This is a genomic window from Arthrobacter sp. UCD-GKA, assembly GCF_001863355.1.
In the GTDB taxonomy this organism is placed as follows: Bacteria; Actinomycetota; Actinomycetes; order Actinomycetales; family Micrococcaceae; genus Paeniglutamicibacter.
Window position 1 is genome coordinate 230687 of the sequence record NZ_MOLR01000008.1, and the last position, 113723, is coordinate 344409.

Below are 113723 nucleotides of genomic sequence, written 5' to 3' on the forward strand. Positions count from 1 at the left end.
CCAGAGAGCCAAGCAGCTTGTTTCCGACCGGGCCCAGGCTGCGGGCGCTCCCCAATGCCACGGGCGGGTAGTCGGAGCTGGGTTCGATCGGCTGCAGGTGTGCGCCAATGGCGGGGATGCCCAGGGCCTCGGCTACGTCGTAGGCATAGGGCGCGACCGAATTGGCCAGTATCACGTCGGCACCGCGCTCAGCTGCGGCCACCGTACCGACCGCGGCAAGCTCCATGTATTCACCGAGCTCGCGCATGTATCGGAACAGGTCCGTGGCAGACGCCCTTTTTCCGGGGGCCGCAGGATTGACCAGGCGGCTCATGTCTCCGGGCAGTTCGCGATGGTCGCACCCGACCGCGGTGATCAACGGGGCATGGGCGGCGTTGGCCGCGATTGCGACGTCGAACCCGGCGGACTGGAGCCTGCTGCCGAGTCCTGCCATCGGGGCGACATCGCCCCGGGTGCCGGGGGTGACCATGAGTACGCGCATGGGGATCCTCATTCCTATTGATTGCGAACACTGTTCGCAATCAAGGATATAGTGAAATGGTTGCAGGACCCAACGCCGGTGACCGAAGGAAAGGCGGACCAAGAATGACTGCTCGCGACCCCATTGATATTTGGCGGAGGCCGGAGCGTTCCGGCGTCGGGCCGAAACCGCAACACTCCCGTGGGCAGATTGCCGCCGCGGCCATCGACATCGCCGACCGGGACGGATTGGCGGCGGTGTCTGTCCRGCGAGTGGCCAGGGACATGGGGACCGGCCCCGCGTCCCTCTACAGGTACCTGCGATCCCATGACGAGCTCATCGAACTCATGGTCGACACCGTGAGTGGTGAATACGACCTTGGTCCTTCCGGCGAAACACCGAGGGACCAGCTGCTGGCCCTGGCCCGGCAAGGCCGGAGCATCATGCACCGGCACCCGTGGCTGGCCGCGCTGCTGCTGACCAGGCCGTCAATGGGACCCAGCACCCTCCGGTACCTGGAAAGCGCCCTGACCGCCATGGAGTCGATCGACTTGCCCGGCCCCTCCAAACTTCAAACCGTGGCCATGCTGACTGCGCTCACCTCCGCATTCGTGCAAAACGAGCTGTCCCAACCCGGAAATTCGGGGGCGGCCAACGGCGCAGCGAGCGATCGAGTGGAATATCTTTCCGAAGCGGTTCGGTCAGGCAATTACCCGCGGCTCGCCAGCGCATTCTCTGGAGGGAACGAACCCGAGACGCCTGACGACATGTTCAACGGCATCATTGTTGGCTACCTGGCCGGCGTGGGCCTTCGCCAGCTGCCCCAAGAAACACCCGGGGCCGGTGAAATTCAAGCTTGACCAGGGCCCGGAGTGTTTGCCGGTGTTCCGGGCCGGGCGGATTGGCGGCTTGGCCCTCTAAGCCCGCAGCGGCGCCATCCTGATGACGGCCTGACTGCGGAACACCATGACGAAAGCCGAGGTGCCATGAGATTCCAACCGCCGGAAGCACCTGTTCCGTGGATCTTCCAGTGAAGAGATCACTGATCTGATTACGTGCAATCATCGTTTCCATGTAGGGGAGCATCGTTTCGTCGGTTCGACTGGACGAGGAGACCGAAGCCCGTTTGGAGCGCCTCGCCGCCCAAACCAATCGTTCGAAGGCCTTCTGCTTGCGAGAGCTCGTCGAATCCGGGCTGCCCCGCCTGGGGCGCGAGCATGGCATCGCCCGGTTGCCCCCAGACATACTTGCCGGTCGCGAGCTGTCCGTCAGCCAAGAAGAATTGACGCGTGATCTTCGCCCGGATGATTGGGTTCTCGCAACGCGTTGCGCAAGGGCTGCGAAAGCCGGACAAGCCCTCGGCGAGGCGAATGACGCTGGCCTGGAAGAGGGCTCCGCCCTGGCGGACCCCGTTCCCGGGGCAAGGGACTCCCCGGCTCCTTGGCCGGCCTGTGGCGATACAGGGCTGGGGAATACTGCATCATTTGTGGCCTGGTTGGCGACGAGTTGGCCGTCATCGCATTGGGGCCGGGTCCTCGCCCTGCGATCCGTGACCGGCATTTGCCCAACGAGCCGGATATTACGCGGCTGACTTGATGTCGGACGCCGCCAGCGAATTTTTTAGTGATGCACCTCGCGCTCGTGATAAACAAGGAGCATGGCTATTACTGCACTCAAAGGTACCCCTGTCCAAACCGTTGGCGAGCTGCCCGCCGTTGGCGCAACCGCTCCCGACTTTGCTTTCACCGGCGCCGACCTCGGCGACGTAAACAGCAGCGAGCTGCGCGGCAAGCGCGTCGTGCTCAACGTCTTCCCGTCGATCGACACCGGTGTCTGCGCCTCCTCGGTCCGCAAGTTCAACGAACTGGCCGCCGGCCTGGAGAACACCGCCGTTGTGTGCGCCTCGGCCGACCTGCCGTTCGCCCTGGGCCGCTTCTGCGGTGCCGAAGGCCTCGAGAACGTTGTTCCGGCTTCGAGCTTCCGCTCCGACTTCGGCGCGGAATTCGGCCTGACCCAGGCCGACGGCCCGCTGCGCGGCCTGCTGGCCCGCGCCGTCGTGGTCCTCGATGAGAACGGCGTGGTCCTGCACCACGAGGTGGTTCCCGAAATCACCACCGAGCCGAACTACGACGCAGCAATCGCCGCGCTGTCCTAAGCATCCTTGTTTCGGCTTGGCTGCCTCGCAGCTGGGCCGCAGCCTGGGGGTGGGCCCCGGCACCCGGAATCACTTTGGATTCCCGGGTGCCGGGGCTTCACTGTTTTAAGTCGGCCGGGCGATTCCCGAAACCGCGAGAGCCCGGAAACGGTGCGCTGCGGGAAGTGGCGGGCTCCGGGTCCGGATGCCAAATACACGGTTTCCCCGAACGAAAGATGCCGCCACGGTAAGCCAAACGGAATGAACACGTTGAGATTTTTTATGATCGGTAGACAAGTCAAACGATCATAAGCGATCATAGTAGGGAAGATCTTGCCATTCCCGGGCGCATTCGTGGGCCTCGGGCCACAGAAGGAGACAGCCTTGAGCGACATCAGCCAGCTTGGCCACCACATGGACATCGAACTCACCTCGCAGCCGGAGATGTGGGAACGCGCCATCGCCCAGTCCAGGGCCGAGAGCCTGCTTCCCGCGGACGGCCTGCGCGTTGCGGTCGTCGGCTGCGGCACCTCGTGGTTCATGGCCCAGGCCTACGCCGCCGCCCGCGAATCCGCAGGCAAGGGCGTCACCGACGCGTTCGCCGCCTCCGAGGCCTTCATCGCCACCCGCGACTACGACGTGCTGGTGGCCATCACCCGCTCGGGAACCACCTCCGAGGTCCTGGAGCTGATCGGCCAGCTTGACGGCTCGATCCGCACCGTCGCGGTCATCGGCGACACCACCTCCCCGATCGTCTCCAAGGTCGACGCCGTCGTCGAGCTGCTCTACGCGGACGAGCAGTCGGTCGTGCAGACCCGCTTCGCCACCACCGCGCTGGCCTACCTGCTCACCAGCGTCGGGGTCGACCTGACTGCGGCGGTTGCGGATGCCCGCGCCGCCGTCGCGGCCGAGACCCCGAAGGAACTGATCGACGCCGAGCAGTTCACCTTCCTGGGCCGCGGCTGGACCATCGGCCTGGCCCACGAGGCGGCGCTGAAGATGCGCGAGGCCGTGCAGGGCTGGACCGAGTCCTACCCGGCCATGGACTACCGCCACGGCCCGATCGCCATCGCCGCACCGAACCGCGTCACCTGGATGCTGGGCGAGGAGCCCGAGGGCCTGGCCGGGGACATGGTGCGCACCGGCGCCCTGTACATCAACAACGACGTGCACCCGCTGGCCGAGCTGGCGCGCATCCACCGCGTCACCCTGGACCGCGCCCGCGCCCGCGGCATGAACCCGGACACCCCGCGCAACCTGTCGCGCTCGGTCATCCTGTCCGAAGACTCCTAGGGAACCGACCGGGAGTGCCGCACACCATGAACGCTCCATACCTGCTCTTTGACGTTGGAGGCACCGACATCAAGACGGCGCTGTCCGACGATGCGGGAAACCTGTTGGGCATCCGCCGGGTCCCCACCCGGCGCGGCACTCCCGATCCGGCCGCCTCGCTGATCGACCAGCTCCACGGCCTGGGAACCGACCTGATGGCCCAATCGCCCCTGGTCATACCGCAGGCCGTGGGCTTGCTGGTCTGCGGAATCGTCGACGAGGACAATGGGATCGGGGTCTTCTCCTCGAACCTCGGCTGGCGCGATGCTCCGCTCCGCCAGATGGCTTCCGAGGCCTTCGCCCTGCCGGTGGGCTTCGGCCACGACGTTTCAATGGCCGGGGCGGCCGAACTGCGCTACGGTGCAGGCGCAGCCCTGGGCACCAAGGTGCGCAACGCGGTGATGCTGGTCATCGGCACCGGGATTGCCGCGGCGCTCTTCGTTGACGGGCACGCCGTCTCGGCCGGAGGCTACGCCGGGGAACTGGGCCACGCCGCGGTTCCCGGCGGGCTCGACTGCGCCTGCGGCGCCCATGGGTGCCTCGAAACCATTGGCTCGGCCGGTGCCATTGCCAAGCGCTACACCCAGGCCAGCGGCAAGAGCGTCGAAGGCGCCCGCGAGGTGCTCGTGGCCATGGAGGCCGGGGACCCGGTGGCCGCACGCATCTGGGACGAGGCCGTGGAGGCCCTGGCCTTCTCCATCGCGCAGCTCTGCTCCTCGATTGCACCGGAAGCGGTGATCATCGGCGGCGGGCTTGCCCAGGCCGGCGAGGCGCTGCTTGAACCGCTGCGCGGCAAGGTGCGCGACAAGCTCTCCTACCACCGCGAACCGCTGATCGTCCCGGCCCGACTGGGCCAGGACGCCGGCCTGCGCGGCGCCTACCTGAAGGCAGCCGAAGCCAGGGAAGTGCACCAGTGATCCTGACCATTACCCCGAATCCCGCCGTGGATGAAACCTACGGCCTCAAGGCACTGGATGTCGGAGGGACCAACCGCGTCGATGCCCCGCGCCGTCGGGCCGGCGGCAAAGGCCTGAACGTGGCCCGCGTGCTGCACTCCCGGGGCCTGCCCGTCATCGCCCTGGCCCCCGTGGGTGGCGCCAACGGCCGGGAGTTCGCCAGGGAACTGGAAACCGCCGGTGTCGCCCACTCGCTGGTCCACGTCGCCCCCGAGACCCGGCGCAGCATGGCCGTGGTCGAGCACGGCACCGGGCGCACCACGGTCCTGAACGAACGCGGCGGTGCCCTGGACGGTCACGAGTGGGACTCCCTGCGGGCACAGGTCATCGCGCTGCTGGACCAGGGAGCCACCGTGCTGGCCGCCTCGGGATCGCTGCCCGAGGGCGCGGATGAGGACTTCTACCCGTGGTGCGTGCGCGAGGCCGCACGCCGGAACATCCCCAGCATCATCGACACCTCCGGCCCCGCGCTGCTGGCCGCCGCGCGCGCCGGAGCCACGGTGCTCAAGCCCAACCACCATGAGCTGGCCGAAATCACCGGCACCGATTCGCTCCAATCCGGTGCCGCGATCCTGCTGGAAGCCGGCGCCCGGCACATCTACGCCAGCGCCGGGGAAGAGGGGCTCTTCCACTTCGGGGCCGATGCACCGCGGCAGTGGCACGGCGCCCGGCTGCCCGAACCGCTGGTGGGCAACCCCACCGGGGCCGGGGACGCGGTGGTCGCCGCCATCGCGGCGGGCCTGCACCTGGGCGAGGACCACGCAACGGTGGTACTGCCGCGGGCCGCGGCCTGGTCGGCCTCCGCGGTGCTCATGCCCACGGCCGGGGAACTGCACCCCTCCCACCCCGAGCTGGCCCAGGCCCTGGTGCTTTCCTCCTCCGTGGCGCCCTAAGGCGCACCCACCCACTTTGAAAGGACGCACCCACCGTGCCCCTGGTCAACACCGCTGAAATCATGAACGCCGCGCGCGCCGCCAATATCGGCCAGGGCGCCTTCAACGTCATCCACCTGGAAAGCGCCGAGGCGCTCATCCACGGCGCCGAGCTCGCCCAGGCCCCGGTGATCCTGCAGATCTCCGAAAACTGCGTCAGCTACCACGGCTCCCTGGAGCCCATTGCCTTGGCATCCCTGGCCGCCGCCTGCAATGCCGGCGTCCCGGTCGCCGTGCACCTTGACCACGCCGAATCCGAGGATCTGGCCAAGGCCGCGGTCGATTTGGGCTTTGGATCGATCATGTTCGACGGCGCGCACCTGGACTACGAGCAGAACGTCGCGGCCACCCGGCGGGTGGCCGAGTACGCCCACGCGGCGGGCGTCTACGTCGAGGCCGAGCTGGGAAAGGTCGGCGGCAAGGATGGCGCCCATGCGCCGGGCGTGCGCACCGACCCCGATGAGGCGCGCGCGTTTGTCCAGGCCACGGGCGTCGACGCGCTGGCCGTGGCGGTCGGTTCCTCCCATGCCATGCTTGACCGCTCCGCCGCCCTGGACATCGATCTGATTGCCCGCATCCGCGCGGCCCTCGAGGTGCCGCTGGTGTTGCACGGGTCCTCCGGCGTCAGCGACGAGAACATCGTGGCCGCGATCCATGCGGGCATGACCAAGATCAATGTCTCCACGCACCTGAACGGCTTCTTCACCCGGGCCATCCGCGAATACCTTCAGGAAAACCCGAGCGTCGTGGATTCGCGCAAGTACCTGGCCCGCGGCCGCGAGGCCATGGCGAAGGAGAGTGCCCGCTTGCTGCGCCTCTTTGCCGGGGATTCGATCTAGACCGACCCCGTTCGCCGGCGCCTTTCCCGGCGCCGGGAAGTCCGTCGAGCCCGAAATCGAAGGCCGGTCGGGGCAAAACCGTGATCCGTCTGAAATGTATCGGCTTTGTGACCCAATCTGCTTGACCACGTGTCCGTCGTCACACCATAATCATGAGTGTATGTACTTTATTGATCGTTCTAAATGTAAATAAAGCACATAACATCATTCTTGTCGTTGTGACATGTCAAACGATCACAACGACCCCATGGAACGAGGATCAATGAAAAAGCGCAATCTCCGAGGAGCGGTCGTTGCCGGTGCTGCCGCCGCCGCACTGCTGCTGACCTCTTGCGGCTTTGGCGGGGGAAACACCGACGGAAACGACGATGCCAACTCACCTGGCGCCGTCACCACCCTGGACATGATGGTCCCGAGCTACTCCGACGGCACCAAGGCCCTCTGGGAAAAGGTCATCAAGGATTTCGAGGCAGCCAACACCGACGTCAAGGTCAACCTTGAAATGCAGTCGTGGGAAAACATCGAAGGCGTGCTCAAGACCAAGATCCAGGGCAACAAGGCACCGGACATCTACAACGGCGGAGCCTTTGCCGAGTTCGCCGCCGAGGGCCTGCTCGCACCGGCCACCGACATCGCCTCAGAGGCAACCGTGGCCGACTTCCAGCCGTCCTTTGCAGAGAACGAGAAGGTTGACGGCACCCAGTACGGCCTGCCGCTGATCGCCTCGGCCCGTGCCCTGTTCTACAACAAGGCCCTGATGGAAGAGGCGGGTGTCACCGAGGTTCCCAAGACCTGGGACGAGCTGCACGACGCGGCCCAGGCCATCAGCGACAAGACCAAGTCCGACGGCTACGGCATGCCGCTGGGCAGTGAAGAGGCCCAGGGCGAATCACTGATCTGGTTCGCCGGCAACGGCGGGAACTTCGGAGACGCCACCAACATCGCCGTCGACACCCCGGCCAACGTCGAGGCCGCAGAGTTCATGCAGAAGATGGTCAAGGACGGCGTCACCCAGAAGGACCCGGGCGCCACCCAACGCACCCCGATGCTCAACACCTTCATCCAGGGCAAGCTCGGCTTCGCCTACGGCCTGCCGCAGACCGTGGGACAGATCAAGACCGAGAACCCGAAGCTTGAATACGGCATCGCACCGGTGGCCACCAAGTCAGGCGAACCGGCCACCTTGGGCGTTGCAGACCGCCTGATGTCCTTCAAGAACGATGGTTCCAAGGCCGGCGCGGTCAAGAAGTTCATGGACTACTTCTTCTCCGCCGATGTCTACACCGACTGGGTCTCCACCGAGGGCTTCCTGCCGACGACCAAATCGGGCTCCGAGAAGCTTGCGGGCGACGAAACCCTCAAGCCGTTCCTGGACATGCTGCCCAACGCGGTGTTCTACCCGACCACCAACCCGGCCTGGAACGCCACCGACGGCGCCTTCAAGTCGTTGATGGGCCAGATCGCCACCGGCAAGTCCGCCTCGGATGTCCTGAAGGAAATCCAGGCCAAGGCCGACGCGGCCAAGTAGCCGCACCGCCCTTCCGCCAACCCAACCACGCGACGGGGCCCACCTGAACCAACGGGTGGGCCCCGTCGCATGGCCGGGCCACAGAATTTCCACCCCGTCACGCAGGAGAACCCCCATGAGCGTCGCCACCGCACCGAAGCGCACCACCAAGCGCTCATCCGCCCGGGAAGGGGGATCGTTCCTTGCCGCGTTGCCGTGGATCGGCCCGGCGCTGTTGCTGATCCTGGCGATCGTGGTGTTTCCCGCCGGGTACATGATCTACAACTCCACCCGAAAGATCTCGCAGGTCGGAACGGACCTCAAGGGCGTGGGCCTGGACAACTTCGCCAAGGTCTTTGCCGACCCCGCGCTGCCGCGCATCCTGCTGAACACCGTGGTCTGGGTCGTGGTCGTGGTGGCCTTCACGGTGCTGATCTCACTCGCCCTGGCACAGTTCCTGAACAAGCCCTTCCCCGGCCGGACCCTGGTCCGCATGGCCGTCATCGTCCCCTGGGCCGCCTCGGTCGTCATGACCACCACCGTGTTCTACTACGCGGTGGACCCCAACTACGGGATCTTCAACAAATTCCTCACCGACATCGGCATCCTCGACGGGGGCTTCGGCTTCACCAAGAACGCGGTCCCGGCCATGGCCGTGGCCATCGTGGTGGCCATCTTCGTCTCGATCCCGTTCACCACTTACACGATCCTCGCCGGCTTGCAGGCCATCCCCAACGAGACCCTGGAGGCCGCCCGCATGGACGGCGCCAACCGCTGGGGAACCTACCTCTTCGTGATCCTGCCGCAACTGCGCGGCGCCCTGGCCGTCGCGGTGCTGATCAACATCATCAACGTCTTCAACAACCTGCCGATCCTGAAGATCATCACCGGAGCCATCCCCGGCTACAGCGCCGACACACTGATGACCTACATCTTCAAGGTCCTGCAATTCGACCGCCGGCTGGACATCTCCTCCGCGCTCTCGGTGGTCAACTTCGCGATCGTGCTGGTGATCGTCGCGATCTACGTCAAGACCGTCAAGCCCATGAAGGAGGTCTAGGACAATGCCGTTCCTGGTTACCGAGGACCGCGCCTCCCAAAAGACCGTCATTTGGCGGATGGTCGCCGGACTTGGCGTTGCCGCCGTGTTCCTGATCCCGTACGCGGTGATGCTCATCGGCTCGCTCAAGACCCGCTCCGAGATCCTGGCGATCCCGCCCAGCTACTTGCCCCGCGAGGGCGCCCAGTGGTCCAACTACCTCACCATGTGGGACACCCCCGAAACCCCGGTGGCCTACAACCTCATCTCCACCATCGTGATCTCGCTATGCGCCACCTTGCTGGTGCTGCTGGTGGCCACCCCGGCCGCCTACTACACCGCGCGCTTCAAGTTCCCGGGCAAGATGGTCTTCATGTTCCTGGTGATCGTCACCCAGATGCTGCAGCCGGCGGTGCTGACCGCGGGCCTGTTCAAGCAGATGCTCGCGATGAACCTGTACGACACCTGGCTGGCCATGATCCTGATCAACGCGGCCTTCAACCTGGCCTTCGCGGTGTGGATCATGCACTCCTTCTTCGCCTCGGTGCCCAAGGAAATCGACGAGGCGGCCCAGATCGACGGGGCCGGGAAGCTGCGGGTGCTGTTCAGGATCAACCTGCCGCTGGTCTGGCCCGGCATCGTCACCGCGGTGATCTTCACATTCGTGTCCTGCTGGAACGAATTCGCCGCCTCGCTGGTGATCCTCTCCACCGCGGAGAACCAGCCGCTGTCGGTGGCGCTGACCAGGTTCGTGGGCCAGTACTCCACGGCCTGGCAGTACGTCTTCGGCGTCTCGATCGTGGCCATCATCCCGGTGATCGTGCTGTTCATGCTCATTGAGAAGCGGCTGATCGGCGGACTGTCCGCCGGAGCTGTAAAGTAGGTTTCCGTGCCCGCGTCCCGGACGCCAACTCGGTGGTGACATGGCTTTGCATCGCCCCGGCGGAACCGGGCCATGGGGACCGAAGGCCCGGGATCCGCAAGGGGGCCGGATACGGCCCCAACCAGACACATGACGACAGACGGGTGCAAGGGTGAAACGCGAAGAACGCCTCAACACCATCCTCGAACTGCTTTCGCGGTTCGGGAAGATCGAGGTCGATGAGATCGTGCGCAGGCTCGCGGTCTCCCCGGCCACCGCGCGCCGGGACCTGGACTCGCTGGCAGCATCCTCGCTGCTCTCGCGCACCCACGGGGGAGCGGTGTCCAACACCGTGGCCTACGACCTGCCGGCGCGCTACCAGAAGGAAGACGCCGCGGTGCAGAAGCACGCCATCGCGGTGCTCGCAGCCTCCCTGGTCACCCGTGACATGGTCGTGGGACTGTCCGGGGGCACCACCTCGAGCGCCATCGCCACGCAGCTGGGGATGCGCCGGGACCTGGTCGACGACTCCGGGCGCACCACCTTCACCGTGGTGACCAATGCCGTGAACATCGCCTCGATGCTGGCGGTGCGCACACACGTGAAGGTCATGGTCACCGGGGGAGTGCTCAACCCCAGGTCCTACGAGCTGGTGGGCCCCTTTGCCGAACAGACCCTGGAGAAGGTCACCCTCGACGTGGCCTTCGTGGGCATCAACGGGCTGGAGGCGCACATCGGCCCGACGGTCTCGGACGAGTTCGAGGCATCCATCAACGACCTGATGATCCGCCGGGCCCGGCGCAGCTACCTGGTCTGCGACTCCTCGAAAATCGGGCACAGCGCCTTCGCCACGCTGACCCGTTCGACCTTCAGCGCGCTGATCACCGACGGAGGGATCACCGAGGAGCAGAAGCGCGATTTGGTGGAAGCGGGCATCCCGGTCATCGTTGCCGACCCGGGGGCCGGCGGCCTTTAGCCGGTGGCCGCGGCGGCCAGCAGGCGCGGCCCGATCTTTTCCACCAGCGCGGCCAGATCCCGTGCGGGATCCAGCGACGCGTCGTACACGCTTTCCAGGGCCATGGCGCCCAGCCAAACCCGGGCGCGCCACGCCGCATCCGGGCCCGGTGCGATGGCGTCGATGGCATCCGCGCCGTGCCACATGGACAGGTAGGCGGTGTTCAGCGCCGGATCCCAGGCGGAGGCCAGGTCCCAGTCGATGATTCCGCGCAGCGTACCCTCGCTCCAGCGCATGTTGTGCCCGGCCAGATCCCCGTGGACCAGCGAGGCGGGCACCAAGGCAAAATCCCCGATGGTGTCCAGGACCCGCCGGGCGGCCCCGGCCAGATCGGCGGGCAGCGCCGCCAGCGCCGCGTCGGCCTTCTGCCCGGTCCATGGTCCGCGGAAGGAGAACGGCGGCGCCAGCAGGTGGGCGATCGGCCCGAGGTCCACGGCGGCAAGTTCCTCCAGCACCGCGCGCAGCGCGGCCGGGTCGCCGGTGTGCGGCGGATGCGCGGCGCCCGGGACATAGCGCTGGACGACGGCGGAGAATCCCACGCCGTCCCACACCTCGCTCATGGCGGTSGGCAGCAGGAAGCTGAACCGGCCCGAGAGCGCCTCGATGAGGTCCACGCATCGTTGCATCTCCCGGGCGGCGCCGGGTGTGCGGCTCATGCGCATCACCGCCTCCCCGGGGGCCACCAGCACCAGGTGGAACTGTCCTCCCTCGTCGACGTGCCCGGACTTCCAATCCGGACCCGGGAACAGGGCGTTGGCCAGCTCGTATTCACGGGGCAGCGCTTCTCTACTCATCCTTCCATCCTTGCAGGTCAGCGGGTATGTGGGTACACAGGCCCAGCACGTAGGATCGAAGGCATGAGCCCAAAAGCGTCGGAGAACACCGCATCCAGCGAGTCCCTGGGGCGCACCGGCCCCGAGCCCGTAACCCGCCGCGGGCTGAAGATCGAGTTGCTGATTGTCCTGGGGCTGTCCCTGGGGCAATCGGGCATCTACTCGATCGTGAACCTCATCGACAAGATGACCCGGGCACCGCTGGGCTCGCAGACCACCTCGTTGAACAACTCGCTGAACCAGCGCCAGTACTTCGACTTGACCTACCAGTTGCTGGATATCTTTTTTGCCCTGGTGCCGGTGATGCTGGTCTTCTACCTGCTCTGGAGGATTCCGGGAGGCAATCCCTTTGCCCGGCTCGGCTTCGATGCGGCCAGGCCGTTGCGCGACCTGGGGTGGGGAGCCGGGTTGTTTCTGGCCATGGGGCTCGGAACCCTGGGCGTCTATGCTGCCGGCCGGGCCCTGGGGCTGACCACCATCATCGTGCCGGCGGCGCTGGACGACTACTGGTGGACGGTTCCGGTGCTGGTCTTCTCCGCGATCCGCCACGGCATCCTGGAAGAAGTCATTGTCGTCGGATACCTCTTTGAGCGCTTGGGGCGCCTGGGCTGGGGCAAGTGGCAGATCATCTGTGCCAGTGCCGTGCTGCGCGGTAGCTACCACCTGTACCAGGGGATCGGCCCATTCATCGGCAACGTCGCCATGGGAGTTGTTTTTGGCTGGGTGTATTCCAGGAAGGGAAGGGTCATGCCCCTGGTGATCGCCCACGCCTTGCTGGACATCGCAGGGTTCGTCGGTTACGCGTTGCTCGGCCCGGCCATTGGGCTGGGCACGTAAACCACGGTTTGATGACGTTTGATGCAAAGGCTTGAGTTCCTGGGCAACCCCATTAGGCTCGGGGGAAGCCGGCAACCGCGCCCATGGCGCGCTTTCCGGCCGGACGCCCGGCGGCAGGAGCCCGGCGCATCGAGCAAGGAGCCGGACATGCCCAATCCCATGAGCGCGAAGACGGTGTTCCGGCTGGGATTGCTCCTGGGGATCGTCGGGGTGCTCTTCTACGTCGTCCTGACGCCGCTGCTGGGCTGGGCGATCACCCGGTTCAGCTTCTACAACGCCGCAATCACGATGCTCGGAGGGCTTTTCTCGCTGCTTCAGCAAGGCACGTTCTTTGGTGGCCTGTTCCTGATGGCGGGATCCTTCGTGGTGCGCTCCGCCGAGGAAGCCGTGGCCGGGGTGCGTGGTGGCGGAACCCCAAGGCCAGGGTCCTGCGATGGCTGATTTCCCGCCCCGGACACCGGCACCGAGGGAAGATCCCCGCACGCACGACGGCCCCCACGCCGACCTTGGAAAGGCGGGAGACACATGCCCGGGCCCCTGAGCTCCCAGGCCATGTTCCGGCTGGGACTTGTGATGCTCGTGGCGGGCGCGGCCTACGCCCTGATGGGAGACCCGATCGCCAGCTGGTACTACGGCTCGATGTTGCCGGGCGCAGTGATTGTCCGCGCGCTGACCACATGCCTTCAACTGGCGTTGTTCTTGGGAGGCCTGTTCCTGGCCGCCGGATCGGTCGCTGCCAAGCACTTCGAGATCCTGAAGGACGAACTGCTCAATGCCGCCGAAGGCAACGCATCCGGTGGCGGGACCAACCAGTAACGAAGCAAGGCGGGGGCCGGCCGGTTGAACCGGCCGGCCCCCGCCTTGGCGGAGAGTCCTGCGACTGCGTGGTTAAAGGGTGATTGAACCCTTTGGCGTTTCAAAGGTCACCGAGAGGATTCCCGGTGTCCCGTTGGGAGCCTGCCAATCGACAGCGACCTCGCCGACGGGCAGCTGCTCGGGCTGTCCGAGCCAGTCGGCAACGCGTTCGCTGGAACCGGCAATGCTGATCGAGGAGATCTTGCCAACCGGTTCCAGGGCCTTTGACGGATGCAGGTCCTCGGTTCCGTCATCCCAGCGCAAAAGGTAGGGAACCTGCGGATCGGCGATCAAGCCATTGATGCCGATCTGGCGCCAGGTCAGTTCCTGTCCATCGGGGAATTTCCGGTTGCCCGGAACCGAACCCCGGCCTAGGCGCTCTTCCGCCGGGGCCAGGTCGTCAACCGCAACGCACCAGCCCATCCATCCGCCACCAAGTTCGGATCGGGCGCGAACGGCCTGGCCAAACGGCGCCTTGTCCGACGACGGGTGGTTCAGGACTTCAACAACTTCCAGGTACTGGCCATTCTTCAGCGGGAAGATGACATTGCGCGTACCAAAACGTGGGTGTACACCGCCCTTTACAGATTCGAGTCCAAGGGCCTCGCCGATCCGAGCGGCAGTAGCCGCGAGGCCGTCGGGTCCACAAGCGTAAGTTACATGGTCCAACCTCATCATGTGCCTATCATGGCACTTTGTGATCTGGCTCTCGACTTAGGATCGCCTAACTTGCATCTTGGCTGTCCGTTCGGGGTACGCGCAGGAGCGCTGTGCAGTCCAACCGGTTTGTCACAATTTGAGACGTGGTTGCGGACTTGCGGCGCCGTGGGTCAGACTTATTGCCAAGGTCATGAGTTTCAGCAGAAGGCCCCGGCTTGCTGAACGGCAACCCTCCACCGCGGTGGGGTGCCCCGGGTGAAGACCAGGCCCCGCGTCAAAAAGACGTGGGACAAGCGCGGGAATGCCCCAGCACACCAACGACTCCATCACGGAGCCGGCCATGGGCATACCCCTGAATCCTTGAAGGGGAAGAAATGTCTAACGACTGGTCCTTTGAAACACGCCAGATCCACGCAGGGCAGGAGCCCGACGCCACGACCGGCGCACGTGCACTGCCGATCTACCAGACCACCGCCTTCGTGTTCCCGAGCGCCGAGACCGCCGCGGCACGTTTCGCCCTGGGCGACCTGGGGCCCATCTACACGCGCATCGGCAACCCCACCCAGGACGCCGTCGAACAGCGCATCGCCAGCCTCGAAGGCGGCGTGGGTGCGCTGCTGCTGGCCTCGGGCCAGGCGGCAACCACCTTCGCGATCCTGAACCTGGCCGAGGCCGGCGACCACATCGTGGCCAGCCCCAGCCTCTACGGCGGAACCCAGAACCTGTTCAAGCACTCGCTGCGCAAGCTCGGCATCGAGGTCACGTTCGTCTCGGAACCCGATGACCTCGAGGGCTGGAAGGCCGCCGTCAAGCCAAACACCAAGGCCTTCTTCGGCGAAGTGGTTTCCAACCCCCGCCAGGACGTGCTCGACATTGAAGCGGTCTCCGCGATTGCCCACGAGGCAGGCGTCCCGCTGATCGTCGACAACACCCTGTCCACCCCGTACCTGATCCGCCCCATCGAATGGGGAGCGGACATCGTCGTGCACTCGGCGACCAAGTACCTCGGCGGGCACGGCACCGCGATGGCCGGAGTCATCGTGGACTCGGGCAACTTCGACTTTGCCGCCGACCCGGAAAAGTTCCCGGGCTTCAACACCCCCGACGAGTCCTACAACGGCCTGGTGTACGCCCGGGACCTGGGTGTCAACGGAGCCTTGGGTGCGAACCTTGCCTACGTGCTCAAGGCCCGCGTGCAGCTGCTGCGCGACCTTGGCTCGGCCGTTGCCCCCTTCAACGCCTTCCTCATCGCCCAGGGGCTCGAGACCCTCTCGCTGCGCATCGAGCGACATGTCTCCAACGCCGTGGAAGTGGCCCAGTGGCTCGAGGCCCAGCCGCAGGTGGAACGCGTCATCTATGCCGGCATCCCCTCCAGCCCGTGGTTCGAGCGCGGACGCAAGTACGGCCCCAAGGGAACCGGCGCCATCGTCTCCTTCGAGATCTCCGGCGGCCGCGAGGCCGGCCAGGGCTTTGTCGACGCGTTGAAGCTGCACTCCCACGTCGCCAACCTGGGGGATGTGCGCTCGCTGGTGGTCCACCCGGCCTCCACCACGCACTCCCAGCTCACCGAGGCCGAGCAGGTCGCCGCGGGTGTTTCCCCGGGCCTGGTCCGGTTGAGCGTGGGCATCGAAAACATTGCAGACATCATCGCCGACCTGCGCGGGGGCTTCGAGGCCGTGGCCTCGCTGGGCGATGTTGAGCTGCAGGCCGCCCGGTGAGCGTGGAGACCAACGTGGTGCTCTATGACGCAGAAACCGCCGCGGCGCCGGACCGCGTGTCCGACGGCATCCTCCGGCATCTGCACACCGGTCCCTACACCTTCGAAACCGGTGCAACGCTTCCGCAGATCGTGCTGGGTTACGAAACCTGGGGCACGCTGAACGCCGAGGCGACCAACGCCGTCTACATCGCCCATGCGCTGACCGGAGACAGCCACGTGGCCCGCGGCGCATCGACCGAACCCGGTTGGTGGGACGGTTTCGTGGGCCCGGGCAAGACGGTGGACACCAACCGCTACTTCGTCGTGGCGGCCAACATGGTCGGCGGCTGCTCCGGTTCCACCGGTCCGGCCAGCCTCGACCCGGAGGGCGTGCCGTGGGGATCCCGCTTCCCCTTCACCACGATCAAGGATTCGGTGCGCCTGGAGGTGCGGCTCGCCGATGCCCTGGGCATCAAGGCCTGGCATACCGTGCTGGGCGGTTCGATGGGCGGGGCGCGTGCCCTGGAGTGGGCCGTGGAGTTCCCCGAACGGGTGAAGAACTGCGTGGTGGTGGCTGCCGCCGCCGAATCCTCGGCCGAGCAGATCGCCTTTGCGCAGGCGCAGTCCGCGGCCATCAGGTTGGACCCGGACTTTGCCGGGGGCGACTACTATGCCAATGAGCGCGTTCCGTCGGCAGGCCTGGGCATCGCACGGCGCATTGCCCACATCACCTACCGCACGGCAGCCGAACTGGATGTCCGGTTCGGCCGTGCCCCGCAGGGGTCCGAGCAGCCGGTGGCCGGCGCCGGCCTGGATCGGGGCCGATACCAGGTTGAGAGCTACCTGGACCACCAGGCCGACAAGCTGGTGGGCCGCTTCGACGCCAACAGCTACCTGGTGCTGACCGAGGCCTTGATGAGCCACGATGTCGGCCGCGGGCATGGATCGCTCCGGGATGCCCTGGGGCGGCTCGAAGAAGTGAATTTCCTGGTGGGTGCCGTCGACTCGGACCGCCTCTACTGGCCCGAGCAGTCCGAGCTTCTGGCCAGGATGCTGCCGAACCCGTGCGAGGTCAAGTACATCACCTCGCCGATCGGCCACGACGGATTCCTGACCGACATCGAGCAGCTCAGCGAGCCGCTCAAGCGGGAGATTTTCAGCTGACGCAACCTCGCCCGCACATCCGCGGTGGGGGCAGGCGGCCCGGGGCTCGAAGAGGTGAAACCTTCTTCGGGCCCCGGGCCGCCTTTCTTGCCTTCAGTCCTCGGTCAGGATCTTCATCCGCGCCCGTTGGTGCTCCTCGGGCGTGATCACCCGGCGGGCCAGCAGGTCCTCGAGCTCGGCCAGGCGCTGTTCGCGGCTTTGCCTGGGTGCCAGCATCTGCGACTTCGCGGCGCGGACCGCCAGTTCGGTTTGCAGGGTGAAGGGATCGAGGCCCGCGTTCTTGCTGGCCTTGTAGTTCCGGACGGCCACGAAGACGATGAATCCGATCACCGCCACAAAGGCGACCGCGAAGAGCACGCCGAAAACGCCGAATCCAACCACAAGGTCGTCGAAGGGGTTTGAATTGCCAAAGGGGTCGGGTTGCACCATGCCAAAGTCGACAATTTCCTGCCCGTCCAGGGACTCCTCGGTGAAGTTCATGTGTCAACCGTTCTCTTGGGGCCGGCCCGCGGGGTCGGCGGACATTCTTCGCTTTGCACCAGTAGATCACGGGGCAGGGATCTGAGGCCCTCAGGCCGGGAAACGTTTTCCTACCGTGACCTCACCTTTGATGGTTGCCTGCCGTTCTGCTGTCGATCCTTCGGGCCCCTAGATCGCCGGGCCGTTTCCCAGCGAGTTGTTGGGCGGCGGCATGGTGAATGTCGTGGCCAGCGGGCGCTTGGCCGAGATTCCATCGCCCGAGGACTGGTGCCGGATACGGCGCAGGACCCAGGGGGCCAGGTGCGTGCGTGCCCAGATGAAGTCGTCGCGCCGGGCTTCGCGCCAGTTCTTGACCTCGATCTCGCCCGGCTCGAGGTGCTTCAGGTCGTGTGGCACGTTCAGCGCGTCCAGGGCCATGGCCGCAATCGTGTGGTGGCCCAAGGGGGAGAAGTGCAGGCGGTCATCGGCCCACATCCGCGTTTCGTGCAATTCGCGAAGCGACCACAGGTCGGCGACCACCGCGTCGTAGCGGGCGGCGATGGTGCGGACGTTTTCGTTGTAGATCGCGACCTTGCCCCGAATACCCCCGAGCATCGGGGTGTCACGGATGTCCGGTCCGGTGAAGAGCAGGATGGTGGCGTTCGAGGTGGCCAGGATGCGCATCAAGGCATCGAGCTTGTCGGCAATGGCATCCGGGTCCCCGCCGGGCCGGATGACGTCGTTGCCGCCGGCGCAGAGGCTGATGAGATCGGGCTTGAGCTCGAGAGCCGGGCCGGCCTGTTCGTCAAAGATCTGGTTGATGAGACGGCCTCGGATGGCCAGGTTGGCGTAGGCAAAGTCGTCAATGCCGTGGCTGAGCTGTTCGGCCACGCGGTCCGCCCAGCCGCGGTACCCGCCGGGGCTCTGTGGGTCGGCATCGCCGATGCCCTCCGTGAAGGAATCGCCCAGGGCCACGAAGCGTCGCCAGGGATGAAGGGCGGAGCCGGGTGCGGTTGTTTCCGTCGAAGGGGTCTTACTGATGTTGTTCACCATTTATTCCTACCAAAGAATACGTAAGTTACCAAGGCGTAGGTTTATTCCGGATTCCCCCGGGAAGGCGGATTTCTGCTTGACTGGTCGGGTGAGTGAAACAAGTTGGAACCCCACTGTCATTTGGTCCCGCCCGGAAGCCGAACGTGCCGGCACCCCGCTTTTGGTGCTTCTGCACGGTTACCTGTCCAATGAAGAAGACCTGATGGGCCTGGCTCCCATGCTGCCCGAGGAGTTCACCGTGGTATCGGTGAGGGCGCCCCAGGCCTTGGGCCCCGGGTACACCTGGTTCCCGCTGATGCAGGACCTCGACTACTCGTTCGACGCCGTCAAGAAGGCCATCGCCGACCTGTGGGAATGGCTCGAACCTGTTTCCAAGCAGCACTCCTCGGTGAGCCTGCTGGGCTTCTCCATGGGCATGGCCGTGGCCACCTCCCTGCTGCGCCACCAGCCCCAGGCGTTTTCCACGGTCATTGGCCTGTCGGGATTCGCCGTGCCGGAGGAGGGTGAAGGCTTCTTCCAGGACGAGGTCCTCAAGGGCATGAAGAAACCGGTGTTCTGGGGACGCGACCAGGCCGACCCGGTCATCACCCAGGACAAGATCGAATACACCCACGCCTGGGCAACCACCGACGTGCACGTCACCAAGGTTCTCTATGCGAACATGCTCCACTCGGTCAATGCGCAGGAAATGGCGCACGTCCATGAATTCCTCAGCCACGTCGTGCTCAAGGGTGCCTCGATCTAGCGCTTCCGGCGCCCGTCGGGCTGAAGACGTAAACAAAACCTCCTGCTTGCCGTGAACCATTGGTGCAAGCAGGAGGTTTTTGTGCTCGGCCCACGCCGAGGACAGCGCCCTCGATTGACCGATTGCCGTGCTGCCGTTCATCGGTTTCGCGTCCGGGGCAACTCGCTGGTGCGTCCGCTGGAACGCATGGGGGCCGTTGGGCCGCGGCCAGGGCAGGCAATGTACCCGAGCCCGCCGCACCGGTGTGCGCCGGGCGCACCACCGGAACCCGGGTGAACTCGGGCAAGGGTCTGGTCGCCGGGACATCGGCCGCCGGCATGGGCCCGGAAGAAGTGCAGGGGCCGGTGACGGTCAGCCGGTAGGGCCGACGGCCGCCGCCGGTTCGATGCGAGGTGTTAGGCCGTCTCGACAGTGATGGATTCGCCGTTGACGCTCACGGTGTCGCCGTTGCGGATCTGGGCGCCGCGGCGGGTTTCGATCTCGCCGTTGACCTTCACCAGGCCGTCTTCGATCATCTGCTTGGCGTGGAATCCGTCTTCGGCGAACGAGGCAAGCTTCAACAGCTGGCCCAGTCGGATCGATTCGTCGCGGATTTGGAGGTGGAATGCTTCGGATTTTGCCATGTATCCATCATGGCGCATGCGAGTCCATGACCTTGCACCCAAAAGGGGCCAAGGGCCCGCATTGTGCTGTGAACGACAAAATGCCCAGTCCCGACGCGCTTGCCAGTAAGTTTCAGTTGTAGGAAAAACGTCCCGAGGAGAACCGTGGCCCGACCCGAATCACACACGCACGCAGTCCCGCTCGGGCTGGCGGGTGCCGCGGGCCTGTTGATGCCCCTGCAGGCCTTGATCACCTCAAGTGCGGCCGGCTACCTGGGCGGCTACTTCGCCGCGGCGATGCTCAGTTCACTCACGTCCCTGGTCTGCCTGGTGGTGGCCAGCCTCGCGCTGCCCGGAGCACGGGCAGGCTGGCGGCGGTTCGGGACGGTATGGCGCGATCGCCCGGTCCCGCGCTGGTTCCTGCTGGCGGGACTGGTGGGGGCCTACTACATGGTTGCCCAGGCCGTCAGCGTGAACAACATCGGTTTGGCGCTCTTCGCCGTCGCGGTGGTCGGCGCCCGGACGTTGACCAGCATCGTCATCGACATGATCGGTTTCAGCCCGGCGGGAAAGCAACCCATCACCCGGATACGCATCCTGGGCGCTGCACTGTTGGTGATCGGTGCCGTGATTGCCTCCTGGGGGACGGCTGCAAGCATTTCCGAATCGCCCTTGGCGTGGATCTCCCTGGTGGTCGCCCTCGGCGCCGGGATCCTGGTGAGCTTCCAGCAATCAATGAACGGCCGTGCCGGCAAGGCGTACGGGTCGACCACCACGGCCACGGCACTGAACTACCTTGCCTCCACCGCGGGCCTGCTTGTGGCCATGGTGACCCTGGCGGTACTTGACATCGAATCCTTCGGTTTCCAGATCGTGCCGCTGTGGTGGATGTACTTCGCCGGGCCCCTGGGAATCCTGTTTGTGGTCACCGGGGTAACCTTGGTGCCGAGGCTCGGGGCCCTGGTGCTTGGAATCGGGCTGGTCACGGGCCAGCTGGTGGGCTCCCTGGCGATGGACCTCTTGATCGCTCCCGAGAAAGTGGGAGGCAACGAAATCGTGGGAACCATCGTGACACTGCTCGCCGTCCTGGTCGCCTCCTGGCAACCCAACGGCAGGCCGCGATTGAGGACAGGAAAGGCCACATGAATCCACCAGCAACAGCCACCCGGACCAACCAGCATTCGCTGATGCCCCTGTACCTGGCGACGGCGGTGTTTGCCGGGCTCGCGATGCCGATCCAGAGCCGCATCAACGGAGCCCTGGGCGCCAAGCTCGGGGACCCTGTGGCCGCCTCGCTGGTCAGCTTCACCACCGGGCTCATCCTGTTGGTGGTCGCCTCCCTGGTTCTGCCGGGGCCACGGGCCGGGGCGCTGGCCATTCCGCGGGCCCTGCGGGAAAAGCGCTTCCCGCTCTGGTACCTGGCCGCCGGATGCGTCGGCGCGTTCGTGGTGATTTCCCAGACGCTCACCGTGCCGCTGGTCGGTGTCGCATTGTTCACGGTCTCCATCGTCACGGGCCAGACCCTGGGCTCCCTGCTGGTCGACAGCCTGGGCTTCGGGCCCGGGGGACGCCGGCGCATCAGCACCATCCGGGCGCTGGGTGCCATGTTGACCATTGCCGGGGTCATCTGGGCGGTCAGCCCGCGGATGGGGTCGGCCGGGGCCATCGCCACGTTGCTGGTGCCCATGGCCGTGCCCCTGGTGGTGGGCTTCCTCATGGGTTTCCAGGCCGCCATGAACGGCGTGCAGGCGCAGGCCTACGGAACGCCGGTGGCGGCGACACTGGTGAACTTCGTGGTCGGCGGGATCCTGCTGGCCATCCTGTTGCTGGTGCGCCTGCCGATCACGGGCCCCCCGGCGGCACTGCCGGCCGAGTGGTGGTACTACCTCGGTGGTCCGCTGGGCTGCGTGTTCATCGGGCTTTCGGCGTTCCTGGTCAAGCACCTCGGGGTTCTTTTGACCGGGCTGGGAATGATCTGCGGGCAGCTTCTCGGTTCCCTGCTGATCGATGTGTTGGTGCCGGCCCCCGGCACCGTCATCGATGCCGCGACCATCGCCGGGACGCTGCTCACCCTGGCAGCGGTGTCGCTGGCCTCGATCCCCGGCAGCACGTTCCGGCGCCTGCGCAAATAGCGGCGCGGCAGGCTTCCTCGCACGGAGGCAGCCGCCGCACCCTCGCGGGGAAGATGGGGCATCTTCCCCATGCGCCAAGGTGTCCGGCGCTTCTACGCTTTGGATGGAACAGGAACATCCGAAGGACCAAGGAGCAGGACGCCATGGGCATTCTCCAGACCACGAGCGAGGCCGAAGCCGTCGGCGCAACCGCCGCAGCCTACGCCGCGGACCGCGCCGCGCTCGGCTACGTCCCGAGCCACACCAGGGTCCTGGCCCTGAACCCCGAGGCCTTCGAGGCGTGGAAGGCCCTGCAGTCCTCGATCGCCAAATCCATGGGCATGCGCCGCTACGAATTGGTGACCCTGGCCGCGGCGCTGGGCATCGGGTCCCGGCATTGCCGGCTGGCCCACGGGAACAAGGCCCTGAAATACATCGACGAGCAGGAACTGCTGGGAATCGCCAGGGACTACCGTTCCGCCGGCCTGGCCGAGGCAGAGGTCGCGATGATGGATTACGCCGTGAAGCTCAGCGGCGACTCGGCCGCCATGGGCGAGTCGGACAGCCGGCGATTGCGCGACTTCGGCTTCACCGACCGGGAGATCGTTGACATCACGCTCGCGGCGGCGGCCAGAAACTACCTCAGCCGGATCCTGCAGGCACTGGCCGTGGACATCGATGTGCCCCCGCTTCTCAGCGACGACATGCGCGGCGCCCTGCTGGACCCGATCGAGGCCCTGAGGACCTCAGCCGGCTGACAGCCCCCCGCGGTGGCGCCGGTTGGTCAGCGCGGTCCGTCCGGGGAGGAACGTCCCGTGCCGTGGCGGGTTGCCAGGCGAGCCAGGTCCAGGCGGTTGGCGGCGCCGGTCTTGCGCAGCATGTTTGAGATGTGCGAACTGACGGTCTTTTCGCTGATGACCAGGGACCGGGCGATTTCCCCATAGGTGCGCCCGGCCACGACGTAGCCGAGGATCTCCCGTTCACGCACCGTCAGCCCCGGCAAATCAAAGGATCCGCCCGATGCCTGCCCGATGCCCGGCAGGTAGGTGGCGATCCTGGCCCGGGCCGCGATCTCCAGCAGCGAATCCTGGATGGGACGTGCGTGAAGCTCCATGACCAGGGCGAGGCCGCGGCGAAGGAATGTAGCGGCCCGCCCATGGCCGGAGTGGCCGTGAAGCAGCAGCGCCTGCACCGCCCGCCAGCAGCAATAGGCCTCCTCCCAGCGCAGGGAACCCGATTGGCAGGCATCGGCGGCGGCGGTCCACTGCGCCGGGTTTCCGGCCTCCGATCGGGCGCGCCCGGTCTCCGCCCGGTAGAGCGACTCGAAGGCGTCGACCTGCACCGAGTAGTACGGGGTGTCGTTGCCCGATTCCCGCAACACGGAGGGGAACCGTGCCACCAGCTCGTCGGTGGACGCCAGCATGCCGGCCGTGCCGCCGCCTTCGTCGCGGGCGCCCTGGACCATGTCCGCCAGGGCGCGGGCCGCCAGCGGCACCAGCCACTCGCACATGGTCGGGGGCTGGCCCTCCTTGCCGGCCCCGGCCATGGCCGCGAGGTAGGCCGCCGCGGGGTCGCCCTCTGCCAGCAGCACCTCCGCGCGGACCGCGTCGAAGTCGAGGTTGTTGTACCCGGACTTGTGCGCGAACAATTCCTCGGCCCGGGCCAGGTGCGCCCGGGCCTCGTCCTGGCTGCCCTGCAGGGCAGCCAGGCGGGCGGCCGTCAGGCGGGCGGCGACATCGCCCAACGGGCCCGGATCCGCGCCCAGGGCCACGCGCAGCGCCTGCCCGCATTCGCGCCAGCGGCCGATCGAAAGATAGCTGCTGGCCTCGTCGGCGGCCATCTTCGACAGGTACACGTGCGGGGCGCCGAGCAGCGCCAGTTGTTGCCTGCCCGAGCGCATCAGGTCGGCAAACACCTGGCTGGTCCAGGTCTCGGTTGCGTTGGCTTGCCAGGTCGTGGCGTGGAGCAAGGCCCAGAAATCCCGGGCCCGCGCGGCCGCCCTGGCCCCCTGGGCGGCCAGCAAGCGTGCCTCGTCGGGACGTTCCCCGAGCAGCGCGGCCATGGAATTGGCCGTCAGGGCGTAGGACAGGGCCCGCGGGTTTCCCGCCTCCCGGGCCACCTCCAGCGCCAGTGCTGCCTGCCTCGGTGCATCGGGATCGTCCTTCCACAGGCGCACATGGGCGAGCTCGGCCAAGGCATAGGCATATTGCCAGCTCTCGGGGAAGGCCTGTGCCAACTGGACAGCCTGCAGCAAGGCCTCGACCGAGAGGAATTCGAGCCCCGAGGAAAAACGAAGCAAGGCACGCCGCACCATCAACTCGGCGACGTCCAGTGGCCGCTTGGCGGGGTCCAGCTCCGCCAACAGGGCCTCCAACGCACCGAGTTCATCATCCATGGCCCCGGATGCCTCGGCAGCGGTGCGCAACCGATGCAGCAGTTCCTCGCGGCTTTCATCGACCTGCGGCAGCTCTCCGTGCAGGGCCAGCGCCCGATGCAGCAGGCGCAGGATCTCGTTTGACCCGCCGGCCGATCCCGCGGCCGCGGCTGCCCGCAGCGTCCAGCGGTAGGCCTCGCCGGCGTTCCCGGCATCGAAGTGGTGTTGGGCCAGGGCCGCCATGAATTCGAAGTCCGGGGCGGTTCCCTGGGCCAGCAGCCGTGCCCCGTACGCGGCGAACAGCGCGTGCCAGTCCCGGCGCTGCCCGCTTTCCAGGCCCTGTTCCAGGACCTCCGAGATCAACGGATGGTGGAACCACCAATGCGTCCCGTCCGGCCAGCGCTCGGTGATCCCGGCCTCCGTCGTTTCCCGCAGGATGGCCGCGGCGTCGTGCCGTGTCCCGGCCTGCTGCGACAGGCCGGCCAGGTCCTGGGCTCGGATGGGCCGCCCGCCCACCGCCATGAGCTGGGTCAGCTGCCGCGCGCCAACGGACATGCCGCGCCAGGACCGCAGCACGGCGGACTGGAGGTCCTCGGGCAGCGTCCGGGGCAGGTGCCGCGCCTCGGGGCGTAGGCCGCTGACCATGAGCCGGTTGAGGTAGGCGTTGCCGGCGGTGCGTGAAAAGACCTCCTGCACCAGCGACTGGTGCGGCGCGGAACCCATGGCCTGGGCAATCTGGGCCCCGGTCGAGGTGCGGTCCAACGGCTCCAGCGCCACCCAGGAGATCCGCGGCATGCGCCGGATGTCGGCCAGCCAGCGCTGCAGCGGGTGCAGTTCCCCCAGTTCGCCGCTGCGCAGCGTGGCGAGGATCGCCAGGCGCCGGCCCGCGGGCCCGGCGATGAGGTACATCAGCGCATCCAGGGTGCCCTGGTCCGCCCACTGCAGGTCATCTACGACCAAGACCACCGGCCGTACCAGGCACAGCTCGGTCAACCAGTCATCGATTGCGACAACCACGTCGTTGGCCGCCCAGCCTCCTGGACCGAGACCGGGGGTCGGGATCCCCTCGAGAACCGGGCCACGCCGGAGGGCCGAGCGCAGCGGCAGGAACGGGACGGTCAACGAGGCCAGCGGCAGCGCGGCCCCGGCCAGGATCCACATCTCGGAGGATACCGCCGCGCAGGCATGCTGCACGAGAGCGGTTTTCCCGACACCGGGATCCCCGGAAACCACCAGGGTGCAGGCCGCACCGGATATCGCCGCCTCCAAGGACGCGCCGATGTCGTCGAGCTCCGTCGCCCTCCCCACTAGTTCCGGGCCCATCACCCCAAGTTCCAGTGCCACAAATCCAGTTTGCCACCATCGGGCCCCGAGGGAACCGTAATCTCAGGGGTTTGACCGGTTTTTTAAGGGGCCGTTCCCGATGCCCCCGAGTGGGTCCAGCGAGCAAGGTTGAGGTATCGGAATCACTGCACACGAAAGGCAAGTCCCATGTATTCCGCACGCAAGACAACACGGATCGCCGGCCTGGTCTTCGCCTCGCTGGCAGTGGCCCTCGCTGCTTCCTCCCCGGCCTATGCCAGGCTGGATCCCGGAGGACCAATCGTCGATGAACAAACCACGGTCAGCACCGTCACCACGGACACCTCGGCGTGTTCGCTGACACGGATCGGAATGCAACTGGTCCACTGCGACAGCCTGACCGGGGCCGGCGTCCAGGCCCCGTCCTGGGTCCCCGAGCGCTAGGCATCAACGACACCGGCTTGCCGGCCGGGCTTCGGCCCGGCCGGCAAACCCATGTCGGATCCGAGGCCCGCGTGGACCGCGGTGTCCTGCCGCCGGTGGCCGGCTCAGGGCCTGCCGTGCCCGGGCGCCCGGGCGGTTGCCTGGCCAGTGACAAGCCGGGAGAGTTCCTTGCGGTTTGCCGTGCCCGTTTTGCGCAGCATGCTCGACACGTGCGTGCTGACGGTCTTCTCGCTGATGTCCAATGCCCGGGCGATCTGGGCGTAGGTGGCACCGGAGACCACATGGCCAAGCAGCTGCCGTTCGCGCACGGTCAGGCCCGGCCATTGCACCGGGCCACCCGCAGGGGATCCCCGGACCGGTCCGAGCGTGGCGATCCTGGCCTGGGCGGCAATTTCCTTCAGCGCGGTGAGGAGCGGAAGCGCCTTGAGCTCCCGGGCCAGCTCGAGTCCGCGGCGAAGGATTTCGGTGGCCATGGAGCGGTCGGTGCGGGCAGGCACCAGCAGGGCCTCCACGGCCCGCCAACAGGCATAGGCTTCCTCCCAGCGCAGCGAGGTGTCCCGGAATGCATCGGCGGCCAGTACCCATTCCTCCGGGGTCCCGGGGCCGGAACGGGCACGGCCGATCTCGGCCCGATACAGCAGCGTGAAGGCCTCGAGCTGCCGGGTGTACAGCTCGGATTCGAAGGCCTCGTGCGGCAGCCGGGGAAAACGCCGCAGCAGGTCCTCAACGAGCGCCAACAGCCCATCGGTGGGCCGGTCCTCGTCCGTGGCCCGCTGGATCAGGTCGGCCAGCGCGCGGGCGGCCAGCGGCAGCGTCCATTCGTTCATGTTCCGGCCCATGCGTTCGGGGTTGGCATTGCGCATGGCGGCCTCATAGGCCGCGCCGGGATTGCCCGCCGCCAGGTGGACCTCGGCACTGACGGGATCAAAGGGAAGATTCATGAACTCGGACTTCTGCGCCGAGATTTCCTCGGCACGGGCCAGGTGCGCTTCCGCCTCGTGTTGCCGGCCCTGCCACAGGCCCAGCCGGGCGGCCGTCAGCCTGACCCCGGCATCTCCCATGATCCCGGGGTCCGAACCCAGGGCCACGCGAAGCGCCGTGCCGCATTCCCTCCACCGGCCGATGGCCATGTAGCTGCTGGCCATGTATCCGGAGATCGTGGCGATGTACACGTGCGGGGCCCCCAACCCGGCCAGGGTCTGGCGCCCCGCCTCGAGGCAATCGATATAGGGCCGGCTGTCCCAGGCCTCCGTGGCGCTTGCCTGCCACATGATGGCGCTGAACAAGGCCCAGAAATCCCGGGCGGGCGCTGCCGCCTCCACCGCCAGTCCCGAGAGCTCGCGGCACCGGGCCAGGTCCCCGGTGGCTATGGCGGCCATGGCGTTGGCGCTCAGGGCCGATGACAGGGTCCGGGAATTGCCCGGCCGCCGGGCGGCGGCCAGTGCCTCGGATGCATGGGCGGCACCGCGGGGTTCGTTGTTCCACAACTCGGCAGCGGCAAGCCCGGCCAGGGCCAGTGCATATTGCCAGCTGTCCGCATCCGCACCGGCCAGTTCGACGGCGCGCTGCATCCGGGTACGTGCCAGGAACTCCCGGCCGGTGGTGAAGCGCAGCTCGGCATCCCGCACCAGCAACTCGGCCAGCTCGAGCGGCCGCTGGCCGGGGTCGGTCTCCGCGGTCAAGGTCTCGATGGCTTCCAGCTCGTCTTCCATGGCCCCCGCGTTTGCCGCGGCGGCGCGCAAGGACTTGAGCAGCGCTTCACGTTCCTGCGGGTCGTGGCCGAGGCTTCCCTGGAGCTCCAAGGCGCGGCGCAGCAGGCGCACTTCACCGCCCATTCCGCCGGTTTCGGTGGCGGCCGCTGCGGCGCGCAGGGTCCATGCGAAGGCATCGGCGGTGTTCCCGGCAGCATCATGGTGGTGGGCCAAGGCGGCCAGGGTCTCGAAATCCGCGGGGGACCCGCGATCCAGCCGCCTGGCCTCGTGTGCCGCGAAAGCCGCGTGCAACCGCCGTCGATGTCCGTTCTCGAGCCGTTGTTCGAGGACCTCGGCGATGAGCGGATGGTGGAACCACCACAGGCTTCCGCCGGGTTCGCGGTCGGTGATTCCCGCGGCCGCCGCCTCGTCCAAGAGCGCCGGTGCCTCGCCGAGTGCCGCTGGTTGCTGTACCAGCTCATCCAGGTCCTCGGCGCGCATCGGATGCCCGCCGACGGCCATCACCTCGGTGAGCTCGCGCGCCTGGGGCGAAAGCGAATGCCAGGATCGCAGGACCGCCGCTCTCAGGTTCGCCGGCAGGCGTGGGGGCAGGTGCCGCGCGTCCGCCGGCAGACCGGAAACCATCAGCCGGTTCAGGTAGGGGTTCCCGGCCGTGTGCGAAAAAACCTCGCTGATCAAGGACCGGTGCGGTTCCGCACCCAGCGCCTGGGCCAACTGGGCCCCCGTCGCCGCGTAGTCAAGTGGCCCCAGCGGCAGCCAGGAAACACGTGGCATGCTTCGGACATCCGCCAGCCAGCGCTGCAACGGGTGCTCGCCGCCGACCGCGCCGGTGCGCACCGTGGCGAGGATGGACAGGGGCCTGTCGCGGGGCCCCGCGATGAGATACCTCAGGGTGTCGAGGGTGGCCTCGTCGGCCCAATGCAGGTCATCGATCACCAGCACGACCGGTCGCGACCGGCTGACCACCGACAGCCAATTGTCGATGGCCGCGATGGAATCATTTGTTGCCTGGCCGCCGGCTCCGAATACGAGCCGTGGGAAACCCTCCCGGAGACGGGCGCCGCGGAATGCTGTGCGCAGGGGGAGGAAGGGGAGGTTTACCGACGCCAAGGGCAGGGACTCGCCCACCAGAACCAAGGCCGATGGATCCGCTTTGGCGCAGGCCTGCCTGACCAATGCGGTCTTTCCAACGCCCGGGTCCCCGGAAACCACCAGGGTGTCCGCCATATGGGCGACGGCGCTGTGCAGCGTGTCGCCAATGAGATCCAGTTCCAAGGAGCGACCCACGAGTTCCGGACCGCTCCATTCACGATCGGGGGCCATGTGGACAAGTGTCGCACCTGAGGACCCCTCAGACGAGAGCGCCTGGAATCTGAGGGGGGTGGCCTCCTGATCTGGGGGTCAGGTTCCGATGCGGCCGCAATGTGCCCGGGAGCAGGCTTGGAGGATCACGTCAAAGGCGACCAGGAGGCAAAATCATGAATTTCTCGGATCATGCGACGCGGATTGCGGGAGTCGTGGGATCTGCGTTGATGCTGGCCCTGATGGTTCCTTCCCCTGGAATGGCGGATGAGGAAAAGGGGCTGGAAATGCCGGTGGTAGTCGAGACAAATCCTGCCGAACACAATTGCATAAGCCAACGGATTGAACAGCGGTTTCTCCAGTGCGGTGCCACCAGTGCCACGGGGACGGTGGCCGGGTTCTCGGTGGTGGTCCCGGTATACGGAGATTGTTATCCGGTGCCGACGATTCATCCCGGTCAGGGTGGACCGACGCTGCTGATCCGAAAGTGATGCCGGGCATCTAGACGAACCTTGTGTGTGGGGGGACTTGGCCCAGGTGGTTCGCCAAAGTCCACTGAGAGAATCGTCGGCGGGGGAGCATGCGATCCCAGCAATCCGGGGCGGATAGCTCCTTTCGGCTATGCCCGCACGGGTCGCTGCCTTCTCGCTTGGCGTGAGAAGCGGGGAATGGGTGATCTTCGAAAACGCCCAGCGACGATCGGCGTAAGAGCGCAGGCGGGGAACGGCCAGGATACTTGGCGCCCGCCGCCCGTGGACGCTGGCCAATTCTCCCTGGTAGGAGAACGATCTCTTGGGAACTTCCGCGCAGGTGCGGTTACCGGCAACGATCTCATCTCATGAACTGACTGAAGTTAGGTGCAACCTAAGTGCAAGTGCAGTATTCTTAACATAGATGCAGTATTGTGCACCTTGGGATTCTAGCTACTTCGTTGACAGGACCAGCCAGATGCGACTTCAGAACCCGTTGTCAGTCGTGACTCCAACGCTCGAGGCCGGGATCTTGCATGTCTTGGCGAGAGCCGACGCATCGTTTACGGTTCCCAAGATCCAAGGCCTCATGCCAGATGCTGGATCCTTGAATGGATTGCGCCAGGCCATTGCCAGGCTTGTGCAGCAGGGAATCGTTTTGGAGGAGCGTCACGGAAACGCTTTCGTGTATGAACTGAACCGTGAACATCTGAATGCAGGGCCCATTATTGAGATGGCTCAGACGAAGCGACGGCTTGTCGCCGGCATGAAGCAGCTGGTCCAGTCTTGGTACGTCGAACCGTTGGTCGTGACGATGTTCGGGTCCGCCGCACGCGACGAGATGACACTCGACAGCGACATCGACTTGTTCGTGGTCCTTCCCGACGACGCCGGTGATGTCCTGGCCAACGAAGACTTGAACAGATTCTCTGAGACGGTATCGAAATGGACCGGCAACGATACCCGGCTGCTGGTGTATCAGGAATCGGAAATCACCCCTGCCCCGGTCTTCGATTCAATCATGCGTGAGGGGATCCACATTGCCGGCGAGCGGGCATGGCTTGAGCGCCGGCTGAGAACCTCGAAGGTGGTCTCGTGAAGACTGTTCCTGCCGGCGCCGGAGTTCGTCGAGGGCGCTTGGCGAAAGCGGTTCAGTTTCGCAAGGTGGCAACGGATGCACTTGAACTTGCAGACGAAGCCAAGGACGTGGCTGACGCTGTCGTCACGCTTTGCGTCCATGCCGGCATTGCGGCCGCAGACGCGATCTGTGCTTTCTCACTAGGGGAGCATGCAAAGGGTGATGACCATCGCGAAGCTGTCAAGTTGCTGGCCACCGTCGATGGCGAAGCAGCACAACATCTGGGGCGACTGCTGAAAATGAAGACCAAGGCCGGCTACGGGCACGACCCCGTCTCCGGCGACAACCTCAAGCAGGCCCAGCGATGCATGAACCTCCTGCTCGACGCCGCAATCGGGCAGATCTGAGACCGCACTCTCGAGGCGGCGGAAGGGTGCGACGCATCATGCTCCGGGGCCGGGGCGGAAACTCGGACTTCACATGGCAAACGCGTTAGGCTTGGCGAGTATGTTTTCGCCCAACGGACCGCAACCAGCGGCCTCGTGAACCATTGGAGTTGTTATGGCGCCTCAGTCCAAGCTCGATCAAGTCATCTCCCTCGCCAAACGGCGCGGCTTCGTCTTCCAGGCCGGTGAAATCTACGGTGGCTCCCGCTCGGCATGGGACTACGGACCCCTGGGCACCGAGCTCAAGGAAAACATCAAGCGCGAATGGTGGCAGACCTTCGTCCGCGGGCGCGAGGACATGGTGGGACTGGATTCCTCCATCATCCTGCCCAAGGCCGTCTGGGAGGCCTCCGGGCACGTGGAGACCTTCACCGACCCGCTGGTCGAGTGCACCTCCTGCCACAAGCGGCACCGCGCGGACCACCTCCTCGAGGCCTTCGAGGCCAAGAAGAAGCGCAAGCCGGTCGACGGCATGAGCGAAATCGCCTGCCCCGACTGCGGCACCAAGGGCCAGTTCACCGAACCGCAGATGTTCTCCGGGTTGATGAAGACCTTCCTGGGCCCGGTCGACACCGCCGCCGGCATGGCCTACATGCGCCCGGAAACCGCCCAGGGCATCTTCGTGAACTTCAACAACGTGCTCACCGCGTCCCGCAAGAAGCCGCCGTTCGGCATCGGCCAGATCGGCAAGGCCTTCCGCAACGAGATCACCCCGGGCAACTTCATCTTCCGCACCCGCGAGTTCGAGCAGATGGAAATCGAGTTCTTCACCGCACCCGAGGACGCCCCGGCGTTCTTCGACAAGTGGGTCGAGGACTGCTGGGCCTGGTTCCTGGACCTGGGCATCAACGAGGAAAACCTGCGCCGCTTCGACGTCCCGGACGGCGAGCGTGCCCACTACTCCGAGGCCACCATCGACTTCGAGTACCGCTTCGGCTTCCAGGGCTCGGAGTGGGGCGAGCTCATGGGCGTCGCCAACCGCACCGACTACGACCTGTCCAGCCACTCCAAGGCCTCGGGCACCGAGCTGTCCTACTTCAACCAGGCCACCGGCGAGCGTTTCACCCCGTACGTGATCGAGCCGTCCTTCGGCCTGACCCGTTCGATGATGGCCTTCCTGGTCGACGCCTACGTCGAGGACGAAGCCCCGAACGCCAAGGGCGGGGTGGACAAGCGCACCGTGCTCAAGCTCGATCCGCGCCTGGCCCCGGTCAAGGCCGCGGTGCTGCCGCTCTCGCGCAACGAGGACCTGTCCCCGAAGGCCAAGGCGCTGGCCGCCGAGCTGCGGAAGTCCTGGAACATCGACTTCGACGACGCCGGCGCCATTGGCCGCCGCTACCGCCGCCAGGACGAGATCGGCACGCCGTTCTGCATCACCGTGGACTTCGACACCCTCGAGGACCAGGCCGTGACCATCCGCGACCGCGACACCATGACCCAGGAACGCGTGGCATTGGACAAGGTGCGCACCTACCTGTCCGAGCGCCTCAACGGAGCCTAGGGCCATGTCGACACTCGAGTACCGGCCCTGGGCGGACGGGGACGATCTGGCGCTGCTGGAGATCTTCGGCGACCCGGCTTCCCCGCACGCCCACCAGGACCGCACGATGTTCCGCAAGGATTCGGATGCGCCCTTCAGCCGCGCGCTGGTGGCCACCGACCAGGGCATCGCGGTGGCCGCGGGCGTGGTGTTCGCCTCGACGCTGCATCCGCAGCGGCTGTGGCTGTATGTGGAGGTTGCGCGGGAGCACCGCCGCACCGGGGTGGGCACCGAGCTGGTGGCGCGCCTTCGCGCGTTGGTCCCGGCCGGGCACAGCACCGAGCTGAAGGCCCGCTACACCGTGACCGCGGGAACCGATGCGGCAGCCGCAGCCGGGTTCTGCGCGTCGCTGGGCATGAAGCAGATCCAGGTGGCCCGCGACGTGGTTGTCGAGCCCGGCGGCCTGGCGCTGCCGCACTTCGACGACGACGGGCTGACCCTGGAGGACATCGGAACCGGCAGCGTCGAGCTCACCAAGCTGGTGATCGGGTTCTACAACTCGATCCACGCGTGGGATCCGGCGAACATGACCCTGGGCAGCGCGCAGAAGATGCTGCTCGATGACGCCACCGGCGCCCAGGGCGTGATCGTGTTCCGCGACAAGCCCAAGGCCCAGGGCGGGAAGATCCTGTCCTTTGCCATCAGCTACACCCCGGCGCGCGCCGATGCGCCCGCCGACGTGCTGCTGGGCTGGAACCCGGAACTCGGCCAGGACGAATCGGCCGAGCCGATCCGCGGGATGCTGGCCATGCTGGCCCACCAGTACCCGGTGAAGCTGGAGGTCGACGGCTCGATGGTCGTGCTCTCCTCGCTGATCGACATCCTGGTCGCGGCCAAGCACGCCACGGTCACCGCCACCACGCACATCGTGGCGACCGCGTAGGTCTTGCCTGCAACGCCGATGGCGTCGGATGCTTCCCCTGCTGGGGGAGTGTTCGGCGCCGTTGGCGTTTTCGGGTGGATAACGTTGGCACACCATCTTGTATCACTCTATTGACACAAGATGCTGGCGGTGTTTGTATTATTGCACTGGTACAAGTTGGGGAAGGGGAAACATGAACGCATCAATCGCGTCCGACGGATCTCCCCGCCCGCCCGCGCCGCCGACACCGGAAGCATTGGGCGCCGGTTCGATCACCGTGGACCCGGCGCATCCGTCGGGTCCCGCCGAACAGGTCCGCAGCCAGCTCGCTGCACTGATCCAGGGCGGTGTGCTGGCGGCCAATGCCAAGCTGCCCACCGTGCGCCAGCTCGCTGGGGACCTGCGTCTGGCCGCAGGCACCGTGGCCAAGGCCTACAGGGAACTGGAAGCAGCCGGGCTGGTCCGCACCGGCCGCGCCGCAGGAACCCGGGTCAACCCGGGCCAGGGCCTGGCCGCACCGGCACGCGCCGAAGCCCTGGTCTTCGCCAGGGCGGCACGCGCCGCGGGCCTGAGCCTTGACCAGGCACAGGCGTTGCTTGCCGTGGGGTGGGACCGCGCGGCAAGCTGAGAGATCACTTCGTCCCCGCCACCACCTGCCGGCGTCCGCACGCCAGGTGCCGGGGACCTCGAGGGCACGTCGAGGGGCTGCGGATGACGGACCCCGGCAGGGGTCTCCCGGCTCAAGGTGGGATGAACGATGGATATTCCGACAAGTACGATCCTGATATTGATTGCAGCGACAATCCTCGTGGCGGCCCTGGTGTGGGTGGTCGCCCGCTCGGTGCCGCGCACCCGTGGCATACTCAAGGCGGAAACCGCGCGGCTGGATTCGCCAACCCGGAGATCCGCCGCCACGCTGCTGGCCGGATGGGGCACCGCTGCCGGTTGGGCGCTGGGTGCGGGGATTGCGGTTTACCTGGCGTCGCGGGTGGCCGCCGGTATCTGGCTCAGGGCGCGGAACGATGCGGATCTTGGGCCATACAACGAAGCAACCGAGGAAAACCACCAAGGTTTCATGGCCTGCCAAAGGTTGCCAGAGACAAGCCCCGGGGCCACGGAGACCGAAGTTCAACACTGCATGGATGCACTGGGTGAGGCACCCATCGGCCCGCCGGAAGTTAATGAGGCGTGGCCAATACTGATCGGATGGATTTCGCCCATGGCCGCCGCGCTTCTCGCCCTGGCCCTGTTGGCACTGCTATTGGCCCGCCGCCGTTCTTCCGCCGCCGGGGAGCCCGCGGTTCATTCTGCGGCACTACGCCCGCGGGGCATCATGAGCTTTGGTCCGCGCTGGGCCCTGGCCATCCCCGGGGTCGCGTCCCTCTTGCTTTTTGGATTGCTGGTGGCCACCGGACTGAACTCCAGTCCGGACAACTGGGGCAGATTTACCCAGCTTGTCGTCCCACGCAACGGCTCGGCGGCGAGCCCGAGTGGGGGATACGAGCTGCCGTTGACCCCTGGAACCGAATCGGCATTATTCCCCGGATGGTTCTTCGGAGTCCCGATCATTGTCGCGGCCCTGGCCCTTCTGCTCTCGGCGGGCATCTTGCTGCGTTCGCTGGCCCAGGCCCCCCGTCCAATGGACCCGAGCATTCTGGAGATTGATGACCTGGTGCGTACGCTGAAGGCCAAGTTTGTTGCCGGGGTTTCCGGAGCAGGATTGCTGACCGCGCTGGGGTCGATGGGAATCCATACAGGCGGCGCCATGCTGACCTTGGCGGGGGATGTGCGTCAGGTTGAAGGGCAAGCTGAGTTCTTCTATCACGACAGCATGCTCAGCGGTGTTTATCTTGCCGTTGCTGGCTTGCTGTTCTGGGTGCTGGCGATCCTGATGCTGGTACTGGCCTTCGCTGCCGTGGTTGAACTGGTGGCGGCACGTTCGCTGGCGGTTGCGGTGGCCCTGGACGAGGAACCACAGGGTTCGGCATCCCCAACGCCGTAGCCGGCAGTAGGAACCCGCTGGCCGCCAGCCCCGGAACGGGAGGGCTGGATGCCAACGGCATAAGGGATGGCTAGTTCTTCCAGCCGATTTCGCGGGCGATGTTCGCGATCTCCGTCATCACGTGCGCGTTGTAGTCCACGCCCAGCTGGTTCGGCAGGGCGAAGAGCACGTAGTCGGCCTCGCCGATCGCCTCGTCGGCCATGAACTGGGCCGCGACCTCCTCGGGGGAGCCCGAGTAGGTGGGGCCCGAGCGGGCCACCGAGCCGTCCAGGATCCCCACCGAGTCCCCGCGTTCGCGGCGCCCGAAGTAGATATCGTCCTTGTCGGTGGTGATCGGGAACGCGCTGCGGGTCACCGCGGTCATCCCGCCGGTGGTGTGCCCGCTGGCGGCGTATGCAGCCTTGTACCGGCGCAGCTGGTCGGCCTGCAGCACATGGAAGGGCCGCCCGTCGTCCTCCAGCAGCAAGGTGGAGGAGAGCAGGTTCATGCCCACCCCTCCGGTCCACAGCCCCGAGCCGATGGTCGCCGCTCCCCACCAGATCCTGTTTTCCAGGCCGGGGGAGATGGGGTTGATCGGCAGCAGTTCGTCCTGCTCGTGGTGGTGGTGTCCGCCGGGTTCCGGGTGGGCGATGCCTGCCCCGGAGATCGCCTTGCGGAACAGGGCGGTGCGTTCGCGGGTCTCGTTGGCCCAGCTGTTGCCCGGTTCCAGGTGGTAGCCGAACTGGTGCTGTCCGTCGCGGGCCGGCTCGGGCGAGCCGCGGCTGACGCCCAGCTGCAGCCGGCCGTTGCTGATCGCATCCACGGCACCGGCCTGCTCTGCCATGTATAGGGGATTTTCGTACCTCATGTCGATCACCCCGGTGCCGACCTCGAGCGTCGTGGTTTTCGCCGCCATGGCGGCCAACAGGGGGAATGGCGTGGAGAGCGAATTGCCAAAGTGGTGCACCCGCATCCAGGCTCCGTCGAACCCGGATTCCTCGGCCGCCACGGCCAGGTCCACCATTTGGCGCACAGCGTCGGCGCCGGTGGGCACCGGCGAATTGCTGGAGCCGCCCGAGTGGCCGAAGGTCAAGAAACCGATCTTTTTCACGCTTCACCCTTTTTCATGCAAACGTATCTACTTCGGCTACAGCGGCGGGACGCTCGTGAATATTCCCGATGTGATCCACAAGTCTGCCCCGCGGTGACACGGATTTGCATCTATTTGAGAGAATGGGTTAGTGACTGCAATTGCCGATGTAACCGAAAACGCCGCGCCCACCCCGGCGAAGCTTGAGCTGCCCCCGCTGAAACTGGGCAAGCACACCATTGACACCCCGGTGATCCTTGCCCCCATGGCAGGCATCACCAACAAGGCCTTCCGCCGGCTCTGCCGCGAATACGGCGGCGGGGTGTACGTCACCGAGATGGTCACCTCCCGGGCATTGGTGGAACGCAACACCGAGTCGATGCGCATCATCTCCCACGATCCGGACGAGGAACTGCGCTCGGTCCAGCTCTACGGCGTGGACCCCAAGACCGTCGGCGCCGCCGTGCGCCTGATCGTCGAGGAAGACCGCGCCGACCACATCGACCTGAACTTCGGCTGCCCGGTCCCCAAGGTCACCCGCAAGGGCGGGGGAGCGGCGCTTCCATGGAAGACCGACCTGTTCACCGCCATCATCGAGGCCGCCACCACCGAGGCCGCCCGCGGGGAGGTGCCCCTGACCATCAAGATGCGCAAGGGCATCAACGAGGACCACCTCACCTACATCGAATCGGGCAAGATCGCGCGCGACCACGGCGTCGCGGCCGTCGCACTGCACGGGCGCACCGCCAGCCAGTACTACTCCGGCAAGGCCGACTGGGACTCCATCGCACGCCTGCGCGAGGCCCTGCCGGACATGCCGGTGCTGGGCAACGGGGACATCTGGAGCGCAGAGGACGCCGTGGCCATGGTCCAGCAGACCGGTGTCGACGGCATCGTCGTGGGGCGCGGCTGCATGGGCCGCCCCTGGCTTTTCGGGGACCTGCAGGCAGCCTTCGAGGGGACCGACAAGCGCTACACGCCCGGTCTGGCCAAGGTCGCCGAGACGGTTTACCGCCACGCGGAACTGCTCACCGAGTACTTCGAGGACGAATTCAAGGGCCTGCGCGATATCCGCAAGCACATGGCCTGGTACTTCAAGGGCTATCCGGTCGGCGGGGACATCCGCTCCGCCCTGGCCCAGGTCCCCACCCTGGAGGTCTTGCGCGAACTGCTGGCCCAGCTGGACCTGGACATGCCCTACCCGGGCAAGGATGCCGAGGGCCAGCGCGGCCGCGCCGGCTCCCCGAAGAAGACGCACCTGCCCGACGGCTGGCTTTCGACCCGTGAGATGAACGAGAACCACAAGGCCATGATTGCCGCGGCCGAACTAGACATTTCCGGCGGCTAAGGAGCTCCATGTTGCAGATTCCCGGATACACCGAAGCGGATGCCGAACGCTGGGCCCCCGAACCGCCCAAGAAGGCCTACCGCACCGCGTTCGAACGTGACCGCGCCCGGGTGCTGCACTCCTCGGCGCTGCGCCGCCTGGGCGCCAAGACGCAGGTCGTCGCGCCGTCCTCGGACGACTTCGTGCGCACCCGGCTGACCCACTCCCTGGAGGTCGCCCAGGTGGGCCGCGAGCTGGGTGCCACCCTGGGCTGCGACCCGGACGTGGTGGACACCGCCTGCCTGTCCCACGACCTGGGCCACCCGCCCTTCGGGCACAACGGCGAGACCGCCCTGAACGAGTTGGCCCGCGACATCGGCGGGTTCGAGGGCAACGCCCAGACCCTGCGCCTGTTGACCCGCATCGAGACCAAGACCTTCCGGCACAACGGCGCCTCGGCCGGGCTGAACCTCACCCGCGCCTCGCTGGATGCCGCATGCAAGTACCCCTGGCTGCGCGCCGACGCCCCGGAAAAGAACGGGAAGAAGACTTCCAAGTTCGGCGTCTACGCCGACGACGCCCCGGTCTTCGACTGGCTGCGCTCCGGCTCGGGCGCCGAGGCCCGGCAGACCTGCATCGAGGCCCAGGTCATGGACCTGGCCGACGACATCTCCTACTCAGTGCACGACGTCGAGGACGCCATCAACGCCGGGCGCTTCCAGCTGCGCTGGATCAAGGATCCTGACCAGCGCGCCCGCGTCATCACCTTCACCCGCCAGTGGTACCTGCCGCACGTGGAGGACGCCGTGATTGACGCGGCGTTCAAGCGCCTGGAGGCCACCGCGGAATGGGTGCCGCACACCGACGGCTCGCGCCGCTCCATGGCCGCGCTGAAGGACATGACCAGCCAGTTCATCGGCCGCTTCTGCCAGTCCGCGATCGATGCGACCCGCGAGCAGTTCGGCCACGGGGAACTGACCCGCTTCAACGCGGCCCTGATCGTCCCCGAATCCACCGAGCACGAGATCGCCGCCATGAAGGGCCTGGCCACCGCGTACGTGATGACCAGCGACGAGCGCAAGCCCATCTACGCCCGGCAGCGCGAAACCCTCATGGAACTGGTGACACTGCTCAACGAGACCGGGGACAGGTACCTGGAACCGCTGTTCGCCGCCGACTGGCGCGACGCCGCGGACGACGCCGACCGGTTGCGCACCGTCATCGACCAGGTGGCCTCGCTCACCGACGCCTCGGCCATCGAATGGCACGCCACCCTGGTGCTGGGCAAGAGCTTTTCCGAGCGGCTCTTCTAGGCCCGGCCCGCCCGATCCACAGCCCGTGGCCCGGCGGAACCTGCCACCGGTGAATGGTCACTAGACTGGAGGGCATGGCAGGCCTGATTAAGCGTGAAGATATCGACGAAGTCCGCAACCGCACGGACATCAAGGAAGTCATCGACGGATATGTGACGCTGAAATCCGCCGGTGTCGGTTCGTGGAAGGGCCTGTGCCCCTTCCACGACGAACGCTCCCCGTCCTTCCACGTGCGCCCGCAGGTCGGTTCCTTCCACTGCTTCGGCTGCGGGGAATCGGGCGACGTGATCGCCTTCCTGCAGAAGATCAACCACGGCACCTTCTCCGAGACCGTCGAGCAGCTGGCCGCCCGCGTCGGCATCGAGCTGCACTACGAGGACGGTGGCACCGGGCCGCGCCGCGAGGAGACCGGCCGCCGCCAGCGCCTGCTGGACGCCCACAAGATCTCCGAGGAGTTCTTCCGCGAACAACTGACCACCCCCGGTGCAGCGGCCGGCCAAAAATTCCTCTCCGAGCGCGACTTCGATGCCGAGGCCGCCGCGCACTTCGGCGTCGGCTACGCACCGCAGGGCTGGGACGCATTGCTCAAGCACCTGCGCGGCCGCGGCTTCCAGGACGAGGAACTCAAGCTGACCGGAATCTTCTCCGAGGGCAACCGCGGGATCTACGACAGGTTCCGCGGCCGGCTCATCTGGCCCATCCGCGACCTCACCGGGGCCACCATCGGCTTCGGGGCGCGCAAGCTCTACGAGGACGACCAGGGCCCCAAGTACCTGAACACCCCCGAGACCCAGCTCTACAAGAAGTCCCAGGTCCTCTACGGGGTCGACCTGGCCAAGCGCGAGATCACCAAGACCCGCCAACTGGTCGTGGTCGAGGGCTACACCGACGTGATGGCCTGCCACCTCTCGGGCATCGGCACCGCCGTGGCCACCTGCGGCACCGCCTTCGGCACCGACCACATCAAGATCGCCCGCCGACTGCTGCGCGACGACGGATCCGGCGGCGAGGTGGTCTTCACCTTCGACGGCGACGCCGCCGGCCAGAAGGCCGCGCTGCGCGCCTTCGAGGAAGACCAGAAGTTCATCGCGCAGACCTACGTCGCGGTCGAACCCACCGGGGCGGACCCGTGCGACCTGCGCCAGACCCGCGGCCCGGAGGCCGTGCGCGAACTCATCGACTCCAAGCGGCCGCTGTTTGAGTTCGCCATCAAGGCGGGCCTGAAGAACTACAACCTCAACACCGTCGAGGGGCGGGTGCAGGCGCTGCGCGTCAGCGCGCCGATCGTCGCCGGCATCCGCGACTCGGCCATCCGTCCGGCCTACGCCCGCGAACTGGCCGGCTGGCTCGGCATGGACATGGAGGACGTGAACCGCGCCGTGGGCGCCTCGGTGCGCCGCAACCGGATGCCCAAGAGCGCCGAGCCCCTCCACGGAAACGCGGGCCACGCGGCGCAGGAGCAACCCGCCGCACCGGTCTACTCCCGCCCGGACCCGCGCGACCCCGTGTCCCGGATGGAACGCGAGGCCCTGGAAGTGGTGCTGCAGCAGCCGGCGCAACTGACCGCCGAGCAGTGGCAGGCGTTCTACGACGCCCGGTTCATGGCCCCGGCCCATGCCGCGGTCCACGACGCCGTGCGTGCCGCCGGGCTCTCCGGTGCCACCCCCTCGCAGTGGGTCGAGGCGATCCGCCAGGAAGTTCCCGAACCGCTGCGCTCGTTCGTCTCCGAGCTGGCCGTCACCCCGTTGCCGGCGAGCACCACCGATGCCCTGCTGCGCTATTGCAACGACATCATCAACCGCCTCTTCGAACTGCAGATCACGCACCTGAAGGCGGAGAAGATGGGGGAGCTCCAGCGCATGGATCCGGAAGGCGATCCCGAGGGGTTCCAGCGCATCAACCGCGAGCTTTTGGAGCTGGAATTGCGTCGCCGGGCACTGCGCCAGGAGTAGTCGCCAACGGGGCCGGGAGCGATTTTTGTTTTCCCGAAACCTTGTGTAGAGTATTCCTCGTTGCATTCCTCCGTAGCTCAATTGGCAGAGCATCCGACTGTTAATCGGAAGGTTACTGGTTCAAGTCCATTCGGGGGAGCCAGAGAAGGAAATCCCGGTCCAATTGGTCCGGGATTTCCTGGTTTAACACCGGTTTTTGCCCGTTTCAGGCATGGCCGGGACCGCCGCGTGAATCTACGCTGGTGCCATGGAGTGGCTGGCGGCGTACGACTACGGCATGGCCCGCGAAATCCTGCAACGCGGGGTCGCGCTGATCTACCTCGTTGCCTTCGTTTCCACGCTGAACCAGTTCCCGGCACTGGCCGGCGAGCACGGGTTGCTTCCGGTGCCAAGGCTGCTTGCCGGGCCCGGTGCCCGACGGCCTTCGTTGTTCAGCCGGATCGGTTACTCGGACCGGAAACTGGTGGCGGTGTGCGCCGCCGGGATCGGAATCTCCGCGGTGCTGGTTGCAGGTCTTCCCCAGGCCGGGCCCCCGTGGCTGCCGCTGGCCGCCTTCCTGGCCCTGTGGGGCCTGTACATGTCGATCGTGAACGTGGGGCAGGTCTTCTACGGATTCGGCTGGGAAATGCTGCTGCTCGAGGCCGGGTTCACCGTGGGCCTGCTCGGTTCCCGGCAGGTCCCGCCACCGCTGACCATCCTGCTGCTGGTCGCCTGGCTGGTGTTCCGGCTGGAATTCGGTGCCGGAATGATCAAGTGGCGCCGGGACCCGGCCTGGCGAAACCTCACGGCCATGTACTACCACCACCAGACCCAGCCGATGCCCGGCCCGCTCAGCAGGCTCGCTCACCTGGCCCCGAAATGGTGGCACCGCATCGAGGCTGCGGGCAACCACGGAGCCCAGCTGCTGGTCCCGTTCCTGCTCTTTGCGCCCCAGCCGGTTGCCTCCGCCGCGGCCGGGGTCGTCATCGCCACGCAGCTGTGGCTGGTGATCACAGGCAACTTCGCCTGGCTGAACTGGCTCACCATCGTGCTGGCCACCTGCCGGATCAGCGATCCGGTGCTGCGGGGGATCCTTCCGTGGCTGCCGCCGGAAAGCGGGGTGCCCGCCGAGGCCCCGATCTGGTGGACCGTGCTGGTGCTGGCCGGCACGCTGTTGCTGGTGGTGCTCTCCATCCCGGCACTGCGCAACCTCGCCACCCCGGCCCAGCTCATGAATGCCGCGTTCAACAAGTGGCAGCTGGGCAACGCCTACGGTGCCTTCGGTACGGTCACCCGGGAACGGATCGAGATCGTCATCGAAGGCACCGAGGACGAAGCGGCCGCCGCGGCGAACTGGCTGGAATACGGGTTCAAGGGCAAGCCCGGGGATCCGGCCAGGCGGCCGCGCCAGTTCGCGCCCTACCACCTGCGCCTGGATTGGATGATGTGGTTCCTGCCGCTGGGCTCGATCCACCAGCGCTGGTTCTACACGCTGCTGGCCCGGCTGCTGGAGGCCGATGCCCGGACCCTGGCGCTGCTGCGGCACGACCCGTTCGCCGGAAGGAAACCGCGCTTCATCCGCGTGCTGACCTACCGCTACCGTTTTGCCACCGCGGCCCAGCACCGGAGCACCGGCGACCTGTGGGTGCGCGACCGGCGCCGGTTGGTGATCGGTCCCATCGAGCGGCAATGAACGGACCTCCGCCAGCTGGCGCGCACCGGCCGGGGATGGCCGTGGGAAGGCTGCAGGTCCGCCGGGCCGGGTGTCAGTAGGATGGGACGGTGGCTCATATCGACGTATCCGACATCCATTACTTCCTCTCCGACGGCACCCAGTTGCTCGGCGGCGTCACCTTCAAGGTGACAAGCGGCAGCAAGACCGCATTGATCGGCCCCAACGGCGCCGGGAAGACGACGCTGTTCAAGATCATCGCCGGCGACCTGAAATCCGACGAGGGTGTGGTCTCCCGCTCCGGAGGCATGGGCATCATGCGCCAGTTCGTGGGCCAGGTCCGCGACGAGTCCACGGTGCGCGACCTGCTGGTCTCCACCGCCTCGGCGGACCTTGCGGCGGCCGCCAAGGCCATCGACGAGACCGAGCTGCTGATGATGGAATCCGACGACGAGAAGGTCCAGATGCGCTACGCGCAGGCCATCATCGACTGGGGAGACGCCGGCGGCTACGAGCTGGAAACCGCGTGGGACAAGGTCTGCATGGCCGCCCTCGGGGTGCCCTTCGACCGCGCATCCCACCGCCTGGCCTCCACGCTCTCGGGCGGCGAGCAAAAGCGCCTCGTGCTCGAAGCGCTCTTCGAGGGCCCCGACGAGCTGTTGCTGCTCGACGAGCCGGACAACTACCTCGATGTCCCGGGCAAGCGGTGGCTCGAGGCAACGCTGAACGAGTCGCCCAAGACCGTGCTGTTCATCAGCCACGACCGCGAACTGCTCAACAACGCCGCCAACCGCATCGTCACCCTGGAACCGGGCCTCTCGGGCGCCACCGCGTGGATCCACGGCGGCGCCTTCGGCTCCTACGTCGATGCGCGCCGGGAACGCAACGAACGCTTCGAGGAACTGCGCAAGCGCTGGGACGAGGAACACGCCAAGCTCAAGGAGCTGGTGAACATGTACAAGAACAAGGCGGCGTTCCGCTCCGACATGGCCAACCGCTACCACGCGGCCCAAACGCGCCTGGCCAAGTTCCTCGAGGCCGGCCCGCCCCAGGCCATCCCGCTGGAACAGAACGTCAACATGAGGCTCAAGGGCGGGCGCACCGCCAAGCGGGCCATCGTCGCCGAAAAATTGGAGCTCACCGGGCTGATGAAGCCCTTCAGCAACGAGATCTGGTTCGGGGACCGCGTGGCGATCCTGGGCTCGAACGGTTCGGGAAAGTCCCACTTCCTGCGCCTGTTGGCTTCCGGTGGCACGGATCCCGAACGCGAGCACCTGCCGGTGGCCGACTTCGAGATCGCCGAGGTCCCGCACAACGGAACCGTGAAACTCGGCGCACGGATCCGCCCCGGGTTCTTCGCCCAGACCCACAGCCGCCCGGACCTCATGGGCCGGTCCCTGCTGGAGATCCTGCACCGCGGCGACGAACACCGCTCGGGCATGGCCCGGGAGGCGGCCTCGGGCGCGCTGGACGGCTACGGCCTGGCCGGCCAGGCCGAGCAGAAGTACGATTCGCTCTCCGGCGGCCAGCAGGCGCGTTTCCAGATCCTGCTGCTGCAGCTTTCCGGCGCGACGCTGCTGCTGCTCGATGAACCGACCGACAACCTCGACCTGCACTCCGGGGAGGCGCTGGAACGGGCCATCGAATCGTTCGAGGGAACCGTGCTGGCGGTGACCCACGACCGGTGGTTCGCCAGGTCGTTCGACCGGTTCCTGGTGTTCGGTTCCAACGGGAAGGTCTACGAATCCACGGAGCCCGTTTGGGACGAGACCCGGGTGCAGCGGGACCGGTAGGCGGCGCTTTTCCGGCTGTGGCCAAGGACACGGCCGGAAAATCCGGACCCGGATTTGGGTTCCATTTGGGGCTCTGGTAACGTATAACTCGCTTCATTCCCCCGTAGCTCAATTGGCAGAGCGTCCGACTGTTAATCGGAAGGTTACTGGTTCAAGTCCATTCGGGGGAGCGCAATATGGAATCCCCGCTCTCCTTGGGAGAGCGGGGATTTCTTGTGTCCGGGCAATCTCATACCGTGGGAGTACCCCTTCGGGTTGAGTCGTTTAGGCACGTCCGAGTGGTAGTTTTGGGTTGAGCGGACCGGGCCGGGGCCGCATGAAATGGAGACAGCATGTCTGGATCGGAATCGACTGGAAGCCAGTACCAGTCAGCGCCAACAACTTTAAAGGGACAAGTGAGCGGTTTGGGCCGCCTGATCCCGAACCAACTGGCCGACGAAGCCCGCATCGCCGCAAACGTCCTGAAGTCAAAGGGCATCAACGTCGGCGTTGCCGCAGGCGCCGGAATCCTGGCCCTCGCTCTGCTCGGCCTCATGGTGATCGCACTGGTCGTCGCGCTGGTCATGGGCATCGGCACCGTCATCGCGCCGTGGCTTGCCGCGCTGCTGGTGGCCGCGGGATTCCTGGTCCTGGCCGTCATCCTTGGCTTGTTCGCATTCCTGAGGGTCAAGAAGGCCATGCCCTTGCTGCCCGAGGAAGCAATCCGCGGATTCCGGCACGACATCGGCGTGGTGAAGGAAGGCAGCGCCTTCGACGTCGCCACGCTTGACGAACCACGGCCTTCGAAGAAGAAGGACGAGCAGGATGCGGAGCAGGCCGGGGAGAAGGAACCCAAGGCCCCGAAGCCGACCCACAACGAACTGGTCATCCGCACCCGTGAGCGCCGCGAGGAAATTGCCTTGCACCGCGACGGGCTGGGGCAGAAACTGGAAGTGCCCCTGCACCTGGGCGAGAAGATCTCCGACGCCGGACAAGCTGCCGGAGATGCCGTGAGCAAGGCCGCCGGCCAAGCCCGCCACCTCGCGGACACCGCTTCGGAGAAGGTCACCGAAGGCATGGAGCGGGCCACTGAAAAGCTCGCTTCGCTCAGTGGCCTCGAAGGCGAGAACGCCAAGGAAGCCCTGCGCGAACGCTGGCGTCCGTTGGCCATCATGGCCGGCTCGATGGCGATGTTCGCCGTCTTCCTGCGCAAGCTGCTGCGCAAGTAGCCAACTCCCCGCCCACCGCTTCCGCTTCACCCCCACCCCGGTGGATAAGAGCCGGAGGGCCGAGGCACCCCCCACAACCGGAAAATCTGTCCAAGGATCACGCAGACCCACGAAGGAGGCGAGCATGCGCATCATTGGAGCGGGGACACGCGACAATTTCGAATACCGCTTGCTCACCACCTTCTGGACGGTCCCGAACCTGATCACCGTTCTCAGGTTCCTGCTGGTTCCGCTGTTCGTCTGGCAGACCCTGGACATGCACTACGGCTGGGCGACGCTCACCCTGGTGATCCTGGGTTCCTCGGACTGGATCGACGGCTATGCGGCCCGCCGCCTGGACCAGATCTCAACGGTTGGCAAGTGGCTGGATCCGGTCGCCGACAGGCTTGCCCTGATCGTCATCGCCACGACCTTCGTCGCCACCGGCATCGCCCCGGCCTGGCTGGTGTTCTCGATCGTGATTCCCGATATCGTCCTGATCGTCAACACGTGGGTGCTCTTCCGCGGCAGCCCCAACCTCCCGGTGAGCAACCTTGGAAAGATCCGTACCGCATTGTTGTTGGTCGGGACCCCGTTGCTGCTCATGGGAAACACCGACTGGGGCAAGGGAACCATCCTGGGGGACATAGCAACGTGGAGCCTGGCACTGGCCTGCGTCCTGCATGTCATCGCGGCGGTCCACTACTTCATACTGGCCCACCGCAAGGCCAAGGCACTGAAGTCGGGAACTGAATGGTCTGGCTAGCGGTCACCGCCGCGATCGCCGGGGCGTTCTTTTTGGCCTTCGGCACCCAACGGCAATCCAGCGCGGTGCGTGCGAGCGCCGGCGGGTTGAATGTCACGGGTTTGGGGCTGCTGCGACTTTTCCGGACGCCCCGCTGGGTGTTCGGGTTGATCCTGCTGGGGATGGGCATGAGCCTGAACGTGTATGCCCTGGCAAGCGCACCCTTGACCGTGGTCCAACCCATTGGCGCCATTGCGCTGGTGATCACCACGGTGGTCAACGCCAGGGAACACCACATCAAGATGAACCGGCCCACGATCCTGGCGATCACCGCCTGCATGGTGGGCAGCGCGGCATTTGTGTTCCTGGCCATCGAGGTCAGCGCCAAGGAACACGAGATCACCAGCGGCCAGGAGCTGCTGACGATCATGATCCTGGCCATTGCCGTAGCGGTCTTCGGCGGTGCCGTGGTGCTGTTCCCGCACAGGCTCAGCGCGTTCTTCTACATCCTCGGGGCCGGGGTCCTCTTTGGATTCGTGGCGGTATTGGTCAGGACCATTTCGGTGGCTCTGCTCGATCCCAACGGCCGCTTCATCGCGAATGTTTCCTGGTACTCGATCCTGGCCGTGATCGTCGCGGGACTGCTGGGCTCCTATTTCGTGCAGAACGCGTATTCCAAGGGACCGCCCGACCTGGTGATTGCCGGTTTGACCGTGATCGATCCGATCGTGGGCATCTCCATCGGGATTGCGATCTTTGGTGAACTCGATCCCAATGTCCAACCCGCCGTGGCGTTGAGCATGGTCGGCGCCGGATGCATTGCTATCGTGGGGGTGATCGCCTTGTCCCGGCACCATCCGGACGTGCTCGAACGCAAGGCAGAAGCCAAGCGACGAACCAGGATCACCGACGGCAAATAGCCGGCATCGATTTCCTGCGACAGCCCAACCAAGACAATGAAACGACAACCGTGGCCTCAAGTAGTGGTCATGTCAAGGAGTGAACACACCCCGTGACGGGCGAGAAACCATTGAAGATCCTGATTGCGGCCGATACCTACCATCCGGATGTGAACGGCGCCGCGGTCTTTTGCTATCGCCTGGCCACGGCGATGACCGAGCGCGGGCACGAAGTGCACGTCATGGCCACCCGACCGGACAAGGGGCCCACGGTCACCGAGGTCCTGCCCGAGGCGACCGTCCACCGGCTGCGCTCGCATGGTGTGCCAACGCACGAGTACTTCCGCATTTGCTTCCCCTGGGAGGTCAACCCCGAGATCAAGGCGCTGATCAACGAGATCAAGCCGGACGTCGTCCACGCCCAATGCCACTACATGATCGGCCAGGGAGCCTTGGCCTACGCGGGCAAGCGGGGCATACGGATGGTCGCCACCAACCACTTCATGCCGGAAAACCTGGACCCGTTCCTGCCGTTCCCCAAGTGGTTCAAGCGGATCGTCGCACGCAATTCCTGGCGCGACATGGGCAAGATCATGGGCAAGGCGCATGTCGTCACCACCCCGACCCCCCTGGCCGCCCGGGCCATGACCCAGTACGCGCGACTGGGCAAGGTGCTCCCGCTGTCCAACGGCATCGAATCCAGCAATTACGAGCTCGGATCCGCCGAAGCGATCGACCGCAACCCGTATCCCACGATCCTGTTCGTGGGCCGGCTGGCGGTGGAGAAGAACGTCAACGAACTCATTGACGCCCTGACCCTGATGAAGCACGTCCCGGACGCGCATTTGGAGGTCATTGGCGGCGGCGAGCAGCGGGGCCCGCTGGAAAAGCTGGCACGCGAAAAAGGCGTGGCCAACCGCGTGCACTTCCTGGGGCACGTCGATGACGAGGAACTGCGCAGCGCCTACCTGCGCTGCGACGTGTTCTGCCAGCCGGGCACCGCGGAACTGCAATCGCTGGTGACGTTGGAGGCGCTCTCCGCTTCCAAGCCCGTGGTGTTGGCCAACGCCATGGCATTGCCCCACCTGGTCGATGACGGCGTCAACGGCTACCTGTTCGAACCGGGGGACCGCGCAGACTTGGCCGACAAGCTGGACTCGATCCTGGCCATGGCCCCCGAGGACCTGGCCGTGATGGGCAAGGCGGGCCATGCCAAGGCCGCCCTGCACAGCCACAGCAAGACAATGGACACCTTCGAGGCGATCTATCGGGGCGCGAGCGCCGAGGACTTCCTGCCCTGATCTTCGCGATGGCCAACGGTTTTTGGATGTTGAAGATGAAAACCCGCGACGTAATCCATTAGGATGGCTGGGGATGTTTCAGTGATCGCCGTTCTTGGCGGATTGTTTGCTGGTCCACCCGGTATTGGGGCGGTAGCTCAGTTGGTCAGAGCAGAGGACTCATAATCCTTTTGTCGTGGGTTCAAGCCCCACCCGCCCTACACCTGGACGGCCTAGTCGGACCCTGCAGACAGGGCTTCTGGCTAGGCCGTTTTTCGTGCTTTCTGCGTTATTTGGCGGGAGTTTTGGTGGGATTTCCCGCAGAAACCAACCACAACGGGAAACCAAACGGAACGAGGCGCATCCTGCAACCCTCCGCGGCGGTGGCCGCCGACTCCGTTAGGCTCGAAAGGCCTGGGGGAATCGATCCCGAGGCAGCGACTTCGCCCAAGCAGCGCCCGCAACACGTTAACTCCAAGCATCACCGCCGAAAGGACGAAACCGGTCCATGCATTGCGTCATCTTCGTCGACCAACACCCCGACACGCTCGGGGGCATGCAAACCTCCGTGCGGCTGCAGCGACGCTTCCTTGAACTGGCCGGACACCGGGTCACCATCGTCTCCCCGCGGTACCGCGGCAAGCACGCATCCGACCCGGCAGTCATCGAACTGCCCTCGATTCCGTTGGGTCCGGGGGAATACTCGCTGTGCATCCCCGGGAAACGCAGCGACAAGGCCCTGGCACGGGCGATCGCCGGCCGCGGCCCGGTGGACGTGGTGCACATCCAGGCCGATTTCTGGCAGGCCATCATCGGCTACCGCTTCGCCAAGGAACAGAACCTGCCGGTGGTCCACACCATGCACAACCGCCTCGACGTCGGGATCGCGGCCACCATGCCGTTCCCGGGACTCGTCCAACGCGGATTCGGCCTGGCCCAGAAGGCCTTCCTGCACACCGGCCGGGGCGTGGCGGCCACGGCGTGGACCTATCTGGCACGTTTCACCGACCACGCGCGGCGGGTGACAGCTCCCTCGAGCCACTTCGCCCGGCTGCTGGAACAGGAGGGCGTCTTTGGCGCCGTGGACGTGGTGCCGAACGGCATGGACGATGGGATCGCCGCCGAGCTCCTGGCCCAGCCCCCGGCGGCCCGCAATCCGCGCCCGCGCCTGGTGTGGGTGGGCCGGTTCAGCGCCGAAAAACGCCTGCTTCCCTTCTTGGACGCGGTGGCCCTGGCCAACCTGGATGCCGAGGTCCACGTCTTCGGGGACGGCGCGGACCGCGCCAAGGCCGAAGCCAAGGCCACCGCCATGGACAAGCCAACCGTGCTGATCCGCGGAAAGGTCCCTTACCGGCAAATGCTCGCCGAACTGCGCCGGGCCGATGCCTTGGTGCAGACCTCCCAGGGATTCGAGACCCAGGGCATGACGGTCTACGAGGCAGCCGCGCTGGGAACCCCGTCGCTGCTCAGCGACCGGGCCATCGCCGAGGACCTGCCCCCGGGCGTCTACTGGCTCACGGAAGACGACTCGATCGAGGCACTGGCCAAGGCCCTGGACCACTGCGTTTCCCAGGTGCGCGACGGCAGCGGACCGCAGACCGGATCCTTCGACCCGGAGTCCTTCCTGCAAAGCCGGCAAACCCGGCTCATGGCCACGGTCTACGAAGAGGCCATCGCGGGCTTTGCCGCCGAGTCGCGCCCGGGAGCCTAGCCAGTCCGCGAAGCGCCTACCCCAGCGGCAGCAGGATCGAGGGACGGGTGTCACGGATCGTGAGCAGCGGGTCGATGTACTCCCCGTCCAGCCGCAGGCCCCAGTGCAGGCAGCGGGCATCGCAGTGGGCACCGGTGGCGATCATCCCGATCTCGTCGCCGGTCCCGACGATCGCACCGACCACCAGGGTGCTGCGCACCGGTTCGAGGCTGGTGAGCAGGCCCGCGCCGTGGTCGATGACGATGACCGGCCGGTCCACGATGCGCCCCGTGAAGGAAACGATTCCCGCGGCCGGGGCACTGACGGTGTCCCCGGGGGACCCGGCGAGGTCGACCCCGCGGTGTCCGCTGAGCCAGCGCTTGGCCGGCGGGTCGAAGGCCCTGAGCACCTCGGGCACCGGCGGCAGCGGCCAGTTCCAGGAACCGGCCGCTGCCGGGGCCGGGTTTGCGCGGACGGGGGACAGCGGGGAGGCCCCGGCCGGGGCCAGCAGCACGGCCGCGCCCACCACGAGGCCGGCGAAGGCGGAAACGGTTTTCATGTCCACGAGCATGGGCCCGAACCCGGCGCCCCGCAGCGGGTCGCCGCCGGGCTGTGGAGCGACTGCTGGGATGTGATGCACGTCCCGCGCTTCTGTGCGGATGGGTCAATTTCGCGGTCCTTGGCCTGTAGTACACTGGAACACGCGGTTCTCTGTGCCTTCTTCTCGCCTGCGCGAAAAGTGGAACACATGAAACCGACTTCGCGCATGAATGATCCATGCAGCCAAATTCCAACACTTTTGTGGCGGATGGCAGCGTGCGATGGTCAGGCCCACGGTCCGATTCACTTCGGTTGAGGCTTGGCATGACGGTTCTTCCGTTGCTTTCATGCCAGGGGTTGCCTCCAATTCCGGATGCGCACCATCAACCGATAACAATGGCAGTTACCGCGGTCCAGCAATGGGCCGGCCAGCTACTGCCGGAAGGAGTTGCGACATGCCAGTCGTAACCATGCGCCAGCTGCTCGACAGCGGCGTTCACTTTGGACACCAGACCCGTCGTTGGAACCCGAAGATGAAGCGATTCATCTTCACGGAGCGCAACGGCATCTACATCATTGACTTGCAGCAGTCGCTGTCGTACATCGACCGCGCCTACGAGTTCGTCAAGCAGACCGTTGCCCACGGCGGCACCGTGCTGTTCGTCGGCACCAAGAAGCAGGCTCAGGAAGCAATTTCCGAGCAGGCAACCCGCGTTGGCCAGCCGTACGTCAACCAGCGCTGGCTCGGTGGCATGCTCACCAACTTCCAGACCGTTTCCAAGCGCATCTCGCGCATGAAGGAACTGGAAGAGATCAACTTCGAGGATGTTGCCGGTTCGGGCCACACCAAGAAGGAGCTGCTGCTGCTCAAGCGCGAGCTCACCAAGCTGCAAACCAACCTTGGCGGCATCCGCAACCTGACCAAGACCCCTTCGGTCATCTGGGTTGTTGACACCAAGAAGGAGCACTTGGCCATCGACGAGGCACACAAGCTGGGCATCCCGGTTGTTGCCATCCTCGACACCAACTGCGACCCGGACGAAGTCCAGTACCCGATCCCGGGCAACGACGACGCCATCCGCTCCGTCAACCTGCTCACCCGCGTTGTTGCAGACGCCGTTGCCGCTGGCCTGATCGCCCGCAACAACAAGGCTGCAGGCAACACCGAAGCCCCGGCCGAGCCGCTGGCCGAGTGGGAGCGCGAACTGCTCGAGGCCTCCAAGGCCGAGGCACCTGCCGCCGAGGCTGCTGTTGAAGCTGCTCCGGCAGCCGAAGAAGCACCCGTCGCAGAAGCTGCTCCGGCAGCCGAAGAGGCACCTGCCGCAGAAGCAGCCCCGGCTGCAGACGAGGCACCGGCCGCTTCGGCCGAGTAGTCACAAAACCAAGATTCCGGATGCCGGCGTTTCCCCGCACGGGGGAACGCCGGCATCGGGGACAAACCGCGGGACGGGCCACATTCGGCCCGTCCTTCGGCGAAAAAGCTCAAAACCACTTATGAATGGGGTTGCACGTGGCAAACTACACCGCTGCTGACATTAAGGCACTGCGCGAGCGCACCGGCGCTGGCATGATGGACGTCAAGAAGGCCCTCGACGAGGCCAACGGCGACGCCGAGAAGGCCATGGAGCTCATCCGCATCAAGGGCCTCAAGGGCGCCACCAAGCGCGAAGGCCGTTCGACCTCGGAAGGCCTCGTTGCCGCCAAGGTCATCGACGGCACCGTCGGCGTCATGATCGAGCTTTCCTGCGAGACCGACTTCGTCGCCAAGAACGACAAGTTCATCGCCCTGGCCGCCCAGGTCCTGGACGTTGCAGTCTCCTCCGGCGCAGCCGACCTGGAAACCCTGTTGGCCGTTGACGTCAACGGCAAGGCTCTTGGCGACGTCGTCACCGAAGAGGGCGCAGTGCTGGGCGAGAAGGTCATCGTCCGCCGCCTGTCCCGTGTCGAGGGTGCAACTGTTGATGCATACCTGCACAAGACCTCCAAGGACCTCCCGGCCCAGGTTGGCGTCCTCGTGGCCGTCGACGGCGCCGGCGACGGTGCCTTCACCGTTGCACACGACGTGGCAGTGCACACCGCCGCCATGGCACCGACCGTGCTGTCCCGCGAAGAGATCGACCCGGAGGTCGTCGAGTCCGAGCGTCGCATCGCCATGGAGACCGCCGTGGCCGAGGGCAAGCCCGAAGCCGCACTGACCAAGATCGTTGAAGGACGCCTGACCGGCTTCTTCAAGGAGCAGGTGCTGGTCGACCAGGCATTCGCCAAGGATGCCAAGAAGACCGTGGGCAAGGTGCTGGAAGAAGCCGGCGTCAACGCCACTGCTTTCGCACGCTTCCGCGTTGGTGCATAAGTAGCTCCAACAGCAGGTAAATTGGTTCCCGGGCCATAGGCCCCGATGACCGATTGCTTCACACCAAGGTAAAGGGGGTGGCCACTTCACGGTGGCCGCCCCTTTTTCCTGCCAGCACCCAGGCCCCGCGCACGCGCGCGGCGGCCGCCCCCCAACAGCAACGACGTGGGCCGGCACCGACCCGCATGCAGGAGGAATCACACCCCCATGGACGCAACCCCTGAACCGATTGAACACACCCACGCCCCGCGTCGCCGCCGGGTCCTGCTGAAGCTTTCCGGAGAGGTCTTCGGCGGCGGCAAGCTGGGCGTCGACCCCGTCACGGTGCGCGGAGTGGCCGAGCAGATCGCTGCCACCGTGGGCAAGGTCGAGGTCGCCATCGTCGTCGGCGGCGGCAACTTCTTCCGCGGCGCCGAACTCTCGGCCTCCGGCATGGACCGCTCCCGCGCGGACTACATGGGCATGCTCGGCACCGTGATGAACTGCCTGGCCCTGCAGGACTTCCTGGAACAGGCCGGGGTCGACACCCGCGTGCAGTCCGCGATCTCCATGGCCCAGGTCGCCGAGACCTACATCCCGCGCCGCGCCATCCGCCACATGGAAAAGGACCGCGTGGTCATCTTCGGCGCCGGCGCCGGCCTGCCGTACTTCTCCACCGACACCGTGGCCGCCCAGCGCGCCCTCGAGGTCGACGCGGACGTGGTGCTGATGGCCAAGAGCGGCGTCGACGGCGTCTACACCGCGGACCCGAAGAAGGACCCCACGGCCACCAAGCTCGAGCACCTCACCTACGACGAGGCCCTCATCAAGGACATCCGCGTGATGGACCAGACCGCGATGACCATGTGCAAGGACAACAAGCTGGAGATGATGGTCTTCGGCATGGAGGGCGACGGAAACGTCACCCGCGCGATCCTTGGCGAAAAGATCGGCACCCGCGTCACCATCTAGGTGCCCCGTGCCACGGCCCTGCGTGGCATAGGATTGTTCACAAGCCCAGAAACTACCGGTCACCGTACGCATACCTGGCCGAACTCAAAGGAGTAGAACGTGATTGAGGATATCCTCGTCGAGGCAGCCGAGAAGATGGACAGCACCATCGAGAACGCGAAGGAAGACTTCTCCGCGATCCGCACGGGCCGCGCCCACCCGGGAATGTACGCCAAGGTGATGGTTGACTACTACGGCACCCCGACCCCGCTGCAGCAGCTGGCATCCTTCGCGATCCCGGACGCACGCACCATCTTGATCAGCCCCTACGACGTCTCCGCCCTGCGCGAGATCGAAAAGGCTCTGGGCGACTCCGAGGTCGGGGCCAACCCGTCCAACGACGGCAAGACCATCCGCGTGATCATGCCGGTGCTGACCCAGGAACGCCGCAAGGAATACGTCAAGGTCGTCCGCGGCAAGGGCGAGGACGCCAAGGTCGCGCTGCGCAACGTGCGCCGCCGCGCCAAGGACGGCATCGACAAGCTGGTCAAGGACGGCGAGGTCGGCGAGGACGACGGCGCACGCGCCGAGAAGGAACTCGACGCCCTGACCAAGTCCCACACCGACGGCATCGACGATTTGCTCAAGCGCAAGGAAACCGAGCTGCTGGAAGTCTAATGTCCAACCCCACCGAGCCGAGCGAGGGAGCCGCAGGGTCCCTTCCGGAGCCGTCGCCGGATTCCGGCGGGCTTGAACCAAAGACGCGGCGAAGCAGCAAGGCCACCGCCAAGAAGGCCTCGCGGGCCGGCCGGGACCTCCCGGCGGCCATCGTCGTGGGCCTGCTGCTGCTGGCCGTGGTGCTCACCGGGCTGTTCTGGCTGCCGTTGGCATTCGTCGCCACGGTGGCGGTCTTCGGGGTCGTGGGCTGCTGGGAGGTGTCCCGTGCGCTGAACAGCACCGGCATCGACACCCCGCTGGTTCCGCTGGCCGTCGGCGGGATCGCCATGCCGTTCTCCGCCTACTACGGGGGGCTGGAGGCCCTGGGCATGGCGTTCACCGCCAGTGCGCTGTTGGTGTTCCTCTGGCGGATCATCGAGGGCCCGGCCAAGTCGGTGGCCTCGATCACCGGCAGCCTGTTCGTGCTCTCCTGGGTTCCGCTGATGCTGTCCTTCGCGGTGTTGCTGCTCAACGAACCGCGCGGGCACCTGCTGGTGACCACGATGCTGCTGCTGGTGGTCTCCAACGACACCTTCGGCTACCTGGTGGGCGTGCTCTTCGGCAAGCACCCGATGGCGCCGAAGATCAGCCCGAAGAAGTCCTGGGAGGGCTTCGCCGGCTCGGTCGCCGGTGCCACGGTCGTGGGCGTTGCCGCAGCGGTGTTCCTGCTGGATCTTCCCTGGTGGGTCGGGATCCCGCTGGCCGTGGCCACGGTTGCCGCGTCCACGGCGGGGGACCTGGCCGAATCCATGGTCAAGCGCGAACTGGGCATCAAGGACATGAGCAGCATCCTGCCCGGGCACGGAGGGGTCATGGACCGGCTCGATTCGGTGGTCTTCGCGATCCCCGTGACGTATATCCTCACCATTTTGCTGATCCCCGGCGCGCTTTAGTCCCGTGGCCGCCCGCGCCTCCCTAAGATGGATGTGCAGGCAGGTGCAGCCCCGTCCGGGGCCGCGCGTCACCCGCAGCACCACAGTGCCGGTTCACCGGTACGCATTACCGAGATCAAGGAAAGAATTGTGAGTCAGGAAAAGGCACAGCCGGTCCCCGCCCCTTTTGAGCGCGTGGGGGAGAAGGAATTCGGTTACAACACCAAACAGGTGGATGTGTTCCTCGCCCGCGCCCGCGCCACGTTCAACGGCGACGGGGACGACGATTCGATTGTCACCAGCCACATGGTGCGCCGCACCGTCTTCCCGGCCCAGCGCGGCGGCTACAGCGCCCGCGAGGTCGACGGCGCCTTGGACCGCCTGGAGGACGTCTTTGCCCAGCGTGAACGCGACGCCCTGATCCAGACCAACGGCGAGGAAGCCTGGCTGCAGCAGGTCGGGCGGCTCTCGGCGATCCTGCGCGGGCGGCTGCACCGCTCCCCGGGCGAGCGTTTCCGCCGCCCCTCGCGCGCCAACGCGTCGAGCTACAACGTCCAGGACGTGGACAAGCTCTGCAGCCAGCTCATCGACTACTTCGAAAAAGACGTCCCGATGAGCGTGGATGCGGTGCGCCGCGCCGAATTCCGCCGGGCCGAGGGCGAGCACGGTTACGAGGAATCGCAGGTCGACGCGTTCCTGGACCGCGTTGTGGAGCTGATGGCTTCGATCGACTGATCCCTGGGGGGATCGCCGACACAGGTAAAGACGAACAAGAATGCGGCCGGTTGCCGGGGGTTCCCCGGCAACCGGCCGCATTATTTGTGGCGGGGCTAGGACCGCGGAATCGTTCGGCGGCGGCGGCTCAGGGAAGCGGTTCGTCCAGCGCCTCGGGAACATGCAGCCGGGCCATGACCGCATCGATGCGCCCGGGCGCGCGGTGCCGGGTGAACAGGGACACCGTGATCATCACCAGGAAGGCCAGGGGCACGCACCAGGCGGCCGGCTGGGAGACCAGGGCGTGGAAGGAATCCGGCTCGTTGGGCAGCGCGGCCGCCAGCATCAGGGCCGACCCGCAGCCCAGGGCCCCGGCCACCATCCCGGAGATTGCCCCGGCCACGGTGAGGCCGCGCCACCAGATGCCCAGCAGCAGCAGCGGGCAGATGGTCGAGGCGGTGAACGCAAAGACCGAGCCGATGGCCCCGGCCAGCGCGAAGCTGGAAGTGCCCAGGGCCAGCAGCAGCGGGACCGCGGTGGCGATCAGCGTGGAGATCCTGAAACCGCGCACCGTGCCGCGGAACAGGTCCTGGGAGATGGTCCCGGCCAGCGAGACCACGAGGCCCGAGGAGGTGGAGAGGAACGCGGCGAACGCCCCGCCGATGATGATCGCGGTCAGCGCGTCCCCGGCCACCCCGCCCAGGATCCGACCGGGCAGCAGCAGCACCGTGGCGTCGGCGTTCCCGCTGGTGGACAGCTCCGGGGTGTAGGCCCGGCCCAGGATGCCCAGCACCGTGGGGAAGAGGTAGAACAGGGCCAGCAGGCCCAGCACGATCGCGGTGGTCTTGCGGGCCGAGGGCCCGTCGGGGTTGGTGTAGAAGCGCACCAGCACATGCGGCAGGCCCAGGGTGCCAAAGAGCAGGGCCACCAGCAGTGAGATGTTGTAGTACAGCCCCCGGTTGGCGGACGGGTCGGTGGCCGTATCGAAGATGGCCCCGTCGAGGGTTGCCGATTCCCCGTTCAGCCCCAGGTGCAGCAGCAGGAACACCGCCGGGATCGCCAGGGCGGCGAGCTTGAGCCAGTACTGGAAGGCCTGGACGAAGGTGATCGAGCGCATCCCGCCGGCCAGCACCGTGAGGCACACGATCCCCATGACCAGCAACGAGCCCAGCCAGCCCGGCAGCCCGGTGCTGATGCCCAGGGTCAGCGAGGCGCCGTGCAGCTGCGGGACGATGTATAGCCAGCAGATGACCACCACCAGGAAGCTGGTGAGCCGGCGCAGCTTCATCGAGCCGAAGCGGATCTGCGCGAAGTCTGGGATGGTGTAGGCGCGCGACCGGCGCAGCGGGGCGGCCACGAAGAGCAGCAGCATCAGGTACCCGGCGGTGTACCCGATGGGGAACCAGAGCCCGTCCTGCCCGGAGACCACGATCAGCCCGGCAATGCCCAGGAACGATGCGGCCGAGAGGTATTCCCCGCCGATGGCGCTCGCATTCCACCAGGGCTTGACGGTGCGCGAGGCCACGTAGAAGTCCCCGGTGGTCCGGGAGAGCCGCAGCCCGTTGACGGCGATGAGCACGGTGGCCACCGACACGAGCAGCACCGAGAGCAGGGCGACGGCGGGATTGATCATGGCTTGGCGATGCTCCGGTACTTGGCCTCGTTGCGTGCGGCGGCCTTGTTGTAGAGGAATGCCGAGATCAGGATCAGCGGGTAGACGCCCACGCCCAGGATCCACCAGGGCAGCGGGATGGTGGCCAGCCGGATGTTGTTGATTTCGGGCCAGGTGAACACCATCACGGCCAGGCCCACGAGCAGCAGCAGGAAGCCCAGGGCCACGGAGACCGCCAGGCGCAATTGCGAGCGGATCAGCGAATGGACGTAGAAGGTGTCGGCCGCATCGGGCGCCGAGCGGCGGGCGATGTTCAGCATGGTCCCGGCCGGGGCGCTGACCCGCACGCGGGTCCCGGTGGGCGGGGGCAACATCCCGTCCGGCGGCGCCGGGACCGGCCCGCCGGCGGGCGGGGGAGGGGTGCCGGGGTCCGGCCCGCTCACAGCGGCCGGACGCGGTTCGCGGCCAGGCGCTCGCGCAGGTAGGGCAGCGCGCGGCGGGAGACCGGAAGCTCGATCCCGCCGATGAGCACCGCGGCCTTGCCGGTGGCCAGCTTCACGGTGTCGATCTTGTCCATGGCCACCAGGTAGGAGCGGTGGATGCGGACGTACCCGGCCGAGGCCCATTGCTGTTCGAGGTCGTTGAGCGGGACCCGGATCAGGTAGCTGGCGTCCTTGGTGTGCAGCCGGGCGTAGTCGCCCTGGGCCTGCACGTAGCGGATCTCGTCGCGGCGGATCATCTTGGTGATCCCGCCCTGGTCCACGGTGACCACCTCGGGCTTGGCGGTGTCCTCCTCGACCAGCTCGCAGATCCGGCGGATCGATTCGGCCAGGCGCTCGGGGCGCACGGGCTTGAGCACGTAGTCCAGGGCGGCCAGCTCGAAGGCTTCCAGGGCCTGGTCCTCGTCGGCGGTGACGAAGACGACCGCCGGGGGACGGGTGAAGCGGGAGATGACCCGGGCGATGTCCAGGCCGGACAGGGCGGGCATGTGGATGTCCAGGAACAGCGCGTCGACCTCGAACTCCTCCAGGGCCTTCAGTGCCTCGGCCCCGGAGTTGGCGCGGTGGATGGTGCCCACCCTCGAGTCGAGCGACAGCAGATACGCCAGCTCCGCAACGGCAGGCAATTCGTCGTCGGCCACGACCACATTTATCATGCATGACATTTTACCCGGCCACGTGGGCAAAGTTCTCTGGTGGCGCGTTAATGCGGGCATCGGGAATAATGTCTTGCAATGCTGTCGAGTATTGTTCGACAATACTATGCATGGCCCTGAAGTGGACGCGGAGTGCGGCTAGGCACGGGGTCGCGCAAGAAGATGCCTTGCATGCGATCTTGAACCATCGATATCGCGTCGAGGATTTCGACGAGCCCCGAGCAGGATCGTTCGGACGCCCCGACTTATTCATCGGGCCGCCCCGGGATGGTTCCGTGCTGCTGGAGGTCAAGGCGGTCATTACTCCGCCGGACGATTTCGTGATCTTCCATGTCATGGAAGCGAGGGCCAAGATCTTGAGAATTGCCGAAAAGGGAGGCAAGCAATGAGTGCCAAAAAAATCCAAAAGGACCGGAATACCATGGCAGAACCGGCGGATTCGACTGATTATGAAGCTTTGGCATCATGGGCGGAGACGGCCGAAATTTCAGCCCATGCGCGCATCGCCAAGTCGACCGGACAGGGAGCCGGGATGGAGCTCTTGGCGGCGGCGATGGGATCGCCGGCAGCCGTGCGGCGTGCAGTTGGCAAACCCTCGATGAGCGAGAAAGGGGCCTCCCCTTCGCGTTCGGTGCGATTGCCTGCGGACATGGATGCGGAGCTTGTCGCGGTTGCACTGCGCGCCCACATCAAACCCAGTGAGGTTATTCGCAGGGCGCTTGGTGAGTATCTAGCCAAGGCCCCATGACCTGTAGGCAGTCACCTTGAAAGGCGCTTGTCGGGGAAATAAACGAGGCATGATGGGTCCGCATGTTTGCGGTTCGGCCCTGTGTTTCTTGGTGTCAGGATGCCCGACCTGGGGGAGCCGGGAAATCTTGGTACGTGTGCGACTTGGTTTCGCAGTGCGCCGGTCTGCGGATCAAGGTATGGGTAGGCGAATTCAGGTGAGGCCATGACGCGCCCTTGAGTGGGTCACGAGTTCGGCGGAATCAATCTGGCCGGCGACGTAATCGTTTGCATCTGCCAGGCCAGCAGGCGAGACATGCAGACCTTCCGCCTTGCCGCTGTGAATTGCCTTGACAACGTGGCGCTCACGCTCGGTATGCCCAAAGGCGGCGATCGAAGGCTTAGGCAAGGCCATCCTCCTCTAGTTGTTGCAATGGTTCCCGTCTGTCATCCGCACGGAGTCGTTAGTGGGGTTGGATTGGGGCAGAGCTTTCAATCGGGCGGGTCGGTCGGAATTTACGTGAACGATCGACGTGGCAACAAGCTGCGATGGGACCTTTCAGTGTGATCATGTGAGGCGGCAACGCTGCCCGAAAGTGATTCCCATGCGGGAGTTCTAGCCGACCGCGGCCGGTGCGGTGGGCTCCACGCCGGGACGGAACTTGGGGATGCGCATGGTGATCAGCGTCCCGGCGCCCGGTGCGGTGTCGATGACCAGCCCGTGGGCGTCCCCGTAGACCTGGCGCAGCCGCACGTCCACGTTGCGCAGCCCCACGTGGATCGACTCCGTGGTCCCGGCCAGCACGGAGGCGAGCGCCTTGGGGTCGATGCCGACCCCGTCGTCTTCCACGGTGATCAGCGCGTACTCCCCGGAATCGGAGGCGCTGATGGTGATGCGTCCGCCGCCTGGCTTGGATTCCAGCCCGTGGCGCACCGCGTTTTCCACCAGCGGCTGCAGGGACAGGAACGGGATGGCGGTGGAAAGCACCTCCGGGGCAATGGCCAGGGAGACCTTGATGCGTTCGCCGAAGCGCGCCTTTTCCAGCAGCAGGTACCTGTCGATGGCGGTGAGTTCCTCGGACAGCGTGGTGAAGTCCCCGTGCCGGCGGAAGGAGTAGCGGGTGAAATCGGCGAACTCCACCACCAGTTCCCGGGCCCGGGCCGGATCGGTGATGATGAACGAGGCGATGGCGTTCAGCGAGTTGTAGATGAAGTGCGGGGAGATCTGGGCGCGCAGCGCGCGGACCTCGGCCTCCATGAGCAGCGCGCGGGAGGCATCCAGCTCGGCCAAGCCCACCTGGGCCGCGACCCAGGCGGCGACCTCCGCCACCGCGCGCACGAACCCGGCCCCGGCCCGCGGGATGTACGCGCACACCGTGCCCACCGGGGTGTCCCCGACCATGATCGGTGCGCAGACCATGTCGAAGCCCTCGGAGCGCTTGACCTGGGTGCGGGTGGCAGACAATGCCGCGGCGGCAAGTTCCAGTGCTGCGGCGCTGCCGCGCTCCTCGGTGTCCGGAAGCGTGCCGTCCAGCGCGAGCACCGCGGAGGTGTCGGTGATGAGAAGCGCGCGGGCGGCCAGCAGCGCGCGCAGGTGCTTGGAGGCGGTGGCCGCGCCCTCCGGGGTCAATCCCTGGGCCAGGTGCGGGGCCGCAACCGAGACCCGGTGCAGCGTCTCGAAGGTGGCCTTTTCCGCATCCGTGCCCAGGTCGCGGGTGGAACGGGTGATCTTGAATCCCAGGTAGCCCACCAGGGCGGCACCGACCACGACGGTGGCGACAATCAGGGTCATCTGCAGTGCGGTGGAGAGCATGGGCACAAGCCTACGCGGGCAGGAAACGGGCATGCCGCTCGTCGCCGCGCGGCACCGCTTGGCGCATCCGGGCGACCGCTTGGCGGTAGTTCCAGCCAACCCCCTTCCCGGGCGGTGTCCGCATGGCACACAGTGATCTCAGTCACCATGCCAGGTGACGCGCCTCGCAGGCCGGGATGAGCCGGTTCACCAAGCAGAAGGCTCCGCGCCTGGCGCCTGGATCCCTTTGAGAAGGAGGAACCATGAGCACCACCGAAGAGTCTGACCTTGGAACCGGCATCGATTTCATGGCGGAACAGGACTCGAAAGAGTTCAGGGAGCTGCGCAAGACCCATCGCAGCTTCGTTTTCCCGATGGCCGTTATTTTCCTGTTGTGGTACTTCGCCTACGTGCTGTTGGCGGACTATGCACACGAATTCATGTCCATCAAGGTGTGGGGCAACGTCAATGTCGGCATCCTGCTGGGCCTGCTGCAGTTCGTCTCCACCTTTGGCATCACCGCCGCCTACGTGTCCTACAGCAACAAGAAGCTCGACCCGAAGGCCACGGCGATCCGCCAGCGCCTCGAAGCACAGGAAGGGGAGTAGGCCATGAACGTCCTTTCCTCAACGCTCCTCGCCGCTGCCGGCGAATCGACCAAGGTCGGCAACCCGTGGGTCAACATCGGGATCTTCGGCCTCTTCGTGGGCATCACCCTGGTGGTGGTGCTCAAGGCCTCGAGCAACAACAAGACCGCTGCGGACTACTACGCCGGCGGGCGTTCCTTCACCGGCACCCAGAACGGCACCGCGATCGCCGGTGACTACCTCTCGGCCGCATCGTTCCTGGGCATCGTCGGGGCCATCGCCATCAACGGCTACGACGGCTTCCTCTACTCCATCGGCTTCCTGGTCGCCTGGCTGGTGGCCCTGCTGCTGGTCGCCGAACTGCTGCGCAACACCGGCAAGTTCACCATGGCCGACGTGCTTTCCTTCCGCCTGAAGCAGCGCCCCGTGCGCATCGCCGCGGCGATCTCCACCCTCGCGGTCTGCGTCTTTTACCTGCTCGCGCAGATGGCCGGCGCCGGTGCACTGGTTTCCCTGCTGCTGGGCATCGACGGCAAGCTGGGACAGTCCCTGGTCATCGTCGTGGTCGGCGCGCTGATGATCGTGTACGTGCTGATCGGCGGCATGAAGGGCACCACCTGGGTGCAGATCATCAAGGCCTGCCTGCTGATCGCCGGCGCCTTCATCATGACCATCATGGTGTTGGCCGCCTACGGCTTCAACTTCTCCGCCCTGCTCGGTGCGGCGGTCGAGTCGGCCGGAACCCCTGACATCCTGAACCCGGGCCTGCAGTACGGCAAGTCCGAAACCTCGAAGATCGACTTCATCTCCCTGGCCCTGGCCCTGGTGCTCGGCACCGCCGGCCTGCCGCACGTGCTGATGCGCTTCTACACCGTTCCCACCGCCAAGGAGGCCCGCCGCTCGGTGGTCTGGGCGATCTGGCTCATCGGCGGCTTCTACCTCTTCACCCTGGTGCTGGGCTACGGTGCCGGTGCCATGATCGGTGCCGAGAAGATCAAGGCCGCCCCGGGCGGTGTGAACTCCGCGGCCCCGCTGCTGGCCTTCGAACTCGGCGGCCCGCTGCTGCTGGGCTTGATCTCCGCGGTCGCCTTCGCCACCATCCTCGCGGTGGTGGCCGGGCTGACCATCACCGCCGCGGCATCCTTCGCCCACGACGTGTACTCCTCGGTCATCGCCAAGGGCAAGAGCACCCCGGCGAAGGAAATGAAGGTGGCCCGCCGCACGGTGGTTGTCATCGGCATCTTCGCGATCGTCGGCGGCATCGGCGCCCAGGGGCAGAACGTCGCGTTCCTGGTGGCGCTGGCCTTCGCGGTCGCCGCCTCGGCCAACCTGCCCACCATCCTGTACTCGCTGTTCTGGAAGAAGTTCACCACCCAGGGCGCTGTCTGGTCCATGGTCGGCGGACTGGTCTCGGCCATCTTGCTGATCGTCTTCTCCCCGGTCATGTCGGGCCAGCCGACCTCCATGATCCCGGGTGCGGACTTCGCGCTCTTCCCGCTGGCCAACCCGGGCATCGTCTCGATCCCGCTGGCCTTCGCACTGGGCTGGCTCGGTTCGGTCCTGGACAAGAACACCGAGGACCCGATCAAGTCCGCGGAAATGGAAGTACGCTCGCTCACCGGTGTCGGCGCCGAAAAGGCCGTCGACCACTAGCAAGCAGGCATTCCCCCCTGGCGGGGGAGGGCAGCGTCCCRCCCCCCCCGCCGAACCGCACAGGCGGTGTCGTTTCCTCCCACCATGGGGAAACGGCACCGCCTGTGTCGTGCCCGGGAGGCTGCCCTTCCGGCCCCGGATCGACGGTCATGGAAGGGCCCTGGCCGGGGCCCATCGCCGTGCAGCCGCCAGGTGCGGAAGGATTCAGGCTACGTGGTTCCCCCGATCCAGCTGCAGCACGAAATCCGTCCGTGCCGAGGCGATGCGGAACCCCGCCTTCCGAAGCGTCCGCAAGATCGGTGGATTGGCCCTTGCCACGCTGGCTGTCACCAACGGAACTCCTGCCTGCGCGGTGGCCGCCAGCACGGCCGATGCCAGCCGGGCGCCCACCCCGGTACGCCTCGCTTCAGGCAGCACGGCCAGGTAACCGAGATTCCAGTCGGCGGGGTACGCCTGGATCGCGGCGATGCCGCTGATCCCTGACCGATCGCGGTGGGCCAACCACGGCACCATGACCTGCCTATCGGCCATCATGTCCCGGTAGGCAATGGCTGCCTGCTGCGCGCCTACCTCGGCGACTCGGGTCCGGTCGTAGTCGTCCAGGCTGTTGCCCATGGCGGCCGCCATGACGCGGACGACGTCCTCGTCCGTCGGGTCGATCTCGATGATCCGGCTTTCCCTTGGGTCCGCTCCCGGCCGGGCCGCGGGACCGGTCCCGCGGGCATCGACGGGGAGGGAGCGGCCTTCGGTGCCCGCCTCCAATTCGAGCCGATCGCTGTCCACCACCCACCCGAGTGACTGAAGTGCCGCGCGCTTGGCCTCCGGCGCAGGGTCCCGGCGGTCGATCACCGACACTTCGGCTCTCCGCAGGCCGGTCGCCCGGGCGGCATGGGCGAGGCCGTCGAGAAGGACGCGGTACAGTTCTTCGGCGTCGGTCCACCCCGGGCCGAACTGGAAGGCGTAGGCGACGGTGGTGCCGTCGGGATGGGTGAACAGGCCGGCCCGGCCCACGTCGACGCCGTCCTCGTCGCTGGCGACGACCAGGTGGCGGGCCTTGACCGAGCCGCGTTCGATGTTGTGCGTCAGCCGCTCCAGGTCCGCGCCGCGGTCGGGCGCGAGGGAGCTGAATCGTTCCGGTGATGCCGTACTGAAATGCAGGATGGAGGCTCCTCTGGGGGTCCCGGCCGTGGTGTCGAACATCTTGCCACGAGGGCGCCCGGTCGTCCATGCCTCCTCCTGGCTCCGTGCGCCCCATGGTCCCGGGGTGGAATCGGGAACGCCCCCCCGTCCGCATGGGGGAAGCGCAAGCTCGTTGCCCTCCCGGAACCGGTGGCGGAACCGCCGAACGCGGCATCGCCAGGGGGCGGCCTCGTGAATGCCGGCGGGCAAGAGCGTCCTGGCCTGCACGGCCGCCATTGGCGATTGCCGGCAAGCGCAAGGCACCGGGTCCGGGACGACCGAAATCCCCTGGAGCCGCCCCGGTTCAGCCGGCGGTCTCCGGGTCGGAGGCCGTGGACCGGGCCCTGGAACCGTTGCCCGGGCCGCTGGCCAGGCGCAGGTCCATCAGCGAGGTGGTGCGGTGCGGTATGAGTTCGGCCATCGACAGCGAGGTGTCCGCACGCTCGACCCCCTCGATGGCCAGGATCTGCCCGTTGACCCGGAAGAGTTCCTCGGCGCCGCCGGCGACCACGCGGGCGAGGATGTCCGCGGAGCCGGTCACCCCGTGCGCCTCGATGATCTCCGGGATTGCCTTGAGCTGCTCGACGATCTGGCCCAGCAGCCGCTGCTGGAGGTGGATGTGCACGAAGCTGACCAGCCCGAAGCCCAGGGCCGCCGGGTTCACGCGTTGTTCGAAGGGCAGCAGCGCACCGCTGGATTCCAGGCGGACCAGGCGCGCCTGCACCGTGTTGCGGCTCAGCCCCAGGTCGGTGGCCAGCGCCACGGCGCTGGCCTTGGGGCGTTGGCACAGTGCGGAGAGGATCCGCAGGTCTGTCGCGTCAAGTTGTTGCATAATGCGCAAGATTAGCACCGTCGAACCTCGACCGATAGTGCAAGTTGCGCAGTTTCTCAGCCAAGGATTGTGCGCACTGCATTGAGTGAGTAGCATCACATGTAGGTGGGGCGATGAGGCCGCACCCGCAGGCACGGCACGTCCCACCGGAATGCCGGACCTGAATCCGCAATCGACGCAAAGGATGCTGACCGTGTCCATCACGTTTGACTCTTCGACCCCCGAAGGCGCCGAGGACTACCTCCAGATCCTGGCACCCGACGGCACCCGCCACCCCTGCCCCGAGCTTGACCATTGGGTGGAGGAGATCGATATCCCGGCCCTGGAAAACCTCTACATCGACATGGCCTGCATCCGCCGCCTCGACACGGAGGGCACAGCCCTGCAGCGCCAGGGCGAACTGGGGCTTTGGGCACCGCTGCTCGGGCAGGAAGCCGCACAGATCGGCTCCGGCCGGGCGCTGGAACACGACGACTTCATCTTCCCCTCCTACCGCGAACACGGCGTGGCCTATTGCCGGGGCATCGACCCGCACGATTTGCTGCGCATGTGGCGCGGGGCGGCCCCCAGCGGCTGGAACCCCTACGAGGTCAACATGGCCAACCAACAGATCGTCATCGGGGCACAGACCCTGCATGCGGCCGGCTACGCCATGGGACTGAAATTCGACGGCTCGTCCGCAGCGGCCATCACCTACTTCGGGGACGGGGCCACCAGCCAGGGGGATGTCAGCGAGGCCATGGTCTTCGCCGCCAGCTACCAAGCACCGGTGCTGTTCTTCTGCCAGAACAACCACTGGGCCATCTCCGAACCGGTCACACGGCAAACCGCCGGCTACATCGCCGACCGGGCCAAGGGCTTCGGCCTGGCCACCTGGCGGGTGGACGGCAACGACGTCGTCGCCGTGCTGGCCGCCACCCGTGCGGCCCTGGCCCACGTGCGCACCGGCAGCGGCCCGGCATTCATCGAGGCCGTCACCTACCGGATGGGTGCACACACCACGGCGGACGACCCCACGCGCTACCGCGACGCCCTGGAGCTCGAGGAATGGGCCGCGAAGGACCCGCTGGACCGGGTTGCCGCGCACCTGGACACCCTGGGCGCCGACCTGGCCGCACTGAAGGAACGGGCCAAGCAGGCCACCGACGACATGGCCGCCGGGCTGCGCGAGGCCATCACCACGATGCCCGACCCCGGGGTCGAGGACCTCTTCGACCACGTATACAGCCATCCGCATTCCTGGCTTGAGGAGCAACGCGAGAACTACGCCAACTACCTTGCCGGCTTTTCCGAGAATGTGCAGGCCTCCAAATGAAAACCATCACCTTCTCCCAGGCCCTGAACACCTCGCTGCGCGACTCCATGGAACACGATGCGAAGGTCGTGCTCATGGGCGAGGACATCGGCAAGCTCGGCGGCGTCTTCCGCATCACCGACGGATTGCAAAAGGACTTCGGGGAGCACCGGGTCATCGACACCCCGCTGGCCGAGTCCGGCATCGTGGGCGCCGCCATCGGGCTGGCCTTCCGCGGGTACCGCCCGGTGGTGGAGATCCAGTTCGACGGATTCGTCTACCCGGCCTTCGACCAGATCGTCTCGCAGCTGGCCAAGATGCACTTCCGCTCCCGCGGCAACGTCAAGCTCCCGGTGACCATCCGCATCCCCTTCGGCGGGGGCATCGGCTCCCCGGAGCACCACTCCGAATCGCCCGAGGCCTACTTCGCCCACACCGCCGGCTTGCGCGTGGTCTCCCCGTCGAACCCGCAGGACGCCTACACGATGTTGCAGCAGGCCATCGCGGACGACGACCCGGTGATCTTCCTGGAACCCAAGCGGCGCTACCACGTGCGCGGGGAGGTGGACACGGATCTGGTTCCGGAGCCCGGGTCCCTGTACCGGGCCAAGGTGGCGCGCGAGGGTGCCGACCTGACCCTGATCGCCTACGGACCGCTGGTGAAGACCGCTCTGGATGCGGCCGATGCCGCGGCGGACGAGGGCATCGACATCGAGGTCATCGACCTGCGCAGCATCGAACCGGTGGACTTCGCCACGCTGAGCACCTCGGTGCGCAAGACCGGGCGGGTGGTCATCACCCACGAGGCCGGGAAATTCGCCGGCATCGGGGCCGAGCTTGCCGCAAGCCTCACCGAGCGCTGCTTCGACCACCTGGACCACGCCCCGGTGCGGGTCACGGGATTCGACATCCCCTACCCGCCGGCGAAGCTGGAGAATCACCACCTGCCCGATCTTGACCGGATCCTTGACGGGGTCGACCGTGCCATGAGGCGCACCGCGCCGCTGCTGGGAGAGGACGGATGAGCAACATCATGGAGAAACTATTCAACCTTCCGGATCTCGGCGAGGGCCTGACCGAATCCGAGATCCTGTCCTGGCACGTGGCCGAGGGCCACACCGTTGCGCTGAACCAGGTGATTGCCGAGGTGGAGACGGCCAAGGCCATCGTGGAACTTCCTTCCCCGTTTTCGGGCGTGGTGAAAAAGCTCTACGAGCCGGTGGGTGCCGTGGTGAATGTCGGCAGCCCGCTGATTTCCTTTGACGTGCCGGACCACTCCGGTACCGCCGCCCGTGACCCCAAGGAACCTGCGGGGGGCACGGCCCGGGAACCATCCGGGGGCGCGGCCCAGCGCCAGCCGACCCTGGTCGGTTACGGGGCCGCAGCAGAACCCGGAGGACGTCCGGCCCGCCGGGCACGCGTGGGTGCCCCGGCGCCCGTGGCCGCGGCGGCACCCGATCCGGTGCCGGCCGGCCGGGATTCACAGGCGGGAGCCCCGGTTTCCGCTGATTCCGGCCCGGGCCTGCGCCTGGTCGAGCCGCACGACCCGGCCCCGCAAGGCATTGGCTACCTGCGGGCCACCCCGCCGGTGCGCAAGCTCGCCAGGGACCACAACATCGACCTGCGTTCGCTGCGCGGCACCGGCACCAACGGCCTGATCACCCGCCAGGACGTGGTGCAAGCACTCGAGGCAACGGCGATCCCGGAGGCATTGCCGCAGGGGCCGGTCCCGCAGGCAGCTGCCGCGGGGGAGACGCGCACCCCGATCAGGGGCGTGCGCAAGGCCACTGCCGCGGCCATGGTCGCCAGCGCCTTCACCGCCCCGCACGTCACCGAGTTCCTGAGCGTGGACGTCACGGAGACCATGGCGCTGCTCGAGCGGCTGCGTGCCTCGAGGCGTTTTGCCGACGTGAAGATCACCGTGACCACCCTGGTGGCCAAGGTGGTCACCCTCGCCCTGGCCAAGCACCGCACGCTGAACTCCCGTTGGGACGAGGAACACGGCGAAATCGTCGAGTTCGGGCACGTGAACCTCGGCATCGCCGCGGCCACCGGGCGCGGGTTGATGGTCCCGGTCATCCACAACGCCCAGGACCTTGATCTGGCCCAGCTTGCCGCTGCCTCTGGGGAGTTGACCCGAGCTGCCCGCGAGGGAACGATCACCCCGGCCCAGCTGGGCGGCGGGACCTTCAGCATCAGCAACGTGGGTGTCTTTGGCATCGATGGCGGAACCCCGATCCTGTCGCCGGGCCAAGCCGGAATCCTTGCCGTGGGCCAGGTGCGGAAGATGCCATGGGAACACCTTGACGAGATCGCGCTGCGGCAAGTCATGGTGCTTTCACTGTCCTTTGACCATCGGTTGGTTGACGGCGAACAGGGCGCCAGGTTCCTCTCGGAAGTCGGAGCGATCCTTGAGGATCCGGCCCTGGTCATGGGTTTGGTTTAAGTGATGCGGACCGGGAGTCTCCCCGGTCCGCAGGTGCTTGTTGACAATGAACAATGTTGAATGTTGTCTGGTCATAAGTTGCAGGTTCATAAAGATTCTGCATCTGGCCAGTCGTTCATTAGTTGTTTCAGAGATTTATGAGTAGTCTCACCTATGAGTGATGAGACTCACCATGGTCCGGCGAGGTTGCAAAACCCCTTCCCCGCCGGCCAACAAACTCGTTGAGGAGAAAGAATGCGTTACAACCGCACCTCGAAGGCACTTGTGCTTTCCGCAGCTCTGGCCCTGACCCTAACTGCCTGTGGCGGCGGCGGCGGAGAAAACCCCAGCGCAAGCTCCGGTGGAGACGCGTCGAAGGTCATCACCGCGAACTCGACCGAACCGCAGAACGGACTGCTGCCGGCAAACACCAACGAGGTTGGTGGCGGACGCGTGATGGACCTGATCTTCACCGGTTTGGTCAGCTACGACGCCACCGGCAAGCCGGTCAACGAGCTGGCCGAGTCGATCGAGACCACCGACGCCCAGAACTACACCATCAAGATCAAGGCCGGCCAGAAGTTCACCAACGGCGAGCCCGTCAATGCCAAGTCCTTCGTGGATGCCTGGAACTTCGGTGCAGCGGCGAAGAACGCACAGCTGAACTCGTACTTCTTCGAGTCCATCAAGGGCTACGACAAGGTCAGCGCGGAGAAGTCCACCCTGGACAAGATGGAAGGCCTGAAGGTCGTCGACGACACCACCTTCACCGTCGAACTCAGCCGCCCGGAGTCCGACTTCCCGTTGCGCCTTGGCTACACCGCCTTCTACCCGCTGCCGGAAGCCGCGTTCAAGGATCCGAAGGCCTTCGGCGAGAACCCCGCTGGCAACGGCCCGTACAAGCTGGCCGAGGGCGGCTGGAAGCACAACGTGGAACTGAACTTGGTCCCGAACGCTGACTACTCCGGCCCGCGCACCCCGGCCAACGGTGGCGTGACGTTCAAGATCTACAACTCCTTTGACGCCGCATACACCGACCTGCAGGCCGACAATCTCGACGTGCTGGACCAGATCCCGCCAAGCGCACTGCAGAACTACAAGACCGATCTGGGCGACCGCTGGGTCAACCAGGCCTATGCGGGCAACGCCACCATGACGATCCCGAGCTACCTGCCGGAGTTCAAGGGCGAGGCAGGCCAGCTGCGCCGCCAGGCGATCTCCATGTCGATCGACCGCCAGCAGATCATTGACAACATCTTCTTCGGTGCCAAGCAGGTTGCCAAGGACTTCACCTCCCCGGTGATCGACGGCTACTCGGATGCCCTTCCCGGCAACGAGGTGCTGACCTTCAACGCCGACAAGGCCAAGGAACTATGGGCCCAGGCCGACAAGATCGATCCGTGGCCGGCAGACAAGGTCTTCACCATCACCTCGAACATCGATGGCGCAGGCAACAAGGAATACATCACGGCCATGGCCAACCAGATTTCCAATACCCTGGGAATCAAGGCCGAGTTGAACCCGATTCCGACGTTCAAGGAAATGCGTACACTGGTCGGCGAGAAGAAGCTCACCGGCGCCTCGCGTGCCGGCTGGCAGGCCGACTACCCGTCGCTGTACAACTTCCTTGGCCCGCTCTACGGAACCGGCGCCGGCTCCAACGACGGCGACTACTCGAACCCCGCGTTCGACCAGAAGCTGGCAGACGGTCTTGCCGCTACCTCCGTCGAGGAAGGCAACAAGATCTTCAACGAGTCCCAGCAGATCCTCCTCAAGGACCTGCCGGTCGTGCCCCTGTGGTACCAGGCCGTCCAGGGCGGCTGGAGCAACAATGTCACCGACGTGAAGTTCGGTTGGAACGGTGTTCCGATCTACAACGCCATCACCGGCAAGTAGCCCACACCACCGCTTGAACTGACACGTGAGAAAGGGGGGCCCGACCCGGGTCCCCCTTACTTGCGTGGAACTGCAATCCAACGTTCCCCATCTCCCACAAAAACTTCCTTACAAGGAGTAGTTCCTTGATCGACTCGATCACAACCACAACACCCACGGTGGCAGCTCCATGATCACGTTCACCCTCAAACGGATCCTGCAGCTGATCCCGGTGTTCTTCGGGGCCACGTTGCTCGTCTATTTCCTCGTCTTTGCCACACCGGGCGACCCCATCGCGGCGCTGTCCGGCGGCAAGCCGATGAGCCCGGCCGTTGCAGATGCCCTGCGTGCCCAGTACAACCTTGACCAACCCTTCTGGGTGCAGTACTTCCTGTACCTGAAGAACCTGGTCTCCTTCGACCTCGGCCAGACCTTCTCAGGCCAGCAGGTCTCGGACGTCATCGCCCGGGCCATGCCGGTGACTGCACGCCTTGCCGTGATGGCGCTCGCAATCGAAGCCGTCTTCGGCGTCATCTTCGGCGTCTTCGCCGGCCTGAAGAAGGGCAAGCTCTTCGATTCGACCGTCCTGGTCGCCTCGCTGCTGGTCATCGCCGTTCCCACCTTCGTGCTGGGCTTCGTGCTCCAGTTTGTCGTGGGCGTGAAACTTTCTTGGGCCAAGCCCACCGTCAGTTCAGGCGCCCCCTGGGGGGATTTGATATTGCCGGCCGTGGTGCTGGGGCTTGTGTCCCTGGCGTACGTGATCCGGTTGACCCGCACCTCGATCATCGAGAACAAGAGTGCCGACTACGTACGCACGGCAACCGCCAAGGGACTGAGCCGGCGCCGCGTGGTCGTGGTCCACATCCTGCGCAACTCATTGATCCCCGTGGTCACCTTCCTGGGTGCCGACCTGGGATCCTTGATGGGCGGCGCGATCGTCACCGAAGGCATCTTCAATGTCCCCGGCATCGGCAACCTGTTGTACCAGGCCATCCTCAAGGGCGAGAGCGCCACCGTGGTGGCAGTCGTCAGCGTGCTTGTGCTTGTATTTGTTATCGCCAACCTCGTCGTTGATTTGCTCTACGCGTGGCTCGACCCAAGGATCCGCCTTGTCTGAGAACCCAACTCCCGAAATCATTGAACCGGTCGCACCCGCACCGAAGGTGCGCGCCGGAAAAATCTCCAGCCGCCACATCGAGCACTACGTGGCTCCGCTGGCTGAAACCCCGCTGCAGTCCGTGGACAAGGTCGACGAGACCGCCGAGCCACTGAGCATGTGGGCGCAGGCCTGGCGTTCCCTGCGGATCCAGCCGCTGTTCATCATTTCCGCACTGCTCATCATCTTGGTGATCCTTGTGGCGGTCTTCCCGGGTCTCTTTGCCAAGGCAGACCCCACCTTTTGCAAACTGGACTTTGCACGCCAGGGCCCGTCAGCGGGCCACCCGTTGGGCTACACCTTCCAAGGCTGCGACATCTACGCGCGCGTCATCTACGGTGCAAAGGCCTCGGTTCTGGTCGGGCTGTTCACCACGATCGCCGTGCTCATCGTTGGCGGCACCTTCGGTGCGCTGGCGGGCTACTACGGCGGCTGGCTCGATGCCGTCCTGGCCCGCATCACCGACATCTTCTTCGCCCTGCCGTTGATCCTCGGCGCCATCATCATCATGCAGCTGCCCGCATTCCGGGAAAACAAGAGTATCTGGACGGTCATCATCACCCTGGCGATCTTTGGCTGGCCGCAAATGGCCCGCATCACCCGGGGAGCGGTCATCGAGGCCAAGAGCGCCGACTACGTCATGGCCTCGCGCTCGCTGGGCCTGTCCAAGTTCAAGACGCTTGTCAAGCACGTGGTGCCCAACTCGCTGGCTCCCATCATCGTGATTGCCACGATTTCGCTGGGCATCTACATCGTCGCCGAGGCGACACTCTCGTTCCTGGGCCTGGGCCTTCCACCCAGCATCATGAGCTGGGGCAACGACATCGCCAACGCACAGATCTCGCTGCGCAACAATCCGGCGATCCTGATGTGGCCGGCACTGGCGCTGTCCGTCACGGTGTTGAGCTTCATCATGCTCGGCGATGCGGTCCGCGATGCGCTCGACCCGAAATCACGCAAGGGATAGCACCATGAGCAAACTATTGAAGGGACCATCCGTGAATCGGCCATCCGACGAAGACCGTCCACTGCTTGAAATCAGGGACCTGGCCATCACCTTCTCGACCCCCGAGGGGCCGGTCCACGCCGTGCGCAACGGACGTCTGACCGTGATGCCCGGGGAAACCGTGGCGATCGTGGGGGAGTCGGGTTCCGGAAAGTCCACCACGGCGCTTGCCGCCATCGGGCTGCTGCCGGGCAATGGCAAGGTCACCGGCGGGCAGATCATCTTTGACGGCGAAGACATCACCCATCCCACCGAGGAACGGATCGTAGCCCTGCGCGGCAGCTCCATCGGCATGGTTCCACAGGATCCCATGTCGAACCTCAACCCGGTGTGGAAGATCGGGTTCCAGGTCAAGGAGACCTTGAAGGCCAACGGCCTGGCCGGCAACAACTCCAAGGAACGCGTCGCCCAGGTCCTGGCCGAAGCGGGACTTCCGGATGCCGCGACCCGTGCCGGGCAGTACCCGCACGAGTTCTCCGGCGGCATGCGCCAGCGTGCGCTCATCGCCATTGGCCTGGCCTGCCGGCCGCGCCTGCTCATTGCCGACGAACCGACCAGCGCACTGGACGTGACGGTGCAGCAGCAGATCCTGGACCACCTGGACACCATGACTTCCGAGCTGGGCACCGCGGTCGTGTTGATCACCCACGACCTGGGCCTTGCCGCCGAGCGCGCCGAGAAGATCGTGGTGATGTACAAGGGGCAGGTGGTTGAATCGGGTCCGGCACTGGAAATCCTGCGCAACCCGGTTCACCCCTACACCCAGCGACTGGTCGCCGCGGCGCCTTCGCTGGCCTCGAAGCGACTGCAATCCCAGCCGACCGAGGTCGCCGAGGAAATCAACGCCGTGGTGAAGGTCGAACACGAAATCGTCGACGAGGACATCCTGCAGGTCAAGGACCTGACCAAGGTCTTCAAGATCCGCCGGGGACTGGGCAGAAGCGACGACTTCACCGCGGTGGACAACGTGTCCTTCTCGGTCAAGCGCGGCACCACCACGGCCATCGTGGGGGAGTCCGGGTCGGGCAAATCCACCGTCGCACAGATGGTCTTGAACCTGCTCAAGCCGACCAGCGGGTCGATCACCTTCGACGGACAGGTGATGACCGACCGCACCGAGAACCAGCTGTTCAAGTTCCGCCGCCGCGTGCAGCCGATTTTCCAAGACCCCTACGGGTCCTTGGACCCGATGTACAGCATCTTCAGGACCATCGAAGAGCCGCTGCGGATCCACGGCATCGGGGATGCCAAGTCCCGGCAGAGCCGGGTCAAGGAGTTGCTCGAGCACGTCTCGATGCCGTCTTCGACGATGCACCGGTTCCCCAACGAGCTCTCCGGCGGGCAGCGCCAGCGCATTGCCATTGCCCGGGCGTTGGCGCTCAAGCCCGAGGTGATCATTTGCGACGAAGCGGTTTCGGCCCTGGATGTGTTGGTGCAGGCACAGATCCTGAACCTGCTCAACAAGTTGCAGGAAGAGCTGAACCTGACGTACCTGTTCATCACGCACGACCTTGCGGTGGTGCGCCAGATTGCAGACGACGTTTGCGTGATGGAACATGGACGGATCGTTGAGCACTCCACCACCGATGAGGTCTTCAACAACCCCCAGAGCGAGTACACCAAGAACCTGCTTCGGGCGATTCCCGGAGCCACGTTGATGCTTTAGGAGAGATTCGTTCCCAATGGGAATTGGGAATTGATATGAAAAAGTGGAGGGGCAAGCCAAAAGGCTTGCCCCTCCACTTGCTTATCATGAATGACTTATTGGAAGGCAATTAGTGCCGGGTCGAACGTCATGTTGGGCGATGTTTCCAAACTGTTATAAATGGGGCCTCGCCGGATGCGCCTACTTACGAGTAGTAATTGGTGAAGTTCAATGTGAAGCAGATCCTTGAGTTTTCGCGGCTGTAGCGTCCATCACGTTTGCGGGCGCCCTTGGAGTGTCGCTGGTCACCAGGCCACGGCCCGAATGGCACGCCAAATATGAAGCGGTGTTTTTATATCCAACCGGCGGAATCGCGGCTATGGTTCTAGATTGTGGGGCATCGCACACTGCATGGACCGCATTCGAGCGAAAGCTCGGTTACATGAAGCTCAAGCTAATTAGGAGGAGAAATGCGTGTTCAGCGTATTTCCAAGGCTGTTGCAGTTGGTGCTGCGCTCGCACTGGCACTGACTGCGTGTGCGCCGGGTGGCGGAAACGCCCCCAGCGAATCGGCAACAACGTCGGCATCCAGCAGCGGGACCAACACCGTCGAACCGGCGAACTCGGGTCGCGCCGATCTTGGCGACATCACGACCAAGGACGATGAAATCAAGGTCACGGTCGGTGCCCCCGAATTCATCGGTTACAACTCTTACACCCCACAGACCTACTCCACCTACAACTCGGCCATCACAGAGCGCGTGCTCTCAGGTTTCTCCTACTTCGGCACCGACGGCAAGATCTACGCGAACGACGACATGGTCACCTACGAGAAGGTCAGCGACGATCCGCTGACCATCAAGTACACGATCAACCCGGATGCCAAGTGGTCCGACGGAACCCAGATCACCACGGCCGACGCCGTCCTGGCCTGGTCCTTCCAGAACGCCAACTTGAAGAACGCCAAGGGCAAGCAGCTCTTCGACTCGGTCTCCGCCGACCTGGGCGACACCGTCCCCAAGGGCCCCGAGGGCGCAGCTGATTCGAAGGAATTCACGGTCACCTTCAAGAATCCCGACCCGGACTGGCAGATCCAGACCTGGATCGATACCCCCGCGCATATCGTCGCCAAGCAGGGCGGGATGTCCACGGCGGAGTTCGTGGACGCGGCTCGCGCCGGCGATGCCAAGGCGCTCACCAAGGCCGCCGAGTTCTGGAACACCGGCTGGACCACGAAGCCCGGAACCCTTCCGGACGCCGAGCTGATCCCGTCCTCGGGACCGTACAAGCTCAAGAGCTGGGCGGCCGGGCAGTCGGTGACCCTGGAGGCCAACGAGAACTACTACGGCACTCCGCCCGCCACCAAGACGCTGACCTTCCGCTTCATCGATGACGGGGCGATGGTCCAGGCCCTGCAGAACAAGGACCTCGACGTCATCAACCCGCAGCCGACGGTTGACACCTTGGCACAGCTCAAGGCTCTCGGCGACGAGGTGAACATCCAGCAGGGTGACACCATGACTTGGGAGCACCTGGACTTCAACTTCCGCGACAAGGCCGTCTTCAAGGATTCCCTGGAACTGCGCCAGGCATTCGCGATGTGCGTTCCGCGCCAGGAAATCGTTGACAACCTGATCGTGCCGCTGAACCCGGAGGCCAAGGTGCTCAACGCACGCGAGGTCTTCCCGTTCCAGGACACCTATGACGAGGTCGTGGGTGAGTCCTATGACGGTCGCTACGACAAGGTCGACATCGAAGGTGCCAAGAAGATCCTCGAGGAGCAGAACGCCGTGGGCACCAAGGTGCGCATTGGCTACTCGGCTCCCAACCCGCGCCGCACCGACGAAGTCGCCATGATCCAGTCCTCCTGCAAGGACGCGGGCTTCGAAGTTGTCGACGCCGGCGACCCGAAGTTCTTCGCACCCGGCGGCACCCAGGAACGCGGCGACTACGACGTGGCACTGTTCGCCTGGGCAGGTTCCGGCCAGATCACCTCGGGCCAGAACATCTACGCCTCGGGCAAGCCGCAGAACTACGGCCAGTACTCCAACAAGGACGTCGACGCCGCGTGGGAGCGCCTGGCAACCTCGATGGACCCGGCCGTGCACCTGACCGAGACCAAGAACATCGAGAAGCTGCTGTGGGATGACCTCTTCGGCATCCCGGTGTTCGCACACCCGGGTCTGTCCGCCTCCTCGGCCGACATCAAGAACGTGCGCCACACCGCCACCCAGTCGCAGATCGTCTGGAACGCCGAACAGTGGGTACGCGCTGAGTAATTGCCTACCGGCAATATCAGCGTCTTAGTGTGGGGTCCGGCATACCAGCCGGACCCCACACGCCCTTGTTAGCGACCCTTTCGAGGGCACTCAAGACGGAAAGGCAAGAACCGCGCAGTGCTGAAATTTATCCTCAAGAGGCTGGGAGCCTCCATCGGCATCCTGTTTGCCGCATCCTTCCTCCTGTACGTGCTGGTGATCAACTCCGGGGACCCGTTGTCGGACCTCCGCGAATCGATCGCCGACAACCGCGACTACCTGATGCAGCAACGCAGCGACTACATGAACCTGGACATGCCCTGGTTCCAGCGCTACTGGACCTGGCTCGTGGGCGTGGGCGGCTGCTTCGCCCTCAAATGCGACCTGGGAACCAACATCCAGGGCATCGAGGTCACCGGGCTGCTGGGTGCCGCGGCGTCGTCCACGTTGCGCCTGGTCGTGCTGGCCACCGTGCTGGCTGCCATCGCCGGCATCGCCATCGGCGTCCTGTCCGCCATCCGCCAATACTCCGGCCTTGACTACGGGGTCACCTTCCTGACCTTCCTGTTCTTCTCGCTTCCGGTCTTCTGGGCGGCGGTGATGCTCAAGGAATACATGGCCATCGGCTACAACGACTGGATGAAGGACCCCTCGTTCTCCACGGTCCAAATCGTCTTGATCGCCCTGCTCTTCGGCTTCCTGATGCAGGTGTTCCTCGCCGGGAGCCTGCGCCGGCGGCTGGCCACCTTCGCCGTCTCTGCGGCCTTCGTCGCCGTCGTGATCCCGTACCTGCTGTGGCTGAACTTCTTCCGCTACCCGCAGCTGGGCCCGGCCGCCATCGTGGTCCTGTCCCTGGCCGTGGCGCTGAGCGGAACCGCGATGTCGGTGGGGATCCGCAACAAGTTGGTCCTCTACCCGGCCCTCATCACCGTGGGCCTGGGCCTGGTCATGTACTACGCGACCTTCACGCTGCTGACGGAACCCAACACCTGGGTGTTGATCGTCGGGGGCATCCTCTCCGTGGCGGTCCCCGGTGCCATCGGCCACTTCATGGGCGGGCGCCTGCGCAAGACCGCGATGGCCGTCAGCGCCGTGACCGGGCTGGCCTTCGCCGGGCTGACGGTCATTGACCACATCTTCCGCGCCTGGCCCGGGTTCCTGGCCCTGAAGCCCCGGCCCATCGGCACCATCGGTTCCCAGACCCCGAACTTCACCGGGGACTTCTGGGAGTCCTTCCTGGATCGCGGCGCGCAGCTCTTGCTGCCCACGCTCCTGCTGGCAATCATTTCCCTCGCATCGTACTCGCGCTACACCCGTGCCTCGATGCTGGAGGTCGGGCAGCAGGACTACATCCGCACCGCCCGCTCCAAGGGCCTTTCCGAACGCACCGTGATCTTCCGCCACGCCTTCCGCAACGCGCTGATCCCCATCGCCACCATCGCGGCCTTCGACTTCGCGGGTTTGATCGGCGGCGCGGTGATCACCGAGACGGTGTTCGGCTGGAAGGGCATGGGCCAAATGTTCACCACCGGGCTGCATGCCGTGGACCCCGCGCCGGTCATGGCGTTCTTCCTGGTCACCGGAACCGCGGCGGTCCTGTTCAACATGCTGGCCGACATCTTCTACGCCTTGCTCGACCCGAGGATCCGGGTATGAGCGGGATCAAGGACAACGAGGAACTACGAGGTCCATCGAGCATGAAATCTGATATCGAACCCGGCGAGCAAGAACTTGTCTCGCTGGTTGAGGTCGAAGACGCGGAACTGGCCCGCAAGTCCAGCCAGTCCAAGAGCCAGGGACAACTGGTCCGCCGGCGTTTCCTGAACCACAAGGCAGCCATGATCTCCACCGTGGTGCTGGTGGTCATCACGCTCACGGCATTCACCTCCATCGGATTTGCCGGCATTCCGGGTTGGTGGGGACAGAGCTACCTGAAGTCCTCCAGCGTGATCAACGGCGGGGCACCCACGCTGAGCCTATGGCCCTCCTGGCTCGGCGGGCCCGGGTTCGCCATCGGGGAGCACCCCTTCGGGCAGGACAACACCGGCAAGGACTACTTCGCCCTGGTGATGCGTGGAACGCAGAAATCCATCATCATCGCGGTGACCGTCGGCGCACTGTCAACCTGCATCGGTGCGATCATCGGCGCCGTCGCCGGATACTTCCGCGGCTGGGTCGACGAGGTCCTGATGCGGCTGACCGACCTGTTCATCGTCATCCCGCTGCTGGTGTTGGCCGCCGTGCTGGGCCAGCTGGCCGGCTCCAAGCTGGGCGGCTCCATCTTCGCCCTGGCCCTGGTGCTGGGCATGCTGACCTGGACCGGACTGGCGCGCCTGGTGCGCGGCGAGATCCTGTCCCTGCGCGAGCGCGAATACGTCGCCGCCGCCCAGGCCATGGGATCGAAGACCTCCCGGGTGATCTTCAAGCACCTGCTGCCCAACACCATCGGGGTGATCGTGGTCAACGCGACCTTCGCGATCGCCGGGGCGATCCTGCTTGAAACCTCGCTGAGCTTCCTGGGCTTCGGGGTCAAGGCCCCCGAGTCCTCGCTGGGCCTGCTCATCAGCCAATACCAAAACGCGTTCACCAACCGGCCCTGGCTGTTCTGGTGGCCGGGCATGTTGATCGTGACCATCGCGTTGAGCGTGAACTTCCTGGGCGACGGGCTGCGCGACGCCTTTGACCCGCGCCAGACCAAGAAGACCCGGCGCCGCACCAAGAAGGAAGAGGTATCCGAATGAGCATCCCCACGGCCCATGCCGGCGACACCGCAACGGCCCTGAGCTTCCAGAACCTTTCCGTTTCCTTCGAGACCGAATTCTCCGATGTGCACGCGGTCAAGGGCCTGTCCCTCGAGGTGTACCCCGGGGAGGTCGTGGCCCTGGTGGGCGAGTCGGGTTCCGGGAAATCCGTGACCTCCACCGCCGCCATCGGCCTGCTGCCGCCCAACGCCTACATCACCGGCAGGGCAATGGTGGGCGGCATCGACGTGGTGGGCCTGCCCGAGAACAAGATGCGCAAGATGCGCGCCACGGACATCGCCATGGTCTTCCAGGAGCCCATGACCGCGCTGAACCCGGTGCTGACCATCGAGCGCCAGCTCACCGAGTCACTCGAGCTGCACGGATTGGCCTACGGCAAGGACGCGACCAACCGCGCGGTGGAGCTGCTGGAGATGGTCGGGATCCCCGACCCGCGCAAGCGCGTCAAGCAGTACCCGCACCAGTTCTCCGGCGGCCAGCGCCAGCGCATCGTGATCGCCATGGCGATCTCCTGCGACCCGAAGGTCATCATCGCCGACGAGCCGACCACCGCGCTGGATGTGACGGTGCAGGCAGAGATCTTGGACCTGCTGCGCGAGCTGAAGGACAAGCTGAACACCGGCATCCTGCTGATCACCCACAACATGGGCGTGGTGGCCGACCTGGCCGACCGCGTCGCGGTGATGTTCCGCGGTTCGCTGGTGGAAACCGGCACAGTGGACCAGGTGCTCAACCACCCGGTTCACCCGTACACGCAGAAGCTGCTGGCCTCGGTCCCGCGGCTCGAGGCCGTGGATGTCACCGGGACCTGGGAACCGGAACCTGCCGAGGTGCTGGACCCGGAGCGCAAGCTGGTCCTCGAGGCGAAGAACCTGGTGCTCGAATACGACATGCGCGGATCCAAGTTCCGTGCCGTGGACGACGTGTCCTTCGAACTGGCCCGCGGCCAGATCCTGGGCATCGTGGGGGAGTCGGGTTCCGGCAAGTCCACCGTGGCCAAGGCCGTGCTGGGGCTGCTGCCGGTGGCCTCCGGGGTGCTGGCGGTCCAGGGCACCAACCTGGCCTCGCTGCGTCCCAAGGCCGCCCGGGCGATCCGTGCCAAGATCGGGGTGATCTTCCAGGACCCGGCCGCATCGCTGAACCCGCGCTTCCCGATCGGCGATTGCATCACCGAGCCGATGGTGGTGCACAAGGTCGGCAACCGTGCCGAGCGCATCAAGCGTGCCGAGGAACTGCTCGACGCGGTGCACCTGCCCCGCTCCGTGATCAACCGCTACCCGCACGAGCTCTCCGGCGGCCAGCGCCAGCGCATTTGCATCGCCCGTGCGCTGACGCTTGACCCGGAACTGCTGATCGCCGACGAGCCGACCAGTGCGCTGGATGTCTCGGTGCAGGCAGCGGTTCTGGAAATGATCCAGGAACTGCAGGCCCGCTACGAGTTCGCCTGCCTGTTTGTCAGCCACGACCTGGCCGTGGTGGACCTGCTGGCGCACAACGTGGTGGTCATGAAGGACGGCAAGTCGGTCGAGCAGGGACGGGTCTCCGACGTGCTGCACGCCCCGCAGCACGACTACACCCGCCGGCTGCTGGCCGCCGCCCCGGTGCCCGAGCCCCGGGAACAAGCGGTGCGCCGCGAGGCACGCCGCCTGTTGACGGAGCTGGAAATCCCGGACAGCTGAGGTCCGCACACGACAAAGACCGGGAAACCAAGCAACTTGGTTTCCCGGCCTTTGTCTTGCCCGCGAGGCGGGGCTTGGAATGGAACGTCGGGAGCCTAGGCAAGCTCCATGATGAATTCCTTCACGACCGCGGCGCGGGCGTTGGAGAAGTCGGCTGCCTCGTCAATGACCTTGAAACCACGTCGTTCCAGGACCTTGATGGAGCCGATGTTGTCCTGCGGGACGCGTGCGCGCAACGGCCGGGTCGTGTACTCGGCCAGGAACGCGTCCACGGCGGAGGTGGTGATGCCCTGGCCCCAGAAGCGGCTTGCCGTCCAGAAGCTGATCTCCGGGATCGCTTCGTTCTCGAACACCAGGATGGAGCCGGCAACCTCGCCGTTGTGCTCGATGGTGCGCACGATGACCTTGGGGTCGCTGGTGATCAATCCCCAGTGGTGGTCGAAAACCCCGCGGTCGGCCGGGTTCCGGGCGGTGAAGGCGGCCATGAGGTTGGCTTCGGGGTCCTGCTGGTGTTCGAAGAACTGATCCAGGTCTTCGGGCTGCAAAGGCCGTAGATGCACGGTCACTGCCTCTCTAGTTGTGATGGTCGTCTATGCCCTAGCCTACCCGGGTGAACAGGGCGGACGCCGCCATCTGGTTCAGCAGTTTGCGCAAGCCCGCCTTGGAGGTGCGCGGGGAGTGCGCCGAATGCGCGGTGGAGTTCAACAAACCGAAGGCCGCGTGGGCGCGGAAGCGGATGACGGCGTTGGTTTCCTCGGGGTGGACCTGGTGCAGTTGTTCGGTCCACAGGGCGATGTAGGCGCGCTGGAGCTTGCGCACCAATTGCAGCTCCGCGGCCGGCAGTGTCACCAGGTGGCGGTCCTGGACCTGGATGATGTCGGGTCGGGCCAAGGCAAAATCGGTATGGAAGGCGATCAGCCGCTTCAGGATTTCCTCTGCGCTGCCTCCGGCCGCAGTGACCTTCCGGCCTCCCTCGATCATGTCCTCGCTGACGCCCACCAGCAGGGCGATGAGGACCGCCGGCTTGCCGGAGAAGTGCCGGTAGACCGCCGGGCCGCTGATTCCGCAGGCCGCCCCGAGGTCCTCGAGCGACACCCCGGCATAGCCGTGGATGGCAAAGAGCCGGGTGGCCTCGGCCAAAAGGTCTTCCCGGCGTTGCGCTTTGGCGCGATCGCGGTCGGTCGCAGCCAGGTCCTTGCCTTGTGCCTTCATGCCCCTGCGCTCCTTCCTGCCAAGGTCCCGCAAGCCGGCGAAAGCCGGGCGGATGATGGTGCTCCTGAGGCACTGGACAAGTGTGCCGTACGCCACTAGCCTCGAACTCAGTTAATGATCACTAACAATACGTGGTCGCCGGACAAAGCCCAAGCGGCCCGCAACCGCGGGCCGAACGGGCCCGCAGGACCGGGCGGCCGGTGCCCGCACCACGGGGCTTCGGGCGAACTACCGGCAATCCCGCATCCATGCCTACCAGCGAAAGGGGCACCGGGGAAAATGATCAACCTGGAACTCAACGAGGACTACAAGGAACTGGCCAAGACCGTGCGCGAGTTCGCCACCGAGGTCGTCGCCCCGGTCTCGGCCAAGCACGACGCCGCCCATTCCTTCCCCTACGAAGTCATGGCGCAGATGGGCCAGATGGGCCTGTTCGGCCTGCCCTTTTCCGAGGAATACGGCGGGATGGGCGGAGACTACTTCGCCCTGTCCCTGGCCATCGAGGAACTGGCGCGCGTGGACCAGTCGGTCGCCATCACCCTGGAGGCCGGGGTGAGCCTCGGTGCCATGCCGATCCACCGCTTCGGGACCGAGGCGCAGAAGGAACGCTGGCTCCCGGCCCTCTGCTCCGGGACCGAGCTGGCCGGGTTCGGCCTGACCGAATCCGGTGCCGGCTCCGATGCCGGCGGCACCGCGACCACAGCGGCCCTGGCGGACGGCACCTGGACCATCAACGGATCCAAGGAATTCATCACCAACTCCGGCACCGACATCTCCACCCTGGTCACCGTCACCGCCGTCACCGGGACCCGGCAGAAGCCCGACGGAACCACCGCCAAGGAAATCTCCACCATCCTGGTGCCGCGCGACACCCCCGGCTACACCGTGGAGAAGGCCTATGACAAGGTCGGCTGGCGCGCCTCGGACACCCACCCCCTGCGGTTCGATGACGCGCAGGTCCCCGAGGAGAACCTGCTGGGGGAACGCGGGCGCGGCTACGCGAACTTCCTGTCCATCCTCGACGAGGGGCGCATCGCCATCGCGGCGCTGGGCACCGGGGCCGCCCAGGGCTGCCTGGACGAGGCCACCGCCTATGCCAAGACCCGGACTTCCTTCGGGAAGCCCATCGGATCGAACCAGGGCATCTCCTTCAAGATCGCCCGCATGGCCGCCCGGGTGCACACCTCCCGTCTCACCTACTATGCGGCGGCTGCCAAGATGCTCGCGGGCCAGGACTTCAAGACCGAGGCCGCGATCGCCAAGCTGGTGGCCGGGGAAGCGGCCATGGACAACGCCCGGGATGCCACGCAGATCTTCGGCGGCTACGGGTTCATGAACGAGTCCCTGGTGGCCAGGCACTACCGGGACTCGAAGATCCTGGAAATCGGCGAGGGCACCACCGAGGTCCAGCTGCTGCTGATCGCCCGGTCCCTGGGACTCTGAGGCGGGTCCGGGGCGCACGGGGTGAAAAGTTTGTAGGATACGAGAACAAGAGTCCTCCAGGGGTTGCCTCGGCCGGCGCAGCGGCGCGGTGCAGGCCGAAGCGAGCTCCAATGAACCGATGGGATGCGTGATGGCCATGGCCGAGCAGGGCGATGTACACGAAATCCACCAGCGTGGCCTGTACTTCGAGGAACTGGAAGCCGACGCGGTCTACGTGCACTCGCCCGGGCGCACCATGACCGAGGCGGACAACGTCCTGTTCACCACCATGAGCATGAACACCCAGGCGCTGCACCTGGACGCCGCCTACGCGGCCACCCAGCCCTTCGGCCGCCGCGTCATGAATTCGATGTTCACCCTGGCCACCATGGTCGGCCAGTCGGTGGCCCAGCTGACCCAGGGCACCCTGATGGGCCAGCTCGGGCTGACCGACGTGCGCTTCCCGCATCCGCTGTTCCCGGGGGACACCCTCTACACCCAGACGCACATCGTTGACCTGCGCCCGTCGAACTCCCGGCCCGGGCTCGGGGTGGCGACGTTCGCCCACGTGGGCAGGAACCAGGACGGCATCACCGTGGCCGAGGCGACGCGGGTGTGCCTGATGTTCACCCGCGAGGCCCACGAGAAGCTCCGCAACGGGTCCTTCGGCGCGGACGACTGGCTCTAGCGAGGACTATCCGCGGCACCCCGCAACCGGGTCAGGAAACCGGGTTCAGGGTATATCGGTTTTCCGGCCTGCCGGCGTTCCCGTAGCGGGGCGTGCAGCGGGCCAGCCCGTCGGCTACCAGGAACTCGAGGTAACGCCTGGCGCTGACTCGCGCCAGGCCAAGCTCCGCGGCGAGCTCGGAGGCCGAGTAGTCCCGGTTCGAATCCCGCAGCTGTCCCATGACAGCCTCAAGGGTCGCCCGCGAGAGCCCCTTGGGCGGTTCGGCCACGCGCGTGGGCACCGCCGCCCCGGTGCGTCCGGCCTCCGGAGCCGTGGGCGGTCCCTGGTCCGTGGACTGGGGCAGGCCGGAGCGCAGCAGGTCGATGCTGTGCTGGTCCAGGCCTTCCTCGGTGGAATGGTGGCCCAGGACGGCGGCCCGATGGGCTACATAGTGGTCCAGCCGGGCCTTGAATTCCGCCGAGCCAAAGGGCTTGACGAGGTATTCGATGACCCCGCCGGCAAGGGCCCCGCGCACCGTGGAAAGTTCCCGGGCAGCGGTGATGGCAAAGACGTCAATCAGGCGACCCTCAAGCCGGGTGCGCAACGCGGAGAGTACTTCCAGCCCGCCGATGTCCGGCAGGTGGATGTCCAGCAGCAGCAGTTCCGGGCGCAGCGAGGAGACAAGTTCCATCCCCTGGGTGCCGGTGTGTGCGATGCCCACGACCTCGAAGGCGCCGTGGGCCATCAGGAAGCCGTGGTGCACCCCGGCCACGGAGGGGTCGTCGTCGATGATGACTGTGCGGATCGGGTTCATGCTCTTCCTGCTTTTTGCTTCGGGTGGTTCACGGGTGTGGTGGCCGGGGGAGGGAGCAGAATCGTGAAGGCGGCTCCGCCCAGGTCCGATGAGGCCACCGCAATGGTGCCGCGGCGGCGGGTCACCACCCGGTGGACCAAGGCTAGCCCAATGCCGCGGGCCCCGTCATGGTTGTTGCCCGCCTTGGTGCTGGTGCCAAGCTCCCACAGGGATTCGCGCATCGCCGGATCGATGCCGGGCCCGTCGTCGTGGATCTCGATCAGTACGCTGGAGTCCGTCTCCTCGCAGACCAGCAGCTCGATGCGCCCCTGATAGACCACCGCTTCGATGGCGTTGTCGATGAGGTTGCCCAGGATCGTGATCAGGTCCCGGCCCAGTGAGGGTTCGGAGGGCGCGAGCACCGAGTCGCTGTCGATGACCAGCTCGATGCCCTTCTCCCGGCAGATGGCGCCCTTGGCCAGCAGCAGCGCGCCCAGCTCGGGGTCGGTGACCGAAGCAAGGGCCGAGGCTCCCGTGGGAGAGCCGGAGGTATCGATGGATCCGATGAACGCCGAGGCGGCCTGGGCCTGTCCAAGCTCCAGCAGGCCGGAAATCACGTGCAGGCGGTTGGAGAATTCGTGGGCCTGGGCCCGCAGGGCCTGGGTCATGTCCCGCGCGCCGCTGAGGTCGCGCAGCACGGCATGGAGCTCGGTGCGGTCGCGCAGCACCAGCATGGCCCCGACGCTGGACCCGCCCACGGTGGCGCCGGAGACCTTTGCCAGCAGGATGCGCTCGCCGGCCAGGACCAGGCGCTCGTCCGCGGGCCGTTCCAGCAGCAATTGGGCGATCGGCTGTTCCAGCGCCTCAGCCGCGGGCAGGCCCAGGACGTCCTCGCGGATGCCCAGCAAGCGCTTGGCCTCGTCGTTGGCCAGTGTGATGTTCCCGAGGCGGTCGGTGGCCAGCAGGCCCTCGCCGACGCCATGCAGCAGGGCCTCGCGGGATTGCAGCAGCTCGGCGATCTGTTCCGGTTCCTGCCGGTGGATCCGCCTCCAGACCAAGCGCGAAATGCTGAATGCCCCGATGCTTCCCACGACCGCGGCGGCGATGAGCCATCCCACCAGGATGGGCAGTCGCTCGAGCAGGTCCGCGGTCAGTTCGCTTTCCAGCACTCCCACCGAGGCGGTGCCGATGACGTCCCCATTGCTCCACACCGGAACCTTGACCCGCCAGGAGGTGCCCAGGGTGCCCTGCTCGGTGCCCACGAAGGTCTCCCCGGACAGCGGCACCGAGGGGTCGGTGGAGACCTTTTCTCCGATGCGCTCGGGGTTGGGGTGGGAATAGCGGATCCCCTCGGCATCCGTCACCACCACGTAGGTCACGTCCGAGGCCTGCCGGATGAGCTCGGCAATGGGATCGATGGTCGCGGCGGGGTTTTCCTCGGCGAAGGCCTCGATGACCGAGGGCAGCCGGGCCACGGATTCGGCCACGCCCACCATCCGGGCCTGGTGGGCATCGCGGATGGAATCGGCCTGCAGGTACGCCGCCACCACGCCGGTCACCGAAATCACCAGGAACACAATGCCGACCTGAAGCAGCAACAGGTGCGTTCGAAGCGAGGGGGTGCGGAACATCCAACCATTTTTGCACGATTCCCCGCGTCAGGGCGGGCCCGTGACCATAAAGACCAATACCACCACTACCACCACATGCTTCACGGGAACCGGGGGGCTTTGTAGTGTCGATCACGCACCCTGGTGATCGACAGCACATGCCGCGGTGCCCACTCATTCGCACATCCGGACAAGGAAGTTCCACTCGTGAAGATCAATCGCTCGTTGACCCGCCGCACCGCCCTGCTGGCCGCGGCCGCCGCCACCGCACTGACCCTCACCGCCTGCGGCGGAGGCGGGGGCACCGACGCCGGGGCCGCAGACGAAATCAAGAAGCTGAACATCATCGTCCCGGCCAACCCGGGCGGCGGCTGGGACCAGACCGGTCGCTCCATGCAGGCGGACCTCACCGCCAACAAGCAGGTCGGCTCCGCCAGCGTGCAGAACATCGGCGGCGCCGGCGGCACCAACGGCCTGGCCAAGCTGGCCACCGAAAAGGACGCCAACACCCTGATGGTCATGGGCTACGTGATGGTCGGTTCGGTGGAGACCAACAAGTCCGCCTCGCGCATCGAAGACACCACCCCGATCGCCCGCCTCACCGAAGAGCCGCTGGTGCTCGTCGTCCCGGCCTCCAGCCCCTACCAGAGCACCGATGACCTGATCGCGGACATCAAGACCAAGGGCAAGGGCGTTGCCATCACCGGCGGCTCGGCCGGCGGCGCCGACCACATCCTGATCGGCCAGATCCTCAAGGCCAAGGGCATCGCCCCCGACTCGCTGAACTACATCGGCTACTCCGGCGGCGGCGAATCCCTTGCCGCACTGCTGGGCAACAAGGTCCAGGCCGGCATCTCGGGCGTGGGCGAATACGCCGAGCAGGTCAAGGCCGGCAAGGTCCGTGCCCTGGCGGTCTCCGGTCCCGCCGAGGCACCGGCACTGCCGGGCGTCAAGCCGTTGAAGGACCAGGGCATCGACGTGGTGCTGACCAACTGGCGCGGCGTGGTCGCCCCGGGCTCCATCGACGAAGCCCAGGCCGCCAAGCTCACCGACATGGTCACCAAGCTCAACGAGTCCGAGGCCTGGGCCAAGACGCTCAAGGACAACAACTGGGACAACGCGTTCCTGGCCGGGGATGAGTTCAAGACCTTCCTCGACGAGGACATCACCAAGGTCAAGACCACGCTGACCGAGATCGGTCTGGTCAAGTAACCATGCAGACCGCGCAGAAGAACCTCGGAGAAGTTCTCTTTGCGTTGGTCTTCGTAGTACTGGGTGTGGCGGGAGTGATCTTCGCCGGAACCATCGAGGTTCCGGACCTGGAGTTCGGCATGGGCCCTCGGGCCTTCCCCTACATCGTGAGCACACTGATGCTGGTCATCGGGGCGGGCCTGGTCTTCCAGGCGCTCCGGGGCCAGCTCGGTGCTGCCGAGGACGGCGAAGACATTGACGCAGAGGCCAGCACCGACTGGATCACCATCGGCAAGATCGCCCTCTTTGTCGTCATCCACATCGTGCTCATCGAGCCCGCCGGCTGGCCGGTTGCCGCCGCGGTGCTGTTCACCGGGGCTTCCTGGTCCCTGGGGGCCAAGCCCCTGTGGCGCTCAATCATGATCTCGGTCATCCTGGCCCTGGTGCTGCAGTACCTCTTCGGCGGGCTCCTGGGCGTATCCCTGCCGCGCGGACCGCTGCTGGAAGGCGTTGAGTTCCTCAATGGATAACTTCAATATGCTCATGGAGGGCTTCGCCACCGCGGCGCAACCCATCTACCTGCTTTACGCGCTCTTCGGGGTGTTCATCGGCACCGCCGTCGGCGTGCTGCCGGGCATCGGCCCGGCCATGACCGTGGCACTGCTGATGCCCATCACATACTCGCTGGAACCCACCGCGGCCATGATCGTGTTTGCCGGCATCTACTACGGGGGCATGTACGGCGGCTCGACCACCTCGATCCTGCTGAACACCCCCGGGGAATCGGCCTCCATCGTCACGGCGCTGGAGGGAAACAAGATGGCCAAGGCCGGGCGCGGGGCCGCGGCCCTGGCGACCGCGGCCATCGGCTCCTTCATCGCCGGCACCATCGCCACGGTGCTGCTGACCTTCCTGGCTCCGGTCATCGTGGACTTCGCGATCAACCTGGGACCGGTGGACTTCGTGGCCCTGATGGTGGTCGCGTTCCTGACCATCGGCGCCCTGCTGGGCGGCTCCATCCTGCGGGGCATGGCCTCGCTGGTGCTGGGCCTGTTCATTGGCCTGATCGGCGTGGATGACACCACCGCGCAGCAGCGCTACACCCTCGGCTTCCCCGGACTGACCGACGGCATCGACGTGGTGCTGGTGGCCGTGGGACTCTTCGCCGTGGGCGAGGCCCTCTACGTAGCGGCCCGCATGCGCAAGGGCCCGATTGAGGTCATGTCCATGGGCTCTTCCTCGGGCAACAGTGCCAAGTGGATGAGCAAGGACGACTGGAAGCGCTCCTGGAAGCCCTGGCTGCGCGGAACCTTCATCGGCTTCCCGATCGGCACCGTCCCGGCCGGCGGCGCGGACGTCTCCACGTTTCTGTCCTACGCCACCGAACGCAAGCTGGCCAAGGGCAAGAACAAGAAGCAGTTCGGCCACGGCGCCATCGAGGGCGTTGCCGGCCCGGAGGCCGCCAACAACGCGGCAGCCGCCGGCGTGCTGGTCCCGCTGCTGACCCTGGGCATCCCTACGACCGCGACAGCGGCCATGATGCTCACGGCCTTCCAGCGCTACCAGATCCAGCCCGGCCCGCTGCTGATGGAAACCAACGGTGCGCTGGTCTGGGCGTTGATCGCCAGCCTGTACATCGGCAACCTGATGCTGCTGATCCTGAACCTGCCGCTGGTGGGGCTCTGGGTGAAGATCCTGCAGATCCCGCGACCCTACCTGTACTCCGGGATCCTGGTCTTCGGTGCCCTGGGCGCCTACTCGTTGAACTTCGCCACGCTGGACGTGGTGATCCTGCTGGTCATCGGCATCCTGGGCTTCTTCATGCGGCAATACGGCTACCCCGTGGCACCCATGGTGGTGGCCATGATCCTGGGCCCCATGTTCGAGGTGCAATTGCGCCGCGGCCTGCAGATCTCGCAAAACGATGTCTCGGCCCTGGTCTCCACCCCGTTCACCTGGGTGGTCTACGGAGCACTGATATTGATGTTCGTGGCTTCGTTCTTCATCAAGCGGGCAAAGAAAAAGATGGAATCCGCCCCCCTGGAACAGATCGAGGAGCCCAGCAAATGAGCGAAGCAACCACCCGCCCGGTGATCGTGCTCGGATACGTGCCCGGCGCCCTGGGAGATGCAGCCCTGGCCGCGGCCGTGGACGAATGCGCCCGACGCGATGCGAAGCTGCTGGTCATCAACTCCACCCGTGCCGATCGCACGGTGGATGTGCACTACGCCTTCGGGCCCGACATGGAGCGCTTGCGCACCTACCTGGAGGCCGGCGGGGTGGAACACGAAATCCGCCAGTTCACCTCGGACCAGCTGGCCAGCGACGACGTGCTTGAAGCCGCAGAGAAGGCGGATGCCGAACTCATCGTCATCGGGGTGCGCCGGCGCTCGCCGGTGGGCAAGATGCTGATGGGCTCCGACGCCCAGCGCATCTTGCTGCAGGCCGAATGCAACGTGCTGACGGTCAAGGCGTAGTCCGCCCGGCGCCCATGAATCGACAGCGCCCGTCCCCTACCCCGGCCATCCAGCTGCGAGCAGGAGGCGGGCGCTGTTGATTTCCGGCACTGCAGCCCATTCAGCACAAAAGATGATCGCCGCCGAGCGTTTTTTGCCGACACGGCGGGACACCAATGGCGTCGGTTCCCGTGCTGCAGGCAACTGCGACTTTATCCATGCTCAAGCTGGCTCGGGACGGGATCCTTTGGAGCAGATCTTTGGTTGTGGATTTCTGGAACAATGACGTCTCCAACTGGCTGCATAAGGTTCCTGAGGTGCTTCGATTTCTAATCGGCGCGGAAATCGCGAACTTCATTGAATGGTGTGAGCCTGAGCCGCGGCCACCCTCTACGAGGAATATTCGGCTCCGATTCGAGATCCCCTTGGCGGTTTTTAGTTTGGATAGCGCCAGTGGCCAACCCTCGCGGCATCGTATCGATTCTGGGTTGGGAGACAAATTGTCGAGCCTCGGTGAGGAGCTGTTTCAAATGAATTGCGCAGTGCATCGGAACCTAGCGGAGCCGTCCTTTACTCGCTCCAAGGAATGTGGATATCCGGGACGCGAATTAAAGAATAACTGAAGGGGCCCGTTATATAAAGAGAATACAGAGCCCTTCAGTGATGTATAAAGAACTATCAGTTCTATTTGTACGAATTGTTGTACGTGTACACATCGGTGCAGTAGCCGACGACTTGGTAGCTTGAGTTGGTCGTGCAGATTTGGAGGCGAACTCTCGCCCCCGCCGGGGGGTAACCGGGCCTCCATTTGGCTTGGTAGCCATCAGCGATGTACCTGTCGAGGTATCGGTTCCACGTGCCGTTTGCGTAGGCGTAGAAACGTACCCTGACGTGGTAACCGTTCTTGACATTCGAAACCCGAATCGTTCCGTCATCTGGGCAGCCTCGGCAGTCCAAGTACGTATAGGAACCTTCGAGTTTTCCTGTCACGCCATTGAAATATAGGTCATAGACTGTCTTGGCCGTCGCCGGTGACGCAGGTATGGCCGTCATAAAGACGATCAGCACTGCTGCTACGAGTGCCGAAATCCTCTTGGATGCTGTACGCATTCGATCGCGCTCCTTGCCTTGGTGGTGTGTGATCAACTCCAGGTATTCCATTGGTGTGGTACAGGTCACATCGTAAGCGATGGACTTTCCCCTGACTAGGGAGATGGCCGAAATGACCGTTTCACTGGAATACGGGCCACGGTGCCGGCATTCAGGATTTTCCGGATGTCCTCCTTCAACCAGTCCCGGTGGCGCCAGCCCATTGGGAAGCCACAGCAACAGCGGACATAATGGGTCAGGTGAACATCGCGCAGTTTTCCTCCCATACCCAGGCCACGGCATTCACCGCCCCGAGACCCGGAACCATCCGGCGCATCACGCTGATCGGCTCCACCGGGTCCATCGGCACCCAGGGCCTTGAGGTCATCGCCTCGGCCCCCGACCGCTTCGCCGTCGCCGCGCTTTCGGGCGGGCACAACCTCACGCTGCTGGCCGCCCAGGCCGTGGCCACCGGCGCCCCGGCGGTGGGCTGCGCACATCCCGACATCGACGCGCTGTCGGCGGCCATCGCCGGGGCGGCCGCCGCCGCGGGCGTGCACGGATACGCCCCGCAGCTTTTCGCCGGCGAGCACGCGGCCACCGAGATCGCCCGTTTCCCGGACGCCGACGTGGTGCTCAACGGCATCACCGGGTCCATCGGGCTGGCCCCCACGCTGGCCGCGCTGAAGGCCGGGCACCTGCTGGCCCTGGCCAACAAGGAATCGCTGATCGTCGGCGGGCAGCTGGTCAAGGCCGCGGCCGCCCCCGGGCAGCTGGTCCCGGTGGACTCCGAGCACTCCGCGCTGGCCCAGGCGCTGCGCTCCGGCACCCCGGAGGAGGTCCACAAGCTCATCGTCACCGCCTCCGGAGGCCCCTTCCGCGGCTGGTCCGCCGAGGCGCTGCGCTCGGTGACCCCGGCCCAGGCACTGGCCCACCCCACCTGGGACATGGGCAAGGTGATCACCACCAACTCCGCGACCATGGTCAACAAGGCCCTGGAAGTCATCGAGGCGCACCTGCTCTTCGACGTGCCGCTGGATCGCATCGAAGCCGTGGTGCACCCTCAGTCCATCGTGCACTCCATGGTCGAGTTCATCGACGGCTCCACCATCGCCCAGGCCTCCCCGCCGGACATGGCCCTGCCCATCGCCCTGGGCATCGGCTGGCCGCACCGGGTGCCGGGCTCGGCCACCCCCTGCGACTGGTCCACCGCCGCGTCCTGGACCTTCGAACCGCTCGATGAGGAGGCCTTCGGCGCGATCAGGCTGGCCAAGGCCGCCGCCGCGGCCTCGCCCACGCACATGGCCGTCTACAACGCGGTGAACGAGGAGGCCGTGGAGGCCTTCCACGCCGGGGCCATCCGCTTCACCGACATCGTCGAGACCATCGAGGCGATCCTGCAGGACTACACCCCCGAAGCCGGGGAGCCGACCCTCCAGACGGTGCTGGCCGCCGAGACCTGGGCACGAAAAGCCGCCGCCAAACGTTTGGAATCACTGTGAGCATCCTTCTTTTCATCCTCGGCGTGCTGGTCATGGTCGTCGCCGTCGGCGTGTCCATCGGCCTGCACGAGGTCGGGCACCTGATCCCGGCCAAGCGCTTTGGCGTGCGCGTGCCCCAGTACATGATCGGTTTCGGCAAGACGCTGTTCTCCGTCAAGCGCGGGGACACCGAATACGGGTTCAAGGCCATCCCGCTGGGCGGTTACATCTCCATGATTGGGATGTACCCGCCGGCCAGGAACAAGGGGGTCGTGGGGGCCACCGACGCCCCGATCCTGCGCAAGTCCTCCACCGGCATGTTCCAGCAAATGGCCGACGAGGCCAGGCATGCGGCGGCCGAGCAGCTGCAGCCCGGCGACGAGAACCGGCTGTTCTACAAGCTCCCGGTCTACAAGCGCATCATCATCATGCTCGGCGGCCCGGTGATGAACCTGCTGATCGGCATCGCGATGGTCGGCATCGTCACGGTCGGCTTCGGCATGCCCACCCAGACCAGCACCGTCGACGAGGTCTACCAGTGCGTGGTGCCCCTGGGGCAGGAAACCACCCGGGACGCCTCGGTCAACAACGGCTGCCTGCCCTCCGACGCACCCGGCCCGGCCTACGCCGCGGGCCTGCGCCCGGGGGACAAGATCACCTCCTTCGCCGGCAAGCCGGTGGGCAACACCGACTGGGTGCAGCTGACCCAGGCCATCCGCGGCCATGCGGGGGAACCTGTCCCGCTGACCTACGCGCGCGACGGAGTGGAACACTCCACGTCCATCACCCCCTACAAGACCGAGCGTCCGCTGATCAACGACCAGGGCCAGATCGTCACCGACGCCTCGGGCAAGCGCGAGACCGTCGAGGTCGGCTTCATCGGCATGGGGTCGAAGGTGGAAAACATTTCCCAGCCAATCTCCGCGGTGCTGCCCGCGGTGGGCACCCAGCTCAAGGGCGTCACCGCCGTGGTGCTCGATTTGCCGGCGCGTGTCGCCGCGGTCGGCAAGGCCGCCTTCTCCGATGCACCGCGCGACCCCAACGGCCCGATCTCCGTGGTGGGCGTGGGACGCATCGCCGGGGAGATCAGCGCGATGGACCAGATCGGGGTGGCGGACAAGGTCGCCTCGTTGTTCTCGTTGATCGGCGGGCTGAACATCGCATTGTTCGTCTTCAACCTGATCCCGCTGCTGCCACTGGATGGCGGGCACGTGATCGGCGCGCTCTTCGAATCGGTCCGCCGGTTCTTCGCCAAGCTCTTCAAGCGCCCGGACCCGGGGCCGGTGGATATCGCCAAGATGCTGCCGCTGACCTACGTGGTCGCAGTCGGCATGATGGTCATGGGCGCGGTGCTGATCTACGCCGACATCGTGAAGCCTGTGTCCATTTTCGGCTGACCTGGTCCAGCGATTCGACGTGGCCCCTTGCCCACCTCGCCGGGGACGGGCAAGGGGCCACTCTTGTTTCCCCGTCTTGCCCCAGGACCGGGAAGGGAGGCCACCGGGCCGCGTCCAAACCGATGTGGAACCGACTCCCTGTGACTTTTCGATGGGGATCCGCACATCTTAGGACTGACCGGTCCGGTCCACCGATGACGTCGCTGGAAGAGCCCTTTGTACTTGGACGAGCGTCCGCTGAGGGACCGGTAGGTAGCGTTGGATTCAACAAGATGATTCAAGCGCGAAGGACCGAGCATGAGCGACTGGACAACAATCACCGCTGCCATCTCAATTGCACTCGGTGGAGACAGGGAACGCGGGCAAGAACTCCTGCTGGACTGCTGGCACGCCACAGTTCCAGCTGACCATGCCCATCGATGCATCCTGGCCCACTACCTGGCCGACACCCAGACGGAACTGGAGAAGGAAGTCGCCTGGGACCGGACGGCACTTGATGAACTCGGCTTCCTGGCGGATGACGCTCTTGCCCCGCTCGGCATTGCCTCTGCACGGGGACTGCAGCCATCGCTGCAGCTGAATCTCGCCGACGGGTATCACCGCCAAGGCCGGACCACACTTGCCCGGGAGCATCTGGACCAGGGCCTGTCGCACGCCGACGCTCTGAACAACGACGGTTACGGAAGAATGATCCTCGCCGGCCTGAGCAACCTGGCCCAACGGATCGACGCGTCGGATCCTGCCTAAGTGCTGGGAAGCTTCCTTGCCCACCGTTGGCCGGCAGTGCCCTGAGCCTCGGCCTGGGCGGTATTGCCCAGGCGGCGGATGGTGGATCGGCGTAGCCATCGTGGTCGCAAGGGCCTTGGCACCCTGTCCGCGATGTTGTTGGCGGCGTATCGTAATGTCCCACCGGCAGACACCCTTTCCGGCAGCTCCAACCGTGCTGCAGTTTGGAGGCATCGAGGTCATGAAAACCCACGGACAGGCCGGGGAGTATCGCGCCGCTCTTGACCGCGCACATGCGCACGCAAGTGGCTGGCTCGAGTCCCTCCCAGCACGTGCCGTCGGTCCCCGGATGAACGCCGACGAGCTGTTCGCCAAGTTCTCGGCACCCCTGCAGGAGCAACCAATGGACGCGGGCTCCGTCGTCGACGAACTCGCACGCCTCGCGGAGCCAGGGTTGATGGCGATGCCCTCGGGCCGGTTCTTTGGCTGGGTCATTGGTGGCACTCTCCCTGCTGCACTGGCTGCGGACTGGTTGGTCAGTGCCTGGGACCAAAACGCGGCCATGCGCTTTGCCACTCCGGCCACCGCTGCAGCCGAAGAGGCCGCCGGAATCTGGCTGCTAGAGCTGTTGGGGCTGCCGGCCGGGGCCGATGTCGGATTCACCACCGGTGCAACAGGAGCAAATTTCGTCGGGCTTGCCGCGGCCAGGGCACATGTGCTCAATGAAGCTGGCTGGGATCTCGACACCGACGGTCTGGCGGGAGCACCCAAGGTGAGGGTCCTTGTCGGCGGAGAACGCCATGCCTCCGTTGACCTCGCGCTCAAATACCTCGGACTCGGCAAGCCTGCCGAGGTCGCGGCCGACGCGCAGGGACGCCTGATCCCTGGCGCGCTTGCCAAGGCGCTGGAGGCTGCCAACGGGCCGGCGATCGTCTGCCTTCAGGCTGGAAACCTGCATTCCGGGGCGTGCGACCCCATGGCCGAGGCTGCCGAGATTGCCCACAGGCACGGGGCCTGGGTGCATGTTGACGGCGCTTTCGGGCTGTGGGCTGCCGCAAGCCCGACGCACCGCGATCGGCTCGCCGGGCTCGAGAACTGCGACTCGTGGGCAACTGATGCACACAAGACGCTCAATGTCCCCTACGACTGCGGGGTGGCCATCGTGTCAAGGCCCGAAGTGGTCCGCTCGGTTTTCGGCGTGCACACCAGCTACTTGGTGAACGACGACCGTGGCCCCGGCGACCCGTTCGAAAAGGTCCCTGAGTTTTCCCGGCGTGCTCGTGGCGTGCCCGTGTGGGCAGCGTTGCGCTCACTCGGACGCTCCGGTGTCGCGGCACTCGTCGACGAGCTGGTTGCCCACGCGCAGGCATTTGCCCAGGCACTGGAGCGCATGCCCGGCGTTGACGTGCTCAACGAAGTTGTCTTCACCCAGGTGTGCGTGAGCTTCGGCTCCGACGAGCGGACCCGGAAAATCACGGCGCGAATCATCGCCGACGGCACGACCTGGATGTCCGGCTCTCGCTGGGCTGGCAAGGACGTCCTGCGCATCTCGGTGAGCAACTGGGCCACGGACGACGATGACGTGACGGTGTCCCTGGCCGCCGTCGCGCAGGCGATCGCTGCCGAGGACGCCGGATGACGCCATGAACCCTGCCCTTTGCCCAGACGAACGCATAGGTGCAGGGGCGCCACGCTGTGGGGTGGACGGTGCTGAGACTGTGGGTTCCCGGTGGATTGCGGATAGACAGTGGGTCGTCCGTGGCCGGTGCGAATTTGGCAGGCTTGTGAATAGCCCTCTTCAAATAAAGGCCTGCCCCGATCACGTGCCATCGCGGCGACAGCCTTGAGGCCCACTTCCGGCTTGAGGGCTTCACAGGAACCAGTCACCTTGAGCTCGTCGAAGCTCCTCGGCAGTTACGCCCCACGAAAGTAACAGCAGTCCCAGCTCGGCTCCGGACAGTTCAAAGTGAGCCAGCAATGGATGAGAATACGGTTACTTTTCTTCCGGCTTGGGCCAATCCAGGGCTTCGGCAAGTTTGCTGGCTCCAGGCAGCGACTGTCGCTCGTCGGGTGGCAATGTCTCGTACGTGTACGTGGATATTGCCATCGGGGTACTGGACCTGGACAAGGCATACCTGACCGTGCGTTCGTTGCGGCTGCCGCAGACCAAGATGCCCACCGTGGGCGCGTGGGCCGTTCGGCGGAGTTTGTCGTCAACGAGTGCAACATAAAAGTTCAGCTTCCCCAGCATGCTCCGGCTGAAATTTTCCGGTCTTCAACTCGATGACGAAATAGCGCAATTGCTCGACGTGGAAGAAAAGCAGATCGATATAGAAGTCGTCACCATCCACATCAAAGTGGACCTGCCGGCCCACGAAGGAAAATCCTGGTCCAAGTTCCCTAAGCGTTTCGGTGATTCGGTCCATGAGCGATTGCTCCAAGTCTCGCTCAGCAATTTCTCCGCTGAGCCCCAAGAATTCAAAGGCATAGGGATCTTTTGCCACTTGCTGGGCCAGTTCCGAGTCACCTGGGGGGAGCGACCCTATGGAATTTGAAGGCGCCGTTCCGGTCCTTTCCAATGTCTTGTTCATGATCATGTTCGCCAAGACATTGCGAGACCACCCGTGCTGAACCGCTGCAGATGCGTAGAACCTCCGCGATTCTTCGGACTCGAGCTTGTCCAGCAAGACAGTGATATGCCCCCACGGCAATTGTCCAACAGSCTGTTGGACAATTTGAGCTTCCTCCGTCCAAGCAGCCGCGAACCCACGCATGTAGTGCAAGTTACTACGGGATAGTCCGGTCATCTCGGGGAACTCCCGGCGCAGGTCATCGGCCAATCGAGAGATGACTGCGCTGCCCCACCCCTGACGTTCCTGCTCGTCCAGATGCGGCGGCCGATCTTCCAATAGAGATCAATGAGGGAAGTATTCACGACCCGTCGGACTCGCGCCCGAGAGGAACGGACTTGTTCCTTCAGTTCATCAAGAAATTGCGCGTAGGCGTAAGGGACCAGCGGATCGTTGGTAGCCATGGGATCAGGCTATGACCGAACCGCCTACGTCGGCTGGCGCATGATGACGGACTGTGGACAGTCGTCAAAGCGAAGGCGGGATCCGCGGCCCCGACAATCGATAGCATTTCTTGCCAAGGCGTTCCTGGCTCCACGAATTTTATCTGCAGGCGTTTTTCTGCCAGGTCTCATGATCCGCCACCGGGGGAGCGGTACCCGCACTCGTAGGCCAGCGCCACCGCCTGGATCCTGTCGCGCAGCCCGAGCCTGCCCGGGATCTTGGTGACGTGGGTCTTCACTCTGGTCTCGCCCATGTACAGCTGGCACCGATCTCCGCGTTCGACAACCCCAGCGGCAGCGAGGAAAAGACTTCCAGCTCCCTGGCGGTCAGCGGCCGCAGGACCTCGGGCAACCCGGCGGGAACCGGGTGTTGGTGGTGCTGGGAAGTTCGTTTGCCACTACTATCGCCATGGCGATGCTGACGGTCGCGGGATTCGTGCCGCTGGCACTGCGCTGCCGGACTCGGCGGCACCCGGCCTCATCGACCGATGCCCTCGGGTCAGGGGAGGTCACCGTATAAATCGGCTGGGGGACTCAGCGGGCGAGTGCCGATTCCCGGCTACGCCGCGGCGACGGGCTGGCGCAGGATGGTGCGCAACTTCTCCGGGGCGGTCCTGCGGAAATCACCGAGGTAGATCTCGTGGTGCTTGCCCTCTAGCCGGAGCCCGTGGCGGGGGATGAACTCGTGGTGCATCCGTTCCAGGACCGGCCCCTCGTCGTCGAAGGAGCCCACGTGCAGGATCTGCACGCAGCGGCCCTCGGCCAGGGACCCAAGGCGGACATCGCCCAGGCGCACCGGCGGATTCTTCGCGCCCACCTTCCCGCAGGCGGCCTCGACCATGTCCAGCTCGATCCATTCGGGCACCATCAGCATCATCGTCCAGTCCCACCGCGACTTGTCGCGGGACACCGTGAACGAGTCCATGTCCCCGGCCCACCACAGGCCCTCCAGGGGCGGGACGACGTAGTCGCGGTCGAGCTCCAGCTTGCTGGCGAACTTCAGCTTGTACGCCACCGGGTACAGGGCTTCGAGCGCCTGGGCAAAGGCCGGGGAGGAGTTCGGGTCGCCGTGCCCGTCAACCATCAGGTACTGCATCTCRGGAATGTCCACAATCCGGAATTCACCGTGTTTCGCCCGGTAGCCGTCAAGCGTCTTCTTGAAGTCGATTTTCGCTGCCAAATGGATCCTAGTGTTCGGGAGACGGGCCTGGACCTATCCTTGGCTCAGGGACGCGGGGCCGAGATGAGCCAGCGGTGGCCATCGGGGTCGGTGATCGTGGCCGATCCCTGGTCCAGGGCGTTCCCCTGTCCGGCCTGCGTGCCTCCGCCGGCCACTGCGGCCGAAACGATCCGCTCCGCTTCGGCATGCGAGTCGGCATGGTGCGTGAGCGTTACCGATGAGGTGCCGACGTGCGGGTCTCCGGCGCCCACGTCCTTGGCGAGAACGGGCTCCTGCATCAGGCAGAGCCGGGAGGCGCCGTTGGCGGGCACGAAGTCGATGTACTTGTTGCCATAGTCCCTGTCCACGCTCATCCCCAGCGCGGTGTAGAAGGCCTTCGAGGCCTTGGGCTCCCTGACGCCGAGGATCACCGTGGTCTCGGTGGGCCGCGCGACACCTTCCGGGGAGGTGGTGTCCTTTCCTGCGGCTGCAAGTTTCCAGACGGTCCCGTCCGGTGCCATGAATGAGCCGGAGAAGGAGCCGAACAGTGCCTTCCGGGCGGGCTTGAAGATGTCGGCGCCGTGGGTGGCGGCGGCATCCATCACGGCCCGGACATCGCTGGGCCCGGGAAGGATGTAGGTCAGCACGGAACGCTGGTAGGCGGCACCGGGAATGCCGGAGGCGGCGGACGGTTCGGCGGGTTGGGCCGGAATGAGCTCGAGGCGCCCGGTCCCGTGCAGGTCAATGGAGATGGATTCGCCGTCAGCCGTGGTCGGAGCGGAGAAAACGTTTCGGTAGAAGTCGGCGGCCGCGGGCACGTCGAGGCAGGAAACGGAGAGGGAATTCAGGGAGAAGGACATGGATATTCCTTAGGAATCGGAGGGGCCGGTTGCCGCGCGAGCGATGAGTTCGGCCAGCTGGTCCCAGGCCTTCTCGGTGGCGTTGTGCAGTGCGTAGGAGGTCGGCCACAGCCCGTCGCTGGCATCCAGCTCGGCATGGGGACTGAATCCGAAGGTGGAGTAGCGCTGCTTGTCCATCTGCCCGCTGCGGAAGAAGCACACGACCTTCCCGTCCCTGGCATACCCCGGCTGGCCGTAGTAGAGCTTCGGGGCCAGGTCCGGGGCCACCTCGGCGACGAGCGAGTGGAGGCGCTCGGACATCTGCCTGTCGCCCTCGGGCATCGCGGCGATCTTGGCCGACACGTCGGCGGCATCCGCTGCGGCCTTCTGGGCGGCACTGGCCCGCTTGGCCTCGGTCTTCAGTTCCTTGGCGCGGGACTTCATGGCCTCGCGTTCCTGGGCGGAGAAGCTTCCGTCGGCGGCGCTCGAATCTGGGTCGGGCATGGTCTAGTTCCTCCGTGGGGTTGCCTGGATGTTCCTGCAACCCATCCTACGGAGGATGTGTCCCGGTGGCTTCTCGAATCCTGACCGGTTCGGATCCCACCCGTTCTGCCCGCCAGGGGGCGGGCCCCGGGACCCGGAAGGACGCGTTTGGCGGCCCCACGGTTTAGGCTGGACCCCATGAGTGTTTTCGCAGTTGAATACGTGTACGCCGTCGGTTCCGAAGCCACGCGCGATGAGCATCGCCCCCAGCACCGTGAATTCCTGTCCGGCCTCGGCGCCAACGGAGACGGCCTCGCCCTGGTCGCCTCCGGCCCCTACGTCGATGGTTCCGGCGCCCTGTTGTTGATTTCCTCCCCGACCCAGGCCGCCCTGGCCGAGACCCTGGCCGGCGACCCCTTCGCGGTCCATGGCGCCATTGCGGTGCTGCGGATCACCGAATGGAGCCCCGTGACCGGTGAGCTCGCTCACCACGCCTGATCCTCCAAACCCCGCGTGATCACGGCCGATTGGCGCCGTGCCGGCGCCGGGGGCTTCGCCCTGCGAGATTTGGGCCCCGCAAGCGGGCGCGCAGGGGGATAATGGAAAAACCTTCCACACTCAACATCACGGAGGAAATCTTGACCTCGATCCCGGTCAGCCTCGGCATGCCATCGGCACCGCCACCGATCCTTGCCCCGCGACGCAAGACCCGCCAAATCAAGGTGGGCTCCGTCGGCGTAGGCTCGGACAGCCCCATTTCCATCCAGTCGATGACCACGACTCCCACCACCGACATCAACGCCACGCTGCAGCAGATCGCCGAACTCACCGCCACCGGCTGTGACATCGTGCGCGTTGCCTGCCCCTCGGCCGACGACGCCCTGGCGTTGCCGATCATCGCGAAGAAGTCGCAGATCCCGGTGATCGCCGACATCCACTTCCAGCCGAAGTACGTGTTCGCAGCGATCGACGCCGGCTGCGCCGCCGTCCGCGTGAACCCGGGCAACATCCGCAAGTTCGACGACCAGGTCAAGGAGATCGCCGCCGCCGCCAAGGCCGCCGGCACCTCCATCCGCATCGGCGTCAACGCCGGCTCGCTGGATCCGCGCCTGATGGAGAAGTACGGCAAGGCAACCCCCGAGGCGCTGGTCGAGTCCGCCGTCTGGGAAGCCTCGCTCTTCGAGGAACACGACTTCCACGACTTCAAGATCTCCGTCAAGCACAACGACCCGGTCATCATGGTCCGCGCCTACGAGCTGCTGGCCGAACGAGGCGACTGGCCGCTGCACCTGGGCGTCACCGAGGCCGGACCGGCCTTCCAGGGCACCATCAAGTCGGCCACCGCCTTCGGCGCCCTGCTGTCCAAGGGCATCGGCGACACCATCCGCGTCTCGCTCTCGGCCCCTCCGGTCGAGGAAGTCAAGGTCGGTGCGCAGATCCTGCAGTCGCTGAACCTGCGCCCGCGCAAGCTCGAAATCGTCTCCTGCCCCTCCTGCGGCCGCGCCCAGGTGGATGTCTACACGCTGGCCGACCAGGTCACCGCCGGGCTCGAGGGACTCGAGGTTCCGCTGCGCGTTGCCGTCATGGGCTGCGTCGTCAACGGGCCCGGCGAGGCCCGCGAGGCCGACCTCGGTGTGGCCTCCGGCAACGGCAAGGGCCAGATCTTTGTGAAGGGCCAGGTCATCAAGACCGTGCCCGAAGACCAGATTGTTGAGACACTGATTGAAGAGGCGATGCGCATCGCCGAGGAAATGGGGAACGCGGATGGAGAAAATCCTGTCCAAAGTGGCCCCGTGGTTACCGTCGGCTAGACGTAACCCGGGGGCAGGAGAGCTTCTGGCACCAGGTATCCGCGTCCTCGACGACGCGGACACCGCCTCTCTCCGTGCCCTCGTTTCGGCCGACCCGGTCGCCAACATCTTCATGGATGCTCAACTGGCCGTCACCGGCTCGGCCCGCCCCGGCCTGGGCGGCTCGCTGGTCATCGGCCGCTTCGAGGGGGCCCTGCTGGTCTCGGCCTGCTGGATCGGGGCCAACATCGTCCCGATCAACATCACCGCCGACGACGCCGAGGAATTCGGGCTGGCCGTCAGGTCGCTGAACCGCACCTTCGCCTCATGCTTCGGCCCGGCCGAAGCGGTCATGGGGATGTGGAAGGTGCTCGCCGAGGGCCCTCAGCAGGCCTTCAGCGTCCGGCCCAGCCAGCCGCTGATGACCCTGACGGGCGCCCCGGCGATCGAACCGAACCGGACGCTGCGCGCCAGCCATGCGGGGGAGTACGAGCTGGTCCTGCCCGCCTGCGCCAAGATGTTCGAGGAGGAACTCGGGTACTCCCCGCTGGCCAACGGCGGGTCGTTCTACCGCTCCCGGGTCCGCTCACTGATCCATTCCGGGCATTCGCTCATCGACCTCGACGAGGGCGGGGCGATCCGCTTCAAGGCCGAGCTGGGCACCGTCACCACGCGGGCCACGCAGATCCAGGGCGTCTGGATGAGCCCGGAGCACCGAGGCAAGTCCATGGCGGCCGGCTACATGGCGGCCGTTGCCGACTACGCACTGCGCCTGGCGCCGACCACCAGCCTCTATGTCAACGACTACAACGCACCGGCCATTGCGACGTACCGCAAGGTCGGCTTCGAAGAGGTCGGCGAATTCGCCACCATCCTCTTCTGACCCGCCGGCACCCCCGGTATCGACCGACCACCGACACAGCGCACCGCACCGCGGTCAGCCGACCGGAAAGCCAGACGTGACGTCCCCACCACCACGGACCAACGAATCCCGCCCCAGGGCCATCACCGCCCTGGCCACCGCCGGCCTGCTGCTGGCGATGGCCGGCTGCACCAGCGCCCCGGCACCGGCCACCCCGACGCTCCAGGCACCGGTGACGGTCCCCGGCCCCGGAAGCGCCCCGGGCTCTACCACCGGGTCACCAAGCGGCACCACGGAACTTGCGTACCTGGATGCCGCAGCGCTCAAGGGTGCCGTGCAGCAGTGGGCCGATGCCACCGCAGGCACGAAGGTCAATGACCAAGACGCCCTGCGCGGCCACTTGCCGGCGGCCGAGAAATGGCTCGAGGGCATCACCGTGGTCCCGGCCAAGTGCGGGCTTTACGGCATCGGCAGCCTCAAGGAGCAGCTGGACCAGGCCGCGATGGCGGCCGCTGTGCTTCCGCCCGAGGCCGGCGGGGACCTGACGGTGGCCTCCTACCGGGACCGCGACGCCCTGGTGGCCGACGTGGCCGCGCAGCAGCACCTGGACGAGTCCTGCGGCAAGTACACCGTCTCGGCGGACGGCCAGAAGATCACCTCCACGCTGTCGCGCCTGGAAGCCACCAGCTCGGCCCCGTACACCTCGGCAACCATGCTCGAAAGCGTCAACGGGAAGGCCAAGACCCGGCGGGTCTCGGTGCGGGCCATCGACGGGCACACGATGCTGACCGCCACCAGGACCGTGAAGGGGACCGCGGAGGAAACCACCGCCCTGGCGCTGGCCGACGTCGAATCGATGCTGGGGATCCTGCGCGGCATCGGGCCCGCGGCGGCTGCGGCCTCGTAGGGGACTGAGCCGCGGTTGCCACGCAGCAACCGCCCCTGGCGGCGCGCCCGGGCCCCGGTGCGGGTTCCCCAACCGTCACCTCCTTCTCCTAGGCTTGGAATTCGGCCGACGGAGCATCCGCATCCCGTTGCCACCCGCACTGCCCCGCACCCGATGAGGATTCTTCGTGAAAAAACGCGCCCTGATGTTGTTCCCGCTCGCCGCCGCCCTGCTGCTGACCGGCTGCGCCGACGCCGGCTCCACCGCCGCGGCGGCCGGGCAGCTGGATGCCCAGGCGCTCTCCGAGATCGCCAACGAGGTCGCAGGGGACAACGAGAAGGCGGTCATTGTCGACAAGGAATCGCTCAAGGCCCAGGTTCCGCTGGCCGAAAAGGCACGCAAGGCCATGAAGGTCACCCCGGAATCCTGCACGGAATTCGTCGCCGGGGACATTGCCGAGGAACTGGAAAAGATGAATGTGGTTTCGGTGTCGCTGCCCGGGGCCACACAGCTCCAGGGGGTTCAGGTGGGCCTGGCCTCCTACGCCGAACCGGCCGATGCGGCGGCCAACATGGCCCAGGCCGAGGAGATCCTCAGGGACTGCGCCAACTTCTCCTTCTCGCTGCAGGGCCAGGAAACCACGATGGGCGTGAAGCCGCTGGCAGCCAAGACCGCCGCGTCGAAGACCTCCGCCATCCAGACCAGCACCAGCGCCGGGGACATCACGATCTCCACGGTGTCGGTCAATGCGCTGGAGGGGCAAAACGTCGTCACGGTGGCCGTCATGGGCGGAACCGACAGCCGGCAGGACATCGCCCAGGCCCAGGAACTCGCCGACACCGTGCTCAAGCTCGTGCAAGAAAAGACCTCCTAGGCACCGGGCCCAACCTACGGGGAAACCTTTCCCGAAGAATTCCTCTTTTGACTGGTTTTAATGGGTATTGTGTTGCCCATGGCTGCACACCAGGTGGCCGGCACCGTGTTTCACACACGTCTCGGGGGAGAACATGAAAAAAACAACATGGTGGGCCTTGCCCATCGCCGCAACGCTTGCCGTCACCGGGTGCGGAGGAGGTGCGGCTCCCGAGGAGGCCGCGCAGCCGAGCCAAACCGCCGGCGCCGAAGCGCTGCCGAGCTCACCTGCACCATCCAATGAACCGGGAGCCACGGACCAGGCATTCGCCGCACCCACTGCACCAAGCAGCAGCGCCAGCGCCGAAACCACCCAGGGTTCCCGGGAATCGAAGGCCACCGCCGGCCGGCAGCTCACGGCCAAGGAACTGGGCAAGGTGGCCAAGGCCATCAGCACGGCGGGTGGCCAGGACGGAACCAAGATCCTTCAGGACGCGGAACTGCGGGCCAGCATGCCGACGATCGAGGAAATCCTCGCGGGCATGAAGGTCGAGCCGGCCGAATGCGGTTCATTCGCCGTGGCCGGCGCGAGCGGGATGATGGACCGGGTCACCATGGCTGCCGTCGTTTTTCCCGCCGACGCCGACGACCTGTCCACCAGCGTGAACCTCGGTTCCTACGATTCGGCCGATGTCATCGAGCAGGCGCTGGCCCAGGCCGAGCAGGGCAGCACCAAGTGCAGCGAATTCACCCTTTCCGTGCAGGGCCAGGAAGTCTCCGCGGTCGTGGAGCCAGCCAAGGCCGACACCTCGGCGACCACCACCCTGGCCACCGTGGCCAACGTGGAACTGATGGGCCAAAACATGCAGACCCTCACCGTCACCGGGTACAAGGGGCACAGCAACGTCTCGGTCAACATCTCCAACCCCACGGACCTTGGCAAGGCGGTCAAGGAGGCCGAGAAATACATCGACCTCGCGCTGCTGCACATGGAAGGCAAATAGGCTCCGCCCGCAGAACGCGCCAGCGGCGGGCGGGTGCCACCGGGGAAGTGGACGCAGGCACCGGGCCGCGGGGACTTCGATGCCAAGCCGCACCCGGTGGGCCACGTAAGATGGGACAAGTGCCTTGTGGCGCCATGCTTCGACCGCGGCTTGCCGTGCGCGTTAGCCATGGCCCGCCTTGCCGAAGCGCGGCCGACCCGGAGTCGACCGCCACGGCCTGCAAGGGCGCCAAAGATTTGCACTCCCACCACTATGTTGTGGTCTGGAAACAGGCCGCGGAAATGGAAAGTTAGCGTGGTCCTCAAGCTCTCCACACTGTTCCTGCGCACGCTGCGCGAAGACCCGGTCGATGCCGAGGTCGCCAGCCACAAGCTGCTGGTCCGCGCCGGATACATCCGCCGTGCCGCACCCGGGATCTACACCTGGCTGCCGCTGGGCCTGCGCGTGCTGGGCAAGGTGGAAGCCATCATCCGCGAGGAAATGAACGCCATCGGCGCCCAGGAAGTCCACTTCCCGGCCCTGCTGCCGCGCGAACCCTACGAGACCACCGGACGCTGGACCGAGTACGGCGAGGGCCTGTTCCGCCTGCAGGACCGCAAGGGCGCCGACTACCTGTTGGCCCCCACCCACGAGGAAATGTTCACCCTCCTGGTCAAGGACCTGTACAACTCCTACAAGGACCTGCCGGCCTACCTGTACCAGATCCAGAACAAGTACCGCGACGAGGCACGTCCCCGCGCGGGCCTGCTGCGCGGCCGCGAATTCATCATGAAGGACTCCTACTCCTTCAACATCGACGACGAGGGCCTCGAAGAGGCCTACCAGGCCCACCGCGCCGCCTACCTGAAGATCTTCGCGCGCCTGGGCCTGGAGATCCTGCCGGTCTTCGCGACCGCCGGTGCCATGGGCGGGTCCAAGTCCGAGGAATTCCTGCACCCGACCCCGGTCGGCGAGGACACCTTCGTGCGCTCGGCCGGCGGCTACGCGGCGAACGTCGAGGCGGTGACCACGATCGTGCCCGAGGACATCGACTTCACCGATGCCCCGGCATTCGACGTCAAGGACACCCCGGACACCCCGACCATCGAGACCCTGGTGGCCTGCGCCAACGAGGTCGCCCCGCGCGCCGACGGCGCCTGGACCGCTGCCGACACCCTGAAGAACGTGGTGCTGGCTGCCAAGCTGCCCACCGGCGAACGCCAGCTGGTGGCCATCGGCCTGCCCGGGGACCGCAACGTGGACCTCAAGCGCGTCGAGGCGAACATCTCCTCCCACCTGGAAACCGGTGGCGAGGTCGAGCTCGAGGCAGCGACCGGGGACGACCTGAAGAAGCACCCGACTCTGGTCAAGGGCTACATCGGCCCGGCCCTGGGCCTGGACAACGCCGTGCTGGGCCTGGAGGGATCCTCCAAGATCCTGTTCCTGGTCGACCCGCGCGTGGTCTCCGGCACCAGCTGGGTCACCGGCGCCAACGAGTCGGGCAAGCACGTCTTCGGCCTGGTCGCCGGGCGCGACTTTGCCTGGGACGGCACCATCGAGTGCGTCGAGGTCCACGCAGGGGACCCGGCTCCGGACGGCTCCGGCCCGCTGGAAACCGCCCGCGGCATCGAGATGGGCCACATCTTCCAGCTCGGGCGCAAGTACGCCGAGGCGCTGGACTTGAAAGTGCTTGACCAGAACGGCAAGCTCAAGATCGTCACCATGGGCTCCTACGGCGTGGGCGTCACCCGCGCGGTCGCCGCCCTGGCCGAATCCAACCACGACGAGAACGGCCTGGTCTGGCCGCGCAACGTCGCCCCGGCCGACGTGCACCTGGTGGTCACCGGCAAGCAGGTCGAGCTTTTCGAGGCCGCGCAGAAGATCGCCGACGAGCTGCACGCCGCCGGCGTCGAGGTCATCTACGACGACCGCCCGAAGGTTTCGGCCGGCGTGAAGTTCTCCGATGCCGAGCTCATCGGCGTGCCGACCATCGTGGTCATCGGCCGCGGCCTGGCCGACGGAGTGGTCGAGGTCAAGGACCGCGCCACGGGAGAGCGCACCGACGTGGCAGTGGACACCGTGGTGTCCGAGCTCATCGCGCTCGTCAAGGGTTAGACATGTTCGACGCGGCGGCGCTGCTTGATGGTTCCGGCCTTGAAGGACTCACGGCCGGAACCATTGCGCTGATCGTGCTCGCCGGCTTTGCCGCCGGCTGGATCGATGCGGTGGTCGGCGGCGGGGGACTGCTGCAGCTTCCCGCCCTGCTGCTGGTGCCGGGCATCTCCCCGGTGCAGGCGCTGGCCACCAACAAGATGGGTTCCATCTTCGGCACCACCACCAGCGCCATCACCTACTACCGCCGCGCCGCCCCGGATTTGCGCACCGCGATCCCGATGGCCGTGGTGGCGCTTGCCGGGTCCTTCGGCGGGGCGATCCTGGCCACGCTGCTGCCCCCGGAAGTGATCAAGCCGGTGATCATTGCCGCGCTGGTCGCGGTGGGGCTGTTCACGGTGTTCAAGCCAACCGCCGGGGAACTGACGGACCTGCGCTACACCGGGGGCCGGCACTACGCGGTGGCCGGGGTGATCGGGCTGGTCATCGGCGGCTACGACGGGCTGATCGGACCGGGCACCGGATCGTTCCTGGTCATCGCGATGGTCGCGTTCATGGGCTACAACTTCCTGGCCGCCAGCGCCAAGGCGAAGATCGTGAACATGGCCACCAACCTGGGCGCATTGGCGTTCTTCCTGCCCACCGGGCACCTGCTCTGGGGGCTCGGGCTCGTCCTGGGCGTGGCCAACATGGCCGGCGGCTACCTGGGCGCACGGATGGCCGTGACCAAGGGCAGCAAGTTCATCCGGATAGTGTTCCTGTCCGTGGTGGGAGCGCTGATCCTCAAGCTCGGCTACGACGTGCTGTTCCCCGCTGCCTGACCGGCCCCGAGGAAGTACCGGATATCCGGCGCGCTCGGTAGGCTGGGCTTGCACGGCTAGATTGGTCCATGACTCAAGACCAGGAGCAGCAGATGACCTTGGCAAGCGAGAACGCCGTGTACCCGATGGGGGACCGGAGCCCGCGCATTCGCGACGACAGCTACATGGTTACCCTCGGACTGGGAATATGGCTCACCCTGCTGATTTCTGCAGGCATGCTGTTGGCCGGATTCGTGCTGCACGCCATGTGGGTCGTTTGCATTTCAATTCCCTTTTTCGTGGTTGCGTTCGCGTCCGCACCCTTGTTCGCGCGCCTGCACTGGAGTTGTTCAACCCGCGCTTCCGTCATGGGTGCGATCCTGGGGTGGGCATTTTTGGCACCGATCTGGGCGCTGGTCAACATGGCCGCGAATGCCCTGGCCGAGGTTGAGGATCCAGATGTGTTCATGCCCGAGACGTGGCTGTGGGCCTTGGTTCCACTGGCCTTAGTGCTTATCGTGGCTGGCATTCGGCAGCGTGCGACCGGTCGAGACCTCCGCTAGCCAATGCTGCGTCCGTCTGTGTGGGCGCTGATCCTCACGCTCGGTTACGACGAGTTGTTCCCGGCTGCCTAGCCGGACCTGGAAAGTTCGCCCGACCAGCACGCGTATCGCGTGGAGTCCCGGTCCTGAAGCTGCTCGTAGCACCGGTCACACCGTTGGCGGCATGACCGGTGCTACGAACGGGTGAACGTCCTGTGAAGAGCGGGGCCCTCGTTACCAAGGTCATTGATTGATATGCCAACCGACCGGCCGAGGATCGCTACAGACCGGTCTTGCCCACTCCGTACTCTGCCTGTTTCCGGGTGTAGCCCTCAAAAACCAGCTGGTCGATCAAGCCCTTGCGCGAGAAAGTCGTCATTTCCAAGTAGTTTTTCGCGGACTTGGCAGCTTGATCATGCCAATCCACTATCACGCGACCCACTGCCCACGTGGCATCGTTTTTCGAATAGTCCTCAAACTCGAGCTGTTCGATCAGTCCGGAGCGTGAAAACGCGGTGAATCCGAGGTAGTTCTCGGCGGACCGAAGGGCGTTTTTGCTGACTCACGGTTCCAGCTTCCGCCTCTGCCTTGGCTTCGGCTTCCGACCCGGCGGCTAACCGGCAGAGGCGCCTACGTCCGCAGGCTTGGGCGCTTCAGCCACGGCGGTGAAGTCCGGGACCTGGCCGGTGACCTGCCGGGCCTGCAGGCCCTGGGCCCAGGCAGCGTTGAAGAGGTAGGTCCGGGGTTCCCCGGCCTGGCTGGCGGCGGCGTCGCGCAACAGCAACGCCAATTGCGCCTCGCCGCTGCGGGCCGCATCCATGGGGTTGGAAATGGCATCGGCCGGCAGTTGGTAGGCGGGCTGCCGGAGCGGTTCGCAGTCGTGGGCCGCATCAAGCTGCTTCTCGAGGGCCTCGGCGAATTCCACCAGCACCTTGGACCTGTTCCAGGCCGCTGTGCGCAGCCCGGCGCTGGTCCGTGCGCCGGCCACGTCGTAGGCGTATCCCATCCGGTAGGCCGCATCGATGACCTCGCCCAGCAGCTGCCCCGAATCCGTTTGTCCGGTGCCCTTGCTGGCGTCCGGTGCAGTGGCCGGGCAGGCGGAGAACGTGAACTCGGGCATCTTCGCCGCGGCGGCCTTGTCCACGGTGGGCGCCGCGGCTGGCGCGGTCGAGGGGGATGCAGAAGCGGAGGCGGCAGCCGAGGTGGTTTCAGCTGCCTGTGCAGCCAGTTCCGTGGCTGGGGTGGGCAGCGCATCGATGGCCGCCTGCGGGGCACCGGCGGCGGAGAGCACGGTGCGGGCCTGCAGCACCAGCTCGAATCCGGCACCGGAGAGCCTGCGCGCCTCTTGCTCGGGGGCGGTGAGCGCCTCGTGCAGCAGGCCGTTGCCGGCACCGGCCAATCGCCCGGAAAACTCGGCAGGCGTCAACGGGGGGACCGCGGAGGGCGGGGCGGTTGCGGCCTCGGCCCCGGTGCCCGCTGGTCCGTTCGCCGAGGCGGCAGCGGCCGCCAAGGCACCGGGTGTGAGTAATTCGACATGCTCCGCCAGCATGGACCTGGCAGCCTGCAGCGCGGCGGTGGTTTTGGCGCCGGTGGAGGTGGCCGGGTGCTCGAGCATGTTGCCAACGGATTCGAGCAGCACGGGCAGTTCGTCGGTGGCTTTCGGGGGCACCTCGATGACCGGTTCGGTGCCGAGAATCCGTTGCCATGTAGGGGAATCCCGGTTCAGGTAGACCCCGGTGCCGAAGGTGCCCGCGGCCACGGCAACAACCGCCGCCGCGGCCAGCACGCGGAGCCTGGTGCGGGGCCTGCGGGGTGCGGGGGAAACGGGGTGCCTGGGGTCCATTGGGTGCTGATCCATCACCACCGATCATCCCATGGACCCGGGTCGAGGGGCGGCAAGCGGGAATCGGGCAGACGGATGGCCCCAAAAGTCGCTACCCTAGTGTTCACAACATCGAATAATGTGGGAGGACTTTCATGACCGGCAAGCCGGCAGACATCCAGCTCGAGGCGGCCCGCCTCACCGAACTACTGGAGCCCACCGTTGCCTCCCACCAGTTGGTGCTCGAAGAAGTCCAGGTGCGCCGCGCCGGGGACCAGCGCATCGTGCACGTGGTGGTCGATTTGATCGACGGCACCGACGGCATCGAACTCGACGCGGTGGCCGAGGTTTCCCGCTCGATCTCCGAGGCATTGGACAAGGACCCGCACGACACCGCGGATCCGTACGAACTTGAAGTATCTTCCCCCGGAACCTCGCGTCCGCTGACCTTGCCGCGCCACTGGAGCCGCAACGTCGGGCGCATGGTGAAGGTCAACGTCATCGGCGAGGACAACCTGCTGGGCAGGCTGACCGCCGTGGACGAGGACGGCATCACCATCGTCCCGGAGATCGAGGTCAAGAAGGGCATGAAGCCCAAGCAGGGCGAGGCCCGCAGCATCGGCTTCTCCCTGATCCGCCGCGGCAACGTCGAGGTGGAGTTCACCCGGGCCGAGGCCGCGGCACTGCAAGAACTAGAGCTTGATCCAGAAGACGACGAAAACGCGGAGGCCTGAGTTGGACATTGATATGAGCGCGCTGCGCATGCTTGAAAAAGAGCGCGAAATCCCGATCGACGTGCTGATCCCCACCATTGAGCAGGCCCTGCTCATTGCCTACCAGAAGTCCCCGGGTGCGATGCCGCAGGCACGTGCCGAGGTCGACCGCCGCAACGGCCACGTGACGATCTTCGCCACCGAGACCGAGGAAGACGGCACTGTCGTGGGCGAGTTCGACGACACCCCCACCGGCTTCGGCCGCATTGCCGCTTCCACCGCACGCCAGATCATCCTGCAGCGCCTGCGCGACGCCGAGGACGACAACGTCGTGGGCGAGTTCAAGAACAAGATCGGCGAGATCGTCTCCGGGCAGATCCAGCAGGGCAACAACCCGATCATGGTCCAGGTCAACCTGGGCGTCGTCGAGGCACTGCTGCCGCCGCCCGAGCAGGTGCCGGGGGAGAAGTA

Annotated in this window: 110 protein-coding genes, 3 tRNA genes, 2 pseudogenes and 1 riboswitch (2 of these 116 running past the window's edge); of the genes and pseudogenes, 83 read left to right on the forward strand and 32 right to left on the reverse strand. The window is 65.9% G+C overall.

Annotation, left to right across the window (positions count from 1 at the left end; genetic code table 11):
* Window positions 1–481, reverse strand: partial view of a glycosyltransferase gene (locus tag BLJ79_RS15115; RefSeq protein ID WP_071215578.1) — the start only. Its footprint begins 740 nt before the window's first position; 481 of the gene's 1221 nt are visible here — the first part of the coding sequence; its start codon is at window positions 479–481; the stop codon falls past the left edge of the window.
* Between the two features lie 104 nt (window positions 482–585).
* Between BLJ79_RS15115 and BLJ79_RS15120 the strand changes: the two genes are divergently transcribed.
* From BLJ79_RS15120 to BLJ79_RS15165, 10 genes are all read left to right on the forward strand, one after another.
* The gene (locus BLJ79_RS15120) at window positions 586–1320 is read left to right on the forward strand and encodes a TetR/AcrR family transcriptional regulator C-terminal domain-containing protein (RefSeq protein ID WP_071215579.1); all 735 of its coding nucleotides are present in this window, start codon (window positions 586–588) and stop codon (window positions 1318–1320) included.
* A 797-nt stretch (window positions 1321–2117) separates the two neighbouring features.
* The gene (gene tpx, locus BLJ79_RS15125; RefSeq protein ID WP_071215580.1) at window positions 2118–2615 is read left to right on the forward strand and encodes a thiol peroxidase; all 498 of its coding nucleotides are present in this window, start codon (window positions 2118–2120) and stop codon (window positions 2613–2615) included.
* A 393-nt stretch (window positions 2616–3008) separates the two neighbouring features.
* Window positions 3009–3887: an SIS domain-containing protein gene (locus BLJ79_RS15130; protein WP_502686107.1), complete on the forward strand. Its 879-nt coding sequence runs from the start codon at window positions 3009–3011 to the stop codon at window positions 3885–3887.
* A 26-nt stretch (window positions 3888–3913) separates the two neighbouring features.
* Window positions 3914–4843 carry an ROK family protein gene (locus BLJ79_RS15135; RefSeq protein ID WP_071215747.1) on the forward strand — a complete coding sequence of 310 codons (930 nt, stop codon included), beginning with the start codon at window positions 3914–3916 and terminating at the stop codon, window positions 4841–4843.
* Window positions 4840–5775 (forward strand): 1-phosphofructokinase family hexose kinase, encoded by a 936-nt coding sequence (locus tag BLJ79_RS15140; RefSeq protein ID WP_071215582.1) that lies wholly within the window; start codon window positions 4840–4842, stop codon window positions 5773–5775. The genes BLJ79_RS15135 and BLJ79_RS15140 overlap by 4 nt, the downstream gene beginning before the upstream one ends.
* Before the next feature lie 35 nt (window positions 5776–5810).
* A complete protein-coding gene (locus tag BLJ79_RS15145) occupies window positions 5811–6653 on the forward strand; it encodes a class II fructose-bisphosphate aldolase (RefSeq protein ID WP_071215583.1) in 843 nt (280 codons plus the stop codon).
* 262 nt (window positions 6654–6915) lie between these two features.
* Window positions 6916–8181, forward strand: coding sequence for an extracellular solute-binding protein (locus tag BLJ79_RS15150; RefSeq protein ID WP_071215584.1), 1266 nt, complete (start codon window positions 6916–6918; stop codon window positions 8179–8181).
* Between the two features lie 115 nt (window positions 8182–8296).
* Window positions 8297–9220, forward strand: a complete 924-nt coding sequence (locus tag BLJ79_RS15155) for a carbohydrate ABC transporter permease (RefSeq protein ID WP_071215585.1) — start codon at window positions 8297–8299, stop codon at window positions 9218–9220.
* 4 nt (window positions 9221–9224) lie between these two features.
* Window positions 9225–10082 carry a carbohydrate ABC transporter permease gene (locus BLJ79_RS15160; RefSeq protein WP_217641921.1) on the forward strand — a complete coding sequence of 286 codons (858 nt, stop codon included), beginning with the start codon at window positions 9225–9227 and terminating at the stop codon, window positions 10080–10082.
* 151 nt (window positions 10083–10233) lie between these two features.
* A complete protein-coding gene (locus BLJ79_RS15165; RefSeq protein ID WP_071215586.1) occupies window positions 10234–11037 on the forward strand; it encodes a DeoR/GlpR family DNA-binding transcription regulator in 804 nt (267 codons plus the stop codon).
* On the opposite strand, the gene BLJ79_RS15170 is transcribed toward BLJ79_RS15165, so the two are convergent.
* Entirely contained in the window at window positions 11034–11870 is an 837-nt protein-coding gene (locus tag BLJ79_RS15170) for a phosphotransferase family protein (RefSeq protein ID WP_139194894.1), read from the reverse strand. The two genes, BLJ79_RS15165 and BLJ79_RS15170, sit on opposite strands and share 4 nt — an antisense overlap.
* 63 nt (window positions 11871–11933) lie before the next feature.
* On the opposite strand from BLJ79_RS15170, the gene BLJ79_RS15175 reads away from it, so the two are divergent.
* The 3 genes from BLJ79_RS15175 to BLJ79_RS15185 all read left to right on the forward strand — a co-directional run bounded on the left by BLJ79_RS15175 (window position 11934) and on the right by BLJ79_RS15185 (window position 13562).
* A complete protein-coding gene (locus BLJ79_RS15175) occupies window positions 11934–12746 on the forward strand; it encodes a CPBP family intramembrane glutamic endopeptidase (RefSeq protein ID WP_083411344.1) in 813 nt (270 codons plus the stop codon).
* Window positions 12747–12893: 147 nt separating this feature from the next.
* Window positions 12894–13187: a hypothetical protein gene (locus BLJ79_RS15180; RefSeq protein ID WP_071215587.1), complete on the forward strand. Its 294-nt coding sequence runs from the start codon at window positions 12894–12896 to the stop codon at window positions 13185–13187.
* Window positions 13188–13271: 84 nt separating this feature from the next.
* Entirely contained in the window at window positions 13272–13562 is a 291-nt protein-coding gene (locus BLJ79_RS15185; protein WP_071215588.1) for a hypothetical protein, read from the forward strand.
* Window positions 13563–13634: 72 nt separating this feature from the next.
* On the opposite strand, the gene BLJ79_RS15190 is transcribed toward BLJ79_RS15185, so the two are convergent.
* On the reverse strand, window positions 13635–14279 hold the full coding sequence (locus tag BLJ79_RS15190) for a VOC family protein (protein WP_071215589.1): 645 nt from the start codon (window positions 14277–14279) through the stop codon (window positions 13635–13637).
* 168 nt (window positions 14280–14447) lie between these two features.
* A riboswitch (SAM riboswitch) is annotated at window positions 14448–14563 on the forward strand.
* A 72-nt stretch (window positions 14564–14635) separates the two neighbouring features.
* Here BLJ79_RS15190 and BLJ79_RS15195 point away from each other — a divergent pair.
* Both BLJ79_RS15195 and metX read left to right on the forward strand, forming a co-directional pair.
* Window positions 14636–15979: a bifunctional o-acetylhomoserine/o-acetylserine sulfhydrylase gene (locus BLJ79_RS15195; protein WP_071215590.1), complete on the forward strand. Its 1344-nt coding sequence runs from the start codon at window positions 14636–14638 to the stop codon at window positions 15977–15979.
* Window positions 15976–17124, forward strand: coding sequence for a homoserine O-acetyltransferase MetX (gene metX, locus BLJ79_RS15200; RefSeq protein WP_083411345.1), 1149 nt, complete (start codon window positions 15976–15978; stop codon window positions 17122–17124). The genes BLJ79_RS15195 and metX overlap by 4 nt, the downstream gene beginning before the upstream one ends.
* 93 nt (window positions 17125–17217) lie before the next feature.
* On the opposite strand, the gene BLJ79_RS15205 is transcribed toward metX, so the two are convergent.
* Both BLJ79_RS15205 and BLJ79_RS15210 read right to left on the reverse strand, forming a co-directional pair.
* Window positions 17218–17604, reverse strand: coding sequence for an SHOCT domain-containing protein (locus BLJ79_RS15205; RefSeq protein ID WP_071215591.1), 387 nt, complete (start codon window positions 17602–17604; stop codon window positions 17218–17220).
* Window positions 17605–17772: 168 nt separating this feature from the next.
* Window positions 17773–18636 (reverse strand): SGNH/GDSL hydrolase family protein, encoded by an 864-nt coding sequence (locus BLJ79_RS15210; protein WP_071215592.1) that lies wholly within the window; start codon window positions 18634–18636, stop codon window positions 17773–17775.
* An 88-nt stretch (window positions 18637–18724) separates the two neighbouring features.
* On the opposite strand from BLJ79_RS15210, the gene BLJ79_RS15215 reads away from it, so the two are divergent.
* Window positions 18725–19381 (forward strand): alpha/beta hydrolase, encoded by a 657-nt coding sequence (locus BLJ79_RS15215; protein ID WP_071215593.1) that lies wholly within the window; start codon window positions 18725–18727, stop codon window positions 19379–19381.
* Window positions 19382–19776: 395 nt separating this feature from the next.
* Here BLJ79_RS15215 and BLJ79_RS15220 read toward each other — a convergent pair whose 3' ends face one another.
* The gene (locus tag BLJ79_RS15220; RefSeq protein ID WP_071215594.1) at window positions 19777–20004 is read right to left on the reverse strand and encodes an RNA-binding S4 domain-containing protein; all 228 of its coding nucleotides are present in this window, start codon (window positions 20002–20004) and stop codon (window positions 19777–19779) included.
* 144 nt (window positions 20005–20148) lie between these two features.
* Between BLJ79_RS15220 and BLJ79_RS15225 the strand changes: the two genes are divergently transcribed.
* From BLJ79_RS15225 to BLJ79_RS15235, 3 genes are all read left to right on the forward strand, one after another.
* Window positions 20149–21129, forward strand: coding sequence for a DMT family transporter (locus tag BLJ79_RS15225; protein ID WP_083411347.1), 981 nt, complete (start codon window positions 20149–20151; stop codon window positions 21127–21129).
* Complete coding sequence (locus BLJ79_RS15230) at window positions 21126–22115, forward strand: DMT family transporter (RefSeq protein ID WP_175475493.1); 990 nt, start codon at window positions 21126–21128, stop codon at window positions 22113–22115. Before BLJ79_RS15225 ends, BLJ79_RS15230 begins: the two co-directional genes overlap by 4 nt.
* Before the next feature lie 143 nt (window positions 22116–22258).
* Entirely contained in the window at window positions 22259–22852 is a 594-nt protein-coding gene (locus BLJ79_RS15235) for a carboxymuconolactone decarboxylase family protein (protein ID WP_071215595.1), read from the forward strand.
* Between the two features lie 26 nt (window positions 22853–22878).
* Here the strand turns inward: BLJ79_RS15235 and BLJ79_RS15240 are convergent, their stop codons facing one another.
* Window positions 22879–25812, reverse strand: coding sequence for a helix-turn-helix transcriptional regulator (locus tag BLJ79_RS15240; protein WP_139194895.1), 2934 nt, complete (start codon window positions 25810–25812; stop codon window positions 22879–22881).
* 147 nt (window positions 25813–25959) lie between these two features.
* Here BLJ79_RS15240 and BLJ79_RS15245 point away from each other — a divergent pair, with 147 nt between their 5' ends.
* Window positions 25960–26214: a hypothetical protein gene (locus BLJ79_RS15245; protein ID WP_071215597.1), complete on the forward strand. Its 255-nt coding sequence runs from the start codon at window positions 25960–25962 to the stop codon at window positions 26212–26214.
* Between the two features lie 104 nt (window positions 26215–26318).
* Here the strand turns inward: BLJ79_RS15245 and BLJ79_RS15250 are convergent, their stop codons facing one another.
* Complete coding sequence (locus tag BLJ79_RS15250) at window positions 26319–29213, reverse strand: helix-turn-helix transcriptional regulator (protein WP_175475494.1); 2895 nt, start codon at window positions 29211–29213, stop codon at window positions 26319–26321.
* Between the two features lie 191 nt (window positions 29214–29404).
* Between BLJ79_RS15250 and BLJ79_RS15255 the strand changes: the two genes are divergently transcribed.
* The 7 genes from BLJ79_RS15255 to BLJ79_RS15285 all read left to right on the forward strand — a co-directional run bounded on the left by BLJ79_RS15255 (window position 29405) and on the right by BLJ79_RS15285 (window position 35626).
* A complete protein-coding gene (locus tag BLJ79_RS15255; RefSeq protein ID WP_071215599.1) occupies window positions 29405–29719 on the forward strand; it encodes a hypothetical protein in 315 nt (104 codons plus the stop codon).
* 457 nt (window positions 29720–30176) lie between these two features.
* Entirely contained in the window at window positions 30177–30797 is a 621-nt protein-coding gene (locus BLJ79_RS15260; protein WP_071215600.1) for a nucleotidyltransferase domain-containing protein, read from the forward strand.
* The gene (locus tag BLJ79_RS15265; RefSeq protein WP_071215601.1) at window positions 30794–31183 is read left to right on the forward strand and encodes a hypothetical protein; all 390 of its coding nucleotides are present in this window, start codon (window positions 30794–30796) and stop codon (window positions 31181–31183) included. Before BLJ79_RS15260 ends, BLJ79_RS15265 begins: the two co-directional genes overlap by 4 nt.
* 154 nt (window positions 31184–31337) lie before the next feature.
* A complete protein-coding gene (locus tag BLJ79_RS15270; protein ID WP_071215602.1) occupies window positions 31338–32723 on the forward strand; it encodes a glycine--tRNA ligase in 1386 nt (461 codons plus the stop codon).
* 4 nt (window positions 32724–32727) lie between these two features.
* Window positions 32728–33645, forward strand: a complete 918-nt coding sequence (locus BLJ79_RS15275) for a GNAT family N-acetyltransferase (RefSeq protein WP_071215603.1) — start codon at window positions 32728–32730, stop codon at window positions 33643–33645.
* A gap of 172 nt (window positions 33646–33817) precedes the next feature.
* Entirely contained in the window at window positions 33818–34252 is a 435-nt protein-coding gene (locus BLJ79_RS15280; protein WP_139194896.1) for a GntR family transcriptional regulator, read from the forward strand.
* A gap of 129 nt (window positions 34253–34381) precedes the next feature.
* Entirely contained in the window at window positions 34382–35626 is a 1245-nt protein-coding gene (locus BLJ79_RS15285; protein WP_139194897.1) for a hypothetical protein, read from the forward strand.
* Window positions 35627–35696: 70 nt separating this feature from the next.
* Here the strand turns inward: BLJ79_RS15285 and BLJ79_RS15290 are convergent, their stop codons facing one another.
* A complete protein-coding gene (locus BLJ79_RS15290; RefSeq protein ID WP_071215606.1) occupies window positions 35697–36716 on the reverse strand; it encodes an LLM class flavin-dependent oxidoreductase in 1020 nt (339 codons plus the stop codon).
* A 130-nt stretch (window positions 36717–36846) separates the two neighbouring features.
* Here BLJ79_RS15290 and dusB point away from each other — a divergent pair, with 130 nt between their 5' ends.
* From dusB to BLJ79_RS15355, 13 genes are all read left to right on the forward strand, one after another.
* The gene (gene dusB / locus BLJ79_RS15295; protein WP_175475495.1) at window positions 36847–38043 is read left to right on the forward strand and encodes a tRNA dihydrouridine synthase DusB; all 1197 of its coding nucleotides are present in this window, start codon (window positions 36847–36849) and stop codon (window positions 38041–38043) included.
* 8 nt (window positions 38044–38051) lie between these two features.
* Window positions 38052–39335: a deoxyguanosinetriphosphate triphosphohydrolase gene (locus BLJ79_RS15300; protein WP_071215607.1), complete on the forward strand. Its 1284-nt coding sequence runs from the start codon at window positions 38052–38054 to the stop codon at window positions 39333–39335.
* Between the two features lie 74 nt (window positions 39336–39409).
* On the forward strand, window positions 39410–41287 hold the full coding sequence (dnaG, locus tag BLJ79_RS15305; RefSeq protein WP_071215608.1) for a DNA primase: 1878 nt from the start codon (window positions 39410–39412) through the stop codon (window positions 41285–41287).
* Window positions 41288–41353: 66 nt separating this feature from the next.
* Window positions 41354–41429: transfer RNA gene (locus BLJ79_RS15310), tRNA-Asn, on the forward strand.
* 105 nt (window positions 41430–41534) lie between these two features.
* On the forward strand, window positions 41535–42959 hold the full coding sequence (locus BLJ79_RS15315; protein ID WP_071215609.1) for a lipase maturation factor family protein: 1425 nt from the start codon (window positions 41535–41537) through the stop codon (window positions 42957–42959).
* 89 nt (window positions 42960–43048) lie between these two features.
* Window positions 43049–44731 carry an ABC-F family ATP-binding cassette domain-containing protein gene (locus tag BLJ79_RS15320; protein WP_071215610.1) on the forward strand — a complete coding sequence of 561 codons (1683 nt, stop codon included), beginning with the start codon at window positions 43049–43051 and terminating at the stop codon, window positions 44729–44731.
* Window positions 44732–44828: 97 nt separating this feature from the next.
* Window positions 44829–44901 (forward strand) — tRNA-Asn (locus BLJ79_RS15325).
* Window positions 44902–45126: 225 nt separating this feature from the next.
* On the forward strand, window positions 45127–45939 hold the full coding sequence (locus BLJ79_RS15330; RefSeq protein WP_175475496.1) for a phage holin family protein: 813 nt from the start codon (window positions 45127–45129) through the stop codon (window positions 45937–45939).
* A gap of 124 nt (window positions 45940–46063) precedes the next feature.
* The gene (locus tag BLJ79_RS15335; RefSeq protein ID WP_071215612.1) at window positions 46064–46684 is read left to right on the forward strand and encodes a CDP-alcohol phosphatidyltransferase family protein; all 621 of its coding nucleotides are present in this window, start codon (window positions 46064–46066) and stop codon (window positions 46682–46684) included.
* Window positions 46672–47583 (forward strand): DMT family transporter, encoded by a 912-nt coding sequence (locus BLJ79_RS15340; RefSeq protein WP_071215613.1) that lies wholly within the window; start codon window positions 46672–46674, stop codon window positions 47581–47583. Before BLJ79_RS15335 ends, BLJ79_RS15340 begins: the two co-directional genes overlap by 13 nt.
* Window positions 47584–47675: 92 nt before the next feature.
* Window positions 47676–48863 carry a glycosyltransferase gene (locus tag BLJ79_RS15345; protein ID WP_071215614.1) on the forward strand — a complete coding sequence of 396 codons (1188 nt, stop codon included), beginning with the start codon at window positions 47676–47678 and terminating at the stop codon, window positions 48861–48863.
* A 126-nt stretch (window positions 48864–48989) separates the two neighbouring features.
* Window positions 48990–49063 (forward strand) — tRNA-Ile (locus BLJ79_RS15350).
* A gap of 287 nt (window positions 49064–49350) precedes the next feature.
* Window positions 49351–50553 carry a glycosyltransferase gene (locus BLJ79_RS15355; protein WP_071215615.1) on the forward strand — a complete coding sequence of 401 codons (1203 nt, stop codon included), beginning with the start codon at window positions 49351–49353 and terminating at the stop codon, window positions 50551–50553.
* A gap of 16 nt (window positions 50554–50569) precedes the next feature.
* On the opposite strand, the gene BLJ79_RS15360 is transcribed toward BLJ79_RS15355, so the two are convergent.
* Complete coding sequence (locus BLJ79_RS15360) at window positions 50570–51091, reverse strand: M23 family metallopeptidase (RefSeq protein WP_071215755.1); 522 nt, start codon at window positions 51089–51091, stop codon at window positions 50570–50572.
* 436 nt (window positions 51092–51527) lie between these two features.
* Here BLJ79_RS15360 and rpsB point away from each other — a divergent pair, with 436 nt between their 5' ends.
* From rpsB to BLJ79_RS15390, 6 genes are all read left to right on the forward strand, one after another.
* Window positions 51528–52445 carry a 30S ribosomal protein S2 gene (gene rpsB / locus BLJ79_RS15365; RefSeq protein WP_071215616.1) on the forward strand — a complete coding sequence of 306 codons (918 nt, stop codon included), beginning with the start codon at window positions 51528–51530 and terminating at the stop codon, window positions 52443–52445.
* 137 nt (window positions 52446–52582) lie between these two features.
* Window positions 52583–53422: a translation elongation factor Ts gene (gene tsf / locus BLJ79_RS15370; RefSeq protein ID WP_071215756.1), complete on the forward strand. Its 840-nt coding sequence runs from the start codon at window positions 52583–52585 to the stop codon at window positions 53420–53422.
* Between the two features lie 207 nt (window positions 53423–53629).
* On the forward strand, window positions 53630–54373 hold the full coding sequence (pyrH, locus tag BLJ79_RS15375; protein ID WP_071215617.1) for a UMP kinase: 744 nt from the start codon (window positions 53630–53632) through the stop codon (window positions 54371–54373).
* Window positions 54374–54472: 99 nt separating this feature from the next.
* On the forward strand, window positions 54473–55030 hold the full coding sequence (gene frr / locus BLJ79_RS15380) for a ribosome recycling factor (protein ID WP_071215618.1): 558 nt from the start codon (window positions 54473–54475) through the stop codon (window positions 55028–55030).
* Window positions 55030–55962, forward strand: coding sequence for a phosphatidate cytidylyltransferase (locus BLJ79_RS15385; RefSeq protein ID WP_071215619.1), 933 nt, complete (start codon window positions 55030–55032; stop codon window positions 55960–55962). Before frr ends, BLJ79_RS15385 begins: the two co-directional genes overlap by 1 nt.
* 129 nt (window positions 55963–56091) lie before the next feature.
* On the forward strand, window positions 56092–56676 hold the full coding sequence (locus BLJ79_RS15390; RefSeq protein WP_071215620.1) for a DivIVA domain-containing protein: 585 nt from the start codon (window positions 56092–56094) through the stop codon (window positions 56674–56676).
* 127 nt (window positions 56677–56803) lie between these two features.
* On the opposite strand, the gene BLJ79_RS15395 is transcribed toward BLJ79_RS15390, so the two are convergent.
* From BLJ79_RS15395 to BLJ79_RS15405, 3 genes are all read right to left on the reverse strand, one after another.
* Window positions 56804–58285 (reverse strand): sodium/solute symporter, encoded by a 1482-nt coding sequence (locus tag BLJ79_RS15395; protein WP_071215757.1) that lies wholly within the window; start codon window positions 58283–58285, stop codon window positions 56804–56806.
* Window positions 58285–58641 carry a hypothetical protein gene (locus tag BLJ79_RS15400; protein ID WP_071215621.1) on the reverse strand — a complete coding sequence of 119 codons (357 nt, stop codon included), beginning with the start codon at window positions 58639–58641 and terminating at the stop codon, window positions 58285–58287. Before BLJ79_RS15400 ends, BLJ79_RS15395 begins: the two co-directional genes overlap by 1 nt.
* Window positions 58642–58706: 65 nt before the next feature.
* Complete coding sequence (locus tag BLJ79_RS15405) at window positions 58707–59423, reverse strand: LytR/AlgR family response regulator transcription factor (protein WP_071215622.1); 717 nt, start codon at window positions 59421–59423, stop codon at window positions 58707–58709.
* A 167-nt stretch (window positions 59424–59590) separates the two neighbouring features.
* Between BLJ79_RS15405 and BLJ79_RS15410 the strand changes: the two genes are divergently transcribed.
* Window positions 59591–59812, forward strand: coding sequence for a hypothetical protein (locus BLJ79_RS15410; protein WP_217641922.1), 222 nt, complete (start codon window positions 59591–59593; stop codon window positions 59810–59812).
* Complete coding sequence (locus BLJ79_RS15415) at window positions 59809–60171, forward strand: YlcI/YnfO family protein (protein ID WP_071215624.1); 363 nt, start codon at window positions 59809–59811, stop codon at window positions 60169–60171. Before BLJ79_RS15410 ends, BLJ79_RS15415 begins: the two co-directional genes overlap by 4 nt.
* A 192-nt stretch (window positions 60172–60363) precedes the next feature.
* On the opposite strand, the gene BLJ79_RS22505 is transcribed toward BLJ79_RS15415, so the two are convergent.
* Both BLJ79_RS22505 and BLJ79_RS15420 read right to left on the reverse strand, forming a co-directional pair.
* Window positions 60364–60558: an antitoxin VbhA family protein gene (locus tag BLJ79_RS22505; RefSeq protein ID WP_502686103.1), complete on the reverse strand. Its 195-nt coding sequence runs from the start codon at window positions 60556–60558 to the stop codon at window positions 60364–60366.
* Between the two features lie 207 nt (window positions 60559–60765).
* Window positions 60766–61962: a sensor histidine kinase gene (locus BLJ79_RS15420; RefSeq protein ID WP_071215625.1), complete on the reverse strand. Its 1197-nt coding sequence runs from the start codon at window positions 61960–61962 to the stop codon at window positions 60766–60768.
* A gap of 287 nt (window positions 61963–62249) precedes the next feature.
* On the opposite strand from BLJ79_RS15420, the gene BLJ79_RS15425 reads away from it, so the two are divergent.
* Both BLJ79_RS15425 and BLJ79_RS15430 read left to right on the forward strand, forming a co-directional pair.
* A complete protein-coding gene (locus BLJ79_RS15425; RefSeq protein ID WP_286135462.1) occupies window positions 62250–62549 on the forward strand; it encodes a DUF485 domain-containing protein in 300 nt (99 codons plus the stop codon).
* Window positions 62550–62552: 3 nt separating this feature from the next.
* Entirely contained in the window at window positions 62553–64181 is a 1629-nt protein-coding gene (locus tag BLJ79_RS15430; RefSeq protein ID WP_071215627.1) for a monocarboxylic acid transporter, read from the forward strand.
* Window positions 64182–64385: 204 nt separating this feature from the next.
* On the opposite strand, the gene BLJ79_RS15435 is transcribed toward BLJ79_RS15430, so the two are convergent.
* Complete coding sequence (locus BLJ79_RS15435; RefSeq protein WP_071215628.1) at window positions 64386–65381, reverse strand: GNAT family N-acetyltransferase; 996 nt, start codon at window positions 65379–65381, stop codon at window positions 64386–64388.
* A gap of 283 nt (window positions 65382–65664) precedes the next feature.
* Window positions 65665–66192 carry an Lrp/AsnC family transcriptional regulator gene (locus BLJ79_RS15440; protein ID WP_071215629.1) on the reverse strand — a complete coding sequence of 176 codons (528 nt, stop codon included), beginning with the start codon at window positions 66190–66192 and terminating at the stop codon, window positions 65665–65667.
* Between the two features lie 184 nt (window positions 66193–66376).
* On the opposite strand from BLJ79_RS15440, the gene pdhA reads away from it, so the two are divergent.
* The 11 genes from pdhA (at window position 66377) to BLJ79_RS15495 (ending at window position 82292) form a co-directional block, all read left to right on the forward strand.
* Window positions 66377–67507, forward strand: a complete 1131-nt coding sequence (pdhA, locus tag BLJ79_RS15445) for a pyruvate dehydrogenase (acetyl-transferring) E1 component subunit alpha (RefSeq protein ID WP_071215758.1) — start codon at window positions 66377–66379, stop codon at window positions 67505–67507.
* A complete protein-coding gene (locus tag BLJ79_RS15450) occupies window positions 67504–68511 on the forward strand; it encodes an alpha-ketoacid dehydrogenase subunit beta (protein ID WP_071215630.1) in 1008 nt (335 codons plus the stop codon). The genes pdhA and BLJ79_RS15450 overlap by 4 nt, the downstream gene beginning before the upstream one ends.
* The gene (locus BLJ79_RS15455) at window positions 68508–69932 is read left to right on the forward strand and encodes a dihydrolipoamide acetyltransferase family protein (RefSeq protein ID WP_071215631.1); all 1425 of its coding nucleotides are present in this window, start codon (window positions 68508–68510) and stop codon (window positions 69930–69932) included. The genes BLJ79_RS15450 and BLJ79_RS15455 overlap by 4 nt, the downstream gene beginning before the upstream one ends.
* A 234-nt stretch (window positions 69933–70166) precedes the next feature.
* The gene (locus BLJ79_RS15460; protein ID WP_071215632.1) at window positions 70167–71807 is read left to right on the forward strand and encodes a peptide ABC transporter substrate-binding protein; all 1641 of its coding nucleotides are present in this window, start codon (window positions 70167–70169) and stop codon (window positions 71805–71807) included.
* A 169-nt stretch (window positions 71808–71976) separates the two neighbouring features.
* Window positions 71977–72903 carry an ABC transporter permease gene (locus tag BLJ79_RS15465; protein ID WP_071215633.1) on the forward strand — a complete coding sequence of 309 codons (927 nt, stop codon included), beginning with the start codon at window positions 71977–71979 and terminating at the stop codon, window positions 72901–72903.
* Between the two features lie 19 nt (window positions 72904–72922).
* A complete protein-coding gene (locus BLJ79_RS15470) occupies window positions 72923–73909 on the forward strand; it encodes an ABC transporter permease subunit (RefSeq protein WP_498685630.1) in 987 nt (328 codons plus the stop codon).
* 4 nt (window positions 73910–73913) lie between these two features.
* On the forward strand, window positions 73914–75614 hold the full coding sequence (locus tag BLJ79_RS15475) for a dipeptide ABC transporter ATP-binding protein (protein WP_071215634.1): 1701 nt from the start codon (window positions 73914–73916) through the stop codon (window positions 75612–75614).
* Window positions 75615–76063: 449 nt separating this feature from the next.
* The gene (locus tag BLJ79_RS15480; RefSeq protein WP_071215635.1) at window positions 76064–77872 is read left to right on the forward strand and encodes an ABC transporter family substrate-binding protein; all 1809 of its coding nucleotides are present in this window, start codon (window positions 76064–76066) and stop codon (window positions 77870–77872) included.
* A gap of 117 nt (window positions 77873–77989) precedes the next feature.
* Window positions 77990–79507 carry an ABC transporter permease gene (locus BLJ79_RS15485; protein WP_071215636.1) on the forward strand — a complete coding sequence of 506 codons (1518 nt, stop codon included), beginning with the start codon at window positions 77990–77992 and terminating at the stop codon, window positions 79505–79507.
* 41 nt (window positions 79508–79548) lie between these two features.
* On the forward strand, window positions 79549–80592 hold the full coding sequence (locus tag BLJ79_RS15490; RefSeq protein WP_139194913.1) for an ABC transporter permease: 1044 nt from the start codon (window positions 79549–79551) through the stop codon (window positions 80590–80592).
* Window positions 80589–82292, forward strand: coding sequence for an ABC transporter ATP-binding protein (locus BLJ79_RS15495; RefSeq protein WP_071215638.1), 1704 nt, complete (start codon window positions 80589–80591; stop codon window positions 82290–82292). Before BLJ79_RS15490 ends, BLJ79_RS15495 begins: the two co-directional genes overlap by 4 nt.
* 95 nt (window positions 82293–82387) lie before the next feature.
* Here the strand turns inward: BLJ79_RS15495 and BLJ79_RS15500 are convergent, their stop codons facing one another.
* On the reverse strand, window positions 82388–82852 hold the full coding sequence (locus BLJ79_RS15500; protein WP_071215760.1) for a GNAT family N-acetyltransferase: 465 nt from the start codon (window positions 82850–82852) through the stop codon (window positions 82388–82390).
* A gap of 37 nt (window positions 82853–82889) precedes the next feature.
* The gene (locus tag BLJ79_RS15505) at window positions 82890–83504 is read right to left on the reverse strand and encodes a TetR/AcrR family transcriptional regulator (protein WP_071215639.1); all 615 of its coding nucleotides are present in this window, start codon (window positions 83502–83504) and stop codon (window positions 82890–82892) included.
* 279 nt (window positions 83505–83783) lie between these two features.
* Here BLJ79_RS15505 and BLJ79_RS15510 point away from each other — a divergent pair, with 279 nt between their 5' ends.
* Both BLJ79_RS15510 and BLJ79_RS15515 read left to right on the forward strand, forming a co-directional pair.
* Window positions 83784–84947, forward strand: a complete 1164-nt coding sequence (locus BLJ79_RS15510; RefSeq protein ID WP_071215640.1) for an acyl-CoA dehydrogenase family protein — start codon at window positions 83784–83786, stop codon at window positions 84945–84947.
* A gap of 136 nt (window positions 84948–85083) precedes the next feature.
* Entirely contained in the window at window positions 85084–85614 is a 531-nt protein-coding gene (locus tag BLJ79_RS15515) for a MaoC family dehydratase (protein ID WP_071215761.1), read from the forward strand.
* Window positions 85615–85645: 31 nt separating this feature from the next.
* On the opposite strand, the gene BLJ79_RS15520 is transcribed toward BLJ79_RS15515, so the two are convergent.
* Complete coding sequence (locus tag BLJ79_RS15520) at window positions 85646–86407, reverse strand: response regulator (RefSeq protein ID WP_071215641.1); 762 nt, start codon at window positions 86405–86407, stop codon at window positions 85646–85648.
* Window positions 86404–88017, reverse strand: coding sequence for an ATP-binding protein (locus BLJ79_RS15525; RefSeq protein WP_071215642.1), 1614 nt, complete (start codon window positions 88015–88017; stop codon window positions 86404–86406). The genes BLJ79_RS15520 and BLJ79_RS15525 overlap by 4 nt, the downstream gene beginning before the upstream one ends.
* Window positions 88018–88203: 186 nt before the next feature.
* On the opposite strand from BLJ79_RS15525, the gene BLJ79_RS15530 reads away from it, so the two are divergent.
* From BLJ79_RS15530 to BLJ79_RS22990, 5 genes are all read left to right on the forward strand, one after another.
* Window positions 88204–89208: a Bug family tripartite tricarboxylate transporter substrate binding protein gene (locus BLJ79_RS15530; protein WP_083411351.1), complete on the forward strand. Its 1005-nt coding sequence runs from the start codon at window positions 88204–88206 to the stop codon at window positions 89206–89208.
* Window positions 89209–89210: 2 nt separating this feature from the next.
* Window positions 89211–89717 (forward strand): tripartite tricarboxylate transporter TctB family protein, encoded by a 507-nt coding sequence (locus tag BLJ79_RS15535; protein WP_071215643.1) that lies wholly within the window; start codon window positions 89211–89213, stop codon window positions 89715–89717.
* Window positions 89710–91257 (forward strand): tripartite tricarboxylate transporter permease, encoded by a 1548-nt coding sequence (locus BLJ79_RS15540; RefSeq protein ID WP_071215644.1) that lies wholly within the window; start codon window positions 89710–89712, stop codon window positions 91255–91257. The genes BLJ79_RS15535 and BLJ79_RS15540 overlap by 8 nt, the downstream gene beginning before the upstream one ends.
* Window positions 91254–91664: a universal stress protein gene (locus tag BLJ79_RS15545; RefSeq protein ID WP_071215645.1), complete on the forward strand. Its 411-nt coding sequence runs from the start codon at window positions 91254–91256 to the stop codon at window positions 91662–91664. Before BLJ79_RS15540 ends, BLJ79_RS15545 begins: the two co-directional genes overlap by 4 nt.
* Window positions 91665–91740: 76 nt before the next feature.
* Window positions 91741–91929 (forward strand): hypothetical protein, encoded by a 189-nt coding sequence (locus BLJ79_RS22990; RefSeq protein WP_139194899.1) that lies wholly within the window; start codon window positions 91741–91743, stop codon window positions 91927–91929.
* Between the two features lie 398 nt (window positions 91930–92327).
* On the opposite strand, the gene BLJ79_RS22995 is transcribed toward BLJ79_RS22990, so the two are convergent.
* Window positions 92328–92753, reverse strand: a complete 426-nt coding sequence (locus BLJ79_RS22995) for a hypothetical protein (protein WP_139194900.1) — start codon at window positions 92751–92753, stop codon at window positions 92328–92330.
* A 305-nt stretch (window positions 92754–93058) separates the two neighbouring features.
* Here BLJ79_RS22995 and dxr point away from each other — a divergent pair, with 305 nt between their 5' ends.
* From dxr to BLJ79_RS15565, 4 genes are all read left to right on the forward strand, one after another.
* Window positions 93059–94234, forward strand: a complete 1176-nt coding sequence (dxr, locus tag BLJ79_RS15550; RefSeq protein WP_071215764.1) for a 1-deoxy-D-xylulose-5-phosphate reductoisomerase — start codon at window positions 93059–93061, stop codon at window positions 94232–94234.
* Window positions 94231–95610, forward strand: coding sequence for a M50 family metallopeptidase (locus BLJ79_RS15555; protein WP_175475498.1), 1380 nt, complete (start codon window positions 94231–94233; stop codon window positions 95608–95610). Before dxr ends, BLJ79_RS15555 begins: the two co-directional genes overlap by 4 nt.
* A gap of 297 nt (window positions 95611–95907) precedes the next feature.
* Window positions 95908–96357, forward strand: coding sequence for a hypothetical protein (locus BLJ79_RS15560; protein WP_071215646.1), 450 nt, complete (start codon window positions 95908–95910; stop codon window positions 96355–96357).
* 220 nt (window positions 96358–96577) lie between these two features.
* Complete coding sequence (locus BLJ79_RS15565; protein ID WP_071215647.1) at window positions 96578–97975, forward strand: pyridoxal phosphate-dependent decarboxylase family protein; 1398 nt, start codon at window positions 96578–96580, stop codon at window positions 97973–97975.
* 354 nt (window positions 97976–98329) lie between these two features.
* On the opposite strand, the gene BLJ79_RS24075 is transcribed toward BLJ79_RS15565, so the two are convergent.
* From BLJ79_RS24075 to BLJ79_RS15585, 7 genes and pseudogenes are all read right to left on the reverse strand, one after another.
* Window positions 98330–98587, reverse strand: a complete 258-nt coding sequence (locus tag BLJ79_RS24075; protein WP_502686104.1) for a PDDEXK nuclease domain-containing protein — start codon at window positions 98585–98587, stop codon at window positions 98330–98332.
* Window positions 98550–98927 carry a PDDEXK nuclease domain-containing protein gene (locus tag BLJ79_RS24080; RefSeq protein ID WP_502686108.1) on the reverse strand — a complete coding sequence of 126 codons (378 nt, stop codon included), beginning with the start codon at window positions 98925–98927 and terminating at the stop codon, window positions 98550–98552. Before BLJ79_RS24080 ends, BLJ79_RS24075 begins: the two co-directional genes overlap by 38 nt.
* Window positions 98928–98966: 39 nt before the next feature.
* Window positions 98967–99245 (reverse strand): annotated as a pseudogene (locus tag BLJ79_RS24085) (DUF1016 N-terminal domain-containing protein); the annotation flags it as partial.
* A 292-nt stretch (window positions 99246–99537) separates the two neighbouring features.
* A complete protein-coding gene (locus tag BLJ79_RS23000) occupies window positions 99538–99663 on the reverse strand; it encodes a helix-turn-helix domain-containing protein (protein ID WP_139194901.1) in 126 nt (41 codons plus the stop codon).
* A gap of 305 nt (window positions 99664–99968) precedes the next feature.
* Window positions 99969–100589, reverse strand: coding sequence for a GyrI-like domain-containing protein (locus BLJ79_RS15575; protein ID WP_071215648.1), 621 nt, complete (start codon window positions 100587–100589; stop codon window positions 99969–99971).
* Between the two features lie 44 nt (window positions 100590–100633).
* Window positions 100634–101428: a VOC family protein gene (locus tag BLJ79_RS15580; protein ID WP_071215649.1), complete on the reverse strand. Its 795-nt coding sequence runs from the start codon at window positions 101426–101428 to the stop codon at window positions 100634–100636.
* Between the two features lie 9 nt (window positions 101429–101437).
* The gene (locus tag BLJ79_RS15585; RefSeq protein WP_071215650.1) at window positions 101438–101911 is read right to left on the reverse strand and encodes a DUF1801 domain-containing protein; all 474 of its coding nucleotides are present in this window, start codon (window positions 101909–101911) and stop codon (window positions 101438–101440) included.
* A 177-nt stretch (window positions 101912–102088) separates the two neighbouring features.
* Here BLJ79_RS15585 and BLJ79_RS15590 point away from each other — a divergent pair, with 177 nt between their 5' ends.
* The 9 genes from BLJ79_RS15590 to BLJ79_RS15630 all read left to right on the forward strand — a co-directional run bounded on the left by BLJ79_RS15590 (window position 102089) and on the right by BLJ79_RS15630 (window position 110738).
* Complete coding sequence (locus BLJ79_RS15590) at window positions 102089–102388, forward strand: YciI family protein (protein WP_071215651.1); 300 nt, start codon at window positions 102089–102091, stop codon at window positions 102386–102388.
* A gap of 167 nt (window positions 102389–102555) precedes the next feature.
* Window positions 102556–103701 carry a flavodoxin-dependent (E)-4-hydroxy-3-methylbut-2-enyl-diphosphate synthase gene (ispG, locus tag BLJ79_RS15595; protein WP_373457933.1) on the forward strand — a complete coding sequence of 382 codons (1146 nt, stop codon included), beginning with the start codon at window positions 102556–102558 and terminating at the stop codon, window positions 103699–103701.
* Between the two features lie 112 nt (window positions 103702–103813).
* The gene (locus tag BLJ79_RS15600) at window positions 103814–104563 is read left to right on the forward strand and encodes a GNAT family N-acetyltransferase (RefSeq protein ID WP_353615484.1); all 750 of its coding nucleotides are present in this window, start codon (window positions 103814–103816) and stop codon (window positions 104561–104563) included.
* Between the two features lie 76 nt (window positions 104564–104639).
* Window positions 104640–105449: a hypothetical protein gene (locus BLJ79_RS15605; RefSeq protein WP_071215652.1), complete on the forward strand. Its 810-nt coding sequence runs from the start codon at window positions 104640–104642 to the stop codon at window positions 105447–105449.
* A gap of 166 nt (window positions 105450–105615) precedes the next feature.
* On the forward strand, window positions 105616–106302 hold the full coding sequence (locus BLJ79_RS15610; RefSeq protein WP_139194902.1) for a sensor domain-containing protein: 687 nt from the start codon (window positions 105616–105618) through the stop codon (window positions 106300–106302).
* Window positions 106303–106435: 133 nt separating this feature from the next.
* On the forward strand, window positions 106436–107284 hold the full coding sequence (locus BLJ79_RS15615; RefSeq protein WP_139194903.1) for a hypothetical protein: 849 nt from the start codon (window positions 106436–106438) through the stop codon (window positions 107282–107284).
* A gap of 294 nt (window positions 107285–107578) precedes the next feature.
* On the forward strand, window positions 107579–109378 hold the full coding sequence (locus BLJ79_RS15620; protein WP_071215655.1) for a proline--tRNA ligase: 1800 nt from the start codon (window positions 107579–107581) through the stop codon (window positions 109376–109378).
* A gap of 2 nt (window positions 109379–109380) precedes the next feature.
* Window positions 109381–110196, forward strand: a complete 816-nt coding sequence (locus BLJ79_RS15625; protein WP_071215656.1) for a sulfite exporter TauE/SafE family protein — start codon at window positions 109381–109383, stop codon at window positions 110194–110196.
* A 68-nt stretch (window positions 110197–110264) separates the two neighbouring features.
* The gene (locus BLJ79_RS15630; RefSeq protein ID WP_139194904.1) at window positions 110265–110738 is read left to right on the forward strand and encodes a hypothetical protein; all 474 of its coding nucleotides are present in this window, start codon (window positions 110265–110267) and stop codon (window positions 110736–110738) included.
* A 259-nt stretch (window positions 110739–110997) separates the two neighbouring features.
* Here BLJ79_RS15630 and BLJ79_RS24090 read toward each other — a convergent pair whose 3' ends face one another.
* The 3 genes and pseudogenes from BLJ79_RS24090 to BLJ79_RS15640 all read right to left on the reverse strand — a co-directional run bounded on the left by BLJ79_RS24090 (window position 110998) and on the right by BLJ79_RS15640 (window position 112575).
* Window positions 110998–111159, reverse strand: coding sequence for an Ltp family lipoprotein (locus tag BLJ79_RS24090; protein WP_502686105.1), 162 nt, complete (start codon window positions 111157–111159; stop codon window positions 110998–111000).
* 9 nt (window positions 111160–111168) lie between these two features.
* A pseudogene (locus BLJ79_RS24095) lies at window positions 111169–111261 on the reverse strand (Ltp family lipoprotein); the annotation flags it as partial.
* 69 nt (window positions 111262–111330) lie between these two features.
* A complete protein-coding gene (locus BLJ79_RS15640; protein ID WP_175475499.1) occupies window positions 111331–112575 on the reverse strand; it encodes a hypothetical protein in 1245 nt (414 codons plus the stop codon).
* 119 nt (window positions 112576–112694) lie between these two features.
* On the opposite strand from BLJ79_RS15640, the gene rimP reads away from it, so the two are divergent.
* Both rimP and nusA read left to right on the forward strand, forming a co-directional pair.
* Window positions 112695–113273: a ribosome maturation factor RimP gene (rimP, locus tag BLJ79_RS15645; RefSeq protein ID WP_071215660.1), complete on the forward strand. Its 579-nt coding sequence runs from the start codon at window positions 112695–112697 to the stop codon at window positions 113271–113273.
* A gap of 1 nt (window position 113274) precedes the next feature.
* Window positions 113275–113723, forward strand: the start of a protein-coding gene (gene nusA, locus BLJ79_RS15650) for a transcription termination factor NusA (RefSeq protein ID WP_071215661.1). 526 nt of this gene lie beyond the right edge of the window; the window shows 449 of its 975 coding nt (coding positions 1–449); it begins with the start codon at window positions 113275–113277; the stop codon falls past the right edge of the window.

Excerpts from the sequence above, each read along its gene's own strand:
- tpx (WP_071215580.1), top strand. The coding sequence starts at position 2,118 with ATGGCTATTACTGCACTCAAAGGTACCCCTGTCCAAACCGTTGGCGAG.
- BLJ79_RS15130 (WP_502686107.1), top strand. The coding sequence starts at position 3,009 with ATGGACATCGAACTCACCTCGCAGCCGGAGATGTGGGAACGCGCCATC.
- BLJ79_RS15135 (WP_071215747.1), top strand. The coding sequence starts at position 3,914 with ATGAACGCTCCATACCTGCTCTTTGACGTTGGAGGCACCGACATCAAG.
- BLJ79_RS15150 (WP_071215584.1), top strand. The coding sequence starts at position 6,916 with ATGAAAAAGCGCAATCTCCGAGGAGCGGTCGTTGCCGGTGCTGCCGCC.
- BLJ79_RS15155 (WP_071215585.1), top strand. The coding sequence starts at position 8,297 with ATGAGCGTCGCCACCGCACCGAAGCGCACCACCAAGCGCTCATCCGCC.
- BLJ79_RS15160 (WP_217641921.1), top strand. The coding sequence starts at position 9,225 with ATGCCGTTCCTGGTTACCGAGGACCGCGCCTCCCAAAAGACCGTCATT.
- BLJ79_RS15175 (WP_083411344.1), top strand. The coding sequence starts at position 11,934 with ATGAGCCCAAAAGCGTCGGAGAACACCGCATCCAGCGAGTCCCTGGGG.
- BLJ79_RS15180 (WP_071215587.1), top strand. The coding sequence starts at position 12,894 with ATGCCCAATCCCATGAGCGCGAAGACGGTGTTCCGGCTGGGATTGCTC.
- BLJ79_RS15185 (WP_071215588.1), top strand. The coding sequence starts at position 13,272 with ATGCCCGGGCCCCTGAGCTCCCAGGCCATGTTCCGGCTGGGACTTGTG.
- BLJ79_RS15190 (WP_071215589.1), bottom strand. The coding sequence starts at position 14,279 with ATGATGAGGTTGGACCATGTAACTTACGCTTGTGGACCCGACGGCCTC.
- BLJ79_RS15195 (WP_071215590.1), top strand. The coding sequence starts at position 14,636 with ATGTCTAACGACTGGTCCTTTGAAACACGCCAGATCCACGCAGGGCAG.
- BLJ79_RS15205 (WP_071215591.1), bottom strand. The coding sequence starts at position 17,604 with ATGAACTTCACCGAGGAGTCCCTGGACGGGCAGGAAATTGTCGACTTT.
- BLJ79_RS15210 (WP_071215592.1), bottom strand. The coding sequence starts at position 18,636 with ATGGTGAACAACATCAGTAAGACCCCTTCGACGGAAACAACCGCACCC.
- BLJ79_RS15220 (WP_071215594.1), bottom strand. The coding sequence starts at position 20,004 with ATGGCAAAATCCGAAGCATTCCACCTCCAAATCCGCGACGAATCGATC.
- BLJ79_RS15230 (WP_175475493.1), top strand. The coding sequence starts at position 21,126 with ATGAATCCACCAGCAACAGCCACCCGGACCAACCAGCATTCGCTGATG.
- BLJ79_RS15235 (WP_071215595.1), top strand. The coding sequence starts at position 22,259 with ATGGGCATTCTCCAGACCACGAGCGAGGCCGAAGCCGTCGGCGCAACC.
- BLJ79_RS15245 (WP_071215597.1), top strand. The coding sequence starts at position 25,960 with ATGTATTCCGCACGCAAGACAACACGGATCGCCGGCCTGGTCTTCGCC.
- BLJ79_RS15255 (WP_071215599.1), top strand. The coding sequence starts at position 29,405 with ATGAATTTCTCGGATCATGCGACGCGGATTGCGGGAGTCGTGGGATCT.
- BLJ79_RS15260 (WP_071215600.1), top strand. The coding sequence starts at position 30,177 with ATGCGACTTCAGAACCCGTTGTCAGTCGTGACTCCAACGCTCGAGGCC.
- BLJ79_RS15270 (WP_071215602.1), top strand. The coding sequence starts at position 31,338 with ATGGCGCCTCAGTCCAAGCTCGATCAAGTCATCTCCCTCGCCAAACGG.
- BLJ79_RS15275 (WP_071215603.1), top strand. The coding sequence starts at position 32,728 with ATGTCGACACTCGAGTACCGGCCCTGGGCGGACGGGGACGATCTGGCG.
- BLJ79_RS15280 (WP_139194896.1), top strand. The coding sequence starts at position 33,818 with ATGAACGCATCAATCGCGTCCGACGGATCTCCCCGCCCGCCCGCGCCG.
- BLJ79_RS15285 (WP_139194897.1), top strand. The coding sequence starts at position 34,382 with ATGGATATTCCGACAAGTACGATCCTGATATTGATTGCAGCGACAATC.
- BLJ79_RS15300 (WP_071215607.1), top strand. The coding sequence starts at position 38,052 with ATGTTGCAGATTCCCGGATACACCGAAGCGGATGCCGAACGCTGGGCC.
- dnaG (WP_071215608.1), top strand. The coding sequence starts at position 39,410 with ATGGCAGGCCTGATTAAGCGTGAAGATATCGACGAAGTCCGCAACCGC.
- BLJ79_RS15315 (WP_071215609.1), top strand. The coding sequence starts at position 41,535 with ATGGAGTGGCTGGCGGCGTACGACTACGGCATGGCCCGCGAAATCCTG.
- BLJ79_RS15335 (WP_071215612.1), top strand. The coding sequence starts at position 46,064 with ATGCGCATCATTGGAGCGGGGACACGCGACAATTTCGAATACCGCTTG.
- BLJ79_RS15340 (WP_071215613.1), top strand. The coding sequence starts at position 46,672 with ATGGTCTGGCTAGCGGTCACCGCCGCGATCGCCGGGGCGTTCTTTTTG.
- BLJ79_RS15355 (WP_071215615.1), top strand. The coding sequence starts at position 49,351 with ATGCATTGCGTCATCTTCGTCGACCAACACCCCGACACGCTCGGGGGC.
- BLJ79_RS15360 (WP_071215755.1), bottom strand. The coding sequence starts at position 51,091 with ATGAAAACCGTTTCCGCCTTCGCCGGCCTCGTGGTGGGCGCGGCCGTG.
- rpsB (WP_071215616.1), top strand. The coding sequence starts at position 51,528 with ATGCCAGTCGTAACCATGCGCCAGCTGCTCGACAGCGGCGTTCACTTT.
- pyrH (WP_071215617.1), top strand. The coding sequence starts at position 53,630 with ATGGACGCAACCCCTGAACCGATTGAACACACCCACGCCCCGCGTCGC.
- BLJ79_RS15385 (WP_071215619.1), top strand. The coding sequence starts at position 55,030 with ATGTCCAACCCCACCGAGCCGAGCGAGGGAGCCGCAGGGTCCCTTCCG.
- BLJ79_RS15400 (WP_071215621.1), bottom strand. The coding sequence starts at position 58,641 with ATGTTGCCCCCGCCCACCGGGACCCGCGTGCGGGTCAGCGCCCCGGCC.
- BLJ79_RS15405 (WP_071215622.1), bottom strand. The coding sequence starts at position 59,423 with ATGATAAATGTGGTCGTGGCCGACGACGAATTGCCTGCCGTTGCGGAG.
- BLJ79_RS15415 (WP_071215624.1), top strand. The coding sequence starts at position 59,809 with ATGAGTGCCAAAAAAATCCAAAAGGACCGGAATACCATGGCAGAACCG.
- BLJ79_RS15420 (WP_071215625.1), bottom strand. The coding sequence starts at position 61,962 with ATGCTCTCCACCGCACTGCAGATGACCCTGATTGTCGCCACCGTCGTG.
- BLJ79_RS15425 (WP_286135462.1), top strand. The coding sequence starts at position 62,250 with ATGGCGGAACAGGACTCGAAAGAGTTCAGGGAGCTGCGCAAGACCCAT.
- BLJ79_RS15430 (WP_071215627.1), top strand. The coding sequence starts at position 62,553 with ATGAACGTCCTTTCCTCAACGCTCCTCGCCGCTGCCGGCGAATCGACC.
- BLJ79_RS15435 (WP_071215628.1), bottom strand. The coding sequence starts at position 65,381 with ATGTTCGACACCACGGCCGGGACCCCCAGAGGAGCCTCCATCCTGCAT.
- BLJ79_RS15440 (WP_071215629.1), bottom strand. The coding sequence starts at position 66,192 with ATGCAACAACTTGACGCGACAGACCTGCGGATCCTCTCCGCACTGTGC.
- pdhA (WP_071215758.1), top strand. The coding sequence starts at position 66,377 with ATGCTGACCGTGTCCATCACGTTTGACTCTTCGACCCCCGAAGGCGCC.
- BLJ79_RS15450 (WP_071215630.1), top strand. The coding sequence starts at position 67,504 with ATGAAAACCATCACCTTCTCCCAGGCCCTGAACACCTCGCTGCGCGAC.
- BLJ79_RS15455 (WP_071215631.1), top strand. The coding sequence starts at position 68,508 with ATGAGCAACATCATGGAGAAACTATTCAACCTTCCGGATCTCGGCGAG.
- BLJ79_RS15460 (WP_071215632.1), top strand. The coding sequence starts at position 70,167 with ATGCGTTACAACCGCACCTCGAAGGCACTTGTGCTTTCCGCAGCTCTG.
- BLJ79_RS15465 (WP_071215633.1), top strand. The coding sequence starts at position 71,977 with ATGATCACGTTCACCCTCAAACGGATCCTGCAGCTGATCCCGGTGTTC.
- BLJ79_RS15475 (WP_071215634.1), top strand. The coding sequence starts at position 73,914 with ATGAGCAAACTATTGAAGGGACCATCCGTGAATCGGCCATCCGACGAA.
- BLJ79_RS15480 (WP_071215635.1), top strand. The coding sequence starts at position 76,064 with ATGCGTGTTCAGCGTATTTCCAAGGCTGTTGCAGTTGGTGCTGCGCTC.
- BLJ79_RS15490 (WP_139194913.1), top strand. The coding sequence starts at position 79,549 with ATGAAATCTGATATCGAACCCGGCGAGCAAGAACTTGTCTCGCTGGTT.
- BLJ79_RS15495 (WP_071215638.1), top strand. The coding sequence starts at position 80,589 with ATGAGCATCCCCACGGCCCATGCCGGCGACACCGCAACGGCCCTGAGC.
- BLJ79_RS15505 (WP_071215639.1), bottom strand. The coding sequence starts at position 83,504 with ATGAAGGCACAAGGCAAGGACCTGGCTGCGACCGACCGCGATCGCGCC.
- BLJ79_RS15510 (WP_071215640.1), top strand. The coding sequence starts at position 83,784 with ATGATCAACCTGGAACTCAACGAGGACTACAAGGAACTGGCCAAGACC.
- BLJ79_RS15515 (WP_071215761.1), top strand. The coding sequence starts at position 85,084 with ATGGCCGAGCAGGGCGATGTACACGAAATCCACCAGCGTGGCCTGTAC.
- BLJ79_RS15520 (WP_071215641.1), bottom strand. The coding sequence starts at position 86,407 with ATGAACCCGATCCGCACAGTCATCATCGACGACGACCCCTCCGTGGCC.
- BLJ79_RS15525 (WP_071215642.1), bottom strand. The coding sequence starts at position 88,017 with ATGTTCCGCACCCCCTCGCTTCGAACGCACCTGTTGCTGCTTCAGGTC.
- BLJ79_RS15535 (WP_071215643.1), top strand. The coding sequence starts at position 89,211 with ATGCAGACCGCGCAGAAGAACCTCGGAGAAGTTCTCTTTGCGTTGGTC.
- BLJ79_RS15540 (WP_071215644.1), top strand. The coding sequence starts at position 89,710 with ATGGATAACTTCAATATGCTCATGGAGGGCTTCGCCACCGCGGCGCAA.
- BLJ79_RS15545 (WP_071215645.1), top strand. The coding sequence starts at position 91,254 with ATGAGCGAAGCAACCACCCGCCCGGTGATCGTGCTCGGATACGTGCCC.
- BLJ79_RS22995 (WP_139194900.1), bottom strand. The coding sequence starts at position 92,753 with ATGCGTACAGCATCCAAGAGGATTTCGGCACTCGTAGCAGCAGTGCTG.
- BLJ79_RS15560 (WP_071215646.1), top strand. The coding sequence starts at position 95,908 with ATGAGCGACTGGACAACAATCACCGCTGCCATCTCAATTGCACTCGGT.
- BLJ79_RS15565 (WP_071215647.1), top strand. The coding sequence starts at position 96,578 with ATGAAAACCCACGGACAGGCCGGGGAGTATCGCGCCGCTCTTGACCGC.
- BLJ79_RS24075 (WP_502686104.1), bottom strand. The coding sequence starts at position 98,587 with ATGCTGGGGAAGCTGAACTTTTATGTTGCACTCGTTGACGACAAACTC.
- BLJ79_RS24080 (WP_502686108.1), bottom strand. The coding sequence starts at position 98,927 with ATGAACAAGACATTGGAAAGGACCGGAACGGCGCCTTCAAATTCCATA.
- BLJ79_RS23000 (WP_139194901.1), bottom strand. The coding sequence starts at position 99,663 with ATGGGCGAGACCAGAGTGAAGACCCACGTCACCAAGATCCCGGGCAGG.
- BLJ79_RS15580 (WP_071215649.1), bottom strand. The coding sequence starts at position 101,428 with ATGTCCTTCTCCCTGAATTCCCTCTCCGTTTCCTGCCTCGACGTGCCC.
- BLJ79_RS15585 (WP_071215650.1), bottom strand. The coding sequence starts at position 101,911 with ATGCCCGACCCAGATTCGAGCGCCGCCGACGGAAGCTTCTCCGCCCAG.
- BLJ79_RS15590 (WP_071215651.1), top strand. The coding sequence starts at position 102,089 with ATGAGTGTTTTCGCAGTTGAATACGTGTACGCCGTCGGTTCCGAAGCC.
- ispG (WP_373457933.1), top strand. The coding sequence starts at position 102,556 with ATGCCATCGGCACCGCCACCGATCCTTGCCCCGCGACGCAAGACCCGC.
- BLJ79_RS15600 (WP_353615484.1), top strand. The coding sequence starts at position 103,814 with ATGGATGCTCAACTGGCCGTCACCGGCTCGGCCCGCCCCGGCCTGGGC.
- BLJ79_RS15615 (WP_139194903.1), top strand. The coding sequence starts at position 106,436 with ATGAAAAAAACAACATGGTGGGCCTTGCCCATCGCCGCAACGCTTGCC.
- BLJ79_RS15625 (WP_071215656.1), top strand. The coding sequence starts at position 109,381 with ATGTTCGACGCGGCGGCGCTGCTTGATGGTTCCGGCCTTGAAGGACTC.
- BLJ79_RS15630 (WP_139194904.1), top strand. The coding sequence starts at position 110,265 with ATGACTCAAGACCAGGAGCAGCAGATGACCTTGGCAAGCGAGAACGCC.
- BLJ79_RS15640 (WP_175475499.1), bottom strand. The coding sequence starts at position 112,575 with ATGGATCAGCACCCAATGGACCCCAGGCACCCCGTTTCCCCCGCACCC.
- rimP (WP_071215660.1), top strand. The coding sequence starts at position 112,695 with ATGACCGGCAAGCCGGCAGACATCCAGCTCGAGGCGGCCCGCCTCACC.